This is a genomic window from Stenotrophomonas sp. 71799_Sma (assembly GCF_056482505.1).
Genome location: NZ_CM151202.1, coordinates 114,558 through 227,508, shown reverse-complemented (window position 1 = coordinate 227,508; position 112,951 = coordinate 114,558). Strand labels below are relative to the sequence as shown.

101 protein-coding genes, 2 pseudogenes and 1 riboswitch (2 of these 104 only partly in view) are annotated in these 112,951 nt (G+C 65.2%); of the genes and pseudogenes, 47 read left to right on the top strand and 56 right to left on the bottom strand.

All coding sequences use genetic code 11. The annotated features are described in order from the left end of the window. The 4 genes from ACZK4Z_RS00985 to ACZK4Z_RS00970 all read right to left on the bottom strand — a co-directional run. Window positions 1-467 carry the 5' portion of an alpha/beta fold hydrolase gene (locus ACZK4Z_RS00985; RefSeq protein WP_012509723.1) on the bottom strand. 424 nt of this gene lie to the left of the window's left edge, so only the first 467 of its 891 coding nucleotides appear in the window; the start codon lies at window positions 465-467; the stop codon falls past the left edge of the window. Window positions 468-583: 116 nt separating this feature from the next. Continuing rightward, complete coding sequence (locus tag ACZK4Z_RS00980) at window positions 584-1,600, bottom strand: 3-oxoacyl-ACP synthase III (protein ID WP_004135358.1); 1,017 nt, start codon at window positions 1,598-1,600, stop codon at window positions 584-586. Between the two features lie 103 nt (window positions 1,601-1,703). Then, window positions 1,704-2,021: a DUF4156 domain-containing protein gene (locus tag ACZK4Z_RS00975; protein WP_478451128.1), complete on the bottom strand. Its 318-nt coding sequence runs from the start codon at window positions 2,019-2,021 to the stop codon at window positions 1,704-1,706. A 215-nt stretch (window positions 2,022-2,236) separates the two neighbouring features. Continuing rightward, window positions 2,237-5,086 carry a M16 family metallopeptidase gene (locus ACZK4Z_RS00970; RefSeq protein WP_032130144.1) on the bottom strand — a complete coding sequence of 950 codons (2,850 nt, stop codon included), beginning with the start codon at window positions 5,084-5,086 and terminating at the stop codon, window positions 2,237-2,239. A 415-nt stretch (window positions 5,087-5,501) separates the two neighbouring features. Between ACZK4Z_RS00970 and ACZK4Z_RS00965 the strand changes: the two genes are divergently transcribed. Next, window positions 5,502-5,978 carry an XAC0231 family protein gene (locus ACZK4Z_RS00965; protein ID WP_125893093.1) on the top strand — a complete coding sequence of 159 codons (477 nt, stop codon included), beginning with the start codon at window positions 5,502-5,504 and terminating at the stop codon, window positions 5,976-5,978. Window positions 5,979-6,047: 69 nt separating this feature from the next. Continuing rightward, a complete protein-coding gene (locus ACZK4Z_RS00960; protein ID WP_005407625.1) occupies window positions 6,048-6,527 on the top strand; it encodes a tRNA (cytidine(34)-2'-O)-methyltransferase in 480 nt (159 codons plus the stop codon). Window positions 6,528-6,973: 446 nt separating this feature from the next. Here ACZK4Z_RS00960 and ACZK4Z_RS00955 read toward each other — a convergent pair whose 3' ends face one another. Next, window positions 6,974-8,137: an acyl-CoA dehydrogenase family protein gene (locus tag ACZK4Z_RS00955; protein WP_024956299.1), complete on the bottom strand. Its 1,164-nt coding sequence runs from the start codon at window positions 8,135-8,137 to the stop codon at window positions 6,974-6,976. Window positions 8,138-8,452: 315 nt separating this feature from the next. On the opposite strand from ACZK4Z_RS00955, the gene ACZK4Z_RS00950 reads away from it, so the two are divergent. Beyond that, window positions 8,453-10,129: an electron transfer flavoprotein-ubiquinone oxidoreductase gene (locus ACZK4Z_RS00950; protein WP_049461849.1), complete on the top strand. Its 1,677-nt coding sequence runs from the start codon at window positions 8,453-8,455 to the stop codon at window positions 10,127-10,129. Window positions 10,130-10,194: 65 nt separating this feature from the next. Next, window positions 10,195-10,596 carry a c-type cytochrome gene (locus tag ACZK4Z_RS00945; RefSeq protein ID WP_125893090.1) on the top strand — a complete coding sequence of 134 codons (402 nt, stop codon included), beginning with the start codon at window positions 10,195-10,197 and terminating at the stop codon, window positions 10,594-10,596. Here ACZK4Z_RS00945 and ACZK4Z_RS00940 read toward each other — a convergent pair. Beyond that, window positions 10,590-14,190 (bottom strand): annotated as a pseudogene (locus ACZK4Z_RS00940) (ATP-binding protein). The gene ACZK4Z_RS00945 and the pseudogene ACZK4Z_RS00940 sit on opposite strands and share 7 nt — an antisense overlap. 74 nt (window positions 14,191-14,264) lie before the next feature. Between ACZK4Z_RS00940 and ACZK4Z_RS00935 the strand changes: the two are divergent. The 7 genes from ACZK4Z_RS00935 to pnuC all read left to right on the top strand — a co-directional run bounded on the left by ACZK4Z_RS00935 (window position 14,265) and on the right by pnuC (window position 23,036). After that, window positions 14,265-14,903, top strand: coding sequence for a response regulator (locus ACZK4Z_RS00935; RefSeq protein WP_032130138.1), 639 nt, complete (start codon window positions 14,265-14,267; stop codon window positions 14,901-14,903). Between the two features lie 378 nt (window positions 14,904-15,281). Continuing rightward, window positions 15,282-16,052, top strand: a complete 771-nt coding sequence (locus ACZK4Z_RS00930; protein ID WP_125893084.1) for a hypothetical protein — start codon at window positions 15,282-15,284, stop codon at window positions 16,050-16,052. Between the two features lie 111 nt (window positions 16,053-16,163). After that, window positions 16,164-18,155, top strand: coding sequence for a peptidoglycan-binding domain-containing protein (locus ACZK4Z_RS00925; protein WP_125893082.1), 1,992 nt, complete (start codon window positions 16,164-16,166; stop codon window positions 18,153-18,155). A gap of 246 nt (window positions 18,156-18,401) precedes the next feature. Continuing rightward, window positions 18,402-18,809, top strand: a complete 408-nt coding sequence (locus ACZK4Z_RS00920; RefSeq protein WP_125893081.1) for a glycine zipper 2TM domain-containing protein — start codon at window positions 18,402-18,404, stop codon at window positions 18,807-18,809. A 125-nt stretch (window positions 18,810-18,934) separates the two neighbouring features. Next, window positions 18,935-20,059 carry a phosphotransferase enzyme family protein gene (locus tag ACZK4Z_RS00915; RefSeq protein ID WP_125893079.1) on the top strand — a complete coding sequence of 375 codons (1,125 nt, stop codon included), beginning with the start codon at window positions 18,935-18,937 and terminating at the stop codon, window positions 20,057-20,059. Between the two features lie 43 nt (window positions 20,060-20,102). Further along, a riboswitch (TPP riboswitch) is annotated at window positions 20,103-20,198 on the top strand. A gap of 70 nt (window positions 20,199-20,268) precedes the next feature. Beyond that, window positions 20,269-22,458 carry a TonB-dependent receptor gene (locus ACZK4Z_RS00910; RefSeq protein WP_125893078.1) on the top strand — a complete coding sequence of 730 codons (2,190 nt, stop codon included), beginning with the start codon at window positions 20,269-20,271 and terminating at the stop codon, window positions 22,456-22,458. An 8-nt stretch (window positions 22,459-22,466) separates the two neighbouring features. Further along, entirely contained in the window at window positions 22,467-23,036 is a 570-nt protein-coding gene (gene pnuC, locus ACZK4Z_RS00905) for a nicotinamide riboside transporter PnuC (protein ID WP_125893076.1), read from the top strand. A gap of 636 nt (window positions 23,037-23,672) precedes the next feature. Here pnuC and ACZK4Z_RS00900 read toward each other — a convergent pair. The 5 genes from ACZK4Z_RS00900 to ACZK4Z_RS00880 form a co-directional block, all read right to left on the bottom strand. Next, window positions 23,673-24,089, bottom strand: coding sequence for a hypothetical protein (locus ACZK4Z_RS00900; RefSeq protein WP_125893075.1), 417 nt, complete (start codon window positions 24,087-24,089; stop codon window positions 23,673-23,675). 84 nt (window positions 24,090-24,173) lie between these two features. Continuing rightward, on the bottom strand, window positions 24,174-25,148 hold the full coding sequence (locus ACZK4Z_RS00895; RefSeq protein ID WP_049423112.1) for a Dyp-type peroxidase: 975 nt from the start codon (window positions 25,146-25,148) through the stop codon (window positions 24,174-24,176). Between the two features lie 123 nt (window positions 25,149-25,271). Then, a complete protein-coding gene (locus ACZK4Z_RS00890) occupies window positions 25,272-25,640 on the bottom strand; it encodes a VOC family protein (RefSeq protein WP_049423115.1) in 369 nt (122 codons plus the stop codon). A 68-nt stretch (window positions 25,641-25,708) separates the two neighbouring features. Further along, window positions 25,709-26,476 (bottom strand): helix-turn-helix transcriptional regulator, encoded by a 768-nt coding sequence (locus ACZK4Z_RS00885; RefSeq protein ID WP_125893073.1) that lies wholly within the window; start codon window positions 26,474-26,476, stop codon window positions 25,709-25,711. Window positions 26,477-26,599: 123 nt separating this feature from the next. Continuing rightward, window positions 26,600-27,175: an OmpO family porin gene (locus tag ACZK4Z_RS00880; RefSeq protein ID WP_004134798.1), complete on the bottom strand. Its 576-nt coding sequence runs from the start codon at window positions 27,173-27,175 to the stop codon at window positions 26,600-26,602. 206 nt (window positions 27,176-27,381) lie between these two features. On the opposite strand from ACZK4Z_RS00880, the gene ACZK4Z_RS00875 reads away from it, so the two are divergent. The 5 genes from ACZK4Z_RS00875 to ACZK4Z_RS00855 all read left to right on the top strand — a co-directional run bounded on the left by ACZK4Z_RS00875 (window position 27,382) and on the right by ACZK4Z_RS00855 (window position 31,731). Beyond that, the gene (locus ACZK4Z_RS00875) at window positions 27,382-28,332 is read left to right on the top strand and encodes a DUF2268 domain-containing putative Zn-dependent protease (protein WP_185749945.1); all 951 of its coding nucleotides are present in this window, start codon (window positions 27,382-27,384) and stop codon (window positions 28,330-28,332) included. 212 nt (window positions 28,333-28,544) lie between these two features. Further along, window positions 28,545-28,817, top strand: a complete 273-nt coding sequence (locus ACZK4Z_RS00870) for a hypothetical protein (RefSeq protein ID WP_012509703.1) — start codon at window positions 28,545-28,547, stop codon at window positions 28,815-28,817. Window positions 28,818-28,972: 155 nt separating this feature from the next. Next, entirely contained in the window at window positions 28,973-29,659 is a 687-nt protein-coding gene (locus ACZK4Z_RS00865; protein ID WP_125893069.1) for a hypothetical protein, read from the top strand. A 471-nt stretch (window positions 29,660-30,130) separates the two neighbouring features. After that, window positions 30,131-30,352, top strand: coding sequence for a helix-turn-helix domain-containing protein (locus ACZK4Z_RS00860; RefSeq protein ID WP_200881082.1), 222 nt, complete (start codon window positions 30,131-30,133; stop codon window positions 30,350-30,352). Beyond that, window positions 30,349-31,731: a HipA domain-containing protein gene (locus ACZK4Z_RS00855; protein WP_100435579.1), complete on the top strand. Its 1,383-nt coding sequence runs from the start codon at window positions 30,349-30,351 to the stop codon at window positions 31,729-31,731. Before ACZK4Z_RS00860 ends, ACZK4Z_RS00855 begins: the two co-directional genes overlap by 4 nt. A 36-nt stretch (window positions 31,732-31,767) precedes the next feature. On the opposite strand, the gene ACZK4Z_RS00850 is transcribed toward ACZK4Z_RS00855, so the two are convergent. Next, the gene (locus ACZK4Z_RS00850; RefSeq protein ID WP_253145862.1) at window positions 31,768-32,433 is read right to left on the bottom strand and encodes an Ivy family c-type lysozyme inhibitor; all 666 of its coding nucleotides are present in this window, start codon (window positions 32,431-32,433) and stop codon (window positions 31,768-31,770) included. 115 nt (window positions 32,434-32,548) lie between these two features. Between ACZK4Z_RS00850 and ACZK4Z_RS00845 the strand changes: the two genes are divergently transcribed. Next, window positions 32,549-33,025 carry a YybH family protein gene (locus ACZK4Z_RS00845; protein ID WP_125893065.1) on the top strand — a complete coding sequence of 159 codons (477 nt, stop codon included), beginning with the start codon at window positions 32,549-32,551 and terminating at the stop codon, window positions 33,023-33,025. 144 nt (window positions 33,026-33,169) lie between these two features. On the opposite strand, the gene ACZK4Z_RS00840 is transcribed toward ACZK4Z_RS00845, so the two are convergent. The 5 genes from ACZK4Z_RS00840 to ACZK4Z_RS00820 form a co-directional block, all read right to left on the bottom strand. After that, entirely contained in the window at window positions 33,170-34,195 is a 1,026-nt protein-coding gene (locus tag ACZK4Z_RS00840) for an NAD(P)H-dependent glycerol-3-phosphate dehydrogenase (protein WP_004153554.1), read from the bottom strand. Between the two features lie 20 nt (window positions 34,196-34,215). Next, window positions 34,216-34,734: a protein-export chaperone SecB gene (gene secB, locus ACZK4Z_RS00835; RefSeq protein WP_005407596.1), complete on the bottom strand. Its 519-nt coding sequence runs from the start codon at window positions 34,732-34,734 to the stop codon at window positions 34,216-34,218. A gap of 100 nt (window positions 34,735-34,834) precedes the next feature. Continuing rightward, complete coding sequence (locus ACZK4Z_RS00830) at window positions 34,835-35,272, bottom strand: rhodanese-like domain-containing protein (RefSeq protein WP_004134671.1); 438 nt, start codon at window positions 35,270-35,272, stop codon at window positions 34,835-34,837. A gap of 57 nt (window positions 35,273-35,329) precedes the next feature. Continuing rightward, window positions 35,330-35,755, bottom strand: coding sequence for a hypothetical protein (locus ACZK4Z_RS00825; RefSeq protein WP_100470146.1), 426 nt, complete (start codon window positions 35,753-35,755; stop codon window positions 35,330-35,332). 32 nt (window positions 35,756-35,787) lie between these two features. Then, window positions 35,788-36,255, bottom strand: coding sequence for a YiiD C-terminal domain-containing protein (locus tag ACZK4Z_RS00820; RefSeq protein ID WP_005407593.1), 468 nt, complete (start codon window positions 36,253-36,255; stop codon window positions 35,788-35,790). 35 nt (window positions 36,256-36,290) lie between these two features. Here ACZK4Z_RS00820 and ACZK4Z_RS00815 point away from each other — a divergent pair, with 35 nt between their 5' ends. From ACZK4Z_RS00815 to ACZK4Z_RS00805, 3 genes are all read left to right on the top strand, one after another. Further along, window positions 36,291-37,100: a uroporphyrinogen-III synthase gene (locus ACZK4Z_RS00815; protein WP_125893063.1), complete on the top strand. Its 810-nt coding sequence runs from the start codon at window positions 36,291-36,293 to the stop codon at window positions 37,098-37,100. Window positions 37,101-37,204: 104 nt separating this feature from the next. Beyond that, on the top strand, window positions 37,205-38,182 hold the full coding sequence (locus tag ACZK4Z_RS00810; RefSeq protein WP_125893061.1) for a uroporphyrinogen-III C-methyltransferase: 978 nt from the start codon (window positions 37,205-37,207) through the stop codon (window positions 38,180-38,182). 6 nt (window positions 38,183-38,188) lie between these two features. Further along, on the top strand, window positions 38,189-39,484 hold the full coding sequence (locus ACZK4Z_RS00805; RefSeq protein WP_032130162.1) for a heme biosynthesis HemY N-terminal domain-containing protein: 1,296 nt from the start codon (window positions 38,189-38,191) through the stop codon (window positions 39,482-39,484). Window positions 39,485-39,600: 116 nt separating this feature from the next. Here the strand turns inward: ACZK4Z_RS00805 and ACZK4Z_RS00800 are convergent, their stop codons facing one another. Beyond that, window positions 39,601-40,896, bottom strand: a complete 1,296-nt coding sequence (locus ACZK4Z_RS00800; RefSeq protein ID WP_099551602.1) for an acetyl-CoA C-acetyltransferase — start codon at window positions 40,894-40,896, stop codon at window positions 39,601-39,603. A gap of 93 nt (window positions 40,897-40,989) precedes the next feature. On the opposite strand from ACZK4Z_RS00800, the gene ACZK4Z_RS00795 reads away from it, so the two are divergent. Further along, complete coding sequence (locus ACZK4Z_RS00795; protein ID WP_125893059.1) at window positions 40,990-41,877, top strand: hypothetical protein; 888 nt, start codon at window positions 40,990-40,992, stop codon at window positions 41,875-41,877. A gap of 122 nt (window positions 41,878-41,999) precedes the next feature. Here the strand turns inward: ACZK4Z_RS00795 and ACZK4Z_RS00790 are convergent, their stop codons facing one another. From ACZK4Z_RS00790 to ACZK4Z_RS00775, 4 genes are all read right to left on the bottom strand, one after another. Continuing rightward, window positions 42,000-42,614, bottom strand: a complete 615-nt coding sequence (locus tag ACZK4Z_RS00790; RefSeq protein ID WP_049462224.1) for a superoxide dismutase family protein — start codon at window positions 42,612-42,614, stop codon at window positions 42,000-42,002. Between the two features lie 31 nt (window positions 42,615-42,645). Next, a complete protein-coding gene (locus tag ACZK4Z_RS00785) occupies window positions 42,646-43,215 on the bottom strand; it encodes a superoxide dismutase family protein (RefSeq protein WP_014035519.1) in 570 nt (189 codons plus the stop codon). A gap of 93 nt (window positions 43,216-43,308) precedes the next feature. Further along, a complete protein-coding gene (gene ntrC, locus ACZK4Z_RS00780) occupies window positions 43,309-44,757 on the bottom strand; it encodes a nitrogen regulation protein NR(I) (RefSeq protein WP_125893057.1) in 1,449 nt (482 codons plus the stop codon). Next, window positions 44,750-45,811, bottom strand: coding sequence for a two-component system sensor histidine kinase NtrB (locus ACZK4Z_RS00775; protein WP_125893056.1), 1,062 nt, complete (start codon window positions 45,809-45,811; stop codon window positions 44,750-44,752). Before ACZK4Z_RS00775 ends, ntrC begins: the two co-directional genes overlap by 8 nt. 385 nt (window positions 45,812-46,196) lie before the next feature. Between ACZK4Z_RS00775 and ACZK4Z_RS00770 the strand changes: the two genes are divergently transcribed. Continuing rightward, on the top strand, window positions 46,197-48,023 hold the full coding sequence (locus ACZK4Z_RS00770; RefSeq protein WP_478451124.1) for an ATP-binding protein: 1,827 nt from the start codon (window positions 46,197-46,199) through the stop codon (window positions 48,021-48,023). 168 nt (window positions 48,024-48,191) lie between these two features. Here ACZK4Z_RS00770 and chrA read toward each other — a convergent pair whose 3' ends face one another. From chrA to arsH, 3 genes are read right to left on the bottom strand one after another with little or no spacing between them, the layout of a single operon-like run. Further along, window positions 48,192-49,391: a chromate efflux transporter gene (gene chrA, locus ACZK4Z_RS00765; RefSeq protein WP_478451123.1), complete on the bottom strand. Its 1,200-nt coding sequence runs from the start codon at window positions 49,389-49,391 to the stop codon at window positions 48,192-48,194. 54 nt (window positions 49,392-49,445) lie between these two features. Beyond that, entirely contained in the window at window positions 49,446-49,865 is a 420-nt protein-coding gene (gene arsC, locus ACZK4Z_RS00760) for an arsenate reductase (glutaredoxin) (protein WP_099472786.1), read from the bottom strand. Continuing rightward, a complete protein-coding gene (arsH, locus tag ACZK4Z_RS00755; RefSeq protein ID WP_478451122.1) occupies window positions 49,862-50,602 on the bottom strand; it encodes an arsenical resistance protein ArsH in 741 nt (246 codons plus the stop codon). Before arsH ends, arsC begins: the two co-directional genes overlap by 4 nt. 40 nt (window positions 50,603-50,642) lie before the next feature. On the opposite strand from arsH, the gene ACZK4Z_RS00750 reads away from it, so the two are divergent. From ACZK4Z_RS00750 to ACZK4Z_RS00730, 5 genes are read left to right on the top strand one after another with little or no spacing between them, the layout of a single operon-like run. Next, window positions 50,643-50,957: an ArsR/SmtB family transcription factor gene (locus ACZK4Z_RS00750; RefSeq protein ID WP_478451120.1), complete on the top strand. Its 315-nt coding sequence runs from the start codon at window positions 50,643-50,645 to the stop codon at window positions 50,955-50,957. A gap of 24 nt (window positions 50,958-50,981) precedes the next feature. After that, a complete protein-coding gene (locus tag ACZK4Z_RS00745; RefSeq protein ID WP_478451118.1) occupies window positions 50,982-51,473 on the top strand; it encodes an arsenate reductase ArsC in 492 nt (163 codons plus the stop codon). 20 nt (window positions 51,474-51,493) lie between these two features. Next, the gene (gene arsB, locus ACZK4Z_RS00740) at window positions 51,494-52,552 is read left to right on the top strand and encodes an ACR3 family arsenite efflux transporter (RefSeq protein ID WP_478451116.1); all 1,059 of its coding nucleotides are present in this window, start codon (window positions 51,494-51,496) and stop codon (window positions 52,550-52,552) included. A 3-nt stretch (window positions 52,553-52,555) separates the two neighbouring features. Beyond that, a complete protein-coding gene (gene trxB, locus ACZK4Z_RS00735; RefSeq protein WP_478451114.1) occupies window positions 52,556-53,542 on the top strand; it encodes a thioredoxin-disulfide reductase in 987 nt (328 codons plus the stop codon). A gap of 24 nt (window positions 53,543-53,566) precedes the next feature. Further along, on the top strand, window positions 53,567-54,652 hold the full coding sequence (locus tag ACZK4Z_RS00730) for an ArsO family NAD(P)H-dependent flavin-containing monooxygenase (protein ID WP_478451113.1): 1,086 nt from the start codon (window positions 53,567-53,569) through the stop codon (window positions 54,650-54,652). On the opposite strand, the gene ACZK4Z_RS00725 is transcribed toward ACZK4Z_RS00730, so the two are convergent. From ACZK4Z_RS00725 to ACZK4Z_RS00715, 3 genes are all read right to left on the bottom strand, one after another. Next, a complete protein-coding gene (locus tag ACZK4Z_RS00725) occupies window positions 54,631-55,146 on the bottom strand; it encodes an arsenate reductase ArsC (RefSeq protein ID WP_478451111.1) in 516 nt (171 codons plus the stop codon). The two genes, ACZK4Z_RS00730 and ACZK4Z_RS00725, sit on opposite strands and share 22 nt — an antisense overlap. 106 nt (window positions 55,147-55,252) lie before the next feature. Then, entirely contained in the window at window positions 55,253-56,731 is a 1,479-nt protein-coding gene (locus ACZK4Z_RS00720) for a SulP family inorganic anion transporter (RefSeq protein ID WP_478451109.1), read from the bottom strand. 504 nt (window positions 56,732-57,235) lie between these two features. Continuing rightward, on the bottom strand, window positions 57,236-57,529 hold the full coding sequence (locus ACZK4Z_RS00715) for an ArsR/SmtB family transcription factor (RefSeq protein WP_049441866.1): 294 nt from the start codon (window positions 57,527-57,529) through the stop codon (window positions 57,236-57,238). Between the two features lie 171 nt (window positions 57,530-57,700). Between ACZK4Z_RS00715 and ACZK4Z_RS00710 the strand changes: the two genes are divergently transcribed. The 5 genes from ACZK4Z_RS00710 to ACZK4Z_RS00690 are packed head-to-tail and all read left to right on the top strand — an operon-like array spanning window position 57,701 to window position 60,721. Continuing rightward, complete coding sequence (locus tag ACZK4Z_RS00710; protein ID WP_478451107.1) at window positions 57,701-58,642, top strand: MBL fold metallo-hydrolase; 942 nt, start codon at window positions 57,701-57,703, stop codon at window positions 58,640-58,642. Beyond that, complete coding sequence (locus ACZK4Z_RS00705; protein ID WP_313207944.1) at window positions 58,639-59,079, top strand: YeeE/YedE family protein; 441 nt, start codon at window positions 58,639-58,641, stop codon at window positions 59,077-59,079. The genes ACZK4Z_RS00710 and ACZK4Z_RS00705 overlap by 4 nt, the downstream gene beginning before the upstream one ends. After that, window positions 59,076-59,507 carry a YeeE/YedE family protein gene (locus ACZK4Z_RS00700; protein ID WP_331600874.1) on the top strand — a complete coding sequence of 144 codons (432 nt, stop codon included), beginning with the start codon at window positions 59,076-59,078 and terminating at the stop codon, window positions 59,505-59,507. The genes ACZK4Z_RS00705 and ACZK4Z_RS00700 overlap by 4 nt, the downstream gene beginning before the upstream one ends. Further along, window positions 59,504-59,941 carry a protein tyrosine phosphatase family protein gene (locus ACZK4Z_RS00695; protein WP_201119154.1) on the top strand — a complete coding sequence of 146 codons (438 nt, stop codon included), beginning with the start codon at window positions 59,504-59,506 and terminating at the stop codon, window positions 59,939-59,941. The genes ACZK4Z_RS00700 and ACZK4Z_RS00695 overlap by 4 nt, the downstream gene beginning before the upstream one ends. Window positions 59,942-59,959: 18 nt before the next feature. Further along, a complete protein-coding gene (locus ACZK4Z_RS00690; protein ID WP_478451572.1) occupies window positions 59,960-60,721 on the top strand; it encodes a sulfite exporter TauE/SafE family protein in 762 nt (253 codons plus the stop codon). A gap of 72 nt (window positions 60,722-60,793) precedes the next feature. On the opposite strand, the gene ACZK4Z_RS00685 is transcribed toward ACZK4Z_RS00690, so the two are convergent. From ACZK4Z_RS00685 to ACZK4Z_RS00675, 3 genes are all read right to left on the bottom strand, one after another. Further along, window positions 60,794-62,065, bottom strand: a complete 1,272-nt coding sequence (locus ACZK4Z_RS00685; protein WP_478451105.1) for a DUF2254 domain-containing protein — start codon at window positions 62,063-62,065, stop codon at window positions 60,794-60,796. A 123-nt stretch (window positions 62,066-62,188) separates the two neighbouring features. Then, window positions 62,189-64,168, bottom strand: a complete 1,980-nt coding sequence (locus tag ACZK4Z_RS00680; RefSeq protein ID WP_478451104.1) for a BCCT family transporter — start codon at window positions 64,166-64,168, stop codon at window positions 62,189-62,191. Between the two features lie 51 nt (window positions 64,169-64,219). Continuing rightward, window positions 64,220-65,317 carry a hypothetical protein gene (locus ACZK4Z_RS00675; RefSeq protein ID WP_478451103.1) on the bottom strand — a complete coding sequence of 366 codons (1,098 nt, stop codon included), beginning with the start codon at window positions 65,315-65,317 and terminating at the stop codon, window positions 64,220-64,222. Window positions 65,318-65,615: 298 nt separating this feature from the next. Between ACZK4Z_RS00675 and ACZK4Z_RS00670 the strand changes: the two genes are divergently transcribed. After that, window positions 65,616-65,984 (top strand): H-NS histone family protein, encoded by a 369-nt coding sequence (locus ACZK4Z_RS00670; protein ID WP_075675701.1) that lies wholly within the window; start codon window positions 65,616-65,618, stop codon window positions 65,982-65,984. Between the two features lie 674 nt (window positions 65,985-66,658). On the opposite strand, the gene ACZK4Z_RS00665 is transcribed toward ACZK4Z_RS00670, so the two are convergent. From ACZK4Z_RS00665 to glnA, 14 genes and pseudogenes are all read right to left on the bottom strand, one after another. Continuing rightward, a complete protein-coding gene (locus ACZK4Z_RS00665) occupies window positions 66,659-67,888 on the bottom strand; it encodes a hypothetical protein (RefSeq protein ID WP_197652617.1) in 1,230 nt (409 codons plus the stop codon). Window positions 67,889-68,000: 112 nt separating this feature from the next. Next, window positions 68,001-68,882, bottom strand: coding sequence for an ATP-binding protein (locus tag ACZK4Z_RS00660; protein ID WP_231114001.1), 882 nt, complete (start codon window positions 68,880-68,882; stop codon window positions 68,001-68,003). 137 nt (window positions 68,883-69,019) lie between these two features. Further along, the gene (locus ACZK4Z_RS00655; protein ID WP_478451101.1) at window positions 69,020-69,247 is read right to left on the bottom strand and encodes a hypothetical protein; all 228 of its coding nucleotides are present in this window, start codon (window positions 69,245-69,247) and stop codon (window positions 69,020-69,022) included. A 12-nt stretch (window positions 69,248-69,259) separates the two neighbouring features. Next, window positions 69,260-69,514 (bottom strand): hypothetical protein, encoded by a 255-nt coding sequence (locus ACZK4Z_RS00650; RefSeq protein WP_478451573.1) that lies wholly within the window; start codon window positions 69,512-69,514, stop codon window positions 69,260-69,262. A gap of 216 nt (window positions 69,515-69,730) precedes the next feature. Continuing rightward, a pseudogene (locus ACZK4Z_RS00645) lies at window positions 69,731-70,123 on the bottom strand (ATP-binding protein); the annotation flags it as partial. 137 nt (window positions 70,124-70,260) lie between these two features. Continuing rightward, the gene (locus ACZK4Z_RS00640) at window positions 70,261-72,681 is read right to left on the bottom strand and encodes an integrase catalytic domain-containing protein (RefSeq protein WP_478451100.1); all 2,421 of its coding nucleotides are present in this window, start codon (window positions 72,679-72,681) and stop codon (window positions 70,261-70,263) included. A 1,606-nt stretch (window positions 72,682-74,287) separates the two neighbouring features. Then, window positions 74,288-74,866, bottom strand: coding sequence for a histidine phosphatase family protein (locus ACZK4Z_RS00635; protein ID WP_279702464.1), 579 nt, complete (start codon window positions 74,864-74,866; stop codon window positions 74,288-74,290). A 349-nt stretch (window positions 74,867-75,215) separates the two neighbouring features. After that, a complete protein-coding gene (locus ACZK4Z_RS00630; RefSeq protein ID WP_125893054.1) occupies window positions 75,216-77,261 on the bottom strand; it encodes a TonB-dependent receptor in 2,046 nt (681 codons plus the stop codon). A gap of 140 nt (window positions 77,262-77,401) precedes the next feature. Further along, window positions 77,402-77,716, bottom strand: coding sequence for a hypothetical protein (locus ACZK4Z_RS00625; protein ID WP_032130155.1), 315 nt, complete (start codon window positions 77,714-77,716; stop codon window positions 77,402-77,404). 84 nt (window positions 77,717-77,800) lie between these two features. Further along, complete coding sequence (gene mltA, locus ACZK4Z_RS00620; protein WP_125893052.1) at window positions 77,801-78,976, bottom strand: murein transglycosylase A; 1,176 nt, start codon at window positions 78,974-78,976, stop codon at window positions 77,801-77,803. Between the two features lie 67 nt (window positions 78,977-79,043). Further along, window positions 79,044-79,790, bottom strand: a complete 747-nt coding sequence (locus ACZK4Z_RS00615) for an N-acetylmuramoyl-L-alanine amidase (protein WP_125893050.1) — start codon at window positions 79,788-79,790, stop codon at window positions 79,044-79,046. Between the two features lie 177 nt (window positions 79,791-79,967). After that, window positions 79,968-81,398 carry an ammonium transporter gene (locus tag ACZK4Z_RS00610; RefSeq protein WP_071228817.1) on the bottom strand — a complete coding sequence of 477 codons (1,431 nt, stop codon included), beginning with the start codon at window positions 81,396-81,398 and terminating at the stop codon, window positions 79,968-79,970. Window positions 81,399-81,419: 21 nt separating this feature from the next. Next, complete coding sequence (locus ACZK4Z_RS00605) at window positions 81,420-81,758, bottom strand: P-II family nitrogen regulator (RefSeq protein WP_004134334.1); 339 nt, start codon at window positions 81,756-81,758, stop codon at window positions 81,420-81,422. A 367-nt stretch (window positions 81,759-82,125) separates the two neighbouring features. After that, window positions 82,126-83,535 carry a type I glutamate--ammonia ligase gene (gene glnA, locus ACZK4Z_RS00600; protein ID WP_004153533.1) on the bottom strand — a complete coding sequence of 470 codons (1,410 nt, stop codon included), beginning with the start codon at window positions 83,533-83,535 and terminating at the stop codon, window positions 82,126-82,128. A gap of 224 nt (window positions 83,536-83,759) precedes the next feature. On the opposite strand from glnA, the gene ACZK4Z_RS00595 reads away from it, so the two are divergent. Beyond that, window positions 83,760-84,554: an undecaprenyl-diphosphate phosphatase gene (locus tag ACZK4Z_RS00595; protein ID WP_012509682.1), complete on the top strand. Its 795-nt coding sequence runs from the start codon at window positions 83,760-83,762 to the stop codon at window positions 84,552-84,554. 73 nt (window positions 84,555-84,627) lie between these two features. After that, the gene (locus tag ACZK4Z_RS00590; RefSeq protein WP_012509681.1) at window positions 84,628-85,455 is read left to right on the top strand and encodes an META and DUF4377 domain-containing protein; all 828 of its coding nucleotides are present in this window, start codon (window positions 84,628-84,630) and stop codon (window positions 85,453-85,455) included. A 144-nt stretch (window positions 85,456-85,599) separates the two neighbouring features. Here ACZK4Z_RS00590 and ACZK4Z_RS00585 read toward each other — a convergent pair whose 3' ends face one another. The 9 genes from ACZK4Z_RS00585 to ACZK4Z_RS00545 all read right to left on the bottom strand — a co-directional run bounded on the left by ACZK4Z_RS00585 (window position 85,600) and on the right by ACZK4Z_RS00545 (window position 94,572). Further along, window positions 85,600-86,211: a YbhB/YbcL family Raf kinase inhibitor-like protein gene (locus tag ACZK4Z_RS00585; RefSeq protein ID WP_125893046.1), complete on the bottom strand. Its 612-nt coding sequence runs from the start codon at window positions 86,209-86,211 to the stop codon at window positions 85,600-85,602. Between the two features lie 10 nt (window positions 86,212-86,221). Next, the gene (locus tag ACZK4Z_RS00580) at window positions 86,222-88,291 is read right to left on the bottom strand and encodes a tetratricopeptide repeat protein (protein ID WP_049398186.1); all 2,070 of its coding nucleotides are present in this window, start codon (window positions 88,289-88,291) and stop codon (window positions 86,222-86,224) included. Window positions 88,292-88,347: 56 nt separating this feature from the next. Next, window positions 88,348-89,337 (bottom strand): YheT family hydrolase, encoded by a 990-nt coding sequence (locus ACZK4Z_RS00575; protein ID WP_050509830.1) that lies wholly within the window; start codon window positions 89,335-89,337, stop codon window positions 88,348-88,350. A gap of 52 nt (window positions 89,338-89,389) precedes the next feature. Further along, window positions 89,390-90,181 carry a lysophospholipid acyltransferase family protein gene (locus ACZK4Z_RS00570; RefSeq protein ID WP_049398187.1) on the bottom strand — a complete coding sequence of 264 codons (792 nt, stop codon included), beginning with the start codon at window positions 90,179-90,181 and terminating at the stop codon, window positions 89,390-89,392. Window positions 90,182-90,301: 120 nt separating this feature from the next. Then, on the bottom strand, window positions 90,302-90,736 hold the full coding sequence (locus ACZK4Z_RS00565) for a hotdog fold thioesterase (protein WP_032128719.1): 435 nt from the start codon (window positions 90,734-90,736) through the stop codon (window positions 90,302-90,304). A 10-nt stretch (window positions 90,737-90,746) separates the two neighbouring features. Then, window positions 90,747-92,798 carry a phospholipase D family protein gene (locus tag ACZK4Z_RS00560; protein ID WP_125893044.1) on the bottom strand — a complete coding sequence of 684 codons (2,052 nt, stop codon included), beginning with the start codon at window positions 92,796-92,798 and terminating at the stop codon, window positions 90,747-90,749. Next, the gene (locus ACZK4Z_RS00555; protein WP_032128717.1) at window positions 92,795-93,412 is read right to left on the bottom strand and encodes a YceI family protein; all 618 of its coding nucleotides are present in this window, start codon (window positions 93,410-93,412) and stop codon (window positions 92,795-92,797) included. Before ACZK4Z_RS00555 ends, ACZK4Z_RS00560 begins: the two co-directional genes overlap by 4 nt. 4 nt (window positions 93,413-93,416) lie before the next feature. Further along, complete coding sequence (locus tag ACZK4Z_RS00550) at window positions 93,417-93,893, bottom strand: SixA phosphatase family protein (RefSeq protein ID WP_005407539.1); 477 nt, start codon at window positions 93,891-93,893, stop codon at window positions 93,417-93,419. A 49-nt stretch (window positions 93,894-93,942) separates the two neighbouring features. After that, window positions 93,943-94,572: a ParA family protein gene (locus tag ACZK4Z_RS00545; protein ID WP_010487235.1), complete on the bottom strand. Its 630-nt coding sequence runs from the start codon at window positions 94,570-94,572 to the stop codon at window positions 93,943-93,945. Between the two features lie 123 nt (window positions 94,573-94,695). Between ACZK4Z_RS00545 and ACZK4Z_RS00540 the strand changes: the two genes are divergently transcribed. Next, a complete protein-coding gene (locus ACZK4Z_RS00540) occupies window positions 94,696-96,180 on the top strand; it encodes an AAA family ATPase (RefSeq protein WP_049398189.1) in 1,485 nt (494 codons plus the stop codon). A gap of 586 nt (window positions 96,181-96,766) precedes the next feature. Here the strand turns inward: ACZK4Z_RS00540 and ACZK4Z_RS00535 are convergent. Further along, entirely contained in the window at window positions 96,767-97,402 is a 636-nt protein-coding gene (locus ACZK4Z_RS00535; protein WP_032128715.1) for a tetratricopeptide repeat protein, read from the bottom strand. Between the two features lie 168 nt (window positions 97,403-97,570). Here ACZK4Z_RS00535 and ACZK4Z_RS00530 point away from each other — a divergent pair, with 168 nt between their 5' ends. From ACZK4Z_RS00530 to ACZK4Z_RS00520, 3 genes are all read left to right on the top strand, one after another. Continuing rightward, entirely contained in the window at window positions 97,571-101,257 is a 3,687-nt protein-coding gene (locus ACZK4Z_RS00530; protein ID WP_125893042.1) for an indolepyruvate ferredoxin oxidoreductase family protein, read from the top strand. Between the two features lie 157 nt (window positions 101,258-101,414). Further along, complete coding sequence (locus ACZK4Z_RS00525) at window positions 101,415-101,672, top strand: helix-turn-helix domain-containing protein (RefSeq protein WP_004134030.1); 258 nt, start codon at window positions 101,415-101,417, stop codon at window positions 101,670-101,672. A 3-nt stretch (window positions 101,673-101,675) separates the two neighbouring features. After that, on the top strand, window positions 101,676-102,998 hold the full coding sequence (locus ACZK4Z_RS00520; RefSeq protein ID WP_125893040.1) for a type II toxin-antitoxin system HipA family toxin: 1,323 nt from the start codon (window positions 101,676-101,678) through the stop codon (window positions 102,996-102,998). Here ACZK4Z_RS00520 and ACZK4Z_RS00515 read toward each other — a convergent pair whose 3' ends face one another. Continuing rightward, the gene (locus tag ACZK4Z_RS00515) at window positions 102,999-103,613 is read right to left on the bottom strand and encodes a DUF938 domain-containing protein (RefSeq protein WP_125893039.1); all 615 of its coding nucleotides are present in this window, start codon (window positions 103,611-103,613) and stop codon (window positions 102,999-103,001) included. Between the two features lie 732 nt (window positions 103,614-104,345). Here ACZK4Z_RS00515 and ACZK4Z_RS00510 point away from each other — a divergent pair. The 8 genes in view from ACZK4Z_RS00510 to ACZK4Z_RS00475 are tightly spaced (at most 30 nt apart) and all read left to right on the top strand, a layout consistent with a single transcriptional unit that may run on beyond the window. After that, window positions 104,346-105,977 carry a TldD/PmbA family protein gene (locus ACZK4Z_RS00510; protein WP_185749944.1) on the top strand — a complete coding sequence of 544 codons (1,632 nt, stop codon included), beginning with the start codon at window positions 104,346-104,348 and terminating at the stop codon, window positions 105,975-105,977. Between the two features lie 30 nt (window positions 105,978-106,007). Next, a complete protein-coding gene (locus tag ACZK4Z_RS00505) occupies window positions 106,008-107,642 on the top strand; it encodes a TldD/PmbA family protein (RefSeq protein ID WP_032128710.1) in 1,635 nt (544 codons plus the stop codon). A 21-nt stretch (window positions 107,643-107,663) separates the two neighbouring features. Beyond that, complete coding sequence (locus tag ACZK4Z_RS00500; RefSeq protein ID WP_053509475.1) at window positions 107,664-108,998, top strand: TldD/PmbA family protein; 1,335 nt, start codon at window positions 107,664-107,666, stop codon at window positions 108,996-108,998. Next, window positions 108,998-109,705, top strand: a complete 708-nt coding sequence (locus ACZK4Z_RS00495; RefSeq protein ID WP_125893037.1) for a DUF4159 domain-containing protein — start codon at window positions 108,998-109,000, stop codon at window positions 109,703-109,705. Before ACZK4Z_RS00500 ends, ACZK4Z_RS00495 begins: the two co-directional genes overlap by 1 nt. Window positions 109,706-109,721: 16 nt before the next feature. Continuing rightward, entirely contained in the window at window positions 109,722-110,705 is a 984-nt protein-coding gene (locus ACZK4Z_RS00490) for an AAA family ATPase (RefSeq protein WP_004134018.1), read from the top strand. A 7-nt stretch (window positions 110,706-110,712) separates the two neighbouring features. Further along, the gene (locus ACZK4Z_RS00485) at window positions 110,713-111,609 is read left to right on the top strand and encodes a DUF58 domain-containing protein (RefSeq protein ID WP_125893035.1); all 897 of its coding nucleotides are present in this window, start codon (window positions 110,713-110,715) and stop codon (window positions 111,607-111,609) included. Then, the gene (locus tag ACZK4Z_RS00480) at window positions 111,606-112,733 is read left to right on the top strand and encodes a BatA domain-containing protein (protein ID WP_253143518.1); all 1,128 of its coding nucleotides are present in this window, start codon (window positions 111,606-111,608) and stop codon (window positions 112,731-112,733) included. Before ACZK4Z_RS00485 ends, ACZK4Z_RS00480 begins: the two co-directional genes overlap by 4 nt. Further along, on the top strand, window positions 112,730-112,951 hold the 5' end (the start) of the coding sequence (locus tag ACZK4Z_RS00475) for a DUF4175 domain-containing protein (protein ID WP_253143517.1). 1,947 nt of this gene lie beyond the right edge of the window; the window shows 222 of its 2,169 coding nt (coding positions 1-222); its start codon is at window positions 112,730-112,732; the stop codon falls past the right edge of the window. Before ACZK4Z_RS00480 ends, ACZK4Z_RS00475 begins: the two co-directional genes overlap by 4 nt.

The following is a 112,951-nucleotide window of genomic DNA, read 5'->3' as shown; positions in this document are numbered from 1 at the left end:
CAGTGGCGGCCCAGCGCGATCTGCCACGGCATCTTCTTCGCCGCCGGCATCGGGAACGCAGCGGTGTTGAGCACCACCAGGCGCTTCACCTGGTCGTGGTGCGACAGCGCCCAGCCGAAACCGATCATGCCGCCCCAGTCATGCACGGCCAGGGTCACCGGACCGGTGATGCCCAGGTGCTTCAGCAGCGCGTCGAGATCGTCCACGCGCGACTGCAGCGTGTACTCGTAGCGGCTGTCATCGGGCTTGTCCGACAGGCCCATGCCGATGTGGTCCGGCACGATGCAGCGGTACGTGTCCGACAGGCCGGCCACCAGCGTGCGCCAGTAATAGCTCCACGACGGGTTGCCGTGCACCATCACCACCACCTCGCCGTCGCGCGGGCCTTCGTCGAGATAGTTCATCGACAGGCCGGGGCGGACCTCGAAGCGCTGCGGGTGGGCGGGGTAACCGGGAAGCTGGGACATCGGATCGCACCTGTAGAAAGGGCCGGTAGAACCGGCCCTTGGACACTTGGAAGATCATCGCTGTCCGTCGCGAGCGATTGGCGAGGCAATCGCGCAGCAGGTCAGCGGTGACTTTTTTACCAGACCACTTCAGCCATCGAGCAGTTCAGGCCCGAGCCGATGCCCAGAAGCGCGATGCGATCGCCCTTCTTCAGCTTGCCCAGCTGCTTGAGCTTGCTCAGCACGATCGGCACCGAGGCCGGGCCGATGTTGCCGTGCTCGCCGAAGATGGTCATGACCTTCTTCGGGTCGATGCCGAAGTTCTTGATGAACGCAGCGGTGTGCGGCTGGCTGACCTGGTGGATCACGAACTGGTCCAGCTCTTCCACGGCCCAGCCGAGTGCGATCTTGGCGGCAGTGAAGGTCTTCTGCGCCAGCTTGATGCCTTCGATCAGCAGCAGGCGGGTGTCGGTGACCATGCGGTCCAGGTTGCCCAGGCACAGCTGGTTCCACTCGGTGGCCGAGCGGGTCACGCCGCCCTTGTAGCGCGGGGCGTCCGGCACCAGCTCCGAGCGCGCCATGACCATGGCAGCGGCACCCGAACCGGTGGTCAGCGCCGCCAGTTCGTTGCGGAAGTCGTCGGCGGTGACGTCCGGCGCGGTCATCCGCTCCAGGGTCTTCTCGTACACCAGGTTGGCGGTCTCGCCGTCCACCACCAGCGCGTAGTCGATATCGCCGCGCTCGATCATGCGCGCCGCGATATCCATGCCGTTGATGAAGGCCAGGCAGGCATTGGCGACGTCGAAGGTCATGCACTCGTCGCTGACGCCGAGGTTGCCGGAGACGATCGACGCGGTGGACGGCTCCAGGTAGTCGCGGCTGACCGAGGTGTTGACCAGCAGGCCGACCTGCGTCGCATTGATGCCTGCGTCTTCCAGCGCCTTGCGGCCGGCCATGGTGGCGGCGTCGGAGGCCAGCACGCCGTTGTCCCACAGGCGGCGGGCATGGATGCCGGCGATATCGCCGAGCACGTCGGTGCGGATACCAAGGCGATCGAGCGTCGGCTGCAGCCGCTCGTTGATTTCCTTGGTCGTCAGCGTATGCGGCGCATCAACGTGTGCCAGGCCGGCGATCGAGACATTCTTGAAGAGCATCGAGGTTAGCGCCAAGGCTCAGGCAAAAGGGGGCGCTATTCTATAACTCCCGGGGCCTTCACCGCATCTTTACGAATTCAGGCTTGGCCGTATGGTGAAGCATTCAGCGCGGCGGGCACTGGAATGCGGCAAAGCGCTGGCTGCCATCGGCCGGAGCGGCGGCGGCCTGTACGGCGTTGGCGCCTGCGCTCGGGGCCTCGTTGCGGGCCAGGGTTTCCAGCTCTTCCTGCACACGCAGCGGGTTGCGGTTGTAGAAGCCGACCTTGCTCTTCACGGTCACCACCACCTCGCCCTTGGCGATGCAGCCAGCGGGAACCGGGCCTGCCGGCAGCACGCGGGTCGCCTTGCCGACCGGTTCGATCGGCACCCAGGTACAGGCGGTGACGGTGAGCAGCAGGGAGGAAAGCAGCAGAACGCGCATGGGCAGATCCTGGAAGGGTATGGGGGGATTCTGCCTGAACAGCCTGAATCGAGGGTAGCCGGTGGGTGGGGTCAGATCCCCCGCAGGGGGTCCTGACCCCGCCTTCGGGTCACGGAGTTGCCGGCCAGCGGCCGGCACTACCACGGCAAGGTTGCCGGCCAGCGGCCGGCACTACCGGAGGAGCCGGCCCGCCCCATGGCGGGCCGGGTATTGCCTTACTTCTTGACCGGGTTGCCTTCGGCATCGATCACCGTCACCTCGCCCAGGTTCAGCGCGCGCACGGCCGCTTCGGTCTGCTTGAGGTCACCCACCACCACCCAGGTCAGCGCCTGCGGCTTGATCTCGGCGGCGGCCTGCTGCACCTGTGCCGGGGTCATCGCCTCGATCTCGGCCTTGCGGCGCAGCACGTAGTCATCCGGGCGCTTGAACTGCACGATCGAACCGATGGTCGACGCCACCGCGCTGGCGGTCTCGTAGGCACCGGGCAGGCTCAGGGTCTGGATGTTGCGGATGCGGTTGACCTCGGCGGCGGTGGCCGGCTTGCTGCCGTCGGCGAACGCGGCGATTTCCTTGCGCATTTCCGCCATCGCCGGGCCGGTCTTGTCGATCTGCACCGGCGCGCTGGCCATCCACGGGCGCTGGCCCACCGAATTGATCGCGCTGCTGCGCGCACCGTACGACCAGTGCTTGTCCTCACGCAGGTTCATGTTCAGGCGCGAGGTGAAGTCGCCACCGATCACGCCGTTGGCGATATCGAAGCGGGTCGAGCTGGTGGCGCTGGACGGCGCGACCACCTGGCCGGCGAACAGGTTGGCCTGCACCGCGCCCGGCTGGTCGATCAGGAACACACGCGGGCCCTTCGGCAATGCGACGTCGGTCGCCGCCTTCACCTGCGGAGCATCGCCGGCAGCCTTCCAGTCGCCCAGCTGCTTGTCCAGCAGCGGCACGATTTCCGCCAGCGTGGTATCACCGACCACGATCAGGGTGCCGTTCTGCGGGCGCAGCCAGTCGTGGTGGAAATCAACCAGATCTTCGCGGGTCAGGCCGCTGATCGCCGCCTCATCGCCACTGCCGGTGAACGGAATGGCATACGGGTGGCCCTTGCCATACAGCAGTGGCGGCAGCACGCGCATCGCCACCGCACCCGGGTTGACCTTCTCCTGCTGGATGCCGGCGATCCAGGTCGCCTTGACCCGGTCGATCTCACCCTGCTCGAAGCGCGGCTCGCGCAGCAGGTCGCGGTACAGCGCCAGCGACGGTGCCAGGTTTTCCTTCAGTGCCGACAGGTCCACGCTCATCGAGTCCAGGCCGGCCGATGCATCCAGGCTGGCGCCCAGCGCATCGGCAGCATCGGCGAAGGCCAGCGAGCCGAGCTTGCCGGCGCCTTCGGTCATCAGGCTCATGGTGAAGTTGGCGGTGCCCGGCTTGCGGCCCTGGTCGGCGCTGAAGCCGCCCGGGAACTGGTAGCTGAACTGCACCACCGGAATCTCGTGGCGTTCGGCCAGGATCACCTGGGTGCCGTTCTTCAGCGTGGCGCGCTGCAGCGCCGGGAACTTCAGCTGCGGGAACTCGCGGGTCTGCGGCACGCCGGCCTTGCGGTCGACCTGCTCCGGCAAGGTGCTGTACTTGGGGTCCACCGCGGGAACGTTGAACGGCTTCGGTGCCTGGCTCGGGTCTTCCTTCAGCGCCACACGCTCACCCGGTGCGATCACCAGGGTGTGGCTGCCCTTGTCCAGCCACTGCGCGCCCAGCCGGCTCAGATCAGCGGCACTGGCCTTCTCGATGTTGGCCAGCGAGGTGCGGAAGCAGCCCGGGTCGCCGGTGAACACCGCGCACTCGGCCAGTGCGTCGGCCTTGCCGCCGAAGCCGCCGATGCGCTCGATGCCGCGGATGAAGCCGGCGCGGGCACCGGTCTTGGCGCGCTCCAGCTCGGCCGCGGTGGGACCCTGCTTGATCAGGCGGTCCAGTTCCTCGTCGATGATCTTCTCGACCTTGGCCGGGTCCTGGCCCTGCTTGACCGTCGCCATGATCACGAAGTTCGAACCCAGCTGCGAGGTCGAAAGGCCCGAGGCGATGCTGTCCACCAGCTTGTCCTGGTGCTGCAGGCGCTGGCTCAGGCGCGAGGACTTGGCACCGCCCAGGACCTGCGCGAACAGCTGCAGCTGATCGACATCGGTGGTGCCGACCTGCGGCACGTTCCAGGCGCGGTAGATGCGCGCCTGCGGCACCTTGTCGGTCATCGTCTCGCGCGTGTCGGCGTTGCGCTTGGCCACGTTCACTGCCGGCTGCGCCATGGTCGGGCCGGCCGGGATGCTGCCGAAGTACTTGCCGACCTTTTCCTTGGCAGTGGCCAGGTCGATGTCGCCGGCCAGCACCAGCACCGCGTTGTTCGGGCCGTACCAGGTGCGGAACCAGGTCTTCACGTCATCCAGCGACGCCGCGTTCAGATCGTTCATCGAACCGATCACGCCGTGGTGATACGGGTGGCCTACCGGGTACAGCGCCTTGTTGAGCTGGTCCCAGGCCTGACCGTAGGGCTGGTTCTCGCCCTGGCGCTTCTCGTTCTGCACCACGCCACGCTGTTCGTCCAGCGCCGCCTGGTCGATCGCACCGACCAGATGGCCCATGCGGTCCGACTCCATCCACAGCGCCATGTCCAGCGCGGTGGTGGGCACGTTCTCGAAGTAGTTGGTGCGGTCGGTATTGGTGGTGCCGTTCTGGTTGGTGGCACCGACCTGCTTGAACGGTTCGAAGAATTCGCCGTCGTGGTTTTCGCTGCCCTGGAACATCAGGTGTTCGAACAGGTGCGCGAAGCCGGTACGGCCGGCCGGTTCGTCCTTGCTGCCCACGTGGTACCAGACGTTGACGGCGACGATCGGCGCCTTGCGATCGGTATGCACGATCACGCGCAGGCCGTTGGGCAGGGTGAACTGCTCATACGGGATATCGACCTTGGCCGGTGCGGCCGGCTTGGCCGCCAGCGCATGGGAAGGCACAAGCGTGCCCAGGGCGGTGCTGAGGGCGACGGCCAGCAGTGCAGCGCGCGGGCGAAGGGCGAGAGACATATCCGGATCCTTGGTCACATAGGTGAACCCCGATCCTAGCCTGCGCACGCAGCGGCAGGAATCGGCCAGCAGTCACTGGGGGTGTTTGCCCCTGTGCCCCATCCGCAGCGCCGATCTGCGCTGCCTGACCGGTCACAAGCGCCCGCCAGGACCGTCCGGACAGTGTCCGCAGCACATCGAATGGACAGGTGTCCGCCTACCGGACACTTCTCGGCCAAACAAAAACTCTTGCAAATCAACAACTAAAAGTTGGCACGGGGATTGCTTGGTACTTCCTGCGCCAGGAAGGGCTTCAGATGAAAGCTGACTGAAGACTGAACAAATGCAGGAGACCGAAAATTTTCCTTGCAAGCCCAGAATCGGTGTACTACATTACTACCACACCACTGATCACCAACACTAAACAGGCCCCGTCATGAACGCCAAGACCATTGCCATCGCCATCGCCCTGATCGCCGGCACCGCGGTTGTTTCGTCGGTGCAGGCCTCCGAATCCATCCCGACCCTGGCCACCGTGCAGGTCCGCCCGGCCGCCGACCAGCTGGCCCAGCAGGCCTGGGAACAGGCCAGCGGCATCCCGACCCTGGCCACCGTGGAAGTGCGCCCGAGCGCCGACCAGCTGGCCGAGCGCAACGGCTACGTTGCCGCCCCGGTTGCTGCCGCGATGCCGATCACCACCCTGGCCTCGGTGGAAGTGCGCCCGAGCCTGGAACAGCGCGTCGCCCTGGCCGCCGAAATGGAAGCCCAGCGCTACGCCGCCACCCTGGCTGCCGCCGCCACCAACGTCGCCAACTCGGTCATCGTCAACCTGCCGGCCCTGCAGGTGCGCCCGAGCGCCGCCGACCTGCAGGCCCTGGCCACCGAAACCGCCCAGGTCCTGCTGCGCCCGTAAGCGGTGCCGCCCTGCCCAGCGCAGGGCGTGCGCCGTAAAGGCGGCGGTCGTCGCAGGTACACTGCGCCGATGAATGCCGCGCCCCAGTTCCATGTGATCCTGTTCCAACCGGAAATCCCGCCCAACACGGGCAATGTGATCCGGCTCTGCGCCAACACCGGCGCGCAGCTGCACCTGGTCGAGCCGCTCGGCTTCGCACTGGAAGACAAGCAGCTCAAGCGCGCCGGCCTGGACTACCACGAATACTCGCGCCTGCAGGTGCACCCCGACCTGGACACCGCGCTGGCGCGGATCGCACCGAAGCGCTTGTTTGCCCTGAGTACGCGTGCCAGCGTGCGCTACGACAGCGTGGCCTTTGAAGATGGTGATGCCTTCCTGTTCGGCCCGGAAAGCCGCGGCCTGCCGCAGGACGTGCTCGATGCCTTGCCCGATGGCCGCCGCCTGCGCCTGCCGATGCGGCCGGACAACCGCAGCCTCAATCTTTCCAACACCGTTGCGGTGGTGATGTACGAAGCGTGGCGGCAGCACGGGTTTGCTGGCGGCGCGTAAACCGCCTCAGGTGGGTGTGGACCTGCTACTGGTGGGTGCGGACCCTGGTCCGCACTGATGCCCGGTCGCGCGCTGAAGGAATGTGCCAACCAAGGTTGGCACCTACCAAAGGCAGGTCCAGGCAGGCGCCGAGAACCTCTGATGGCTGTGGATCGCTTCTGGTGGGTGCGGGCCTTGGTCCGCACCGATGCCTGGTCGCGCGCTGAAGGAATGTGCCAACCAAGGTTGGCACCTACCAAAGGCAGGTCCAGGCAGGCGCCAAGAACCTCTGATGGCTGTGGATCGCTTCTGGTGGGTGCGGACCTTGGTCCGCACCGATGCCCGGTCGCGCGCTGAAGGAATGTGCCAACCAAGGTTGGCACCTACCAAAGCACATCCCAGGTGGCCGTGGCAGGTGCCATGTGCAGCAGATCCACGCCATGCGTGGATGGTGTTCCCCGCACCGCCTAGAACGCGTTGATGCCGGTCAGTTCGCGGCCGATCACCAGCTGGTGCACGGTCTCGGTGCCTTCATAGGTGATCACCGATTCCAGGTTCAGCGCATGCCGGATCGCTACATGCTCGGTGGTGATGCCGGCGCCGCCCAGCAGATCGCGACACTCACGGGCGATGTCGATGGCCATGCGGCAGTTGTTCCACTTGGCCAGGCTGACCTGCTGCGGCTGCAGCTGGCCAGCTTCCTTCAGGCGGCCCAGCTGCAGCGCCAGCAGCTGCGCGGTGGTGATGCGGCGGGCCATTTCGGCCAGCTTGATCTGCGCGCTCTGCGTGGCCGCCAGCGGGCGACCGAACAATACGCGCTCCTTGGCATAACCCAGTGCTTCATCCAGGCAGGCAATCGCCGCACCGATCGGCCCCCAGCTGATGCCATAGCGGGCCTGGGTCAGGCAGCCCAGCGGCCCCTTCAGGCCCTTCACGTTCGGCAGCCGGTGGCTGTCGGGCACGCGCACGTCATCGAAGAACAGCGCCCCGGTCAGCGATGCGCGCAGGCTCATCTTGTGCTTGATCTCCTGCGTGGTGAAGCCGGCCATGCCCTTTTCCAGCACGAAACCCTGGATGCCGTCCTCGGTCTGCGCCCAGACGATGGCCAGGTCGGCCACCGGGCCGCTGGTGATCCACATCTTGCTGCCGCTGATGCGCCAGTCGCTGCCGTCGCGCACCGCGCGGGTCTTCATGCTGGCCGGATCGGAACCCCCATGCGCCTCGGTCAGGCCGAAGCAACCGATCAGTTCGCCGCGCGCCATCGCCGGCAGCCACTGCTGGCGCTGTTCCTCGCTGCCATAGGCGTAGATCGGGTACATGCACAGCGAGCTCTGCACCGAGACGAAGCTGCGCAGGCCCGAATCGCCGCGCTCCAGCTCCTGGCAGATCAGGCCATAGCTGACCGCGCCGAGGCCACCACCGCCGTACTCGGTCGGCAGGGTCGCACCGAGCAGGCCCAGTGACGCGATCTCCGGCACCAGTTCATCGGGGAAGCGGGCCTGGTCGAAGGCATCGCCGATGATCGGCAGCACGCGCTCGTTGGTGAAACGGGCGACGCTCTCCTGCACCGCGCGCTCTTCCTCGTTGAGCAGGGAACGGACATCGAACAGATCGTACGGATGCAAAGCCATGGCACTCACGCGCAGTCAGGACCCGGCCATTGTCGGTCATCCGCAAGCATCGCGTCTGGTAGGTGTGGACCTTGGTCCACACGGAAGCGGGTCCGGGCGGTGAAACAATGTGCCAACCAAGGTTGGCACCTACCCGGCCACGTGCATTACGCTGCACCGCAGCAATCATGACGTGAACATCGTCGATCTAGCTCGATCACGCGCGGCCCGGTACCCTGACACATTCAAACAACCGTTTCGCTCGTGGCTGCACGCGCGATTCCCAGGCACCGCCGGTGGCCCCGATGCCGGCCCTACCCACGAGTCATGCAATCGATGAGCGCTGAAGCCAACGCCCTGCCCCCGCGTGAAGTAATGGAGTTCGACGTGGTGATCGTCGGCGCCGGCCCCGCCGGCCTGGCCACCGCGATCCGCCTGCGCCAGCGCGCGATCGAAGCCGGCCGCGACCTGTCGGTGTGCGTGCTGGAGAAGGGCTCCGAACCGGGCGCGCACGTCCTTTCCGGCGCCGTGATGGATCCGCGCGCACTGACCGAACTGTTCCCGGACTGGGCCGAGCGCGGCGCACCGCTGAAGCAGAAGGTCACCCGCGACGAATTCCTGTTCCTCAGCGAAACCGGCGCACGCAGCACGCCCAATGCGCTGCTGCCGGAGTGCTTCCACAACGAAGGCAACTACATCATCAGCCTGGGTGAAGTGACCCGCTGGCTGGCGCAGCAGGCCGAAGCGCTGGAAGTGGCGATCTTCCCCGGCTTCGCCGCAGCCGAGGTGCTGTACGGCGACAACGGTGAAGTGATCGGCGTGGCCACCGGCGACATGGGCATCGAGAAGGACGGCAGCATCGGCCCGGCCTTCGAACGGGGCATGGCGCTGCAGGCCAAGTACACGATCTTCGCCGAAGGCGCACGCGGCCACCTCGGCCGCCAGCTGATCGCGCGCTACAAGCTGGACGAAGGCAAGGACCCGCAGGCCTACGGCATCGGCATCAAGGAACTGTGGCAGATCGACCCGGCCAAGCATGAGCCGGGCCTGGTGGTGCACGCCGCCGGCTGGCCGCTGGACAGCGACACCTACGGCGGTGCGTTCCTGTACCACGCCGACGGCGGCAAGGTCGCCATCGGTTATGTGGTTGGCCTGGACTACAGGAACCCGTGGCTGAGCCCGTTCGAAGAGTTCCAGCGCTTCAAGACCCATCCGTCCATCCGCAAGCACCTGGAGGGTGGCACCCGCATCGGTTACGGCGCGCGTGCGATCACCGCCGGTGGCCTGCTGTCGCTGCCCAAGACCGTGTTCCCCGGTGGCGCGCTGGTCGGCTGCGAGGCCGGCTACCTCAACGCCAGCCGCATCAAGGGCAGCCATGCCGCGATCAAGACCGGCATGCTGTGCGCCGATGCCGCGTTCGACGCGCTGGCCGCCGACCGCCAGCACGATGAACTGAGCGCCTACCCGAAGGCGTTCGAAGCCAGCTGGCTGTTCACCGAACTGCAGCAGGCCAAGAACTTCAAGCAGTGGTTCAAGAAGGGCCAGACCGTGGCCACGCTGATGACCGGCGTGGAGCAGTGGCTGCTGCCGAAGCTGGGCGTGCGCAATCCGCCGTGGACCCTGCACCGCACGCAGCCGGATCACGTCTGCCTGGAGCCGGCGGCCAAGCACACCCGCATCGCCTACCCGAAGCCGGATGGCGTGCTGACCTTCGACCGTCTCAGCTCGGTGTTCCTCAGCAGCACCAACCACGACGAGAACCAGCCCAGCCACCTGACGCTGAAGGACCCCAGCATTCCGGTGAAGGTGAACCTGGCCGAGTACGCCGGCCCGGAAGCCCGCTACTGCCCGGCGGGTGTGTACGAGTTCGTCGGTGAAGCCGACAACGCGCGCCTGCAGATCAACGCGCAGAACTGCGTGCACTGCAAGACCTGCGACATCAAGGACCCGACCCAGAACATCGTCTGGGTGACCCCGCAGGGCGGTGGCGGCCCGAACTATTCGGGCATGTGATTGCTCCGGGCTGCGACCGCGTGTCGCAGCCCACCTGCCCCGCTGCGTCGCTATCCTGCCCGCCCATGCGTGCCTTCCGCCTGCTCATCACCATTGCTTTGGCCCTGGCGGCCACGGCCTGCCAGCGCCCGCCTGCGGCACCGGCCACGCCGGAACAGGCGCAGCAGCAGGCCATGCAGCGCGCGTTCGAGCTGTGCGCCGGCTGCCACACCGTGCAACCTGGTGGCATCCATCGCTTCGGACCCAATCTGCACGGCGTGATCGGACGCCGCGCCGGCAGCCTGCCCGACTATGGCTACTCCGACGGCATGCGCCGCGCCAACATCACCTGGACCGCGCAGACCCTGGATACCTTCCTGCAGTCACCCACCCACGTGGTGCCCGGTACGCGCATGTACAACGCCTTCCCCAGCGCCGAACGCCGCGCACTGGTGATCGCCTACCTGCAGCAGCAGTCGGCTCAGTGAGCCAGGCGCTGCAGCTGTCGCTGCAGCCGTGCCACAAATTCCGCCACCGCCGCGAACAACGGCGCCACATCGGTTTCCGCCGCATCCTGCAGACGCTCCACCAACGCATTGGCCTGCCCGGCCAGCACTGTCGCTCCCACCGCGCCCAACCCACCGGCCTGACGATGCAGGTGCAGTGCGGCCGCCTCGCGATCTCCAGCCTGCAGCGCGCGCTGCACGGCGGCAAGATCACCCTCGCTGGCCTGCAACAGGCTGTCGCGCAGCTGCTCGGCCACCGCACGTGAGCCGAAGCGCCGCTGCAGGCTGTCCAGATCGGGCAGCGTCCCAGCATCGTCGACGGCGGACTCGGCCTGCGGCTCCTCAAACGACTGTCCCTGCGCCTGCGGCAACCAGCGCAGCAGTGCGGTGCGCAGCGTGGCCAGTGACAGCGGCTTGGCCAGCACTTCGTCCATGCCGGCCTCGCGGCAGCGCCGTGCATCGTCATCCAGCACGCTGGCGGTCAGCGCCAGCACGGTCAGCCGCGGCTGGCCGTTGCGGCCCTCGCGTTCGCGCAGCAGGCGGGTGAAACCGAAGCCATCGAGCACCGGCATCCGGCAGTCGGTGATCACCAGATCGAAACTCTCCGACGACAGCCGATCCAAGCCCTGCTGGCCGTCACCGACCATCACATGCGGCACCCCCAGCTGCTGCAGTCGCCAGGCCATCATCGCCTGGTTGGTCGGGTGGTCTTCGATCACCAGCACCCGCGCCTGGCGCAGCGCCGGCGGCAGCAGTGAGGCCTGTTCCTGCTCGGCGACCAGCGCTTCCACATCACCGCTGCCGGCTTCCACCAGCGACAGCCGCACCTCGGCGCGGGTCCCTTCGCCCAGCGTGCTGTGCAGCTCCAGCTCGCCGTCCATCATCTGCACCAGGCGCTGGCAGATGCTCAGGCCCAGGCCGGTACCCCCATGGTCGCGCTGGATGTAGGCACCGGCCTGGGTGAACGGCGCAAACAGGTGCTGCAGCTGTTCCGGCGCGATGCCGATGCCGGTGTCGGTGACGCTCAGGCACAGCGGCTGGCTGCCGTCTTCGGCGGTCGGCCCCAGCACGTCCAGCTGCAGCCGCACTTCGCCGCGCACGGGTGAACTTGATGGCGTTGCTGAGCAGGTTGAACACGATCTGGCGCAGGCGCACGCCATCCACTTCGTGCGCGGCCGCCAGCTGCGGGTCGATCTGCACGTGCAGGTCCAGCCCACGTGCACTGGCCTGCGCCGACAACAACCGGCACACGCTTTCCAGCAATGGCCGCAGCGGCTGCGGCACCGGTTCCAGGCGCAGCGCGCCGGCCTCCAGCCGCGAGTAGTCAAGAATATCGTCGAGGATCTGCCGCAGCATCTGCGCCGAATCCTCGATCACCCCGAGGATGCGCTGCTGCTCGGCATCCAGCGGCGAATGCGCCAGCACTTCCAGCATGCCCAGCACGCCACTCATCGGCGTTCGGATTTCATGGCTCATGGTCGCCAGGAAACGCGACTTCGCCTCCGCCGCCTGTTCGGCGTCGGCCTTGGCCGCAGTCAGGGCCTCGGCCTGTGCACGCGCCTCGCTGACATCCACCCAGTATCCACTCCAGGTGACCACGCCCGCTTCCGCCGCATAGGGATGGGCCTGGCTGCGCACCCAGCGCGCGCCGGTGCCTTCAGGTCGCAGCCGGAATTCGAGAACAAGCGGTGCGAACTGGCGCGCCGCCTGCTCGACCGCATGCAGGATGTGCTCGCGGTCGTCTTCCTCGATGCGCTCCAGCAGGCACATTGCATCCTGTTCGGCCTGCTGCCGGCTGATCCCGAACAACGCCTGCAGGTCACCGGCAATGAACGGGAAGCTGAGAGTTCCGTCTGCCGCGCGGCGAGCCTGATAGACCACGGCGGGCAGGTTGTCGGTGACTTCGGCCAGGCGCTGTTCCAGGTGACGCCGTCCGGCCACCTCGCGGCGCAGCCGCCAATGCCCGATGGCGTGCACCAGCAGCGCGGTGAGCAGCACCAGCAGCAGCGGCACGCCCCAGCGCATCGCGCTGTTCCAGTCTAGGCCGTTGCGGTACTCGACGGCCAGCCAGTCCCCGCGCAGGGCCTCGCGCTTGCGCGGCGTCATCTGCAGCAGCAGGCGGTCGAAGGTGGTGGCCAGGGCGGCATGGCGGCGCTCAACCGCCAGCACCAGCTGATCGTTGAAACCTGCCGGTGCCGCCACCTGCAGGCGCCCCGGGAAGCGGTTGCGCAGCAGATGGTCAACCAGTGCCAGATTGCCTACGTAGGCATCGGCGTCGCCATTGATCAGGCGCTGCAGGGCCTGTTCCGCGCTGCGTGCCGCGATGATCCGCGCCTGCGGCGCCTGCTGCAGCACATAGCCACGCACACGTTCCGGATCGGACAGCAGCACCCGCTTGCCCTGCAGGTCGGACAGGCCCAGCAACGCCGGGCTGTCACGCCGGCTGACGATCACGTTCGGCACGCTGATGAAGGGCTGGCTGAACACCCAGTCCGGGCCCAGGTAGCGAGAATCGGCAGGAATGCCCATCACCGCCTGCAGCTCGCCGCGGCGTGCCTTCTCGCGCACCTCGTACCAGTCATGGCTGTTTTCCACCTGCAGGTTGGCGCCAGCCTGCAGCAGGCGCCGCAGGTATTCGCTGGCCAGGCCACTGGGTTTGCCATCCTGGTCCGCGAACGACAGCGGCGCCGCGTTCGGCGCGAAGCCGATCTTCAACGGCTGCTCCAATACCCGTTTCTCGGCCTGGCTCAACGCCAGCTGTGCCGATGCCGACCACTGCGGAGGTGGCAGCCAGCGCTGCACCAGCGCATCGCGCTGGGCCTGGCTGGTCGCAGCCAGTGCCAGGTCCAATGCTTCGGCCAACGGCTGCTTGCTGTTGGGAACACCGAAGTGCAGCCGTTCGGGCGGCAGATCGCTGGGACGCAGCAGCACGACCCCCTGCAGGTCCTCGCGTGCGATCAGTTCGGTGGCCACGTAGGCATTGCCGATGTAAACATCTGCCTTGTCGTCTCTGACCATCTCCAGCGCCGCCAACGAGCTGTTTGCGACAAGCTGTCGTGCCCGGGGAAAGCGCGCCCGCACCTGCGGGCCGGTCAGGAAGTCCTGCTCGATCACCACCCGCAGTCCATCCAGGTCGGGGATGTCGGAGGCACGCAGGTCATCCGGGCGTCCCACCAGGGCCAGCGGTGCCTCGCCATAGGCGGCGGTATAGACCATGCAGCGGGTGCGGTCGGCACTGAGACCGACATTCATCACTACATCGATCTCGCCACGACATGCCGCATCCAGCACGGATGTCCAGTCGGGATAGCGCCGTGCCTCCACCTTCACGCCCAGCTGACGGGCGAGAAGCGACAGATAATCCGGGCCCAGGCCGACCTGCTGGCCATCACGGAGGGACTCGAACGGCGGCCAGCCACTGTCATACTGGCCCACGACGATGCTCGGATGCGCGGCAAGGTACTCGCGCTGCAGCGGGCTGAGCGGCAACAGCCCAGGCACTGCCTGTGCCAGCGCCGCAGGCAGCACCAGCACGGCCAGCAGCAGGACCAGCCCGCGAACAGCCCAGCTACGCATCGGCGTTGATCTCCTAGAATCTGCCAGGAACCGCGATGGTCGCGGTCCGGCGTGCCCGGTGGCCATACTAGAGCATGAGCTTGCGCATCATCATCGCAGACGACCACCCGGTGGTCCGTATCGGTACCCGTGCCGTCATCGAATCGAGCGGGGTTGGCCGCGTGGTCGGCGAAGCCGACAGCGCGCAGGCGCTGATGGCCCTGCTCGGCAGCCAACCCTGTGACCTGCTGGTAACCGACTACTCCATGCCGGGCAGTCCCCAGGCCGACGGCTTCGCCATGATCGGCATGATCCGCCGCCGTCATCCCGACCTGCCGGTGCTGATGCTCAGTGTCTCCAACAACCTGGCGATCCTGCGCATGGTGCTCGACAGCGGCGTGCTCGGCCTGGTCGACAAGAGTTCGTCGATGGACGAACTGCCACAGGCCATCCAGGCGGTCTACCGGGGCCAGCCCTACATCAGCCGCAGCCTGCGCGAGCGGGTCGAGGCCGCTGGCAGCTGGCGCATGCGCGAGGGCGACGGCAAGCCACTGTCGCCACGCGAGGTGGAGGTGCTGCGGCTGCTGGGCACCGGCATGACCGTGAAGGAAATCTCGCTGCAGCTGCACAAGAGCGTCAGTACCATCAGCCGGCAGAAGGGTGACGCCATGCTCAAACTGGGCCTCAAGGGCGACGCCGAGCTGTTCGATTACCTGCGCGACGGCAAGATCTGAGAGCCAGATCACACAAGAAGGGCAGCTGCCACCGCCCTCTTTGACCGGCCGCCGATCTGTGCCAAGATGGTCCGGCATGAGTTCTCAATGCGAGGTCGAAGGAATCGACCGGCTCATGTCCTCGCTCCCGTCCCTGGTGGACGTGGCGCGGTTTCCTGCCGGCCGTCTGGCCCGGCAACGCTGACCATGGAGAGGCGCATGCATCATCCCCCCAAGCTACGTTGGACCCTGCCGTTGCGGCCTCTGCGCGCATTCGCGGCGTGCCTGCTCGTCTCTCTTTCCGCTGCCGCCTGCAGCGCCGCCGATCCGGCCCCCTCGTCCTCCCAGCCCGGCGCCCCTGCGCAGGCTGCCAATGCGCCCCGACAGGATGTTGCCCCGATGCAGACCCCCACCCCCGATGCCGCCGCCACCCCGCCCGACGCGCCGACCGTGATGTATTTCACCTACCAGGTGGACGGCGATGGCGCGACCTCCTATGAGGTCCAGAACGGCAGCGTGGCGACCTTCTGGTTCGGCCACACCTTCACTCTCGATGGCACCACGTACTACACGGGTTTCTCCTGGGATACCCGCGAGCACTACGGCAAGCCGGGCGAGCAGACGCCGGCCGGTCCGGATGACCGCGCCAACCTTGCCGAGGCCACCTTCGTGCTGGCCGGCACCGACGCCAGGAAGCCATGGAAGTTCCGTGGCCAGGAATGGACCATCGGCGCACTGGGCGCGTACGACAAGGCCGACGATGTCGATACCCGGCGCAAGCCGCTTGAACATCGCACCGCCGATGGCCGCCTGCTGCTGGCGGTGCCGACCAGCAGCTTCGACCGCGGCATCAGCGGCAGCGGCTATGCCCTGCTGCTGTTCAACCCGAAGCGCAGCGAAGACGACGTGGACAGCAAGGTCTGGCGCTATGTCGGTTCGGTGCGCACCGGCGAAGACAACAGCGCCGCCTGCGACGACGGCAACGTGATGCCGTGCACCGACAGCGATGGCGACCTGGCCTTCATTGCCGACGGCAACGGCCTGCCGCAGCTGACCGTGACCTTCAAGGGCACCACCATCGAAAGCCCGGGCAAGACCCGCGCACTGGGTGCCGGCGACGCCGTGCACTACCGCTTCGACAGCGCGACCCAGCAGTACCTGGCGCGCTGATTCCCACCCGCACACGCGGGTTACCTGTTGACCGACATGTTCTTGACTCACGGATGAGTCCGGTTGGCGATTCGCGGCATCCGCCGCTCCATCAACCCCGAGGAAAACGTCATGGCACAGCATGACTACAGCAGAAAGGAAGTCCTGGACATCGTCGAGCAGGTCGCCAGGCAGAAGGGCATCCCCGTGGATGACTTCATGCGCTTCGCGCACATCGAGACCGGTGGCACCTTCAACGAGCGCGCCCATAACACCTCATCCGGCGCCAAGGGCCTGTTCCAGTTCGTGCCCGGCTCCGCGCGCCAGTACCACCTGACCGGCCACGAGTTCGACCCCACCCGCAACACCGAAGCGGCCGCGCAGATGTACCAGGACAACCTGGACTCGATGGCGCGCCGCAACGAGCGCACCGGCAACCCGTACCTGTCCGGGGGCAACACGCCCACCGGGCTGGACCTGTACCTGGCCCACCAGCAGGGCAGCGCCGGCTACGGCTCGGTGCAGACTGCCATTGCCACCGGCACCTTCGGTGTGGTCCGCAACAGCCACGGCGACGAGATCAACATGCGCCGCAACGTGCTGAACCAGATCGGCTCCGACGCGAAGGCGCTGACCGGCCACACCCTGGCCGAGATGCGCGGGATGAACGACGGCGACCTGGCGCGGACGTTCTCCAGCTATTACATCCACAAGTACGCAGCGATCAGCATTCCGGAAAAGAACATCGAACCGCAGGCGGTAGTGCAGGGCCAGGGCCAGACCCCGGCAGCACCTGCGCAGGCCAGCGCAGCCGTGGCGGCGGGTGCAGCCACGCTGGCGGCAACCGCAACGGCAGCTGCCACACCGAAGCCAGGCATTGAACTGCAGGCCGCCTACGAGGCCGGCGTGAAGTACGACGACGTCAAGTACGCCATCAACATTCCGGGCCACGCACTGTACGTACCGGGCAAGACCGGCAAGAACGTGGAGCAGGGTTACATCGACTGTTCCGGCTGGGTCGGCACGCTGCAGAACCGGACCATGGACGAGATCAACCAGAAGGCCGGGCACGCGGTGTTCAGCAAGGCTGATCGCATCGACCTGGGCAACCTCGGTTCCGGTGGCATCGTGCGCAAGGCGTTCGACCAGTCCGGCGTGCTGCTGGACCGCGACGCGATCCTGAAGCCCGATGCGCTGAAGGAAGGCATGATCATCGGCCTGGATACGGCCAGGACCCGCCATGAGCACTGGAACGGCATCGACCACATCGTGATGGTGGTGCGCGACCCCAACACCGACAAGCTGCTGATCAGCCAGTCCACCGGCAGCAAGGGCGTGCACACCATGCCGGTCGAGGACTACCTCAAGCAGGTGAAGGACCACCCGAACTGGAAGCTGTACGCCTCCGATCCGCTGTCCAAGGCGCGCGACCTGCTGGAAAACCGCACCCAGTCGCACGAGCAGAGCCAGGGCAAGCCTGCGCCCGAGCACAAGGCCGCTGCCACGCCGCACGCCGAACTGTACAAGCAGGGCGCGCACAGCGAGGGCGTGCGCAAGGTGCAGGAGCAGCTGGGCCACCTGGGCTACGTCGGCGCCGACGGCAAGCCGCTGGTCGAAGATGGCCGCTTCGGCCGCAACACCGACACGGCAGTGCGCCAGCTGCAGAAGGACAACGGCCTGGTGGTCGACGGCATTGTCGGGGCGAAGACCCTGGAGGCAATCAAGGACGCACGCGAACGGCCGTTGCTGAACGACGAGCGGCACCCGCGCAATCCGTTGTTCATCCAGGCCAGCAAGGGTCTGGAACTGCTGCCGGCCGGGACCTTCAAGGACCGCCACACGCTGGAAAGCGCTGCTGCGGCTTTGACCAAGGAGGCGCATGCCGCCGGCCTGCAGCGCATCGACTCGGTGGTGCCCAGCCCGAACGGTGAGCGCCTGTTCGCCGTGCAGGGCACCATCGGCGACCCGGCCGCCAGCCGCGTGGCGGTGGAGACCCGTGCCGCCAGCGAGCAGAGCCTGGCGCTCAGCAGCGGTGCGGTGCAGGGCGCGCCGAACGTGCTGCATCAGCAGCAGGACGCCCAGCAGGAGCAGGCCCGGCAGGCCCAGAAGGCGATGGGCGTCTAAGCCCGCGGCGCCTTGGGAGAGAAGGGAGGGCCACGTCCGCGTGGCCTTTTCCCTTTCTGCCAGCTGAGCGGCCGAGGCCGCTTTCAGCCTTGCTTCATGCCGCCTGCCGCTAGATGAATGCGCAAGCCGCACGGTGGACCAGGCAATGTTCCGGCAATGTTGGAACGCCAGCGTGGACATCACGGCAGCCGGGGCGCCCCGCGCCCTCCCTGCCCAGCGTGGCATGCACCTCACAGGAGAACGAACATGCTCAGTACTTCCGCACTCAGCTTCCGTGGTCTGGCGATGGCCCTGGCACTGCTGGCCGGTGTCGCCGTGGTCAGCGATGCCAGCGCGATGTCGAGGAAGGACAAGCGCACCCTGGTCGGCGCCGTGGTCGGTGGCGTGGCCGGCAACCTGCTCTCCAACGGTGATCCCGCTGCCACTGTCGGCGGTGCCGTGGCCGGCGGCGCGATCGGCAACCTGACCACCTCCGACCGCCGCGACCGTCGTTACTACGACAATCGCCGTTACGACAACCGCTACGATCGCCGATACGACCGTGGCTACTACCGCAGCGGCTACTACGACCGCGGTGACGACCGTCGCTGGCAGCGCGAGCGCTACTACGACAACCGCTACTACCACGACCGCGGCCGCCATCGCGGCTGGTAAGCAGCGCGGCATCCCCCGTGCCGATGCACGGACGGGCGGGTCGATGACCCGCCCGTTTGCGTTGGCCGCGTGCATGGCGTTGAATGCGCAGCCTTGGATGTGACTTTCCCCACTGGGGCTGCGGCATGACTTCTTCCTCCCACCGCGTGCAGGGCCTCAACAACGACGAGGTTGCTGCCGACTGGCCACCGATCAGCGCGGCGGACATTGCGTGGCTGCGCCGGCGCTACCCTCAGCTGGATGCAGACAGCCACCCGCACTGGCACAGCCCGCGGCCACTCTCGGCCGCTGCCATCGTCAAAGGCAGGGACGGCGCGGTGTTCATCAAGCGCCACCACCACAGTGTGCGCAGTGCGGCCTGCCTGGAAGAAGAACACCACTTCATCGCCCATCTCGCTGCCGCCGGCGTACCGGTGGTGCAGGTGCTGGCGGCAGCCGATGGCCACACCGCAGTCGAGCACGGCGAATGGACCTTCGAGCTGCATGCCGTGGGCGTGGGCGAGGACCTGTACCGCGATGCCGTGTCGTGGTCGTTGCTGACCGATGTCGCGCAGGCCCGCGAAGCCGGCCGCATGCTGGCCCGGCTGCACCGTGCCGCCGCCAGCTATCACGCGCCACAGCGCAGTACCCATCTGCTGGTGGCGCGCGACGATCTGATCCGCGCCGACGATCCCATCGCCGCGATCAAAGCCGAACTGCCCACACGACCGGGGCTGGCCCGCTACCTCGCGCGCATTCCATGGGAAACCCAGCTTCGCCGCGACGTGCTGCCGTGGCATGCCGGCCTGGCCGAACGCCTGCGCGACGAGCCACGGCTGTGGGCGCACAACGACTGGCATGTCTCCAACCTGCTGTGGCGCGACGGGCAGGTCAGCACCGTGCTGGATTTCGGCCTGGCTTCGCCCACCAGCGCACTGTTCGACCTCGCCACCGCGATCGAGCGCAACGCAGTGGCGTGGCTGGAACTGGAGCGCGGCATGGAGGCGGTGCGCATCGACATCGCACTGGCGTTGCTCGACGGCTACCGCGAGGTGCTGCCGCTGTCGGCGGCACGCGTGCACCTGCTGGCCGACCTGCTGCCGATGGTCCATTTCGACTTCGCACTGTCCGAAGTGGAGTACTTCGAAGGCGTCACCGGCTCGACCGCGAACGCGGATGTGGCCTGGCAGCCCTTCATGCTGGGGCACCCGGTGTGGTTCCACAGCGCGCCGGGGCAGGCACTGCTGCAGGCGCTGCACGCGGCAGCCTGAAGGGCACCGGCTCGCAAATCCGTACCATTTGTAGTGAAATGGTCACCTGAAGCGGGGGTGCCTGGATCTGCCAGGCTGAGAGAGTCCCTTGGAACCTGATCCGGTTTGCACCGGCGTAGGGAGCTTTGAGCCGCAGCCACACCCCCGTCATGGGCCGGTGCACCTGCGCGCCGTCGCTTCGTCTCCCTTGTTGTCCGAAGACGAACCGAATGAACCGCTGCCTGCGCCCCACCCTGCTCTCCCTCGCCCTCTGCGCCGCCTTGCCGCTGCATGCCAGCGAGGCCGACGCTGCCACCGATGCGGCTGCCACCGGCGCCGAGCGCTCGCCCACCGAACTGGCGGCAGTGCGCGTGCAGGCCGGCAAACCCAAGGCCGATACCTCACGCGTGAACGCCTTCGGTGGTGGGTCCTGGAAGGACACCCCGGCCTCGGTGAACGTGCTCGAGCGCGACTACCTCGACCGCCGCCAGGTGCGTTCGCTGTCCGAGCTGGCCAGCAACGATGCCTCGCTGGGTGATGCGTATGCGCCGGTGGGCTACTACCAGAACGTCGCCATCCGCGGCTTTGCGCTGGATGCCGCCACCGGCTACCGCTTCAACGGCCTGTCCATCGCCGGCGAACAGCGCCTGGCGCTGGAGAACGTGCAGTCGGTTGAGATCCTCAAGGGTGAAGCCGGACTGGCCGCGGGTGTGATGGCGCCCGGCGGGATCATCAACTACATCGGCAAGCGCCCGGCCGAAGTGCGCACCGCCACGCTCGGTACCGACTCGGAAGGCTCGCGCTACGTCGCCGTCGATGTCGGCCACTGGATCACCCCGCGTTTCGGCCTGCGCCTGAATGCCGCATGGGATTCCAGCAATTCCTACGTCGAGCACGCCGATGGCCGTCGCAACTTCTACTCGCTGGCCGCCGACTGGCTGATTGGCGAACGCGGCAAGCTGGAAGTGGATGCCAACTACCAGACCAGCTCGCAGCGTTCGGTGTCCGGCTACCAGCTGCTGGGCGCGCGTGAGCTGCCGCACGGCGTGGATCGCGAATTCCTGCTCGGCTACCAGCCCTGGCAGCGCCCGGTGGATATCGCCAGCACCAACATCACCGCGTTGCACACCTACGACTTCAACGATGCCTGGCAGTCGCGCGTCTCGGTCGGCCACAGCCGCTCGGTGATCGATGACAACGTCGCCTTCGCCTATGGCTGCTACTACGCCACGCAGTGCGCCGATGGCAGCGTGCCGGGCAACTACTTCGCGCCCAATGGCGACTACGACGTCTACGACTACCGCAGCCCGGACGACACCCGCCGCAACCAGCAGGCCCGTGCCGAGCTGCGTGGCCGCTTCGAGACCGGCAGCGTCGGCCACCAGCTGACCCTCGGTGCCGATTACTTCCGCCGCACCGTGGACAAGCGCCCGAGCGTCAACGAGTACGTCGGCACCAGCAACATCCACGATGCGCAGGTGCCGGTGTTCGAACCGTCGCCGAAGATGCCCGGCCCCTCCGCACGACGCCTGGACAGCCGCCAGACCGCGTTCTTCGCGCTGGACCGGATGAGCTTCGGTGATGACTGGCAGTGGCTGGCCGGCGGCCGCTTCGTGCGCCTGGACGAGCGTGCCTACGACAAGCGTGGTACCCCGCAGCGGCACAGCCGCCTGTCGCGTTTCCTGCCGCAGACCGCCGTGGTGTGGAAGGCCACCGATCAGCTCAATGCCTATGCCAGCTATGTGCGCGGCATCTCGCTGGGCCAGGAAGCGCCATTCTGGACCAGCAATGCCGACACCTTCCTGCCATCGGTGCAGTCGCGCCAGCTGGAAGTGGGCGTGAAGTACGTGCCGGTCGAGGCGCTGACGCTGGGCGCAGCCGTGTTCCGCATCTCGCAGCCGTACCAGTACGCCAAGCCGGACAGCAGCGACGTCGGCTACACCTTCGTCGAGGAAGGCACGCAGACCCACACCGGCCTGGAGCTGACTGCCAACGGGCAGCTGACAGACGCGCTGCAGATCGTGGCCAGCGCCAGCGTGCTGCAGGCGCGCGCGCGCGACACCGGCACCCCGGCCTATGAAGGCCATCAGTTGGTGAATGTGCCAAAGGTGCGCGCCAGCGTGCACGTGGCCTATGCGCTCCCGTTCGTGCAGGGCCTGGATGTGACCGGCGGCTGGCGCTATGCCGGTGCCAACGTGGCACGCGCCGACGGTGGTGTACGCGCACCGGACTACTCGGTGTTCGATGCCGGTCTGCGCTTCCAGCATCGCCTGCACGAGCGTGCGGTGACCTGGAACCTGTCGGTGGACAACGTGTTCAACCGCTTCTACTGGCGCGATACCGGCAGCAGTGGCGGTGACTACTACCTGTTCCCCGGCGCACCGCGACAGGCCCGCCTGTCGGTGACGTTCGCACTGTGAGCGGCGTCATGCTCGAGTGGACCGCCGCGCTGTGCAGCATCCTTGGCGTATGGCTGATGGCCAAGCGCCGGCTGGTGGCGTGGCCGGTCGGCCTGCTGTCGGTGACGCTGTACGGGCTGGTCTTCGCCGAGGCCAAGCTGTATTCGGACACGCTGCTACAGGTCGCCTTCGGTGGTTTCCTGATCTATGGCTGGCTCAACTGGCGGCAGCACGCCTCCGACGAGGGCAGCGTCCGCATCGTGCCACTGGCACGCGGCAAGCTGCTGCGCGACCTGGCCATCGGCCTGTGTGGTGGCGTGGCGCTGGGTGCGGCCATGCACACCTTCACCGATGCCGCGCTGCCGTGGCTGGACGCGATGCTGACCGCGCTGAGCCTGGTGGGCCAGTGGTGGCAGGCGCGCCGCCACGTGGCCTGCTGGTGGGTGTGGATCGCGGTGGACGTGGTGTACGTGGGCGCGTACCTGTTCAAGTCGCTGCACGTGACCGCCGCGCTGTACGTGTTCTTCCTCGGCCTGGCCGTGTTCGGCCTGCGCGCATGGAGCGCAGCCGCGCGTGAACCGCAGGTGGCAACGCAGTAGCGCCACGCCATGCGTGGCCGGGGCTTACCGGTAGTCACCAACCTTGGTTGGCGCGCGTGCCGACCAAGGTCGGCATCTACCCAACACATCCACGCAGGGCCTGAATCTACTGCACCCGCAAGATCAGTAGAGCCACGCCATGCGTGGCTTGGGGCTACCGGTAGTCGCCAACCTTGGTTGGCGCACGCCTGCCGACCAAGGTCGGCATCTACCCAACACATCCACGCAGGGCCTGAATCTACTGCACCCGCAAGATCAGTAGAGCCACGCCATGCGTGGCTGGGAGCCTACCGGTAGTCGCCAACCTTGGTTGGCGCACGCCTGCCGACCAAGGTCGGCATCTACCCAACACATCCACGCAGGGCCTGAATCTACTGCACCCGCAAGATCAGTAGAGCCACGCCATGCGTGGCTTGGGGCTACCGGTAGTCGCCAACCTTGGTTGGCGCACGCCTGCCGACCAAGGTCGGCATCTACCCAACACATCCACGCAGGGCGTGGATCTACTGCACCCGCAAGATCAGTAGAGCCACGCCATGCGTGGCTAGGGGCCTACCGGTAGTCGCCAACCTTGGTTGGCGTGCGCGTGCCGACCAAGGTCGGCATCTACCAGGCGCATCCACGCATGGCGTGAATCTACTGGGTAAGCAGCAGGCCCAGCCGCAGCGGCTGACGCATGTCGGCCGGTGGCGCGGCCTGCAACGGCGCGGCCTGCAGGGTCGCGCGCAGGTCGGCGTCGACCTGGGCGTCGCCCAGGCTGTCGAATTCGAGTTTCGAAATGCGGCCATCCGCCGCGATCCACACGCTCACCGACAACGGCGTCGGCGTATCCGGGTGTGCCTGCATCCATTCCAGCACGCGCTGCGCCTGCGGGTCCTGCTCCTGCTGCAGGCGCTGCTGCAGCTGGCCACCCACGGCGGCGGCATAGGCCATCCAGTGTGCGGGAGCCTCCTGCGCGGAAACGCTGGCACTACCAAGTGCGAGCGCACCGAACAACGCGGCCAGCGGCCGCCACCAGCGGCGTGCGCCGGTTGTGTTCCTTGCCATCGCCATCGCCCGCCCCTGCGCTCTCATCCAACGTCTGATGGTCGGCGCGGTAGATGACAGGCAGATGGCGGGCGGCGCTGGCCGGCGCGATCAATCGCCCAGGTCGGCCAGCACCTTGCGCGAGGGCGCGAAGAAGGTCACGCCGGTGGTGGCGGTGGAGAAGTCGAGGATGCGGTCATGCAGCGGCGCAGGATTGCCGATGAACATGCGCTCGAGCATCTTCTCGATCACCCACAGGCGGCGGGTATAGCCGATGAAGTAGGTGCCGTATTCGCCACGGCCCGGGTTGGCGAACGGCATGTTGTCACGCAGGATCTCGTGCTCGCCGTCGGCGTCCTCGATGGTGCACAGGGTCTTGTGCGATTTCTGTGCATCGGCCGGTGCATCGTCCAGCTCGATGTTGTCGTGCTTGGTGCGGCCGATGATCGCTTCCTGCGCCTCGGTCTTCTGCGCGCGCCAGGCATCAAGATTGTGCAGGTACTTCTGCACCACGACGTAGCTGCCACCGGCATGCTCCGGATCTTCATCGCCCACGATGGTGGCTTCCGGCAACGACAGCCCTTCCGGATTGGCGGTGCCGTCGACGAAGTCGAGCAGGTCACGGCCATCGAAATAACGGAAGCCGGCCACATCATCGACCGTTTCCACCGCATCGCCGAACGCCATCAGCAGGTTGCGCTCGAATGCCACGATCAGGTCCATGGTGCGCGCACGGATGTGGTACAGCAGGTCACCCGGCGTGGACACCGCGGTGTGAGTCGCGCCCTTGATCTCGCGGAACGGCTTCAGTTCACGCGGCGGCGTGGTGCCCACCAACGGCTGCCACACGCGGTGACCAATGGCCACATTGCAGGTGAAGGTGCGCTCGATTTCACGGATGGCAGTGTTCTTGATCAGGTCATCGGTGCTGGCCAGCACCTCGCGTGCCTTGGCGATCGACGCCTCGTCATCCTTCACTTTCAGCACCAGGAACGCCGCCGAATGGGTGAGCGGCGCGGTGATCTGCTGCGGCTCGTTGTCGAGCGTGTGGTTGAGGGCGGTGATCGGTGCGGGCTGGGAGTTCACGGCGGTTCCTGCTGGCTTGAGGCGGGCGCATCGCGTGTGGCGATGTGCGGGCGATCATAGCGGAACCGCCTGACCGGGGACGGAGCGGTTCTCGTTCCGTCCACCGGCGAAGGTACGAAGACCTCAATCCATATCACTCCAGACCGCCAGCTCGTAGCCATCCAGATCGCGGAAGTGGAAGCGGCGGCCACCGGGGAAGGCGAATACCGCCTGCACCACCTCGCCACCGGCGGCAATCACGCGCTGCTGGGCGTCGGCAAGGTCCGCGCAGTAGAGAATCACCAGTGGGCCGCCCTGCGCACGTACCGGTGTGTCGGACACGAAGCCGCCTTTCAGGCGGCCGTCGTCGAACTCGGTGTAGGCCGGGCCGTAGTCCGTGAATTTCCAGCCGAATACCTCGCCGTAGAAGCGCTTGCTGCGGGCGATGTCGGCGACGTTGAATTCGATGTTGTCGATGCGGCGCTCGGCATCGCGGGGTGCGGCGTGGCTCATGGCGTGACTCCTGGGTGGGAGCCCCAGCTTCGGTCAGCGCGGCACGGCGGTCTTGAACAAAACGGCCATCATCGGCCCCATTCCAGGCGCAGCTGCCGTGCGGTCATGCTGGCAAGCTCGCGCGCCTCACGGCTGAGGTGGGCCTGGTCGGCATAGCCGGCATCAGCGGCCAGCATCGCCAACGAGTGCTGCGGCAGCGCGCGGCTATGGCGAAGAAAGCGCTGCAGGCGCAGGATGCGCTCCAGCGTCTTGGCGCCGTAGCCGAACTGCGACTGGCTGAAACGGCGCAGGCTGCGCGGGCTCAGGTTCAAGCCTGCCGCCAGCTCGTCCAGCGTAGCTTGGCCACGGCCAAGCGCGTGGAACAACACATGAGCCCGTTGCGCCTGCACGTCGAGGGCCGCCGCGCCCATGTGCTGTTGCAGGCACTGCGCCATCCGCTGCAATCGTTGAGCCGGCGCGGTATCGCCAATGGAAGCAGCGGCTGCTGTGGCCCATCCGCCCTTCAGATCGGCCAACGGCACCGCCTGTCCAATGATGCCGGCCAGTGGCAGTCCCAGCGCGGCCAATGCCTGGCCAGGTCGGAAGCGTGCCCCCAGTACCTGTGCACCGGGTGCCAGTGCCGGATGTGCAGCCACCCGATCCGGGCCGACCACGAACAGCGCGCCGTCGCGCCAGAGGATATCCACGCAGCCATCGGGCAATACGGTGATGTGCCCATCGGCATCGGCAGGGAGCTGGCTCTGCCACAGCTGGCCGAAGTGGCCACGCAGCGGCGCAGGCACCAGATGCTCCTGGTAGGCCATGCCAGTACCTGCGAGGGAGGAAGGGTCGCCCATGCCGCATTGTGGCGCCACAGGGCCCATAAAAGTGAAGCCCGGCGCGAGGCCGGGCTTCGGTTGGCGTGTGGGAGAGAGAGAGAGTCACACGCCAGCACAACACGCACTAACGACAGGCGTTTGTTACCAGGTGAAGCGCGGGCCCACGAACCACTCGCGGTCGCCGGCCTTGGCCAGCTTCACTTCGCCACTCAGGCCCCAGTTCTGGTTGAACTTGGCGGTGGCGCCGACGCGGCCGTAGAACTCGCCGTCCGGGTTGTAGCCGTGCTTCTTGCTGAAATCTTCGTAGCCGGCCATCACGTAGCCTTCCACGTACGGGTTGAACGCGGTGCGCACGCCCACTTCGGTGGAGTAGCCGTTGAAGTCCAGGCCGCGCTTCTCGTCGTACTTCTGGTACGCAACACGGGCCACCAGGTCGGTGTTCGGTGCGATGCCGTAGTTGTAGCCGACACCCAGGCGCCACTGGTCGACGTCATTCTTGAACTTGTCGGTTTCCTGGGCGCTGTAGTCGCCAAAGACGTGGAAGTTCGGGTGCACCGCAACGGAACCCTTCACCTTCCAGCCATCGGCGTCGCCGCCCTTGGCATCGGTGTTCACGTAGCCGCCTTCAACGTAGTTGTACGACAGGCCATCGGTTGCCGATGCAGCGAACGGCAGAGCAGCCAGAAGACCCAGGGCAAGCAGCGAATTCTTGTTCATCGGGACACACCTTTAATTATTTTGGTTTCGTCGACCGCCTCCCGGGAGGGGGAGAGAGAGGAGGCGGTCGACAGGTGTGAATTATCCGTTAGGGGGTCTAATCAACCCTGAATATTGAACTGACTGGTGTATAAATAAGGCTGGCGTTCAGGGAACTCCGCATGGCATTGCTGTCGGCTTCTTACGCGCATCACGCTCGATGCTTGATGCGGGCACTGATCCTGATCGCCTCGCCGATCGCGCTGCTGCAGGCACAGGCGGCTGAGCGTGTCGGTCCTGCCGGGCACATCGTCGTACAGACAGACGATGTCACGCGCTTCTTCAAGGTGCTGGACGCCAACCATGGGCGCCCAAGCGCCGATGATCTGCAGCACGGCTATCTGGATGCGGGTACGGATGCCCTGCGCAGCTTCACCGACAGCCGTATCGGCTCGATGGAGCGGCTGGCCAGGGCCATCCAGGACAAGCCGGCATTGTTTGCGAAAGCGAGAACCTGCGCGACCGCATTGCCATCGATCCGCACGCGCGTCGCCGCTGCCGTCGATCAGCTCGGCGCCTTGTTGCCGTCTGCGCGCTTTCCTCCGGTCACCGTACTGGTGGGCCGCGGCAACAGTGGTGGCGTTACCACCGAAGCAGGTGTGGTCATTGGACTGGAAGCGCTGTGCAATGCGGACTGGATGCAGGCCGATGCAAGCGACCGCTTCGTGCACCTGATCGCCCATGAGTACGTGCACGTGCAACAGCCCGGCGCGCGCGTTGATGTCGAGCAGCCCACCCTGCTCTATCAGACGCTGCTGGAAGGCGGCGCCGAATACGTGGCCGAACGGATCTCCGGGCAACCGGCCAACGCGCATCTGCAGCGTTGGGCGCAGGGTCGCGAGTGTGCGCTGGAGCGCGCGTTCCTGCAGGACAGCATGGGTACCGATCTTTCGAGGTGGCTGTACAACGGCCCCGGCGACGATACGCGCCGCGGAGATCTCGGCTACTGGATCGGCTACCGCATTGCCCACGCCTATGTTGCGCGCGGGCCCGACACGCCCAACGCCATCGCCGAACTGCTGGATGTCCAGCCTGGAAACGCTGCAGCGCTGCTGGAAGCAAGTGGATGGCAGCCTGCGTGCGGAGCAGGCGAAAGCACACAGACGCACATGCCGTGATGCCGGCTTCATGCAGGTGAATGGGTGATATTGAACAGGCACAAGGCGATACGCCGGTGCAGATCAGCTCGCTTGATCCCGCTTGTTAAGGTTCGTTGATTTACAGGCCTTCACAGCCCATCCACGTACTCAAATTCCAGCTGAAAGCGCTTGGTAGCGCCGGGAACAAACGCCGCTATATTCCAGCTTCCCCAGACGAAGGAGGGAGTGGAATGAAACTGACCTCGCAACACATGAAGATGGCCCGTGCACTCAGCGTGGCGCTCATCGCCACCGTGAGCCTTGGCGCTTGCGCCTCTTACAAGAACGAGTTTGCAACGATCAACTCGCGTCTCGACCAGCTCGATGTAAAGGTGCAGGGCGCCGCCCAGAGTGCCGAGTCCGCCAACCAGTCGGCGCAGCAGGCCAACCAGCGTCTGGACCAGATCGAAGGTCGCGTGCAGCAGCTTGAAAGGGCACCTGCCGGCCGCAAGCCGCGCGGCTGATCCTCCCTCACCGTTTGAACTGATCCATCTCTGTATCGGGAACCAGTGGCCTTCACCGGCCACTGGCATCCTTCCACCAAGATTGCACTGCAAGGAGCCGTCCCATTCGTACCTCCTCCTCCCCTGCGCGCCGCGCCCTCCATGCCGCACTGGCCATGGCACTGGCCGTTGCGTGCAGCGGCGTAGCCAACGCCAGGGACAAGGACGTACCTGCACCCCCGGTCGCCGCAGTCGATGAACTGCCCGCTGACCAGAGCGTGTCCGAGACGGTGATCGAACTGGCCGGCTGGGTAGTCGCCAGCAAGGACAACCAGGGTTATCCGTTCGCGATCATGGACAAGGCGGCTGCGCAGGTACTGGTCTTCGGTGGAGACGGCAAGCTGCGCGGTGCCGCACCGGCGCTGTTCGGTTCGGCCATCGGCGATCACTCCGCACCCGGCGTTGCCAAGCTCGCGCTGAGTGCGATTCCAGGCCATGACCGCACTACCCCGGCGGGCCGTTTCATTGGTGGCTATGGCCCCTCCGACGATGCCGGTCGCGTGCTGTGGGTGGACTACGATTCCGCCGTTTCGATGCACCCGCTGCCGCCAGGCACTCCGAAAGAGAAGCGCGCCGAACGGCTGGCATCACCTTCGCCGGACGACAACCGCGTTACGCACGGCTGCATCAACGTCACGCCTGCGTTCTACGAGCAGATCGTGCAATCCACGTTCGAGAAGGGCGGCGTGTTCTACATCCTTCCGGACAAGGATTCGATCGCGAAGACGTTCCCGGAGTTCGCGCAGAGCCGGGGCGATGCAAAGGACGAAGGCGAGAAGGGCGCGCGGCGCGCGGGCAAGTAACAGACGCTTTGCCTGCGGCCATGGCTGGTTGTGGCCGGGGTGCGGCCAGGCCTGTTGACGATGCGAGCCTGCGCTGCAGGCAGAGGTTCCCGGGCACGCTCCTGGCAGGCCCCACCTGGACCCCACTCATCGCGGAGGTCCCACCCTCGTGGCGCTGCCCATATGGACCGGATGAGGCATCGCGCTCCCACGACGTCAAAGAATCCTTGAGTTCATGAGGATTTTTTGGAGGCTGGACGCCTTTGCAGATAAATCCTTATTTCAATGAGGATTTTCTTGCATCCAGCTCTTTTGCCAAGAAATCCTCAAGATCGAAAGGATTCTAAGGAATCCTGGGCTTTGCGCGAAGAATCCTCACCGCAGTGAGGATTATATGGTATAGACGATGGGTCGAATCCAGAGCGTCAGGCTCTGCTGGGGGAGTTCCCATTGAAGATCAGGCTTGAGAAGGCTGAGGCCTTGGGACCACTGGTGAGAGCCGCCCGCAAGCATCAGGGACTGCGCCAGGATGCAACCGCCGAAGGCATCGGGGTCAGCGAAAATTTCCTGGCAAAGGTCGAACGCGGCGGTACCACGGTGCAATGGGGCAAGTTGTTCACCGTGCTTGACGAGCTGGGGCTGCATGTCGAAATCGACGTGCCGGACGAAGCGATGGCCCTGCTGGCCAAACGTGCCAACGGGAAGGTGCCATGAGCGCCCCCCGTATTGATCTCAAGGACGTCATTACAACGACCGTCCTGTCTGGACTGCACTATCCGCTTCCACCACGCGAACTGCAGGTCAGCATCGACGAAGCGCCGGTGGGCCGCCTGACCGAAGCAGCAAACCTGTGGCGCTTCACCTATGCGCCGGAGTGGCTCGGCAGCGCACATCGGTTTCCACTGGCGCCTGCGTTGCCACTGCAAGACACCGCCATCCTCGATGGCTCCAGCCAACGCCCCGTGCAGTGGTACTTCGACAATCTGCTGCCGGAAGAGCAGCAACGCACGCTGATGGCAACCGATGCCAGGGTGGATGGCGCGGACGCGTTCGCATTGCTGGCCGCCTATGGCGCGGAATCGGCAGGCTCGTTGACGCTGCTGCCTCCAGGCCAGCGCCTGCCACCCGGCGGCAGAAAACCACTGCCCGATGCGGAACTCTCCACGCGTATCCAAGGCCTGCCACGCACGTCGCTTGCGGCGGGTGCCGCCAAGCGCATGTCACTGGCAGGTGCCCAGCACAAGCTGGCAATCATCGAGACAGGGGGAGAACTCTACCAACCTCTGGGCGCCGAGCCCTCGACCCACATCCTCAAGCCTGACAGCACCAGCAGCAGTTATCCCCACAGCGTGGCCAACGAGTGGTTCGTGATGCGCCTTGCACAGCGCATGGGGCTGCAGGTGCCGAAGATCGAGCGCCGCTACGTACCGGAGCCGGTCTTCATCATCGAGCGCTTTGATCGCGAAATCACCGCCGATGCCATCCATCGCCGTCATGCCATCGACGCCTGCCAGCTGCTCAACCTCGACCGGCAGTTCAAGTACACGCTCGGCAGCATCGACACCCTGAAGGTCATCGTCGAGCAATGCAGAAGCAAGCTCAAGACGCGCGTCCGCCTGTTCGACTGGTTGATCTTCAATGTACTCACCGGCAACAACGATGCGCACCTGAAGAACCTGAGCTTCCTGGTCGACAGCAGGGGCATCGAACTGGCCCCCCACTACGACCTGCTGTCCACCGCATGTTACGAGACCCGCGCGTATGCCGACGAGGGCGCACGTTGGCCAGAACGCTCGGAACTGTCGTGGCCCATTCTCGGTGTCGCGCGCTTCCACGACCTTCGTTTCGAGCATCTGGTTTCTGCCGGTGAAGCGCTGGGCCTGGGAAGGCCGGCTGCCACCCGGCAGCTGCGCCATCAGATCGACCGCATCACGAGCGAAGCCCAGGCGCTTTACGCGCTGGTGCTGCAGGAAAACCAGCAATGGTCGACCCGTTTCGACATCGGCCCAACCTTGGAAGGCGAAGTGCATTTCCTGAGAACACTGGTCCACGTGATCATCGCCGACATGGTGAGGCAGCTTTCACCCGCATGATGCGGCCGCCGGAACATCATCCGGCGTCACCACCGATTACTCGCAGGACTCGCCTTCTTCCTTCAGCATCGCTTTGTCCACCGGCTGCTCGCGCTCGATCAGCGCGCGCTGCTCGTCGCTGGGTTCACCCAGCCACCAGATTCTGCAGCGCGCGGTAAGGCGGCCGACCATCTTCGACTGATCGGGCGAGTACAGCATCGCCAATGCGGTGCCGGGGCAGTCGTGGGCCTGGCAGGCGGTGTAGAACCACCATGGCTCGCCCTGCAGCACCACCAGCTCGCCGGGCCCGCTGGGCCCGCTCAACAGGCGTTCGCGCAGCGACGGAATCTCCTTGTCAGCAGATTCGGCCGCGGCTGTGTTCTTCATCAGGGCGTTGAACGCGGCCAGCACCTTCGGATCCTTGCGGCCACAGTCGTCCACGGTGTTGCCGCCCACCAGGGTGAAGAAATGCGTCGCCAGCGGGTTGTCCGCACAGGTGAGTTCTCCGCCGGCGCTCGGGTCTTCCGGTTCGCCTTCGTTGTCCCACACCGAGGGGTCTACGCCGTCTTCGATGGACGGCGCCTGCTCGACCACCGTTGCCGTGGCCGCAGGTGCTTCGGTGGTTGGTGCCGGTGCGGTCGGTGCTGCATCCGGCGCTGGTGCCTGTCCGCAGGCGGCCAGCAGTGCGACCGTCAGTGCCATCCCTGTGATTCGAATCTTCATTCCTTGTCCTTGTCTGATCTGCGGTGCATGCCGCCGCGCGGGCGCCTGCGTGATTCTAACCAGCAGTGCGCTAGGATGCGTTCGCACGTTCCCGTCATCGCCTGGAGCCGGACGCATGCACCGCACACGACTCGCCGTGATTTTCTGCAGTGCCCTGCTGCTGGCATCGCCGGCCATCGCCCACGATGCTGAAGGTGCGAAGCCCGCACAGCCTCTTCCTGATGCGGCCCTGCCCGCGACGCTGGACCGCGTACTGCGCGACTACGAGCAGGCCTGGCGCACGGGCGATGCCAGGGCACTGGCTGCGCTGTTCGCCGAGGATGGTTTTGTGCTGCAGAGCAACCAGCTACCGGTGCGTGGGCGCAGCGCGATCGAAGCCGCGTATGCCGGCCAGGGCGGCAGCCCGTTGCGGCTGCGCGCGCTGGCGTACTCGGTGGAGGGCAGCACGGGCTACATCATCGGTGCCTACACCTACGGCAACAACGTGGGGGACACCGGCAAGTTCACGCTGACGCTGAAGCGCGTGGGCGACGGGCCGTGGTTGATCTTCTCGGACATGGACAACACCAGCGCGCCGCCACGGGCGCGGTGATGGATTCCGCCGGGCATGGCCCGGCGCTACCGGGCGCCAATCAAGGTTGGCTGCTACCAGAAGCGGATTCCGGAGTAGATCCACGCCATGCGTGGATGGGCCACACACATAAAAAACCCCGGCACGTAGCCGGGGTTTTTCGATTCACTTGAACAGCGTGTCCGGATACTCCGGTTTCTGTTCCCGTGCCAGCAGCGCGCGCAGGCCTTCCTCAGGCGTCTGCTCGCCGTGCAGCACGGCACGCACGCGGTCCGAGATCGGCAGGTCGATGCCATGACGGCGTGCCTGTCGCATCACCTCGTCGGCGGTCTGCACCGACTCGACCACCTGGCCGATTTCGCGCACGGCATCCTGCAGCGTCTGGCCGCGGCCCAGGGCCAGGCCCAGGCGGCGGTTGCGCGACAGGTCGCCGGTGCAGGTCAGCACCAGATCGCCCAGGCCCGCCAGGCCCATCAGCGTTTCCGGCTTGGCGCCGATCGCCGCGGCCAGGCGCAGCATCTCGTTGAGGCCACGGGTGATCAGGCCGGCACGGGCGTTGAGGCCCAGCTGCATGCCGTCGGCCACACCGGTAGCCACGGCCAGCACGTTCTTCATCGCGCCGCCCAGCTCGGCACCGACCATGTCGTCGCCGGTGTAGGCGCGGAACGCCGGGCCATGCATCGCCTCGGCCACCGCCTGCGCGAACTCGGGCACGTCGCCGTGCACGGTGATCGCGGTCGGCAGGCCCTGGGTCACTTCCTTGGCGAACGACGGCCCGGTGACGACGGCCAGCGGCACGTCCTCACCCAGCACTTCGCGCGCCACTTCATGCAGGAAGCGGCCCGAACCAGGTTCGAAGCCCTTGGTGGCCCAGGCCACGCCGGCACCGGCCGGACGCAGCGGCGCCAGCGCACGCACGGTTTCACCGAAGGCATGCGACGGGGTGACCACCAGGATCCAGGCGGCGCCCTCCACTGCCGACGCCAGGTCGGTGGTGGCACGCAGGCTGTCCGGCAGCGGGATGCCCGGCAGGTAGCGCGGGTTCTCGTGGCGCTGGTCGATGGCCTCGACCACGGCAGCGTCGCGCCCCCACAGCACGGTCGGGTGACCGTGCCGTGCGAGCAGGCTGGCCAGCGCGGTTCCCCAGGAACCGGCGCCAAGCACGGCGATCTTGTCAGCGGTAGTGCTCATCCGTGACGTCGCGGCAGGAATCAGGCGTTGCCAGCCGGCTCGGAGTCAGCCAGCGACGGTGCGTCGCCCTGCTCCTGGCGCTGGCGCAGGGTTTCTGCGTACAGGCCTTCGAAGTTGATCGGCTGCAGGAAGAACGGCGGGAAGCCGCCGGCCTGGATCAGGTCGCTGATCAGCTGACGCACGTACGGGAACAGGATGTTCGGGCACTGGGTGCCGAGCAGCACGTCGATCGACTGCGGGTCCAGGCCGACCAGGCCGAACACGCCGGCCTGCTTCACTTCGGCCACGTAGGCGGTGCGCTCACCGGCCTGGCAGGTCAGGGTCACGGCCAGCACGACTTCGAAGGCGTTCTCGCCCAAGCGCTGCACCTGCTGGTTCAGGTTGAGCTGCAGTTCCGGCTGCACCTGGTCATTGAAGATGGTCGGAGCGTTCGGCGACTCGAAGGAGACGTCCTTGACGTAGATCTTCTCGACGGTGAAAGCAGGGCCGGTAGCGGCATCGACCGGCGCAGCGGCGCCGTTGGTGATCTCTTCGGACATTTCCAGTAACTCCAGGTGAATGCAATGAAAACGATGGTCGAACTACTGCGATGGGGGCGGGATCAGGCCCATACAAGGCCGGATCCGCCACCTGCGGCAATCAGTTGCGGCCCTTGACCAGCGGCAGCTCGGCCTGCTGCCAGGCGGGAATGCCGCCGTCGAGCACGTAGACCTTTTCGAAGCCGGCCTTCTTCAGCGCCTTGGCGGCGGTTTCCGAGGCGTTGCCGCTGCGGCACACCAGCACCACCGGCGACTGCTTGGCGTTGGCCACCAGCTTGTTGTCCGGGCCGAAGGCACTGGCCTGGGCATTGCGGCTGCCGGCAATGTGGCCCTTCTCGAAGTCACCGCTGGCCGACAGGTCGACCACCACCGTGCCACCCGCGTTGATCAGCTGGGTCAGTTCGGCGGGCTTGATGCCCTTGAAGCCCCGGAACAAGCGGCGGATCTCGGTGACGATGATGGCCACGGTCAGGCCGACCAGGGCCGCGGACAGCATCGGGTTTCGGCCTGCAAAGGCCAGCAACTCTTCGTAATTCACTCAGGTCACGGGTCGATTAAGCGGGCGCCGATTGTCGCACAAGCCGGACGCGGCCCGTCACTGCCCCTTCCACAGGTCCGGCAGGCCGGCGGTCTGCCACCAGCGCTTGGCCTCGGCATCCCAGCGCCAGCGCTCAACCACCACCACGGTGCGTTCGGCCTGGGTGTTCTGGTTGATCACCCCGATTTCGACCCGGCGCTCGACCAGGCCGCCTTCCAGCGCCGCGCTGCTGCGCTCGCGGTAGGACGACACGCGCAGCTGCGCGTAGCGGTTGAGCTCGAACTCGGTGGGCGGCTTTTCCTTGCGCAGCTTGGGGTCCAGATAGCCGATGGCATCGTCCATGCTGCCCCAGCGGATGGTGGCGCCGTAGGCGATCTGGGTCTCTTCCAGCAGCTTGCGCTGCTTGCGGCTCAGGTCGTCGGCCGAAGCCACGGCGCTGGCCAGCAGCAGGGAACACATCAGGAACTGGATGAGGCGGCGCATCGGTGGTTTCCCCAGAACGTCAGCCTGCCATCCTACCCTTTGGCGAAGGCAACGAAGCGACCGCTGAACTCGGCGGCGGGCTTGCCATCGGCACCGGGCTGGGTGGCGATGATGCTGATGCGGGCCTTGCGGCGCTGGCGGAAGGTGTTCAGGAAGGCATCCCAGCCAGTGGCCTCGGCCGCTTCGGCATGGGCGTGCAGGTCTTCGTAGACCGGTGCCAGGTAGCGCAGGTTGCTGTCGGCCACGTAGACCTCGGCATCGTGGCCGGCCAGGCGCAGGCGCAGGCTGACCAGTGCCCAGCCGGACAGGGTCAGCACCGAGGCCAGGCTGCCACCGAAGGCGTTGCCCTTGTCGTTGACGTTGGCGGCCAGCGGCGCGGTGATGCGCAGCACGCCATCGGCATAGCCGTCGAGCTGGATCTGCATGGCGCGGACCGCCGGCATGCAGTCAAGCACGTCCTGCAGGGCGGCCAGCGAGGAAGTCAGAGCATCAACGGACATCGGAGCAGGGACCACGACAACGAAGGGCCCGCATAATGCAGGCAATGGCCGACCATACGATACCCACTGGCGCTGCCGGTTCCGAGCCGGGCTGGACCTTCATTTCGCTGCGACCGCAGGGCCAGAATTCCGCGCTGCGCCGCGCCGTTGCTGGGCTGGGCGGGCATGTGCTGGCCCTGCCACCCTGGCGCCTGCAGCGCCTGAACGGCACGCCAGTGGTGCACCAGCTGCAACGCGCGCTGAACTGCGATCGGGTGGTGTTCACCAGCCCGGCCGCTGTGGCAGCGGCCGCGTCCCTGCTGCCGCTGGCCGACGCGCAGCGCAGTCCGTGGCTGACCGTGGGCGACGGCACCGCGCGCGCGCTGCGGGCGCAGGGCGTCGCCGAGGTGCATGCGCCGCAGCGGATGGACAGCGAGGGCCTGCTGGCGCTGCCGGTACTGGCGGACGTACGCGGCCTGCGCATCGGGCTGGTGACCGCCCCCGGCGGACGCGGCCTGATTGCCGCGCAACTGCAGGCGGCCGGCGCCAGCATCGAACGCGCCGATGTCTATCAGCGTCGCCTGCTGCGCCTGTCGCCACGCACGCTGGCTCGATTGGCGCATTCAGCGTATCCGTGGGTGCTGGCGGTCAGCAGTGGTGAGGCGTTGCTGCATTTCTGGCAGCAGCTTCCGCCGGCATTGCAGCAACGCTGTCAGGCACATGCCAACGCCGTCGTGGCCAGCGAACGGCTGGGCGAACAGGCGCACGCATTGAGGCTGCAGCGCGTGGTGCGCGCGGCCGGGCCCACCACCGCGCAGCTGGTGGCGGCTGCACACGCCACGCTCACCGTCCCGGCAGCGAACTGAACAGGGACGTGGGTCACGCTTGCCGCTGTGGTCGGCAACAGTGATGCTGTGCACAACGCGGCCTGCCGGAACCTGACCGGCGACGGTGCCGACAAGGAAGCCCCATGAACGAGACTCCGCCCGTTTCCCCGCCCCGTCGACCCGTGCGCTGGCTGCTGCCGCTGGCCGGGGTGGTCGTGCTTGGCGTGGGCGGCTATGCCGGCTGGTACGTCTGGCAGCAGCAACAGCACCAACAGGAAGCGCAGGCGCAGACCACGGCCGTACAGCTGCAGGGCCTGCAGGCGACGCTGGATGCATTGCGCCGCGACCAGCGCGCAACCAGCCAGCGCCTGCAGGATGCGGCGACCACCAACCGCGTGCTGCGCGACGAGATGCTGGGCCTTTCCCAGCGCAGTGCGCTGCTGGAAGAGAACCTGGCCAAGCTGGCCGACAGCGCCAACCAGGGCCGTCAGGCGGTACAGCGCGATGAGGCCGAACTGCTGCTGACCCAGGCGGCGCAGCGCCTGAACTACGCCGACGACGTGGAAGGCGCACGCCGCCTGTATGCACAGGCCGCCACAGCGCTGGCCGATCTGCCCGACAGCGACGGCCTGAACCTGCGCCAGGCCCTGGTACAGGAACGCGATGCACTGGATGCGCTGGGCACCGGCCCGCGCGTGCAATCGCTGCAGCGGTTGGATGCCCTGGCCAAGGCCCTGCAGGGCCTGCCCTCGCAGGTGACGGGTAGCACCGCGCCCGGCGCCGGCAAGCCCTGGTGGCAGGCCACGCTGGCACCGTTCGTGGACATCACCCCGAGCCGCCAGAATGGCCCGCTGACCGCCGCCGAACGCCGCAATGCCGACGATGCGCTGCAGCTGGAACTGACCCTGGCGCGTGCCGCAATCGAACGTGGCGACCGCACCGGTCGCGATACCGCGTTGGCGCGCGTGGAACACTGGGCACAGCGGCGTTGGCCGGATTCACCGGCCCTGCGCGCGCAACGTGCTGAACTGAAGGCCTTGCGCGAGCTTCCGCTGCAGGCCAGCAACAGCGTTCTTGGCAGCACCCTGCAGCAACTGCGCACCCAGACCGACCGGAGGTAATCCCCCATGAAACCCCTGCAATCCCTGGTCGTGCTGTTGCTGGCCGTGGCCATCGGCGTGGTGGCCGCGCAATGGCTCGGCGCCGATGACCTCAACCGCTTCGGCGAAGTGACCCTGCGCTACGGCGGCTACGACTACCACAGCAACCTGCCCAAGGTGGCACTGCTGTCGGTGATCGCGGTGCTGGTGCTGTGGCTGCTGTGGAGCCTGATCGCTGCACCGTTCCGCGCCTGGGGCCGCTACCGCCGCAAGCAGGGCCGGGTGCGCCTGATCGACGGCCTGCAGGCCTATGAGCACGGCCAGTGGCAACGCGCGGAAAAGCTGCTGGATGGTGCCGCCAAGGATCCGGAAGTGAGCGCGGTGGCGCTGGCCAATGCCGTGCGCAGTGCGCAGGCACGTGCCGACGGCCCCGCCGGTGAAGCCCTGCTGCAGCGCCTGGGCGAGAGCGATGCCACCCTGCAGGCGCTTCTACGCGCCGAACAGCTGCTGGCGCGCGATCTGCCGGTGGATGCGATCAACGCGTTGGATGTGGCGACGATCCAGCCGCTGCCGCCGCGCGGCCTGTGGCTGCGTACCGAAGCGCTGGCACAGGCCGGCCGCGCCCACGAGGCGTATGGCCAGCTGGGTGCACTGCGCCAGAGCAAGGTGCTGCCGGCCGACGCAAACAGCGAACTGGAAGCACGCCTGGCCGCACAGGCACTACTGGAAGCGGCCGACGTCAATGCGCTGGCCGCGCAATGGGAAGCCACGCCGAAGGCGCTGCGGCCAACCCCGGACGTGGTGGGTGCGTATGCCAGTCGTGCGGTTGCATTGAACTGGGACGAACCGGCGCTGCTGGCGTTGGAACAGGCACTGGACCAGCGTTGGGATGACGAACTGGTGGCGCTGTATGGCCGCCTGCCGGCCGAGCGCCTGGCCACGCGTCAGGCCAACCTCGCGCGCTGGCGCAACGTGCACGACAGCTCGGCTGCGCTGCGCCTGGCACAGGGCCGCGTGGCCCTGGCCCAGCAGCAGTGGGATGCCGCCGATGCGTTCCTGCACGAGGCCATCGCCGCGGGCGCCGGTGCCCCGGCGTGGGAGGCACTGGGTGAGCTGTTCGCACAGCGTGGCGAGCACGCGCTGGCCGCGCAGTGCCTGGCCAATGCGCTGCGACTGCAGCGTGGCGAGGACAGCGTGGAACTGGTGCGCGGCACCGAAGCGCCGCTGCGTGCCACGGTGGAGGAGCAGCCGGTTACGGTGCAGCCGCCGGTGTATGACGCCAACGAAGAGCGCGACGAATTCGGCAATCCACGGTTGCCGTGAAGCGTGCCGACCAACGGTCGGCACCCACCGGAGCAGAAAAACGCCGCCCATTGGGCGGCGTTTTCATCTGTGGAACCCGGTAGTCGCCAACCTTGGTTGGCGCGCGGTCGCAGCGATCAGCGCTCGACGATCGCCACTACGCCCATGCCGCCGGCGGTGCAGATCGACACCAGCGCGCGGCCACCGCCGCGTTCGGCCAGCTGCTTGGCTGCGGTGGCGATGACGCGTGCGCCAGTCGCCGCGAACGGGTGGCCGGTGGCCAGCGACGAGCCCAGCAAGTTGATCTTGTCCGGGTCGATGCGACCCAGCGGTGCATCCAGGCCCAGGCGATTGCGGCAGTAATCCTCGCTCTCCCACGCACGCAGGGTGCACAGCACCTGCGCGGCAAAAGCTTCGTGGATCTCGTAGATGTCGAAGTCCTGCAGGGTCAGGCCGTTGCGCTTGAGCATCTCCGGCACGGCCACGGTCGGCGCCATCAGCAGGCCTTCGCCATGCACGAAGTCCACCGCCGAGACGTGCGCGTCACGCAGATAGGCCTGCGGCTCATGGCCGTGGGCACGCGCCCACTCTTCGCTGGCCAGCAGCACCGCGGCGGCGCCATCAGTCAGCGGCGTGGAGTTGGCGGCGGTGAGCGTGCCGCGGCCGGAAACCTTGTCGAACGCCGGCTTCAGCGTGGCCAGCTTCTCCAGCGAAGTATCCGGGCGCAGGATGTTGTCACGCTCGACACCACGGAACGGTGCGATCAGGTCGTTGAAGAAACCGCGCTCATAGGCAGCAGCCAGCTTCTTGTGCGACGACACCGCCCACTCGTCCTGCGAGTCACGCGAGATGTTCCATTCCTTGGCCATGTCCTCGCAGTGGTCGCCCATGCTCTTGCCGGTGCGCGGCTCGGCCACGCCCGGGAATTCGGGCTTGAGCTCGGAGAACTTGAAGCCAGCGGTGAGCGCGCGGATCTTGTCGCCGGTGCTCTTGGCACGGTTGGCCGCCAGCAGGCGTGCACGCAGCTTCTTGCCGTAGACGATCGGCACGTCGGAGGTTGTGTCTGAACCGCCACCGATACCGGATTCGATCTGGCCCAGCGCGATCTTGTTGGCAACCGTGATGATGCTGTCCAGCGAAGTGCCGCAGGCGCGCTGCAAAGTGATGCCCGGGGTCAACGGCGACAGGCCGGAGGACAGCGTGGCTTCGCGGCCCAGGTTCCAGTCGCTGGAGTGCTTGATCACCGCACCCATCGCCACTTCACCCAGCTGCTGGCCGTGCAGGCCGAAACGTTCAACCAGCGCGCCCAGCGTACGGACCGACATGCCGAGGTTGCCGACATCCGAATACGCGGTGTTCTGGCGGCAGAACGGAATGCGGACGCCACCGAGGATGGCGACGGGACGAGCGTTGGGCATGGAGATACCTGGCATGGATGAGGGTGTCTGCAACATGGCCTGCACGACGGAGCAGGCATAATGGAGCCAAGTGTAGCTGCCGCCCTGTGATGGGCCAACCGTGGAACCATGAGCAAACCCGACCCCGCGATGAATGCCCTTGGCGTGCTGGCCCTGGAACTGGCCGGCGGCGAAATCCCCCGCCAGGCGGTGCTCAGCGCCGAACAGGCCGGTGAACTGGCCGATCGCGTCGGCCGCGACCTGTCCAAGCTGGTGCCGCAGGTGGCCGAGCTGGACCTGGTGTTCGCCGCCGCCCATTTCGATCCGGCCGAAGTACTGCGTCCGGGCTGGCCGATCCACCGCCGTCTGGAAGAACTGCAGATGCGTGCGCCGGGCCGTAACCAGGGCCCGCGCCTGCTGGCCTTCGGTACCGATGCCAACGGTGACGTGCCGCTGCCGTTCCAGGCCGATGCCAGCCTGGTGGGCGGTGGCCTGCGCGTGGTGCCGTTCCTGCTGACCGGCAGCGACGTGGCGACGACCAATGCGGTGGCCGAGGCGCTGGAAGACACGCTGCTGGCCAACGGCATGGCCCATGCCGATACCGCGTTGATGGCGCAGAACAGCTTCGGTGCCCGCATCGAGCATGCGCGCTATTTCACCGTGAATGATCTGGCCGCGATGATGTCGATGCAGTACGACAATCAGGGCCTGGCCGCGCTGTGGCCGCTGATCGAGACCGCGATCATGGCCCCGGGCGAGGACGAATGGCTCAACGCCGCGCCCGAGCCGCTGCTGCGCTACACGCACGGCGAGGCACGCATGGCGCTGTTCGATCCGGCCGGCTGGTGCGCGCACTACAACCACGGCAAGAACGACTGCGACCGCCTGAAGGGCATCTACGAGCAGTTCCTGATGCGCCAGCGGCAGATGGCCGCGGTGCTGGAAGCGCACGGCGTGCCGGTGCTGTTCGTGCACTGCGAGGCCGGTCAGGACGCGCGCGAACTGCTGGCGCGCTGACCCGGGTGGCCTGTTGGTAGTGCCGGCCGCTGGCCGGCAACCTCCGGATCTGCGATTGCCGGCCAGCGGCCGGCACTACCGATAAAGAAAAACGCCGGCTTGCGCCGGCGTTTTCTGATGGCTTACTGCGCCTTCTGGATCACTGCGCAGGCCAGGCGCGCACCGGCGTTGCCGGTCGGCTGGGTCTTGTAGTCATCCGCATCGGCATGGACGATCAGGCCGCGGCCGATGATGTCGAAGTCATCGCCCTTGCCGATGTTGACGTTGCTCGACACCGGGCCGTCGATGGTGGCCACGCCCTTGTCGTCGGCCTTGATGTTGGGCATGTCGCCACCGTGGTGCGGATCGGCGGACACGCTGCCGTGATCCTGCTTGCCCGGGTTGAAGTGGCCGCCGGCGCTCATGCCGTCCGGCGCGCTGCAGTCGCCCTTCTCGTGGATGTGGAAGCCGTGCTCGCTGCCCGGCTTCAGGCCGCTGATCTGGCCGGTCACGTGGACCTTGCCGTCAACCACCTTGAAGGTGACGCTGCCCTTGGTCTCGTTGCCCTGGGTCGGCGCCAGCTCGGCCGTGGCCGAGGCATCGGCAGCCGGTGCAGGTGCTGCGGCCGGTTCGGCGGTGGCGCCGTCGGCCGGAGCGGCCGGCGCGGTTTCAGCCTGCGGCGCGGCCGGCTGCTGGTTGCAGGCCGCCAGGCCCAGTGCAGCAATGGCTGCGAACAGCGAAGTGTGGATCAGACGCATGGAATTTCTCCCTGGATGATGCCTGCAGTGATCAGCGGACAACCCGGATCACGCCACAGGCGATGCGGACGCCGGCATTGCCGGCGGGCTGGCTGCGATAGTCGTCGGCGTTGGCATGCACGACCAGTGCACGTCCGGCGATATCGGTGGCGGCGCCTCCGCCAAGGGTAACGCCCTTGAGGTGGATATCGACGTTGGCGCGGCCCTGGGCGTCGGCACGCAGATTGTCCATGTCGCCCAGGTGGTGCTTGCCGGTGCCGGCGCGGCCATGCGCAGCGCCACCGGGATTGAAGTGATTGCCGGCACTGCTGGCATCCACCGCGCTGCAGTCGCCGCGCTCGTGGATGTGGAAGCCAGCCTGCTGCATCGGCTGCAGGCCACCGATCAGCCCGGTGATGTGGATGCCACCGGGCTCCACCATCAGCGCGATGCGGCCACTGACGATACTGGCCGAGGCCGGCGAGAGATTAGCCTCGGCCTGCTTGGCGGCGCTGACCACGGTCGGCGGTGGCGGGGTGGGTTCGGCCTTCTTCGGTGCACTGCCACAGGCAGACAGCAGCACGGCGGCGGACAACGGCAGGATGGCAAAGGACAGACGCATCGAAGACTCCTTGCAGGTGACACTACGGACGGCATCGTCCATGAACGATCAACGGTTCGGCAAGCGGGCGCGAGGATCGCGTGCAGGGACCGTTCAATGGCCCCCGCGACGGCGGCCAGCGCCCAGCTTGCGGGTAAGGGTATTGCGGCCAAGGCCCAGGCGGGCCGCGGCTTCAGCACGGCGGCCATGGGTGATCTGCAGCGCGGCCTCCAGCAGGGCATGGTCGACCCGCTCACGCACCTGCGCGTGCAGGCCTTCGGTGCCTTCGGCCAGCTGCCGGCGTGCCCATTCGGCCAGCAGCGCCTCCCACTGCCCCGGATCGGCGCTGGTGGTGCTGCTGCGACGACCGCGCGTACGGTTGAGCGCGGTATCGACGTCGGCCACGCCAATGGTGTCAGCGGCGGCCAACGCCGCCATCCGCCAGCACACGTTTTCCAGCTCGCGCACGTTGCCCGGCCAATCGTGTTCGCGCAGCGCCTGCAGTGCGGCAGCGGTCAGGCGCTTCGGCGGCGTATCCAGCTTGCGTGCGGCGGCGCCCAGGAACGTACTTGCCAGTTGTGCGATGTCCTCGCGACGCTCGCGCAGCGGTGGCAGCTGCAGGCGCACCACGTCCAGGCGATGCAGCAGATCGGCACGGAACTTCCCCTGCGCGACCAGGCCTTCCAGATCCTGGTGGGTGGCGGCAATCACCCGCACGTCGACGCGGATCAACTCGCGACCACCGACGCGGAAGAACTCGCCCTGTGCCAGCACGCGCAGCAGGCGGGTCTGCAGCGGCAACGGCATATCGCCTATTTCATCGAGGAACAGCGTGCCGCCGTTGGCCTGCTCGAAACGGCCGATATGGCGGCGCTGGGCACCGGTGAAGGCGCCGGCTTCGTGGCCGAACAACTCGCTTTCCAGCAGCTCGGACGGGATTGCAGCAGTATTGAGCGCGACGAACGGCCCCTGCGCGCGCGGCGATTCGCGATGCAGCGCATTGGCCACCAGCTCCTTGCCGGTGCCGGTTTCGCCGGTGATCAGCACCGCCAGCGGCGCCTGCGCCAGGCGGCCGATGGCACGGAACAGCGCGCGCATCGGCGGGGTATCGCCCACCAGTTGCGGTGGCTGGTCGCTGGGAGTTTCAGCTGTGGGGCTGGGGGCAGCCAATGCCGGCGCCACCGCCGGCAGCACACGCTGCGCCAGCGCCACCGCGTCGTCCAGGTCGAACGGTTTGGACAGGAATTCATGCGCGCCACCGCGGAACGCACCGGCCGTGCTGGCCACATCGGTGTAGGCCGACATCACCACCACCGGCAGCTGCGGCAGCGCGGCCTTGAGCTTGTCCAACAGCACCAGGCCATCGTCACCCGGCATGCGCACATCGGTGAACAGCAGCGCCGGTGGCGGGCCTTCGCTCAGGGCCTGCAGGGCGGGAGCGGCACTGTCGAAATCGACGACCTGGTAGCCCGCTTCGCGCAGCGCAGTACACAGCACGAAGCGCACGGCACGATCGTCATCGACCACCCAGATGCGCTGTGCGGCGGTGGAAGGTTCAGACATCGCGCGGGGCCTCCTCGGCCGGGACGGCGCCGCTGATGATCGGCAGCAGCAGGGTGAACACGGTATGGCCCGGGCGCGAACGGTAGGTCAGCGTACCGCGATGCTCGCGCGCGACCTGCTGGGCCAGCGCCAGGCCCAGGCCAGTGCCTTCGGCGCGGCCACTGACCAAGGGCAGGAACAGATGCTCGGCCAGCTCCTCGGGCACGCCACGGCCGTCGTCGGCGATTTCCAGGCGCAGCGCCAGCGTGTGCAGCTGCTCGGCGATGCGTACGCCATGCTCCACGCGGGTGCGCAGGGTGATGCTGCCGGCGCCGGCCTGGATCGCATTGCGCACCAGGTTCCACACCGCCTGGGTGAGGCGGTCGGCGTCGCCGTGGAATTCGGGAATGCTGGGGTCGTAGTCGCGCTGCAGGCGTACCGCCCAGCCGGCCTCGTTCTCGGCCAGGCGCAGCACGCGTTCCAGCGCGGCGTGGATGTTCAGCTCGGCATGCGGTGCAGCCGGGGCCGGCGACAGCAGCTGGTCGAGCAGGCCGTTGAGGCGCTCGATCTCGGACCCGATTAGTTCGATCAGCTCACGTTCGCTGGCATCGCGTTGGGCCGCGCGGCGGGCCAGCAGCTGGGCCGCGCCCTTCAACCCGGCCAGCGGATTACGAAGCTCGTGGGCCAGTCCCTTCAGCGCCGCGCTGAGCGCGCTGGGCAGGGCCTGGGTCGGGTCGAGCCCGGGGAATTCATCGACCGGATGCGCCTCCAGCAGCCAGCCGCCATCATCGCGGCGGCTCATCCAGCCCTCGGCGAAGCGCGGGGCCTCGCCGGGCACCGCCAGCGCCAACCGGTTCAGGCGCAGGCTGTCGCGCTCATCGCGGGCCAGGAAATGAGCCAGGGCTTCGCCCTGCACTTCCAGTGCAGCCAGCGGCCGCCCCAGCAGGCGCCGGACGCTGACGCCCAGCCAGCGGGCGAAGGCCGGATTGCAGCCGGCAATGCAGCCATCGGCCCCGGCCCAGGCCAACGGCGTGCCCAGGGCATCGAGGGACGGTGGGGGTGCGGGGTCGGACATTGCACCAATGTAGTGCAAAACGCGGGTCCGGGGTCGGATCCCTTTCCGTCAGGAAAGTGGACGCTTTGGCAAAGTCAGTACTGTAGGCACCAACTATGGCGAATCGCATGAGTACGAACTATGCCGAACTGTAGTTTCAGGGTGGGTTCCCAGATTCGACAGTTCAGGGAACTGCGGAACCAGATGAGAGCGTACGCCTGTTTGGCCAGCCAAGAACGCATTCATGAGAATGAAGCGTTAAGAGTAGCGGGCCATCTTAGGTGCCGAAGGCTAGCGCCCTTGCTCAGGCCCTCAGATTGCCTCGGTTGCCGCTTCCGCAGCCTCGAGGCACTATCTAGTGGCGGCTGGCTTGGCTGCATGGAAGGCGCTCAGGGGGAGCGAAGATATGCGCTTGGAAGCAATCAGCATTACCAACTTTCGTTGCTATGGGGATGAGATCCGGGTCGAACTGGACGACTTGACTACTTTTGTCGGCCGGAATGACATCGGCAAGTCAGCGATTCTGGAAGCGCTGGAAATATTCTTCAACGCAGACGTGGTGGCCATGGAGCAGGGAGATGCTCATGTTCACAGCGTAGACAAGACCGTTTCGATCACGTGTGAGTTCTCGGAGCTTCCGCCAACACTGACGTTAGACGCGGGAGCAGATACCACGTTGGCCGATGAGTATCTTTTGACCGTGGACGGCCGGCTGAAAATTCGTAAAACCTACGACTGCACCAGCAAGAAGCCATCCGCAGAAGTGCTGGTGCTTGCGTTTCACCCCACTGCGGCCAATTACGACAACCTGCTGGAATTGAAGGAGAAGGAGCTCCAAAAGAGGGTGAAAGATCTTGGCTTGGCGGTTGCATTGAAGGGCAACCCTGGCATGCGCCGCGCACTTTGGGCGGCCGCTGGCGACCTCAAGCTTCAAGAGGTCGCAATCGCGGTCGGCAAGTCCAAGGAGGACGTCAAACGTATCTGGGACCAGATTGAGCCTCACTTGCCGATGTTCGCTCTCTTCCAAAGTGATCGGAGCAGTCGGGACTCGGACAGCGAGGTCCAAAGCCCGATGAAGGCAGCCGTCGCTGCTGCCATTGCAGAGGTCCAAGATGACATTGCTCGAATCCAAACAAAGGTTCGCGAGAAGGCCGAAGAGATTGCGAAGAACACGCACAGAGCTTTGACCACGATCGATCCCAACCTTGCCAGCGAACTTACACCAGAGTTCAGCCCTCCCACCGCCGCCAAGTGGCAGGGACTGTTTTCGCTCGGCTTGAGCACCGACGATGGCATACCGTTGAACAAGCGAGGCAGCGGCGTCAGGCGGCTTGTGCTGGTGAGCTTCTTCAAAGCCGAAGCGGAGCGACGGCTCAAAACCAGCACCAAGCGCAGCATCATCTACGCGATCGAGGAGCCAGAGACGGCTCAGCACCCCAGCAACCAACGGATTCTCATCGACTCCTTCACGGTGTTGTCAGAAGACCCCGGCTGTCAGGTCATATTGACCACTCACAGTCCCGGATTTGCCTCGGCGCTACCCCAGCAGAGCATTCGTTACATCTCTCGCCACTCCGACACGAAAAAGCCGCAGGTTGAGTCGGGGGTCGACGTGTTCGGTAAGGTGGCTGAAGCATTGGGCGTAACGCCTGACAGCCGGGTCCAGGTACTAGTGTGCGTCGAAGGTCCAACCGATGTACTAGCCTTGAAAGCCCTTTCCAAAGCGCTCCACGAGGTCGACTCCAACCTGCCAAATCTTTCATCCGATGAGCGACTTGCATTTGTTGTCCTAGGCGGTGGAACGCTGGAGCACTGGGTCAATCACCACTACCTGCGGGGCCTAGGCAAGCAGGAGGTGCACATCTACGACGGCGATGTCCCGGCATATGCCCTAAGCGCGCAGCAGGTCAATGACCGTGGGGACGGGTCATGGGCTGTCGTCACAACCAAGCATGAGATTGAGAGCTACTTGCACAAGGACGCAATTGCGCTCGCGTTCGGATTTGAGATTGAAGTCACTGATCACCCCATGGCGGGCAAAGCTGTTCCAAAGGTCTTCGGGGAGGCTTTTGTCGCCCACGCTGGCGTAGGCAGTCCGCTTAAAGACTCCAACGCCAAGAGAAAGTTGGCTCAGCATGCGTTCCCTTGCATGACAGCAGCCATGTTGGAAGAGCGTGATCCCGATGGCGAAGTTCGTGGTTGGATGCGTCGGCTAGGCGAGATGTTGGCTTAAATGCCCCTTTGGGTCGGAAACTGGCCTTCGTTACCCCCGATAAGAGTCCGTAGATCCAGAATTGGATATCTGCTCCCCAAGCCTAAGCTTTGGCAAATGCCCCCTTCCGGCCAGAAGCGGACATCAGGTTCCGCTGCCGAACCGCTCCTGACCGGCCTGGCGGCGTCATCACGCCATCGTCCAACCCGCCACGGCAGCCAGCAACACGACCAGTGCAGTCGGAGCACGCACAACGACAAGTAGCCCAAACGCAACCAACGCCATCGCGACATCCCATCGGTCATGGATCGCGCTCGTCCACACCGGGTCATACAACGCCGCCAACAGGATGCCGACCACCCCGGCATTGACGCCTGCAATCGAAGCTTGGAGATCCTTGCGGGGGCGCAGAGACTCCCAGAACGGCAGCACCCCCACGAGCACAAGAAGGGCTGGCAGGAAAATGACCACCAACAGCGCAAGGCCGCCTGCCCAGCCACCCAGCGGCCCCTCGGCCATAGCCCCCAGGTACGCTGCAAAGGAGAAGAGAGGGCCCGGCACCGCCTGCGCCGCACCGTACCCGGCGAGGAGATCCGCCGTGCTCACGGTGCCGCTCTGGACGACCGCGGTCTGCAGCAGCGGCAGCACGACATGCCCGCCGCCGAAGACCAAGGCGCCAGCGCGGTACACACCCTCCAACAGCGCGGCCAAGGGGGAGCCGCTAGCCACCGCCCACAAGGGCAGCAGAACAAGCGGCAGGACCAGTAGCACTAGTGTCACCGCGCCGGTTCTTCGCGAGACGGAATAGCCGCGGTCTGATTGGCCGGACGCCGGTTCGATATTCAGTATCCAGCGACCGAGCAGTCCGCTGGCGATGATCACCACGATCTGGCCGGCGATCGAGGGCATGGACAAGGTCAACACAGCCGCAAAGACCGCCATCGCTGCCCGTAAACGATCCGGGCACAGGGATCGGGCCATTCCCCATACTGCTTGGGCCACCACAGCAACTGCCACGATCTTCAGGCCATGCAGCCAGCCGGATTCAATGATGGCCTGGTATTTGGCAACGCCCGAAGCGAAGAGGATCATCAGCACGGCCGACGGCAGCCTAAAGCCGGCCCAAGCGGCCAACAGGCCAGGCCAGCCGGCGCGACGCAAGCCCAGCGCCATGCCTACCTGGCTGCTGGCCGGGCCTGGCAGTAACTGACACAGGGCCACCAGATCGGAGTAGCTACAGTCCGTCAGCCAACGGCGGCGTTCGACGAACTCGAGACGGAAGTAGCTCAGGTGGGCGATTGGACCGCCAAACGACGTGAGCCCCAGTCGCAGGAACACCAGGAAGACGCGCCATGCGCTGTCGCTTGTCGTAGGATTCAGCGCCGACATGGGGCATGACCTCCTGTGGTTCTCAGCGGTGGCGAGCCAAGCCTGGCATTGGGATCACGGCGTCGAGCTTCCCGGGTGCCCGGTCACCAACTCTCCATCTTCCTTTCGGAAAGGCCCGGGCAGCGGCGGCAGGATCTCCAGTACCACTTCCGAAGGCCGACACAGACGAGTACCCCTATCGGTCTGTACGAAAGGACGATTGATGAGTATCGGGTGCGCCAGCATCGCATCAAGCAGCGCTTCCTCGCTCAGTGCTGCGTCGCCTAGCCCGAGTTCGTCATACGGCGTTCCCTTCTGCCGGATGGCATCGCGCACGCTCAATCCCGCCGCCGCAATGAGATCGACCAGGCGCGCACGGCTGGGTGGGTTGGCCAGGTAGTCGATCACTTCCGGCTCGATCCCGGCAAAGCGGATCAGCGCTAGGGCATTGCGCGAGGTGCCGCACTTTGGGTTGTGATAGATGACAGCGTTCACGCACTTTCCTTCTGGTTCAAAACGGTCTCCACCACGCCTGCGGCAGCGGCCAGCGCTGCTGCCTCGACGGCCCCCTTGCGCTCGCTGTAGCGGTCCACCAGGTAGTCACTACGCCCGCGCACCAGCAGGGTGAACTTGACCAGTTCCTCCATCACGTCCACCACGCGATCGTAGTACGCCGAAGGCTTCATTCGACCGTCGTCATCGAACTCCTGCCAGGCTTTGGCCACCGAGGACTGGTTGGGAATTGTCACCATCCGCATCCACCGGCCGAGCACGCGCAGCGCGTTGACCACGTTGAACGACTGGGAACCGCCGCAGACCTGCATCACGGCCAACGTACGGCCCTGGGTGGGGCGAACGCTGCCCTCTTCGAGCGGCAGCCAGTCGATCTGGTTCTTGAATACCGCCGTAAGGGTGCCGTGGCGTTCCGGGCTGACCCACACATGTCCTTCCGACCACAGCGAGGCCTGGCGCAGCTCCTGCACCTTGGGGTGGCTGGCTGGCACCGAGTCAAGCATCGGCAGATCATGTGGATCGAACAAGCGGGTTTCCGCCCCAAACTGCTCCAGCAGCCGCTGCGCCTCCAGCGCCAGCTTGCGACTGAACGACTGCGGCCGCAGCGACCCGTACAGGATAAGGATGCGTGGCCGGTGTGGCTGCGCGGCCGGATCGTTGAGCTTGGCGGCCGTGGGAATGTCCATGGCACCCGGTACCACGTTGGGGATCTGCTGCACAGGGGTTGTCCTGTCAATTTACTTCCATTATTCTAGAATCATGGAACATAAGAGCGCAACCCACGCCTTGGCAGCCCTGGGTCATGCCACCCGCCTGTCGATCTTCCGTCTTCTGGTCCAGGCGGGCGGCGCCGGCAAGCTGGCCGGCGACATTGCCCAAGCCCTCTCTTTGCCTGGCGCCACGCTCTCCTTCCACCTGAAGGAACTGCTGGCCGCGGGACTGATCAGCGCCGAGCAACGTGGCCGGACCATCTGCTACCGGGCCGAGTTCGTGGCGATGAACGCGCTGGTGGCCTACCTCACCGAAAACTGCTGTGCCGACGAACAGGCCTGTGAACGCCCCGAAGGCTGCTGACCCCTTACCCCAGAGATCGCCAAAATGACCCGTCGTGTTCTGTTCCTTTGTACCGGCAATTCCGCGCGCAGCGTGTTGGCCGAATCGACCCTGAAAAAGTGGGGCGAAGGCCGCTATCAGTCCTTCAGTGCAGGCAGCCAGCCGGCCGGTCGGGTCAATCCGTTCGCCATTGCCCAATTGCAGCGCGAGGGCTTCCCGGTGGAGGGCCTGCGCAGCAAGTCCTGGGACGAATTTGCCGAAGCGGATGCTGCTGCCATGGATCTGATTGTCACCGTGTGCGACAGCGCGGCCGCCGAGGCGTGCCCGGTCGTGTTTGGCGATTTCGTGCGCGTGCACTGGGGCCTGTTCGACCCGGCCGGTGTGGAAGGCTCGGATGCACAGAAGGCTGAAGCGTTCGACCGGGCGCATCAGATCATCAAGGCCCGGCTAAAGGCCTTCCTGGAGGTTCCTGACGGGGCATGGGATGACCGTCCGTCTCTCAAGGCCCAGCTTGATCCGATTGCGCAGATCCACTGACCGACTTCCCGGAAAACCCCATGACCACTGACACCTCCCGCCTGTCGTTTCTGGACCGGTACCTGACGCTGTGGATCTTCGCCGCCATGGCGCTCGGCGTCGGCCTGGGCGCGGTGTTCGAAGGCGTGCCCAGCGCGTTGAACAGCCTTTCCGTAGGGTCGACCAACATCCCGATCGCCATTGGCCTGATCCTGATGATGTACCCGCCGCTGGCCAAGGTGAAGTACGAGGAACTGCCCACCGTTTTTGCCGACAAGCGCGTGCTGATGCTCTCGCTGCTGCAGAACTGGATCGTGGGCCCGTTCCTGATGTTCGGCCTGGCGGTGCTGTTCCTGCGCGACTACCCCGAGTATATGACCGGCCTGATCCTGATCGGCCTGGCGCGCTGCATCGCCATGGTGCTGGTGTGGAACCAGCTCGCCCGCGGCGACGGCCAGTACGTGGCCGGCCTGGTGGCATTCAACTCGATCTTCCAGATCGCGCTGTTCAGCGTCTACGCGTGGTTCTTCCTTTCCTGGTTGCCGCCGTTGTTCGGACTGCAGGGCAGCGTCATCGATGTCAGCGTCTGGACCATCGCCGAGGCGGTTCTGATCTACCTGGGCATCCCGTTCCTGGCCGGCTTCCTCACCAGTCGATGGCTGAAGGCGCGCAAGGGCGTGCAGTGGTATGAAGAGAAGTTCCTGCCTGCCATCAGCCCGATAACGCTCGCCGCACTACTGTTCACCATCGTGGCGATGTTTAGCCTGAAAGGCGGTGACGTGCTGCGGATTCCCATGGACGCGGTGCGCATCGCGATCCCGCTGACGTTGTACTTCATCATCCAGTTCGTCATCAGCTTCTTCATGGGCAAGCTGATCGCCAAGGACTATCCACGCACCACTGCGATCGCGTTCACCGCGGCAGGCAACAACTTCGAACTGGCCATCGCGGTAGCCATCGCGGCCTTCGGCCTGGCCTCGCCGGTCGCCTTCGCCGCCGTCATCGGCCCGCTGGTGGAAGTGCCGGTACTGATCCTGCTGGTCCATGTCGCCCTGCGGCTGGGCAAGCGCTACTTTCCTGCCGATGCACGGAGCCGCTGAGCCATGAGCACCACCCGACACATTCCATTGCTGATCCTTGGTTCCGGCCCGGCCGGCTGGACCGCCGCTGTCTATGCAGCCCGCGCCAACCTGAAGCCGGTCGTCATCACCGGCCTGCAGCAGGGTGGCCAGCTGATGACCACCACCGAGGTGGACAACTGGCCGGGCGACGCCCATGGACTGATGGGCCCGGACCTGATGGCGCGCATGCAGGCGCACGCCGAGCGCTTCGAGACCGAGGTCATCTTCGACCACATCCATACCGCGGACCTGTCGCAGCGCCCGTTCAAGCTGATCGGCGACAGTCACGAATACACCTGCGACGCCCTGATCATCTCTACCGGCGCGACCGCCAAGTACCTGGGCATCCCAACCGAAGACGAGTTCAAGGGCCGCGGCGTCTCCGCCTGCGCCACCTGCGACGGCTTCTTCTACCGTGACCAGGACGTGGTCGTGGTCGGCGGCGGCAACACCGCCGTGGAAGAAGCGCTGTACCTGTCCAACATCGCCCGCAAGGTCTACCTGGTCCACCGCCGCGACACCCTGAAGGCGGAAAAGATCATGCAGGACAAGCTGTTCGCCAAGGTGGAAGCCGGTAAGATCGAAACCGTCTGGCACCACCAGGTGGAGGAAGTGCTGGGCAACGAGGCCGGCGTGACCGGCGTGCGCGTGAAGTCGACCCTGGACGGCAGCACCCGCGACATCGATGCCCACGGCTTCTTCGTGGCCATCGGCCACCACCCGAACACCCAGCTGTTCGACGGCCAGCTGGCGATGAACAACGGTTACCTGGAAATCCGCTCGGGCCTGGGCGGCAACGCCACCCAGACCTCGGTGGAAGGCGTGTTCGCCGCCGGCGACGTGGCCGACCAGCACTACCGCCAGGCGATCACCTCGGCCGGCTTCGGCTGCATGGCCGCACTGGACGCAGAGCGCTATCTGGATGCACTCAAGATCTCCGATCAACAGCAGCACAAGAACGCCGCCTGAGTGCATCGGTGTGAGGAAGTCCAGATGGACAACGTCGATGTGGTGGTGATCGGAGGTGGCCAGGCGGGCCTTTCGGCAGGTTACTTCCTGCGTCGCAGCGGGTTGTCCCATGTGATTCTTGATGCCGAGACGTCTCCTGGCGGGGCCTGGCAGCATGCTTGGAAATCTCTGCATCTGTTCTCGCCGGCAAGCTGGAGCTCGATTCCTGGTTGGCCGATGCCCGCCACCCGGGAACCGTACCCTTCGCAGGCGGAAGTGCTCGATTACCTCACGTGCTACGAGCACAAATATGCACTGCCCGTCATCCGTCCCGTGCAGGTGGAACGCGTCAGTCGTTCGGGAACCCGGCTGCTGGTGGAAGCAGATGACGGCCGACAGTGGCATACGCGTGCAGTGATAAGCGCCACAGGTACCTGGCGGCATCCCTACAAGCCCGACTATGAAGGCATGGACGCATTCGGCGGCGTGCAGCTGCACTCGGCCCACTACAGCCATCCTGGATCCTTTGCCGGAATGCGCGTGGCGATCATCGGCAGCGGCAATTCAGGGGCACAGATTCTGGCCGAGGTATCAAAGGTGGCCGACACCACCTGGATCACCCAGGGCAAGCCAGCCTTCCTGGCCGACGATGTAGACGGGCGCGTTCTGTTCGCACGCGCAACCGAGAAGTGGAGGGCTCAGCAGGAAGGACGCGAGCCGGATCTTCCGCAGGGTGGTTTAGGCGACATCGTCATGGTGCCGCCGGTGGTGGACGCACGGCGCCGCGGTGTACTGGTCTCCATGACGCCACCTGTCCGTTTCATCACCACCGGCATGCAGTGGGCAGATGGCAGCGAACGCAACTTCGACGCGGTGATCTGGTGCACCGGCTTCCGGCCGGCCTTGTCCCACCTGGAAGGACTGGGCTTGGTCAACGCCCAGGGTCGTATCGACGTGGATGACACCCAGGTCCGTTCGGTCGCAGCGCCATCGGTCTGGTTGCTTGGGTATGGTGACTGGAATGGGGCGGCGTCGGCCACGCTGATCGGAGTGACCCGATACGCGCGCGAGGCAGTAAGGCAGATCAGCGACTGCGTCGGGGCTGATTCTCAGCCGCCGTCTGGCCCCTGAGCCTCGGCGCCATTGCCCAGCGCCCGCACCTGCGTTTCCAGGGTCATGCGGTCCAGCGCTTCAGGCCTGAGTGCCAACAGCAGTCCGAGACGGTGCTGGAGCTGGTGAAGCGTGCTCAGGAAAGCCTTGTAGACCTGCTCCACACTGCCTTGCACTGCGGCGGGGTCGGGAATACCCCAGTGGGCCGTATTCGGGTGACCTGGCCACACTGGACATGCTTCGCCCGCAGCGCGATCGCACACGGTCACGATGAGATCCATCTGCGGTGCTCCTGGATCCGCGAATGCCTCCCACGGCTTGCTCGACAGCCCGGCAGTGTCGAAGCCAATCTCCGAGAGCACCTGCAGTACTACTGGATGAACTACGCCCTTGGGATGACTGCCGGCACTATAAGCGCGGATACGTTCGCGCCCTAAATGGTTGGCTAGTGCCTCGGCAAGAATGCTGCGCGCCGAGTTGCCTGTGCAGAGGAACAGAACATTCAGGGTAGGCACATATCGCAACCATTTATCTAGAATAATCGAAGCATTACCTTCCCATATGTCAGTTCGATGACTGCCGGAAAGGACGCGGGCACCTTTCGGTGCCCGCTTCGCTCATTCAATGACCCGACGACAGCGCGGCGCCTGGCGTACGGTGCTTTCCCAGGCGATCAACCAAGGTCTCACTTGCATCGTTGAGACCGAACACTTCAACGGTCGCGCCGTGCTCGCGCAGCTTCATCACTACCCTGTCGAGCGCATCAACGGCGGTCAGGTCCCAGAAGTGGGCGTCCTTCAGATCGATTTTGACGTTCTTGGGGAGATCCAGATAGTTGAAGCTGCTCACGAACTGTCCGGCAGACGCAAAGAACACCTGCCCCCTCACAACGTAGACGCGCGAGTCGATGTCGACCTGGGTGTCGTCGATGCTCAGCATCTTTCCGACCTTGCGGGTGAAGAACACGGCCGACAGGACCACGCCTGTCAACACGCCCTTGGCAAGGTCGTGGGTAGCCACGGTCACGATGACCGTCCCAACCATCACAATTGAAGAGCTCTTGGGATGAACGGCCAGCTCGCGCAGAGAGCGCCAGCTGAAGGTTCCGATGCTGACCATGATCATCACCGCGACCAGTGCGGCCATTGGAATCTGACTCACCAGGTTTGCCCCATAAACAACGAGGAGGAGCAGAACCACGCCGGCCACCAGGCAGGAGAGACGGCCTCGGCCACCGGAAGTGATGTTGATCACCGACTGGCCGATCATTGCACAGCCTGCCATGCCCCCAAAGAAGCCCGTTACGGTGTTAGCCAAGCCTTGGCCCGCACATTCGCGATTCTTCTGGCTCGGGGTATCGGTCATGTCTTCGACGATCTGCGCGGTCATCAGCGATTCCAACAAGCCAACGACCGCCAAAGTCGCCGAAACCGGCAGCAGGATCTGGAGTGTTTCCCAGGTGAATGGCACGTCCGGAATCAGGAACGACGGCAGGCTGTCAGGCAGCGCCCCCATGTCGCCTACGGTGCGTACCTGGAAGCCGAAATACATGGAAGCGGCCGTAAGAACCACGATCGCCACCAATGCCGAAGGAACGGCTTTGGTCAGCAGCGGCAGCAGGTAGATGATTGCCAGACCCACAGCACAGATCGCATACACCATCCACGGCATGCCGATGAGCTCGGGAAGCTGCGCCATGAAAATGAGAATCGCCAGTGCATTCACAAATCCGGTCACCACCGAGCGCGACACAAAGCGCATCAGCGAGCCCAACCGCAGGGCGCCGGCCAGCATCTGCAGCACGCCGGCCAGGATGGTGGCGGCAAACAGATACTGGATGCCGTGCTCGCGCACCAGCGTAACCATCACCAACGCCATGGCGCCGGTCGCAGCCGAGATCATGCCAGGGCGGCCACCGGCGATGGCGGTGATGACGGCGATGCAGAACGAGGCATACAAACCTACCTTTGGGTCGACGCCGGCGATGATGGAAAACGCGATTGCCTCAGGAATCAGGGCTAGCGCAACGACGATGCCCGACAGCAGGTCACCACGGATGTTACCGAGCCATTGCTGGCGCAGGGGATAAATTGCAGACATAGGAAATGATCTCCGCGCACAGCCGTGCGCGCCAAACTAAAGAAACAGGCACCCTTCCAGACCTAAGTGTCTGGATCGCTTCTTCAATCAAGCGTCAGGGTGGAGTCATCGCTAGCCGATCCGTTAGGTATTTGACGGTCTATTGTAGGCCGGCATAGCGCCTGAGGGGAAATCCGGCATTGCGGTCGCCTCGGTGCATTCTCAAGGGTAGCCCCAGATCCCAAGATCATTTCGCAGGCGAGGTCGACAAGCTGGTAGGCAGTTGATCAGACTGAATTGAGCTCTGACCGAATCGCCAAAGAACAGGTGGACATTCGCCACGGGTCCTATGTCCCGCTATCGGCCATAAGCAGACATCCACCCCATCCCTGATAAACATCCCTAGGCCGCAGCAGACCTCGAGCCTGCTGCGGTCAATTGGTTTTGGGGCAGACTACGCCAATGGCCTAAATTCCCCTAGGTCAGTGAGTCTAGCTCGTCCCTTCTAGGATGCCTTAGGCCACTTCAAGTTGATGCATCGTCCGCACAGAAAATCCCATGCATCGCGCCCAGCAGTGCTGCAACGCGCGGGTCTGCCATGCGGTAGATGATCGACCGCGATTCCCGCCGGGTCGCTACAAGCTTTCGTTGGCGGAGTTCGGCCAGTTGCTGGGAGAGCGCCGGCTGTCGAATGCCAGTTGCGTCCTCAAGTCCGCCCACCGTCATTTCACCTTGCGCGAGCTGGCATAGCAGCAACAGGCGCGAGGGGGTGGCCATGAAGCGCAGCAACTCGGCCACTTCGGGCACGCGCTCCTTCATCCTGGCTAGGTCAGACGGGCTGAATGGGGGGCTGGTCACAGGCAATGGCAACTTGGGCGGCTGAGGTGATGCGAACACCATGGGTAACCCGTTCAATCTAGCATGTTTCAATAGTTGCACATATTACGTAACTATGTAATTCTCAGGCTACGAAGCCTCCTGGAGCCAGTCATGATCCCATCCGTAGAGACAGACGCCCCCCTGGAGCAGGCTGTGCGCCTAGTCAGCGATGCGCGTGCCGGCCTGCTTCCCTCGCCTTCCGTGAAGACGTTCTTTGATCCTGCTACGTTCACTGCCAGCCACGTCGTACGCGATCCAACTTCTTCAGCGTGCGCCGTCATCGACAGCGTCCTGGACTTCGACATGGCCGCAGGCCGCACGTCCACTTCCTCCGCATCGGCGTTGGTGGACTACGTGCGTGCCGAGCGCCTGCAGGTGCAATGGTTGCTGGAAACCCACGCGCATGCCGACCACCTGTCCGCGGCTCCATGGCTGCAGGAGCAGGTGGGAGGCGCGCTGGCTATTGGCGAACACATCACCGCAGTCCAAGAAACCTTCGGCAAGGTCTTCAATGCCGGTACTGCATTCAAGCGGGATGGCAGCCAGTTCGATCGCCTGTTCGCCGACGGTGCCTTCTTCCGAATCGGTAATCTGCAGGCTATGTCGCTGCACGTGCCAGGCCACACTCCCGCTTGTCTGGCGTACGTGATCGGCGACGCCGTGTTTCCTGGAGATACGCTGTTCATGCCGGACTACGGCACCGCCCGATGCGACTTTCCAGGTGGTTCGGCTCGCCAATTGTATCGCTCGATCCAGCGCCTGCTGTCCCTACCCGACGCCACCCGCGTATTCCTGTGCCATGACTACAAAGCCACCGGCCGGGACCATTTCGCATGGGAAACAACCATCGGTGCCGAAAGGACAACAAACATGCATGTGCACGAGGGCGTGAGCGAAGCCATGTTTGTGGAACTGCGGGAGGCTCGTGATGCCACGCTTCCGATGCCACGGCTGATCCTGCCGTCAGTGCAGGTCAACATGTGCGCCGGCCATCTGCCCGAACCCGAGGACAACGGCGTGCGCTACCTCAAGCTGCCGGTGGACCTGCTATGACGCTCTCTCATTTGGCCTGGTATTGGCCGCTCGCTGGCGGTGCCATGATCGGTACAGCGGCCGGTGCCTATCTAGTCCTTCTCGGCCGCGTTGCCGGCATCTCGGGTCTGCTTGCCAAGACACTGGGCATGCCGGGTGACGGCGGACGCGGGAGTGCAGCCCTGTTCATGGCAGGACTTGCCCTGGCGTCAGGCTTGGCATTGGCGGCCAGGCCCATACTATTGCCGGCGCTCTCCGCAAACGGAGCAGTGGTATTGGTGATTGCCGGACTGCTGGTGGGTTACGGAACTCGCCTTGGCGCTGGCTGTACCAGTGGGCACGGTGTCTGCGGCCTGGGCCGGGCATCGCCTCGGTCGGCGATGGCTACCTGCGTGTTCATGCTCATGGGCATGGCCACGGCGACCCTGGTACGGATTGTGGCGGGAGGCACGGCATGACCCGTCTCGCCGCGTTCCTGTGCGGCGCACTCTTCGGACTGGGACTGGTCGTATCCGATATGGCCAACCCAGCCCGCGTGCTTGCTTTCCTTGATGTGAGCGACGCCTGGGACCCTTCTCTGGCGCTGGTCATGCTGGGCGCACTGATCCCATCCAGCGCAGCCTACTTGTGGATACGCGCCCGCAGAACGCCGCTGCTTGCCGCATCGCTGCACATTCCCACCCATCGCATCATCGATCGGCGCCTTGTGATCGGTGCGGCGATATTCGGCCTGGGTTGGGGACTGGCCGGAGTGTGTCCCGGCCCTGCCATCGCGTTGCTGGGAACCGGCCAGCCCTTCGCGATCATCTTCACCACGGCAATGATCGCAGGCGTGATCCTGCATGGCCTCATTCATCGCCCCACTGCAACTACGGGACAACCATGAACCTCAAGCCACTCTCTGCCTACCTCAAGGTATCCGGTCAGCTCCTGCCAGAGGATATTGAAGCTCTGAAGGAGCAGGGCTTTGGGAGCGTGATCTGCAATCGGCCCGACGACGAACAGCCGGAGCAGCCCAGTCACCATGCGCTGCAGGCTGCCTGCCAACAGGCGGGCATGCAATTTGCCTATCTTCCGGTAGTGCCTGGTGTCATTACCGATGATCAGGTGCATACCTTTGCCAAGTTGATCGACGCGCTGCCACGCCCTGTTGCCGCGTATTGCAGAACCGGCACCCGCGCTGCGATGCTTTGGGCGCTGTCGGAAGTCGTTCACAACGGAGCGGCGTTTGCCCACGTCCTGTCTGTTGCCTCGGACGCAGGCTATGACCTTTCCTCCATCGCAACACGGCTGCAGCAAGTTCCGGCGTCCGGCGACTGACATATGGAAACGCTCTCTCTGCTGCAGTGGGTGCTGGGCGGCCTGTCTGGCGTTCTGGTCGGCTTCGTCCTCGGCGTGGTTGGCGGGGGCGGATCCATCCTGGCGGTACCACTGATGCTCTACGTGGTCGGAGTGGAAGATCCGCATGTGGCTATCGGTACCAGCGCCCTGGCAGTGGCGGTCAACGCGGTGTCGAATCTGGTGATACATGCCCGTAGAGGGAATGTTCGTTGGCCCTGTGCCTCGGTCTTCGCCCTGGCGGGGATCGCGGGCGCCTACCTGGGTTCCAGCTTGGGCAAGGCGTTCGACGGCAACAGGCTGTTGGCGCTGTTTGCTGTGGTCATGGTCATTGTCGGCATCGCCATGCTTCGCAGGCGCAACACGCTTGGCTTCGCGGACGCTCGGCTCGGCAGACGCAATGCACCCGCACTGATTGGGCTGGGCGCCACTGCCGGTGGGCTTTCTGGCTTCTTTGGCATTGGCGGAGGTTTCCTCATCGTGCCCGCACTTGTGGCCGCGACGGGAATGCCGATCATTGCCGCAGTCGGAAGCTCGCTCCTCGCCGTCGCCGCATTCGGCATGACCACCGCACTGAACTACGCGCATGCAGGCCTGATCAACTGGAAGCTCGCGGCAGTGTTCGTCGTTGCCGGGATGGCTGGCGGTACTGCAGGAGCAGCAATTTCGACGAAGCTTGCCAGCTATCGTGGAGCTCTGAACACGGTATTTTCAGTACTGATCTTCATTACTGCCGCATACATGCTGTGGAAGGTGAGCTGACCGTATGTGTTCCAGACCACAGCCGAGCACTGATAGCCAGCGCAGCGCTTCAAAGGCATTGATAGGAAGATACTACGAACGTTGGTCCACATCTTCCAGAGTCAAATAAGATACGACGGCTCGAAGCGCCTTGCGATCAGCTTCGAAATCCATGGCCAATAGGCCGCGCTCCAACGCAATGCGGGCATGCGCCTGTGATGCGACTCTTGTCGCTTCATTCGAGGACCCTGCCAACGCTACGAAGGCCTTCTGCAGCCGGATGTTGACCTCCAGCGAGCCGGCGGCATCCCTGGAGATTGGTGTGAATGCATCCTCGAACATGTCGTGGACATCGAGGCACTGCACGTGCACACGCGGATAGAGCACTTCACACGTCGCAGCGTCCCCGGTGTGGCTGGCCCATGCACAGAGCAGCCTGACACAGGTCCCGATGACGTCGATGCAGGTGCCAGGGTCGTTCACCGCAGGTGACATGGCTCGCTGGGCAATTTCCGCAAGCACGACCAGCCCGAACCGTGGGTCATTCTCGATGGAGCGCGCGTCACTGAAGGAGATGGCTGAGATCACTTCACTCTGCACGTCCGGAAGTGGATTTCCCTCGATGGCTATCAAGGGACGGGCCGGAGTTGCGAACGTACCCGGCTGGCAGAGCAGATGAACTCGCAGATCATGTTCTTGTGCAATGCCGTCAATCCGGGCGACGTCCACATGTTCAACGTAGGCAACCTGATCGCCAACCAGCAGTACCGCCCCCTCCCCTACCGGGACCGCACTGGCTCCGCCGAGCCGAGGCTGCTCGGCGCGGCGCTTCATTGCTGCTTTGGTCGCCCGCTCCACCAGATCGATGGTTTCGCCAACGCGGCCAAAGCGTGAGAACTGCTCGATAGCCCGGAGCAACGTCACTGTGATGACGATGATGACCGCGATGGTTGCCCCGAAGAGGACAAGCCGGCCGCTGTCTCCGTAGATGCCGGTGCTGAGCGCGATGAGGCCGACGATCGAGAACAGGAAGGCACCAATGAAGGTGGCCAGCGCACCTTGGGCCCGGGCGTCTTCGATCAGCAGGCGGGCCGCGCGCGGGGTGGCGCTGCTGGATGCGGAGCCGTATGCCGAGACCATGGTGGACAGCGAGAAGGTGGTGACCGTCAGCATTGACGCGGCAAGTATGCCAAGGATGTTGCCGACGGAATCTGCGCCGATCCGTGCGGCAAGGCCAACGGGAATGAGGAACTTCAGGAACGCGCCGGCCAACGCCGTGATGATGCCCAGGGCGCCATACAGGGTCGAACGGAACCACATCCGCTTGGTAACTTTGCTGGCTGCGAGCCTCAGTCGGGTGAGCATGGGCTACTTCCTGGGCAGTTAGACCATCAATAGCACGGTCGGGTGCCGAGGCCACGTCAAAGGCAGGGTCATGCCCGGCCCAAGGCAGATGCCGCCCCTCCGGGCGGCATCTGTGTACGGATTCTACGAGCGCACCTTGTCCAGGAACTGTCGGTGGCGTTCGTATTGATCGAGCACATCGTGGATGAGCTGAACCTTGGTCCACCCCATGACGTCGTAGTCCTGCCCGCCCTCCCGCAGATAGACCTCCGCACGGTAATGACGGGTGCCCTCGCTGACCGGCCGACGGGGATCCTGCAGGGCGAACGTCGGCGGCTCATAGGGCTGGGGCCGTACGGAGTAGAAGAAGTCCATCTCCTCGCCATGGCCAACCTGTAGCCACGCACGACCATCCTCTCCCTTGGAGACCTGGACCGGCAGATCCTGCTTGCGAAGCTCAGCGGCAACCTCTTCCAATGCAGGAATGACGCGCTGCTCGATGAAGCCGGTCACCTCGATCTTCAACGGGTTGTGCGCCAGCAGGCGCAGGCGCGCCCGCCAATCCTCGCTGGTACCCGGTAGGATACGTGCCTCGCGCAGGATCGAGCGCTTGGTGGCATCCAGATGCATGGCCTTCAGCAGTCCCCAGCACATCAGGATCATGACGATCGTAAATGGCAACGCGCTGGCAATGGTGGCAGCCTGCAACGATTCCAGCCCGCCAGCCACCAGCAATGCAATCGCCAGGCCGCCGACCAGCAGCGCCCAGAAGATCCGCTGCCAGACCGGCGATTCCTGCTCACCCTTCGAGGTGAGCATGTCGATTACCAGGGCACCGGAGTCCGCTGAGGTTACGAAGAACAGCGCAACCAGGATGACCGCCAGCGAAGAGGTCAGCATGGTCAGCGGCAGGTGCTCCAGGAACTCGAAGAGCGCCATCGAGCTGTCGGTTGAGACCGCCTGCACCAACTGCTGTATGCCCTCCGCCCGCACCATGTGCAACGCGGTGTTGCCGTAGATGGTCATCCACAGGAATGTGAAGCCAAGCGGTACGAGCAGCACCCCCACCACGAACTCACGGACGGTGCGTCCACGTGAGATGCGCGCGATGAACATGCCAACGAAGGGCGACCACGCAATCCACCAGCCCCAGTAGAACAGCGTCCAGCCACCCAGCCAACCAGTGGGTTCGTAGGCATAAAGGTTGAAGGTCATCGAGAACAGCTGGGAAACGTACATGCCGGTGTTCTGCACCAGCGCCTGCATCAGGTGAACGGTGGGTCCACAGACCAGCACGAAGGCCAGCAGCGCCGCCGCCAGGATCATGTTGAGCTCGGACAACCTGCGTACGCCGCTGTCCAGGCCAGCCACGACCGATCCGGTGGCCACCAGTGTGATGACGGTGATCAAGCCAACCTGGGCGAGCATACTGACCTCCAGGCCGAACAGGTAGTTCAGGCCGGCGTTGATCTGCATGACGCCCAGCCCCAGCGAGGTGGCGAGGCCGAAGATGGTACCCAGCGCGGCAAACGTGTCTACGGCATGTCCCAACGGGCCGTGGATACGGTCGCCGATGAGCGGATACAGCGCGGAGCGGACACGCAGCGGGAGATTGTGTCGGTACGCAAAGTACGCCAGCGACAGCGCCACCACAGCGTAGATCGCCCATGCGTGGATGCCCCAGTGGAAGAAGGTGATGCGCATCGCCTGGCGGGCAGCGGCGGCCGACTCGGGCGAACCAACCGGCGGCGTGGCGTAGTGCATGATGGGCTCGGCAACGCCGAAGAACATCAGACCGATGCCCATGCCGGCAGCGAACAACATGGCGAACCAGGAGCCGTAGCTGTAGTCCGGCGTACTGTGGTCAGGGCCGAGCTTGATGCGGCCGTAACTGCTGATGGCGACGCCGACAACGAAGACCAGGAAGCCGGCTACTGCAAGGATGGTGAACCAACCTGCATCATTGGCAGCCCATGACTTGGCCGCGGTGAACCACCGCGTGGCCATTTCGGGCGCGAAGGCGGCAAGCGCGAGCAGCGCGATGACGATGGCTGCCGTGGGAATGAACACCTGCGGAAGGATCCGCTGGCGAACGGGGGGATGTTGCGGAGCCGTGCTCTGCATGGATACCTCCGTGTTATTGGGTGGAAGAACCTGCGGCTTGCGCGAGGCCGATCAGAAGTAGAAGCCGATATTGAGGTTCAGCCGCGAATGCCAGCTGGAAGGGCCTCCTTCGTCGATGCCGATACCATCACCACCAGCAAACCACATGTTGCGGCCAGCGATCCAGTCGACATAGGTGAGCATGATGCCTTTCTGCAGGCTGCAACCGGTCACGTTCTGCCACGAATCACGAAGGCCCGCGCGGTGCCCGACCGGGCGGGTCATGCTGAGGTTGTTATAGCAGGTGATGTCATCCAGCCAGCCCTTCTGGCCGAACGAATAGGCGATGTTGGCGCTTGGCACATCCGCCTGCGCTGCAACCTGGAAGGGGGATTGGAACGCCGACATTGCGATGCGATCTCTGGGCACGTCATACCGGTACCGCGCCCACTGCAGCTGCGCGGTCCAACCATCGCGCTGCCACTGTGCATGGAGGGCAGCGCCCTGATGACCGTAGTGACGCCGTGTCTGAGTGTTCTGCACCTTGCCAGCAAACGCTGATGCGCCCAGCAACAGTTCGCCGCCGCCCCAGTCGCGCGCGCTCTCCACGCGTGCATGCAGTCGTTGCCGCTCGCGATACGGCAACGCCTCGGTCTGCGCGACATCAAAGGAGTAGCGATCGTAGCGAGCCCCGGACCCGTATTCGTCTCCGGAGAACCAGCCAAGATGCCAGGTTGTGCTGCCGCTGCGGTGAATCACTACAAGGCCCGGATCGTAATCATCCTCGACGCCCAGGTAGTAGCCGGAGCCGAACCAGAAACTCTGCGAAACGGTAGGGAGCAGCCCGAACGGGACTTGCTGGATACCTGCCTTCAGCTGGGTAACATCGGAGAACTGCCAGCCCGCGTACGCGTGATGCACGGCGTCGAAACCATCGTACCAGCGGTACTGGGCAGAGAAGGAAAACGGTCCGGATCCAGCGTCAAGGTCTGCGCGCAGCAGTTCAAGCTGCAGGCGGCTGGTCGGCCCGTAGTCGAGCCAGCCATAGTTGAACCTGACGGCGCCTCCTGGATCAAAGTAAGGATCTCTATGGAGGTTATCCTCAGAAGCATCTGCAGCCAGCGAAGTTCCCGCCAACGCGGCAGCGACAATGAAGGGAATTGATCTCACGGTTATGCGCCTTGCCTCCCTGATCTGCTACGGAAAGCACTTGAGTCTAACGTCGATTCATCCAATGCCTCAAACTGGCGATCTCAAAGAACTCTTGGCGACGCCACAGCAATCACTCACGGCGCGTCTTTAGTCCTCAGGCCCATATGCCACGTGAAAATCATGTGCAGTGAGAGAGTAGCTAACACGATCCACTTTTTAATAGTCGATCCTGTGATTGAGCGACTCATAGTGGATGTGGAGTGACACGCAATGTCATTTGAGAATAGGCTAGGGCCTCGACACCGGGGAAGAATTCATGACTATTGATATCAGCGGCCTTTCTGCCAAGGAACTTCGCTCACTGATTGCTCAGGCGGAGAAGCAGCAGTCCAAAGTGCTGTCACGCCCTAAGGCCACAGCGATGCGCGCCAAGATCAACAAGTACGTCAAGGATCATGGATACACGATAGAGGAACTCTACGGCGCTTCAGTGATCGTGCCCTCCGAAACCGCCAAGAAGCGAGGTGATCGGAGGTCTGCCAAATCGACAGTGCCCAACACCGCCCCCAAGTACCGCAATCCTGCAGTGCGCGGCCAGACGTGGTCCGGTCGAGGGCGGCAACCGCGATGGATAGCCGAGCTGGTAGCAAGCGGAAAATCACTGAATGACTTCCTGATCAAGTAGTGATAGCGGGGCAGCCGTACACCGGTACCGCAGCAAGTCCTGAGAATCATTAGTCATCAGATCGAACAGGATGCTGGTGCGCGGAATGCCCTGCCAGGTAGGCGATCAAAGATTTCAGCTAGTCGCAGTTGATGTGACAGCGGGCGAACAGCAGGCGCTCCCCTTGCCTTTGGAGAGTGCGCTCAGGCAGCAATGATTGCAGTATCCGCTTCTGGCCAGAAGCGGACCTGGATCAGGGCCAATGCGGCCGGGATAGCTTCGGGCCGCTGCGATCCTAGGCAACTCGGTCACTTCACCAGGTTCCAAGAGACGCCGGTGTCGAGCGGTACAGCCTACTAGCGTCACCGAAAGCAAAGGCGTTAGGTCAAAGTTGCGTCGGATCCGAAGGATTAGAGCCCTCATGGCAAACCCTCGCCATGTGAACTCTCGCTAGAATCAGCTAAACCTCCGGGGCGGCAATGGCCAGTAGAAGTCAGCTTCGCCAAGCAATCATTGAAGCTCAGGCTTCGCTACGCTTGGAGGGCCTGCCCATCGGAGATCGAGATGATGACATCTATGCCGCAGCCATTGATGGTTCGCTCCGTAGACCGTTGCGCGATCTGGTCTTGAAGCGTATTCGCGCCGAATTGGGACTGGCTCACGAGACGAATGAAAATTGACAGAGGCCGCGAGGGCTAGGCGACGCTATGTGGTCGCCGGCCACCAGACGGCTGTTTTCGTAAGCGGTTTTCACTTAGCGCCTTCAGCACGTTTCGTGCTCCGAGCATCACCGAGAATCCCACATCCAGCGACACATTGCATCGCTGGCCGATTTGCTTGGCTGCCTGCTGAAGTTTGCGGTGGGATCCCGCTTGGTCTGCATCTCCTTCAACCATCTGTAGCGCAAGATCCATTGCCCTGTTCAAGTGAACTCTTTGACTGTACGGACCTTGCTCTTCGTATCTCAATTTGTACTCCTCGTAGACGTCAAGGTGCATCTCTCTTAGCAACTGCCTATTGAGCCTGAAGCGTCTAAGTACAACTTTCATCTGCGGCACATAGTGGTCTTTCTCGGATGCTTTCAGAACATCTGAAAAGCATTTGGCACATCGCTCGAGCCGCTCCGCATGCCTCCCAACAGGTAGCTTTAACGTTGCATAGCTAAACCAAAGATCCAACAGCGGCTCGGAAGCCGCCGCATCTGGGCTTAGCAAGATGTCGCGTGCTGAGATGGACTGGAGAGCGCAGAGATTGACAATGGCACGAATGGTCGTCCGACCCCTGGTCAAGTTCTTGGTAGCGCGGTAGAATTCCGCCTTGAGAGCGTTAGGATATGCCCGCCTCATCGGATGGCCGTCAACGAGCAGTTTCACGAATCGAACATAGTTTTCGAAGGGAATCTGGGGTTGTGAGGGCGTCGCGCAAAGTTCGATTATGGATGCAAGCTGCTGCTGACCCCATGCCTCGTCGCCAGTAATCGCTGCGGCGGCGCCATCACCGGAAAGCGATTGCTTGCATTTGTGGCATCTTCTGCGCCGCTGGTAGTCTGTTGAGCTCGGCTGGTCCGCGCCACACCTTGAACAGGTGGTTTCGAGCTTGCATTTATGCAGGTCACACTCAGCTTGAATGTCGACGATCCACGATAGCGGCTCATATGAGAGATCATCGTCCCAATCGCGGTAGCACACTGGGCACCAACGGCGGCGCGTTGTGTCTCGGCCTCCTCCGTAGGTTGCCAGTACGTCCTCCAAAACCCAGAATGTGCCGCACTGCAGGTCGTCCTGGGCGGTCAGCATCTTGAGCGTGCTGATACGGTGACTGAAGTCACGGCTGGGACCGCAATACTTGCCCGAGCCCATGACTTGTCCTCTACGCCCACCAGCAATAGCTGGACCGACTATCGACATCATATTGGCCATGGTCACGCCGACTGTCCACGCTTGCCGTAGAACGTAGTGCTCCAAGGATTCAACTCGCGACGTTCCCACACCCTTCAATTGAAGTGGAGGCAAGGACGACCAGGTAAATCGGTGAATGCTAGACTTCACGGCACACCTCCCCATAAGAGGAGGCCCAACTAGACTTGAGCTGTTTCGCTCTGGCTGTGACGCTTCCAGCCTCCATTGCATCCTCGAATTCCTCGATATCTCGCCAAAGGTTGGCAAGATCGTTGTCTGAATAGTAGGAGGCCTCTATGTGACGTTTAAGGATCCGCTCGCTTCCTTCCTGCTTGGCCGCATCCGCAGCTCGCGACAGAAGTTGAGCCACCTCTCCATAGACACCTCCCGTCGCGACCAGTAGATCCGCCGCCATTCGAATCAATAGGTCCTGTTTAGAGAAATTGTGCCTTTCGCTTAGCGACATAAGGAGGCGCAAGAATGGAGCCCGGTCCTCCTTTCTTCTAACGCTATATGGCGGAACCCATATAGACGTCACACTTCGGCGAAGCTCGGATCCGATCGACCAGAGTTGAACTGCCCTGTGGATTCCGCTCATTATCAGCATCGACCCAGCGGACTCTGCTAACGTCATCAAGTGCAATGCATGGTCTGCAGGTGACTTGTCTTTGTGATTCACCAGAAGCGCTGATATTTGATCGATAGCGACATACTTGCAGTCACGCGCAATCATGGACCGCCTTACAGACGACCAACACTCCGCTTCGGTGAGCCTGAGTTGATACCGTCCAAGCTGAAGGTCTCTGTCGCGCACTTCGGCTTGAATGTCCGAAGGGGGAATTGACCGAGGTGATCTGCCCTCCAGCGCCCAAGTCAGAGTCGGCGCGTTAAGCTCTTGCAACAACTCGCGGGCGAGATATCGCGAACTGAAGTATGCTCCGACTGGCAAGCACGCAAACGTCTCGATGGCAGGAACTTTTCCCTTTTCCCACAGGTTTGGATTCCCAAACATCTCACGCATAACGCTCCGACGCATCGTGGTCTTCCCTACACCGGACGGACCGATGACGTAGACCATATGCCCCGGTCTGTGATTGTCTAGGGCTGCCCTCAGTCGATCTCGCGGCCCTCTGTATGCTGAGTGCTGGAGAAGTTCCATCAGAAATCCTCCGCTTTGTCGAGCGCTTCTACACCTTCCTGCCAAGGGCCTATATCTTGGCCCTCGTGACTGGTGGATTCCGCCAGCTCTGCCAGGTGGGAGAGGAGTGCAATCGCAATGATTAATGCAGCCGCGAACCGCCTCCTGGCGTGCAGTTTTCGCGCGAGATCGTCGCGCCGCCGCCTTGCATCGGCGCCCCACCGGAACTGATTTGAGTCGGTAGTCACCATTTCCTTCCCTCAGGTTGGAGATCCCCAGCGCGCCTTCACATGTTCTGATCGCTCAGTGACACTGCCGGCAACCATGCTCATCTCAAAGGCGTCGATGTCCCGCCATAGATTCCTAAGATCCTCACTTCCGTAGTAGGAGATCTCAATGTGTCGCTTGAGAATTCTGTTGCATCCCTCCTGCTTCGCAGCAATATCTGCCCGCCCCAGTAGTTCGACCACCTCAGCGAATACGCCGCCGGTAGCGGCAAGGATCTCGTTGGCCATCCGGATTAGCAGATCATCCTGTGATAGCCCGTAGCGAGTGGCCAATGACTTGAGCAAACGAAGGAACGGCAGTTTGTCATCCCGACGCCTATCACTATATGGAGGCACCCAAACGGTTGTGACTCGGCGTCGCAACTCGGAGTTGACCGACCACAACTGCGTGGCTTTGTGCACCCCAGTCATAACGAACATCACGCCTGTGGCTTCAGCTATCGCCATTAGATGGAGGGTGTGGTCAGCGGGTGACTTGTCCCTGTGGTTGACTAGTAGCGCTGTAACCTGATCGATTGACACATACTTGCAGCTACGCGCTCTCAGGCTTCGCTGCACCATCCCCCAGTACTCGCCTTCTGTCTGCCTTGTTCGCGCTAAGGACGCCCACTCCGATGTTGCTGCGGCGAGCTCGCGTCGTATTCGCAGTTTTGCATCCTCCCCGAGATAGCTTCCGTCCAGTAGCCACGCCAACGTGGGCGCGTGCAACTCTTGGAGAATAGAGACAGCGAGCTGACGCGAACTAAAGTACGCGCCGTGAGGAAGTGTGGCGAATGTCTCGACCAGGGGTATCTGCCCACAATCCCAGCATGCTGGATTGCCAAACATCTCCTGCATTACCGAGCGCCTCATCGTGGTCTTGCCCACGCCCGATGGCCCAATAATGAACACCATATGTCCTGGCCTATGACGGTCGAGCGCCGTTCGCAATTGCTTGCGTGGGCCCTCGTAGGCTGGGTGCTGAACCATCTTCATCAGTAGTCCTCCCGTTCATCGAACGGAACGATGTCCTGTGCGATCGCAGGTGGCACTGGTTCGATATCTAACCTCTCATCGCTGCCGGTCATTGGCACCGGGGCAAGGTGCTCTGTTGCGGGCATTGCCGCTTGGGCCTGCGCTCGGCGCGAATGACGAGCACGGGCAACTTCCTCTTTTCTTTTTGCCGATTGTGAGCGCAACGAGGGTGCCCAGAGCAGATGAAACAGTCGCTCCTGATCCGACAAAAGCGCATCGCTTTGTACTTTGTTGTGGAAGGCCTTGAACCAGCTCCCGCGAACCTTCACGTAGATCACATTTGGGTCACAGCAGTCGCTACGAATCTCACTGGCATCCTCAGTTCGCAGCGCTTGTAAAAGCCCGTCACTGGTGAACCAACCGTCGGCAGTGCGTACGCCACGCTGGCGGTCGATTCGCTTCTTGGTCTCCACCTTGATCGCGGTTCTGATTAGGAACCCATCGTTCCATTCGCACGGTGTTCCGACAGCGCCGTAGGCCGCGAGCGCCTCAACCCTCTTCTCAGCTGGCGTTGTATCATCTGGCCCCGGTGTCATAGGAAGGTCGTGATAGACGAACTTCAGGAACTCCTCGTGCACACGGACAAAGTCCGTCCTCGCATTGTTTCGGCTCTTGAATCTGCCGTCGACCTTACGTCCCATCTGATCGGGCCGCGTGCTTCCCGGGAATCGCTGTGCTACTTGTTCGTTGACCTGCTTGATGGCGTTCTCAGCAATGCCGTTCCAGGCGCTGCCTGCAGTTGGGGAGAACCTTAGACTGATCTCGCCATGGCAGAAATCTTGTAGCCAGCGGGAAGTGTTCTCCGGCCCTCGATCCAGATGGATCAACTTGGGCAGGAAGCCCTGCCTTTTGACGTACTCACGCATAAGCAATGCCAAGGCGTCGGTTCTTGCTGAGCCAAATACCAATGCATGAGCCATCGGATAGCCCGTCGCTCCGTCTATGCCGATATAGAACTTTGCTTTGCTTGCTGGGAAGCAGTGAATCAGGTTCGGAGCGCAGCGAACATCCAGATCCGACGAATCTACGTGCAGTGTGTGGCCATATCCGATCGGAGGTAGCGAGCGATGGCGAGGATCGGTGCGTGTACGCGTCGCGTGGTAGGCGCGAAAGCCGCCCGTGGATAGCGCATGGCGTGTTGGGCTCTCGCTTCTTCGTCTGGCATCCAGTCGGCCCCTACCGCAAGGCTCAACTCCTAACCGAAGGCACTCCTCTTCGAACACATAGAGCAAGTCCTTCGGTCTATGTACCCTTCCGGTGTTCCAGTGCAGCGCGATGACGGTCTCTATGGCTTGCTCGTGTTCCGGAAGCAGGCGCGATGCTCGGTTTCCGCTAAAGGCATATTTGGTAAGACAAGCCGAAAGCGCGGATCTTCCTTCTGCAACAGCCTTTCGAACCTGTCGCTGCAGAGCGCCCATCCGTCGTGTTGCGGGCAGACTTCCGGCCTCAATCAGCGCAAGCCTACTGAGTCGCTGGTGTGCCCGCTGGAGGTCTGTAGCGGTTGCCACCAGTAATGGATCGTCCACAGCTGGTTGCGACTGAGCTTTGACAATGGCTCCAAGCAGTAGCTCGTCCGCCTCCTTGGCCTGCTCCTTCGTGCCATACAGATGGAAGCGGTCAGTCCTGGCCGCGGGAGTGCTCTGCCATGGACCGAAGGCCGCCGATCTTCCCAGCATCCAAAGCGCTAGGCGCGGTGTGAAGCCGGGCACCTCGGCGAGGAGACTGTCCAGCAGAAGGGGGCGCTTGGCGATTAGCCTAACTGCCTTGGCTACTGCGGTAGTTTCATGTTGCTGAAGGGCATCACCGGCTACCGCGTAGCAGGCTTCAAGGTTCTGGAGGTACACACCGGTTGGAGTGGGCGGCACCCAGACTCTGAACGCCAGGCCATGCTGCTGCGCCCATTGGGCGTAGGGGGAATAGGTCCATACCGCGTCCTGCTTGACCCAAAGGGAGTCCGGAAGCGCCAGTTGGCCCTCCAGCCACGATAGCGGCTTGCACTCCACTAGTTCTACGTGGTCCCTGCGAAATACAAGAAAATCTACATGTGCAGTGCTGATGTGATTGCGCCCGGACGCCGTGGTTCGCTGCACGCGGCGGCATGGTACTTGTACGTAGTAGCCCAGCACCTCGGGGTCAAGCTCAAGCTCATAGGCAAAGACCAACTCGCACGTGTGGCTTTCAACTGTTCGCGCACTACCGTTCTTGATTGAGTTGTGTCTAACACAAACGTTTCTCAGCGCCGCCTTGCCTACGGTCTTGGTTCCGCTGCCGGCAATCATGTTCTCGAGCTGCCGAATACTGAGCTCACTTGCTTTTATGCGGGTGTAAAGCTGGTGACGGCCTTCAAACGATAAGCCACCAAATTGTGGGTCTGTGGACATGCCGATTCCTCATGCGCACCCCACGGGAGCACCGTCCAAGAGGCCTGGGCGAGCCCACCAGCCGAGTCGGACATAGGTGCCCGTGACAGGCCTGCGCAGGCTTGACAGGGGAGTCAGGGAAGGGGAAAGTATCGGCAAGACCTGCAAAGTCGCCGACCCAAAAACCCGTGAGTCCTACCTCACGGGTTTTTTCTTTCCAACTTCCGGCAAGGGAAGTTCAGATTGGGGCTAGGTCATGGGCTGCCTGCCTCCCTCGGAGATTGAGGTGCCTGAGATCGAAGGTATGCGCTGACATCGGCGGCGTGAGCGAACCAGCCGCGACGACCTTGTGGACGAAACAGCGTCACGGGCAAACGACCTGTGGCGCTTGCCCGCCTAAGTGCTGCCGGGCTATTGAACCCGAGCAGTCGCGACAGGTCTTTGGCCGGCACTAGCCCGCCATAGGTTTGCGCCACCCAAGCCACAGACAATGCATCCGGCTCTTTACTTGGTAGGCTCACGTACGCTCCAGTGATGCTAGGTTCCAGGTAACCCTAGCGCTCTACCGGAGCCTTTTCATCCAGCAAAACTACCCTTCCAACGTCTACTTTTTTTGGAGGTTTCCGATGGGGGAGTTGCACGAAGCTTGCCAAGCACTCCAAGCGATGCAGTGCTCAGGTTTAGGTCGTCCTGCCTGTGATGCATCGGACAGGCTGCACTCCAGGATTCTCTGGAATACATGGTCTATGGTGGAAGGCGGTGAGGAAGAGCTGAGGGCGCGCTATGTTCTCCGGCGCCACAGCCTAGATGGTCCGTTAATGATGCGCAGCGATGAGTTCAGTGCATATCGGCAAGGATTGCGGTCACTATCACCTAGGCGGCGCAAGCACCTTGCCCTGCAGCATCCCCAGCTTGAGGAGGTGGTTAAGTGGCCCTTTGTAGCCCTCAGCCATCGAGAGTGGGATATGAAGACACTTGTTGGATGGCATCGCCTATTTACGTCCAGCGCCGGACTACTCGGAAACCGCTATTCATTTCCGGGCGATAGGACCAGTGCTGATGAGAACCGCATGCCTGTGATGGCATATGACTTGGATGGCCTTTACCAACGAGGTGACATCTATGGCTTTCTCATGCTGGTGTGCACGTATCGGCTGTTCCACTTGCAGCGGTTGGCTGATCGCCAGTGGTATGCGGCAACCCACATGATTCGAGCACTGTCTGGAGCATGCAGAGATCCCAGAGTGCGTCCATACGCCCATGAGTTGATCGCACAGACGAAGCAACTCCTTCGCCTGCTGCCGGACACGAGCTTTCCAATTCACGTTAATGACGACGTGATATGGGATCAGATCCGGAGCGACGTCCACGAGCCCTCCTACTTGATGAGGCGTGCTGCTGAAAGGCGTGGCGTTCACATCCCAGAGCCTGTGAGCCCAATCATCTCCTACCGATACCAAAAGTGCGCCGCTCATCAACAGCCTTTGCTGTTCGCGCGTAACGGGTAGTCTTCTGATCCGACCAGGCCAAAGATCTGCGGCCGGGGCCGGGGCCGGGGCCGGGGCCGGGAGGTTGGGAGGTTGGGAGGTTGGGAGGTTGGGAGGTTGGGAGTATCCGCGATCGCCTTCTATCCGAAAAATACCCTCTGGCAATGGGCTATAGGCTGATCCAAATCCAGCTTTCGAAACGCATCCATCGCTGCGGCATTCACCACCGAGGGAGCCTTGTTCTCGTAAATCCAGCACATTGCCTGCATCAATTGGCCGTGGCTAAACACGACCACCTGCTCATGCTCGGAATAGGATTCAAGAATGCGTAGCGCTCGCTCAGCGCGGGCAATGAGCTGGGCAAATGACTCGGCACCAGGTCCATCCACATAGTTGGGATCGCAACGGGACCAGTAGCCCTCTACCCACTGCTTGCGGTCTGCCGCCGAGGTGCCCACGCACCGCTCGGGCGACAGATAAGTGAACTCATGGACGTCCAGGGGCTCAGCGACCATCTTGAAGCGCTCGGCGAGTGGCTGTGACGTCTGCCTAGTCCGGAGGAATGGTGAGGTAAAGATGCGGTCAGGCGCAGCCGACCAGGTCATAGCCAATGCGCGAGCCTGCTCCTCCCCTGCGGCAGTAAGGGCAATGGATTCGGGATCGGCGGTTACAAACCCCGCATTAGCCATGCTTTGCGCATGCCTAACTACCACTAGCATTTTCCCTCTCCCCCTGTTCTGTTTGTCTTCTGGGCAGGTGCCTGCTGCCCGTCTCGGATGCACCCTGACTCCGACGCATAGGCCCTCTTAAGCCAGTACGTAGTGCTGTTAGGCCGCCTCCCATTGTCGCAGTGGTTCTGGACCATTGTCTGCTGCGGCGGGCTACGCTCGTTTGCCTCGCACCACACAAACTTTGCCACTCAAGGGGGGACGAAGCACGGTCCAAACCCCAACAGGCTGCACAGACTTTGGGGTTCCGGTTGGCACCTACTTTGGTGATGGGATCAAAAGGGCCCTGACCACTGCCGCAGGGCGAGCAAGCTCGCCCACTTCCGGATACGTGAGCGGGTCACAGTTTCATATTGAGGCCGACGAACACGCTACGGCCAGGGGCCGGCGAAAACATCGGGCGAGCGCTGTCCCAGAAGAAGCTGTCGTACCAGGCGTAGGCGTACTGGCGTCCGGTAACGTTCTTCAGCTGCAGGTCCACGCTCCAGCGTGGGTTGATCTGGTAGGCCGCGCTGAGGTCGAGCACGGCAAAGCCACCGAACTTTCCGGCCACATTGCGCTCCTCAAGGTAGTAGTCGCCCTGCGCGCGTGCCTGCAGGCCGAGGCGAAGCGCGTCGCTGGCGCGGTAATCCGCCCCCAGGTTGCTGATGTATCGCGGGGTGGCGGCCACTTCGCGGCCCTGCAGGGAAATGCTGGCGTCGCGGTCGTCGCGGGTGATCTTCGCTTCCTGGTAGGCGTGCGACGCCCATACCGTCCAGTCGTCGCCCAGCTGCAGGCTCAACTGCGCATCCACGCCGCGTCGGCGGGTCTTGCCCAAGGTGACCGTGGTACCGGTGGCCGGCATGTTGGACACCTCGTTTTCCGCATCCTGCTGCCATACCGCCAGACGTGCCTGGCTGCCCGCGAACGGCTGGAACTTCAGGCCCAGCTCCATGCCGGTGTTGGTGGACGGATGCATCGGCGCCTGGCCCGGGGCGAGGTAAGCCGGCGCGGTGGATCCAGTGAGCACCTGGAAGGTGCGGCCCCAGTTTGCGTAGACGTGGGTGTTCTCGCCCAGGCTGTGGATGACGCTCAGTTTGGGCTGGCCGATGCTGCCGTAATCCTGCAGCCGAGCGCTGAGGCCGTTCATCAGGTGGGTACGGCCACTGAAGCGGTCCACACGGTAGGCCGGCACGATCTTCCACGCCTCGACGGGCTGGTAGATGGCCTGCACGTAGGCGCCCCAATTGTCGAAGCTGTGGCGGTCGTTGTTCTGCACCCGTGCCGGGGCACGGCTGAAGTCGGTGGGTTCGGCGTAGGCGTAGCGATCGCGGAGGTAGCTGTTGTCCTGCTGCTCGTAGTTCAAGCCGCCCTCGACGGTAAGCGCGGGGCTGGCCTGCCAGGTGAGCGTGCTGAGCAGGCCGGTCTGCCGCTCATCCCACACGCGGCGCTGGCGCGGCAGGTTGCCGGTGGGCAGGTCGCTGAAGGTCACGCGGCGGTCGTCTTCGTAGCGGTTGTAATAGAGCCGCGTGCCGAAGGTGAGCCTCTCGGACAGTTTCATATCCAGGTGCGCGGCAATCTGGCGCATGTCGCGGTCATCGCCATCGTTGCCGTTGCGCAGGTCGCTGCCGCGGCGATGCGTGCGCAGTTCGTCGGCGGTCATGAAGCCGGGTTCTTCGGCTTCGTGGTGGTACGCACGCGCGGTCAGGCCCACGCGCAGGCCCTCGTCCAGCGAGCCGTAGAACCACTTGCCGCCCAGCGAGTACTTCTTCGAGGTGTCGTGGTCGCGGTAGCCATCGCTGGCCTGGGTGCCGACGAAATAGTTCTGTGCGACGCCATTGGCTTCACGGCCTACCGCCAGCTGCGCATCACGGGTGTTGTAGCTGCCGTAGGCCAGCCGCGCATCGGTATAGCTGCCGCCCTGGCGCGTGCCGAAGTTCACGGTGCCGCCGATGTTGTGCAAGCCATAGCGCGGATCGTTGGTACCGCGCACTACTTCGATGTAGCTGATTTCCAGCGGGAACAGCATGTCGATGAAGCGCTGGTTGCCGCTGTTGACGTTGCTGGGGATGCCATCGATCAGCGTCTTGATGGCATTGAGGTAGCCCTCACCGTTGAAGGCGCGGAAGCTGACCTTGCCCGATTCGGCACCCTGCCGGGTTTCGGTGAGCTGGATGCCGGGCATCTGCCCGAGCAGTTCCCAGCTGTGCGAGACGTTTCGGTCTTCGATCTGGTCCGCGCCCAGCACGTCCACCGAGGTCAGCACCTGGTGCGCGCTCAGCTGGCCCTCCCCGTGCTGGTGTACCTGCACCCTGCCGAGGGTGAGTGCGGCGTCGGCCGATTGTGCGAGTGCTTCAGGGGCGAACGGAGCCGCCGCGAGGGTGGCCACCAGCGTGGAGGTTTTCATGGGGGTGGACGGGCGCAGATGAAATGTAATTATATAACATTACATGCGTCTGCCATGTGGAGTCGAGCCATGCTCGACTGCTCCTGGCAAACAGCAGTCGAGCATGGCTCGACTCTACAAAAACGGGGTGGAGCGGTGGCTTACACCGGGTAGCCGGTGGCTTCCCGGGCCTTCTTCCAGGCGCTTTCGAATTCGCGCGCGCTGATCTCGTCGTCTTCGTCGAAATCCAGGAACGACACCGGCTGGTCGGCCAGCAGGAAGCGGTCATCGCTGTGGGCATGCTCGTCGGCCCAGACCATCTTGGTGCCGTAGATCTCCACCTGGCGCACGATCTTCTCGCCACGGGCTTCCATCAGCACGTTGCCCTTGCCCAGGCCCGATTCGGCCCAGTGCTTGTAGTACTTCTTCGCGGCGGATTTCGCGCCGGGTTTTGCGTTGTGCTTTGCGTAGGTCATTGCAGAGGTCCTGGCCGCAGGCGCGGTCGGAAAGTTCGGAATGGCGCCATTATCGCCCGACCTCGCAGCGCGCAGGTGAGTGCTTCACCGGGCCGACGCAGGCAGCGCCACGCCCTTCGGCCACAGCATCCAGATGTTGCCCTTCTGCTTCATGTCGCCGGCCAGCTTGCCTGCGGCATCGCCACTGCCCCAGTACAGGTCGGCGCGCACTTCACCGGCAATGGCGCCGCCGGTGTCCTGCGCGGCCACCGGGCGCACCACCGGGGTGCCGTCCGGGCGCGTGGTGGACAGCCACAGCAGGCTGCCCAGCGGCACCACGGTGCGATCCACTGCGACGCTGTAGCCGGCGGTGAGCGGCACGTTCAGTGAACCACGTGGGCCTTCCGGGCTGTCCGGGTTGCGCACGAAGAACACGTAGCTGGGGTTGCTGCGCAGCAGTTCCGGCACGCGCGCGGGATTGGCCCGGGCCCAGGCGCGGATCGCGTCCATGGTGACGTCTTCTTTCTTCAGCTGGCCCTGGTCGACCAGCCAGCGACCGATCGCGCGGTAGGGGTGGCCGTTCTGTTCCGCATAGGCCAGCCGCACCTGCGTGCCATCGGGCAGGCGCACCCGGCCCGACCCCTGGATCTGCAGCAGCTGCAGGTCCATCGGGTCGGTCAGCCAGGCCAGTACCGGCGCCTTGGCGCCCTTGGCCGCGATGGTGCCGGCGTCGTCATAGGGCTTGAGCACCTTGCCCTCGACGCGCCCGCGCAGGCGCTTGCCCTTCAATTCCGGGTAGACGCTGTCCAGCTGCACCACGATCAGATCATTCGGCGTGCCGTAAACCGGTACGGTGGCAGCAGCCGTGCGGGTGAGGCTGCCGGGGTAGATCGGCTCGTAGTAGCCGGTAATCAGCCCGTGGGCCTGGTGGCCGCCGGCACGCAATGCATAGACATCCAAATCGCGCTGCAGGAACTGGCGGATCGCCGCCGGGTCCTTGTCCGAAACCGTCGCGGCGGTGGCGCAGGGTTTGGCCCAGACCGCATCGTTCTTCAGGCGGGTGCAGCTGCTGCGCCAGGCGACGAAACCGGCCTGCAGGTCGCTGTCGGAGACCGGTGGCAGTGCACTCCATGCGGCCTTGGCATAGGTGGCAGCGGGCGGCGTGACCGGCGTCGGCACTTCGGTTCCGGTGCGGGGAGCGGTGGTGGAGCAGCCGGCGAGCACAGCCGCTGCCAGCAGGATGCAGTGCTTGCGCTTGAAGAAGATGGCGGAATCGATCATGCCGCCATGGTGGAGTGCCGGCCGCTGGGCGGCAACCCAGCGCTGGGCCAAGCGTTCATGCGCCGGCTCACGGCGTCTGCAGCAGCAGGGAATGCAGAATGCGGGCGTCTTCAGCATCCAGTGTCTTCGGCAGGTCGTCGCGGCCACGGAAACGGCGGTGGAAGGCTGCGACGGTGGCGTCCCGGTTGTCGAGCGGATAGCCGAAGCGGGCCAGCGCACTCCACGCGTCAAAGCCTTCCGGTGCCGCACCGTCGGCCGCGCGCGGCCAGACGCCGAAACCGGCCTCGGCCAGCTGCTGCCACGGGAAGAACCGGCTCGGATCCTGCTTGCGCGTCGGCGCCAGGTCAGCATGGCCAATCACCTGCCGCGGCGGAATGTTCAGGCGGGCGGTGAGATCGCGCAGCAGCACGATCAGCGATTCGATCTGCGCCGCACTGAACGGGCTGCGGCCGTCGTTGTCGAGCTCGATGCCGATCGATGCCGAGTTGAGGTCGGTGATGGTGCCCCAACGCCCGGCGCCGGCGTGCCAGGCGCGGCGCTCATCGGCAACCAGCTGATAGCGATGGCCATCGGCACCGATCAGGTAGTGCGCGCTGACCGGTCCACCGCTGTTGGCCGTGCGCAACGTACGCAGGCTCTGCTGCACTGACTTCTGCTCGGTGTGATGGATGACGATGATGACGGGCGTGCGCGCGTTCTGGTTCGGCGACGGCACCCAGGTGGCGAGCGGGTTGCGGGTTTCCTGCGGCGCGGAGGCACAGGCGGCCAGCAGCAGGCAGGCCGAGAGCATCAGGGCGGTGCGGATCGGGTGCATGGCCCGATTGTGCGCGATCAGGCGCGATGATGCATGCTGCCGTGCCGACCAAGTGGTCGGCACCCACCAGAGCAGACCCAGACCCAGTGCCAAGCAAGCTTGGCACCTACCAGACCAGTAGAAGTGCCGACCAACGGTCGGCACCCACAACATCAATGCAGCAGCTCGGCCGCTATTTCAGGCCTCGTACGCGGACTCGCCGTGCGAGGTCACATCCAGGCCGGTGCGCTCTGCTTCCTCGGTCACGCGCAGGCCGACCACGCTGCGCACCACCAGCAGGATCAGCGTGGTCACTACCGCCGACCAGACCACGGTCAGGCCGACGCTGACCACCTGCACCCAGACCTGATGGGCGATATCCAGATCGGCCTTGGTGCCGCCCAGCGACTGCGCACTGAACACACCGGTGAGAATCGCACCGACGATGCCGCCGACACCATGCACACCGAACACGTCGGCGGTGTCGTCCACCTTCAGCAGGCGCTTCAAACCGGTCACACCCCACACGCAGACCACGCCGGCGACGAAGCCGATGATGATCGCGCCGAGCGGGCCGACAGTGCCGCAGGCCGGGGTGATGCCGACCAGGCCGGCCACTGCGCCCGAGGCCGCGCCCAGTGCCGACGGCTTGCCCTTGCTGATCGCTTCCACCAGCGTCCAACCGAGTACGGCAGCGGCCGTGGCCAGCACGGTATTGAGGAAGGCCAGCGAGGCGACGGTATCGGCGGCAGCGGCGGAACCCGCGTTGAAGCCGAACCAGCCGACCCACAGCAGCATCGCGCCGATATAGGTAAACGGCACGTTGTGCGGCTTCAGCGCGGTCTGGCCATAGCCCAGGCGCTTGCCGACGAACCACGCGGCGACCAGACCGGCCACACCGGCGTTGATGTGGACCACGGTGCCACCGGCGAAATCGATCGCGCCCATCTCACCCAGGTAGCCGCCACCCCAGACGATGTGCGCCATCGGGATGTAGCTGAGGGTGAACCACAGCGCCGAGAACAGCAGCACCGCACGGAACTTGATGCGCTCGGCGAACGCGCCGACGATCAGCGCGGTGGTGATGCCAGCAAACGTCGACTGGAAGGCGACGAACAGGTAATCCGGCAGGCCCTTGATCGGGGTGTTGCCGACCGACTCCGGAGTGAAGCCCTTGAGGAAGGCGAATTCGGTGAACGAGCCGAAGAACGGGTTGCCGGCGCTGAACACCGCGCTGTAGCCATAGGCCACCCACAGCAGCAGCACCAGCGAGAACACCACCAGGATCTGGCTGAGCACCGACAGCACGTTCTTCGAACGCACCAGGCCGCCATAGAACAACGCCAGGCCCGGCACCACCATCAGCAACACCAGCAGGGTGGACGTCAGCATCCAGGCCACGTCGCCATGGTCGTAGGTCGCGGCGGCTTCAGCCGCGGCCGGTGCGGCGGCCGCAGCGACCGGATCCTGCAGCGGTTCGACCGCCACGCTTTCGCTCGGCAGCGGCGAGATCTGGGCCTGAGCGTGGGCACTGCCCGGCCACGCACCGGCGGCCAGCGCGCTGAGCAGCATCAACAGGCACACGAAGTGGAACCGGGCTTGCCACCCGGTGAGAAGGCGCATCTTCATGGGGGAGTCTCCGGAAAGGGGTTACAGCGCGTCGGCACCGATTTCGCCGGTGCGGATGCGGATGACCTGTTCGACGGCGGTGACGAAGATCTTGCCGTCACCGATCTTGCCGGTGCCTGCCGACGACTGGATCGCTTCGATCACCGCGTCGGCACGCTCATCGGTGACCACGGTTTCGATCTTGATCTTGGGCAGGAAGTCGACGACGTACTCGGCGCCGCGATACAGCTCGGTGTGGCCCTTCTGGCGGCCGAAGCCTTTCACTTCGGTCACGGTGATGCCCGACACGCCTGCGTCGGAGAGGGCCTCGCGGACCTCGTCGAGCTTGAACGGCCGGATGATGGCGGAGATCAGTTTCATGCGCATGTCCCGAGGGTGGATGGGGCCAGCGCGCCAGCGCGCGTTGGCATCAGGCAACCAGCGGCCATCAGGATGATGGCCGTGGCTGTTGCACCGGACACGTACAGGGCCGGGACGGCCGTGCCTCTCTCCTTGCACGACCGACGCGGGAGGGAGGGCGGCCCTGGTCGCGTATCCGGTCTCTCTTGCCCCTGTTTCAGCGGACCAACAGTCCGCTCTACTGCAGCGGGCCAGCGGCCCGCTCTACCACGGCGGGTCGGGGTCCGCTCTACCACGGCGGACCGGGGCCCGCCCTGCGGCTCCCCAGCCGCGAAGACGGAAGCGATGGCGGCGGGTGGGAGGGGAAGCCCACCGCCATCGCCACCGGTCAGCTGGCGTAGTACAGCTGGTATTCCAGCGGGTGGGTGGCCGCGCGGAACTTGGTCACTTCCTGCATCTTCAGCGCGATGTAGCCGTCGATGAAGTCATCGCTCATCACGCCGCCGGCCTTCAGGAACTCGCGGTCCTTGTCCAGCGCTTCCAGCGCCTGGTCCAGCGAGGAGCAGACCTGCGGGATCAGCTTCTCTTCTTCCGGCGGCAGGTCGTACAGGTCCTTGTCGCTCGGTGCGCCCGGGTCGATCTGGTTCTTGATGCCGTCCAGGCCGGCCATCATCAGCGCGGTGAAGGTGAGGTAGCCGGACTGGATCGGATCCGGGAAGCGCATTTCGATGCGGCGTGCCTTCGGGTTGGACACCCACGGAATGCGGCACGAAGCCGAACGGTTGCGGGCCGAGTAGGCCAGCATCACCGGTGCTTCGTAGCCCGGCACCAGGCGCTTGTAGCTGTTGGTGCCCGAGTTGGCGAAGGCGTTGATGGCCTTGGCGTGCTTGAAGATGCCGCCGATGTACCACAGCGCCAGCTGGCTCAGGCCGCCGTAGCCGTCACCGGAGAACAGGTTGGTGCCGCCCTTGGACAGCGACTGGTGCACGTGCATGCCGCTGCCGTTGTCGCCGACGATCGGCTTGGGCATGAAGGTGACGGTCTTGCCGTTGCGGTGCGCGACGTTCTTGATCACGTACTTCATGCGCAGCAGTTCGTCGGCCTTCTGCACCAGGGTGCTGAACTTGGTGCCGATCTCGCACTGGCCGGCGGTGGCCACTTCGTGGTGCTGCACTTCCACTTCGATGCCGACCTGTTCCAGGGTCTTGCACATCTCGGCGCGCAGGTCGTGCAGGGTGTCGGTCGGCGGCACCGGGAAGTAACCGCCCTTCACGCCCGGACGGTAGCCGCTGTTGGCGCCGTCGTACTTGGCGCCGCTGTTCCATGCCGCTTCTTCCGAGTCGACCTGGAAGAAGGTGTGGCCCATTTCATTGGCGAAGCGGACCGAATCGAAGATGAAGAATTCCGGCTCCGGGCCGAAGAACGCGGTTTCGGCGATGCCGGAGGACTTCAGGTAGGCCTCGGCGCGCTTGGCGATGCCGCGCGGGCAACGGCCATACGGCTGCATGGTGGCCGGGTCGAGGATGTCGCAGCTGATCACGATGGTCGGATCGGCGTAGAACGGGTCGACGTAGGCGCTGGCGGTATCCGGCAGCAGCACCATGTCCGATTCGGCGATGCCCTTCCAGCCGGCGATCGAGCTGCCATCGAACATCTTGCCTTCTTCGAACAGCGACGGCTCGACGATGCTGACCGGGAAGGTCACGTGCTGCTCGACACCACGCATGTCGACAAAGCGCAGGTCGACGAACTCGATCTGGTTGTCCTTGATCAGCTTCTCAACGTTTTCCACGGACATCGGTACGACCTCGGATGGGGATGAATGCCTGCTGAGGTACAGCAACGACCGTGCCAACTTTTCGTAGGCTGCAAGTCATTGATTTCAATAAGGCCGCCCCGCAGCGGTGCAGAACCGTGCGCACCAAATGGGTGCAGCCGACAGCGGACGCACCCGTTTGGTGCGGCAGTGATCGTCTATCCTCTCGACCTTCTTCCTTCCTGCCGCGCGTGCCCGCACCGTCCATGTCCGACCTGCTCTCCGCCCTGTTGCTGGGCATCCTCGAAGGCTTGACCGAGTTCCTGCCGATCTCCAGCACCGGCCACCTGCTCATCGCCCAGCACTGGCTGGGTGCCCGTTCGGACTTCTTCAACATCGTCATCCAGGCCGGCGCGATCGTGGCGGTGGTACTGGTGTTCCGCCAGCGCCTGCTGCAGCTGGCCACCGGCTTCGGGCAGCGCGAGAACCGCGAGTACGTATTCAAGCTGGGCGCGGCCTTCCTGGTCACCGCCGTGGTCGGCCTGGTGGTGCGCAAAGCCGGCTGGTCGCTGCCCGAGACGGTCAGCCCGGTGGCCTGGGCACTGATCATCGGTGGCATCTGGATGCTGCTGGTGGAGGCCTACACCGCGCGCCTGCCCGACCGCGACCAGGTGACCTGGACCGTGGCGATCGGCGTCGGCCTGGCACAGGTGGTGGCCGGCGTGTTCCCCGGCACCTCGCGTTCGGCCTCGGCGATCTTCCTGGCCATGCTGCTGGGCCTGAGCCGCCGCGCGGCCGCCGCCGAGTTCGTGTTCCTGGTCGGCATTCCCACCATGTTCGCCGCCAGCGCCTACACCTTCCTGGAAATGGCCAAGGCCGGACAGCTGGGCAGCGAGAACTGGACCGAGGTGGGCGTGGCCTTCCTTGCCGCGGCCGTCACCGGCTTCGTCGTAGTGAAGTGGCTGATGGGCTACATCAAATCGCACAAATTCACCGCGTTCGCGCTTTACCGCATCGCGCTGGGCGCCGCGCTGCTGCTGTGGTTGCCGTCCGGCAGCTGAACAGCGCCGGGGCACGGTAACCCCGTTGCCGGCCCCACCCCGTTTCCCCCACGGTTCCCCAAGGAGAATCACCATGAACCGCAAGCTCACCCTGCTCCTCCCGCTGGCCCTGCTGGCCGCCTGCAGCCAGACCCCGGCCCCGGCCGGCACCGGCGGCGACGACGTGGCCCCGGCCGCGGCCAAGGCAGCAGACCAGCAGACGCTGGCGCACCTGGACGCGCAGCGCCTGCAGAGCCAGCACTGGCTGCTGCAGCAGGCCACCGCCGCCGACGGCAAGCGCATCGACGCGCTGTTCGCCCGCGAAGACAAGCCGGTCACCCTGGACTTCGCTGATGGCCGCCTGTCGGTCAGCAACGCCTGCAACCACATGGGTGGCGGCTACACCCTGGCCGACGGCAAGCTGACGGTCAGTGCGATGGCCTCGACCATGATGGCCTGCACCGACAAGGCGCTGATGGCGCTGGACGAGGCCGTGTCGAGCCGCCTGCAGGGCGAGCTGAAGGCCGAGCAGGATGCCGATGGCAAGCTGACCCTGACCAACGCGAAGGGCGACGTGCTGGTGTTCAACCCGGAACCGACCGCTGAAACCCGCTACGGCGGCGCCGGCGAGACCGTATTCCTGGAAGTGGCCGCCAAGACCGAGAAGTGCTCGCACCCGCTGATCCCGGACTACCAGTGCCTGCAGGTGCGTGAAGTGAAGTTCGACGACAAGGGCCTGAAGCAGGGTGAGCCGGGCAAGTTCGAGAACTTCTACGGCAACATCGAGGGTTACACCCACGAGGACGGCGTGCGCAACGTGGTGCGCGTGAAGCGCTACGAAGTGAAGAACCCGCCGGCCGATGCGCCGTCGCAGGCGTACGTGCTGGACATGGTGGTCGAGTCGGCCATCGAGAAGAAATAAAACGATGGAAGGGCGGCCGAAAGGCCGCCCTTCTTCGTTCTGTAGAGTCGAGCCATGCTCGACTACTTTCACGGTGAGTCGAGCATGGCTCGACCCTACAGAAAGCAAAGCCGAGCGTGGGCTCGGCTCTACAGACAGCGAGCCTCAGCCCAGCGCCGGGTTCAACGTGTAGGTGCCATGCAGTGCGGCTTCGGCCAGCACGTGGCCGTGCATGGCGCGATATGCGTCGGCGGCGGTGAAGCGCGCCGGAAGCTCCAGCGAGGCCACATCCAGCGCGAACACGCGGAAGAAATAGCGGTGCATGCGCTCGTCGTTGAACGGCGGATAGGGGCCGTCATAGCCCAGGTAATCGCCGGCCATGTCCGGGTTGCCCGCAAACCAGCCGGTGAAGTCGTTCAGGCCCTGGCGGCTGCCCGCCGGGCCAGCCGGTGCGGTCTTGCCCTTCACCACGAAGCCATCGCTGCAGCTGCCGGCGGCGATCTCCTGCACCGAGGCCGGAATATCGGCCATCACCCAGTGCACGAAGTCGCAGCGCGGCTGGTCGCGCGGCACGGTCATGTCGCTGCGGCCGACCGTTTCCGCAACGGTCGGCACATCCGGGTCCACGCACACCAGCAGGAACGAACGCGTGCCTTCCGGTGCGCCGTTCCAGGCCAGGTGCGGATTGCGGTCCGGCGCGAAGCCGGTGGCATCGCCGGCGGCGAACGCGCGGTCGATCGGCGCGCCGTTGGTCAGGCTGTGGCTGCTCAGTTGCATCGGCTTCTCCTTACTCTTCCGGGTAACCCAGGCGCACCGCAATCGGGGTGAGCTTGGCAAAGGCGGCGCTCATCACGTCGCGGTAGTTGCGCCAGTGGCCCGGCGGGAAGCGCGGTGCGCCCAGCTGTGCGGCCGGCGGCATCTGCCGCTCGAACAGGCGTCCCAGCAGCTCGGCCATCGCGTGCGGATCATTGCCGATCTGGTCGATGCGCAGCAGCACGTGCGGATACAGTTCTTCCTCATGCAGGGTGGCAACCTGCGCCAGCCCGCGCGCCAGCCATTCGCTGGCTTCAGCCAGCGAGGTCATCGCCAGCGGAGCGGCAGCGCCGTAGGCCACCCAGTCCAGCAGCATGTCGCGCGGGTCACGCAGCACGAGCACCAGTCGTCCCTGCGGCAGCTGCGGGCGCAGCGCCCACAGCAGGGCGTTGTCCCACCACAGCAGCCAGTCGATGACGGCATCGCCCTGCAGGCCACGCGCCGGCAGCTGCTCGCGCCAGCGCTGCACCAGCCGCTCCGGGGTCAGCACGCCGGAGGCGAGGTCCTGCAGCGTGTGGTAGTTCTGGAATGCATCATCCGGCGGATTGCTGGTGTAGCGGTCGCTGCGCAGCACCGGGCTGGCGGCCGCCAGGCCGGTCGCAACCCGCTCCACACCCGAACCCGGCGCACCCCACAGGAAGATCGGCGCGGAGCTGGCATCACTGTCGATCTCGCCCTTCTCCGGCCAGCTCGGCGGCGCCTTGGCCTGCGGTGGAAGCGGCAGGCGCTGCGGTGCCTGGTCGGCCTGCAGCGCCATCCACGTCTGCAGCGCCTGTTCCGGCTGGCCAGCGCGGTCCTGGATTTCACCCAGCCAGGTACGCAGGTCGGCGCGATGGCCGTCCGGCGCCCTGTCGATCAGCGCCTGCACGCGCGCGATCGCGGCAACCGGATCACGCTGCAGCAGGCCTTCGACCAGGCGTGTTTCGCCACTGACGCGGCCCGGTTCGAGGCTGACGATACGTTCGGCGATGGCTTCGGCCTGTTCGTGTTCGCCCACCATGTCATGCAGGCGCAGGCGTGCTTCCAGTGCCGGCAGATGACCCGGCATCGCGTCCATCCAGCGCTCCACGGTCGCCGCGGCGGTCGGGCTGCCGACTTCTTCCACGGCCAGGCGTGCCAGCCACAGGTCGTGCAGCTGCGGATGCTGTTCCAGGGCCGCGTCCAGGCGCGCGCGCGCCTCGTCTTCGCGGCCCAGGCGCTGCCAGGACATCAGCAGCAGCTGCAGCACCTGGCGGTCGTCGGGGATCGATTCCAGCAACGGCAGCAGATGGTCCAGCGCCTGCAGCGGCTGGCCGCCGCGCAGCGACAGTTCACCGGCCAGGCGACGCATCGACGGCGTATCCATGCCTTCCTGCTGAAGCGCGATCTGCATCGCTTCGGCAGCCGCCTCCAGGTTGCCCTGGCGCAGCGCCAACTGCACTACCAGGCCATGCAGCGAGCTGATGGCCGGGTTCAGCTCCAGCACGCGGCGGAACGCCTGCTCGGCGAAGGCCAGCATGTCCTTGCCCAGGTAGGCGAAGCCCAGTGCGTACAGCACGCGGGTGTCGTTGGGCTGCGCCTGGTTGGCCGCCGACAGCAGCGTCAGCGCACGATCCGGGTCGTCGCGGCGCAGCGCGATCATGCCGTCGATGGTCAGCAGTTCCGGGTGGTCCGGCTCAACGCGCGAGGCCAGCGTGGACAGGCGCTGGGCTTCATCGAAGTCGTTGCGGCCGATCGCCAGGTGCGCCTGCATCAGATAGGCGGCGAATGAGTTCGGGTCAAGCCCGGTGGTACGTGCCAGCGCTTCGTCAGCGCCCTGGTACTGGCGCAGGGCGAGCAGCAGGCCAGCGTGCTGCAGGTGCAGCTGGGCATCATCGGGGGCCAGCTGCAACGCCTGCTGCAGCGCCTCCATCGCATCCTCGGCCTTGCCCTGCTGCTGCAGCGCAAGCGCCAGCCAGCGGTGGGCTTCGGCCTGGCCGGGTTCATCACGGGTCCACGCCTGGGCCAGCTGCACGGCCTGGTCGGCCTGGTTCTGGCGCAACGCTTGGATGATCTGGTCTTGCATGGCGGTCCGGTTCAAGTGCAAACCCGCATTGTAGCGGTCCACGCACCGGTGCCGGTTCAGCCCGCCAGCACCCGCTGCAGGCGCTGTGCCACCCAGCGCTCGGAGAAGCCGTCACCCCGCCAGTTTTCCAGGAAGCCGCAGTGGCCTCCCCAGCAGGCGGTTTCCAGGTGCGCCTGGCGCGGCAGCTGCCAATCGCTGAAGGTCGCGTACGGGATCACCGGGTCGTCCTGCGCCATCAGGATGTCGGCCGGCACCTGCAGGGTGGACAGGCGGTCACCGGCAATCGAATAGCCATCGAAATAGGCCTGCAGCGAGCCGAAGGTGGTGTGCCGTTCGACCAGCCAGGCAGTCAGTGCACGGATGTCCAGCTTCAGCACGCGATCGTCGCAGTCGCTCAGCTCGGGAAACAGATCGCGCTTGCGGCGCAGCGAGCCGGCCCATTTGCGGCGGAAGTACCAGTCGTACATCGCCGGGCCGTTTTCGATGCTCTCCATCGTCAGCCCCGGGTCCAGCACCGGGCACACCGAGGCCACCCGCAGCAGCGGCACGCCGGCAGCCGGCGCGCGCAGGGCCAGGCGCAGCACGAAGTTGCCACCCAGCGAATAGCCGGCGGCCACCAGCGGCAGCTGCGGCCAGCGCTGGGCGATGTCACCCGCGGCATGCACCACTTCATCGATCAGGTTGGAGTGGAAGATGCCGGGGTTCAGATGGTGGGTGTTGCCATGGTCGCGGAAGTTCAGCCGCACAACATCGAAACCCTGTTCGATCATGCGCGCGGCAGCCATGCGCATGTAACTGGATTCGGCACTGCCCTCCCAGCCATGCAGCAGCAGGGCCATGCCCTTCGGTTCGCGGCCTTCGACATGGCTGTGCCAGCCCTGCAGGCGCACGCCATCACCGCCGTCGAGGATCAGCTCTTCGCTGACCGCACCGGTGGCGGCCAGCAGCAGCAGGCCGCGCTGCAGGCGCATGCGGCTGGAGCTGAGCATCGACTGCAGGTGCGGATTGCGCAGCCAGCGCGGCGGCTGGTAGTCAGTCGCATGCAACGTCGGTGTACCGGCGTCCAGGACGGGTGGCGGGACCAGGGCCACCGTGCCCTCAGCCGGTGCTCATGGCCGCCACGATGCGCGCGCGCGAGGTTTCCGCGATGCGTCGACGGCCTTCCAGGTCCTGGGTACCGATCGGCTCCAGGAAATGCACTTCGGTATGCCGCGCCGGCTCACCCAGCAGGCGCAGGAAATTGGCGGCGAAACTCTCGCCCGGGCCGAATGCCACGATGGTCTGTGCGTCACCCTTGAACCCATAGACCAGCGCCACAGGCTGCACCGGAACACCGGTTTCGACCGCGGCCTGGAAGATGCGGGCATGGAACGGCCCCACTTCATGGCCACCGCGGGTGCGCCCTTCCGGGAACACGCCTACTGCCTTGCCGGCACGCAGGCGATCGGCCATCACCTGCATCACGCCACCGAGCGATTCGGTATTGCCGCGCTGGTGGAAGATGGTCTGCCCGCGCGCGGCGAGCCAACCGACCAGCGGCCAGCTGGCGATTTCGCGCTTGGCGACGAAGCCCATCATGCGCTGGCTGTGCAGGATGCTGATGTCCACCCAGCTGACGTGGTTGGCGACGAACAGCACGGCACCGGGCAAGGGCTGGCCCACCCGTGACAGGCGGAAGCCGAAGATCCACATCAGGCCCCCCTGCCACCAGTTCACCACCTTCGCCCCGAAGGTATCCTCGCCCACGCGCAGCTCGCCCCACGGCGGAAGCATGCCGATCAGGATCAGCGGCAGGAACACGATGATGTGGACCAACAGCAGCGGTACGCGGTACAGGTAACGGCACACACGCGCCACGCCGCCACGGGGGGCCGGAGTGGGGGAAGTCATCCGCGCACGATACCGGAGCGCCGCAGCAGCTGCCAGCCGATTTAGGCCATAACCGCCATTGACCGGGGCAATCGGCGGGGAACGCTGGGTTCTGCCGCCGTCAACACGCCCGCCGGGGGCTCAACCGTGGCCGGCGGCCACCACCGCCAGGGTCAGCCGAGAGATGCACACCAGCCGGCCCTGCTCGTCTTCGATGCGGATCTCCCACAGCTGGGTGCTGCGGCCGACGTGCAGCGCGCGGGCGGTGCCGGTGACCGTGCCCGAGCGCACGGCGCGCACGTGGTTGGCGTTGATTTCCAGGCCCACGCAGATCTGCTTGCCGGTATCCACGCACAGGTTGCCGGCGCTGCTGCCCAAGGTCTCGGCCAGCACCACCGAGGCACCGCCGTGCAGGATGCCGTACGGCTGCCGGGTGCGCTCGTCCACCGGCATGGTGGCCTGCAGCCAGTCTTCGCCCGCAGCGCTGAAGACGATGCCGAGGGATTCGATCGCCGTGTTGCGGCTGAGCGCGTTGAGCTGCTCGATGGAAACGGCTTCGCGGAATACCTGGGTCATGCGGGCACCTTCAGAGGATGGGAACGAGGCCGGCGCCGAATGCAGTCAGCATGCGCACCAGCAGCCACTTCGGGCCGACGTTGACTTCGGGGAAGTCGCCGACGGCGACGTAGCAGTTGTGGAACGCCGGGTCCTGCCGTGGCAGCGGCTGTGGGCAGTCCGGACCGGGCTTGAACTCGTAGTCGGTGGCGTAGCGCCACGGCCAGAAGTCGAGGATCGGCAGCGCTTCGGAGGCTTTGCCGACGCTGTAGTTCAGGCCCGACAGCACTGGCGGCTTGGCCCGCGGCGCCACTGTCCACGAGTTCTGCGGATGGGTATCGCGCAGGATGCTCTCGGCCAGCTGCTCGGCAAACACCGGATCGTCGATGATCACCGCGCCTTCGGTGTTGTAGTTCTCGCTGCGCGGATCGAAGTTGTGGGTGCCGACCACGCCGATGCGGCGATCGACCACCAGCGACTTGGCGTGCAGGCCCATGCGGGCGCCCTTGCGGGTGACCGGCAACGGCTTGTTGACCGCCTTGCTGCCCAGGAACGACGGACGCGTCTCGGTGCGCAGCAGGCGCGTTTCCACCTCGCTGCCGGCGGCGCGGCGACGTTCGCGCGCGTTCTGGTAGGCACTGCCGGTACGCGGATGATGCACCGCCACCTGCTTGCGGGGCGCGGCCAGATCCCCTTCGCTGCCACCACCGGCATTGCTGCCAGCGGCGCTGCCGCCGATCAGCGGATTGCGCCCGCCGTCGTCGTCGCCTCCGGGCGCGGCGATCGGGTCGGGCAGCAGATTGCGGTAGTCGACCGGTGCATCCAGCGGGAACGGCTTGTACTCGAAGATGTTGAAGCCCAGTTCGCGCATGTTGCGTCGCTTGTACTTGTACGACAGCGCATACACGATCGGGTTGTCGGTGGCCGCCAGGCTGTTGCTGGACACCACCACGCGCGGCGGCTGCGGGCGCTTGCGCAGCTCGCGGAACAGCTTCTGCGCCGGCTTGGACAGCACCAGGTACGGCGTCTGCAGGATCACTTCCTTCTGCGCACCGGCAATGAGTGCGTCCAGCTGCGGCTCGGTCACATGCTGGCCGGCCAGCGGGGCATCGGCCTTCTCGCGGCGGTGCTTGCGCGGCAGGTCGGCGACGTAGCGCACCGAGGCCACCGGCAGCGCGGTATCCACGAAGGAACGGGTGACGAACTCCATGTCATTGGCTTCAGCGCTGACCCGCTGCACCCGCTCCGGGCGGCGGAACGTGGCGGGCGGCAGCACCGGCACGCCTTCGCGCAGCAGGGTGCGGCCCACGTCATTCAGGCGCTCGGCCGGCACGCTGCGCTTGGCGCGCCAGAACGCATCGAAGTTGGCCGCCATCGCCCGCGCTTCCGGGCCGGCGATCATGACGTCGCGATCGCGGAAGTTGTACTCGCGATCCCAGTCGTAATAGTCGTCCTGGTAGTTGCGGCCGCCGACCACGCCGATCGCATCGTCGATCACCAGCAGCTTGTTGTGCATGCGCTGGTTGAAGCGACGGAAGCAGCACAGCACGCTGCCGGCGTAATCGAAGTAGTTCAGCCGGGCCTTGCCGAAGGTCGGGTTGTAGACCCGCAGCTGGAAGTTCTGGTGGGCGCCGGACAATGCGCCAAGGATCTGCAGGTCGGAGATCGCCGAGAGCTGGTCGATCAGCACGCGCACCTTCACCCCGCGCCGCGACGCGGCCAGCAGTTCGTCGATAACCAGCCGCGCGCTGTCGTCCTTGTCGAAGATGTAGGTCTGCAGGTCGATGCTGCGGGTGGCACTGCGCAGCAGGTTCAGGCGCGCCACCAGGGCGCCCTCGCCCTCGTCCAGCAGGGTGGCGTAGTGGCGCGGCTGCTCCGGGGTGGATTCGGTGAACGCCCGGCCGGCCAGCGCCCGCAGCGGCGAATCCTGTGCGCAGCGGTCGGCGCGCTGACAGTCGACCTGGATCGAGCGCGCCTGCACGGCGATCGCTTCGGCGCGGTCGCGCTCGGCATTGGACAGCGATGCACAACCGCTGCCCAGCAACACGGTTGCCAGCGCCAGTACACGCAGCAGGAGGTTCACGGTTTCGGCGCCTCGCTCAGGCGCGCTCGCAATACGAAGGTCACTCGGTCACTCAAGGCAAGCTGCCAGCTGTCCATTCCATACCGGCCTCGCTGCACGGTACCGCGGCTGACGACGTCGCAATCATAGCCGGGTCGGGCGCAATCCGCCTTCTCGACCTTCAGTGTCTCGGGGTGGCTGATCCCGCGCAGGGTCAGCCGCCCGTTGATGTCGCCCCCGTCTTCCACGGTCTCCGGCCAGTACGGCAGCGAGTCGAACTCGACCACCGGGTGGCGGCCTGCGTCGAAGAACTCCTCGCCGCGCATCCAGCCGGTGTAGCGCGCCTTGCCGGGGATCTCGACCGAGCGCGTGAACATCTTCAGGTGCACCTGGTGGCGGCCGTCGGAGAGGATCTCGATGCGACCCTCGAAGTGCGGGAACAGGCCTTCGATGCGTTGCCCGAAGCGGGTCCGCACCTCGAAACCGATCTGCGAGCGCTGGGTATCCAGGTGCAGGACCCGGTGCGCTTCAGCGACCACCGGCGGCAAGGGCGTTGGCGGTGGCGCGGCAGCCCAGGCCGCGCCGGAAGCCAGCAGCACGGGCAGCAGAAAGCGGCTGCGCCGCGCCAGGCTCATTGGATCACGGCCACCAGAACGCGTTCAGGCTGGCCACGCCCGGCTCGATCGAGGCCTCGCGCGGGAAGCCGAGCACGGCAATGCCGGCCGGCGGCATGCCGCGATAGTCGCTGCTGGTGCCTTCCGTCATCAACGCCACCAGGCGCTCCAGGCCGGGGTTGTGGCCGACGATCAGCACCCGGTCGAGGTCACGGCGGTCGTCCACCAGCGCCGCCAGGGTGCCGGGGGTAGCCTCGTAGATGCGGTCTTCCAGGCGCTTCTCGACATAGCCGATGGTGCCGAGCACGGCTTCCAGGGTCTCCCGGGTGCGCCGCGCCGGTGAGCACAGCACACAGTCCGGCAGCAGGTTGTTCTCCTTCAGCCACTTGCCGGCGGCTTCGGCTTCGGCGAGCCCCACCGGCGACAACGGCCGGTCGAGGTCGGCCTGGCCGGGGGTAGCCGGTTCGGCATGGGCATGGCGCAGCAGGATCAGTTCACGCATCGCGGGTTTCCATGAAGAAGAGGATGCAGCAGAAAGAGTGACGCAGGCATCAAAGCTTCAGCCAGGACAGCAGCGGCTCCCAGTCGGCCTGGTGCTCGCGCACCTGGGCCGAGCGGTAGTCGAACAGGCTGCGGCCCAGGCCGGTCATGACCACATAGCTCTGGCTGTCGCGCAGCTGCGCGACCACCGGGTACGGCCATTCACCCAGCATCTGCAGCGCCTGCTGCGAGGTCTGGGTCCATGGTTTGGTACGGTTGAGCACCAGCCCCACCGGCAGCTTGCGGCTGTGCACGCGCGGGTTCTGGGCCAGGCTGTTGAGGAAGCCGACGATCGCTTCGATGTCCAGCGCCGAGGGCAGCACCGGTACCACCACCGCGTCGGCTGCGTCGAGGAAATGGGGAATATCGTCAGCCAGGGCACCGGCCGGCGCATCGATGATGACGGTGTCGGTGCCGTCGGGCAGCTTCTGCGCCCACTGCTTCTTCCGATACACGTCGATGGGGAGCACCGCGCTTTCCAGCCCGGCACGGCGTTGTGCCCAGCGGGTGCTGGAACCCTGCGGGTCGGCATCGGCAATCACCGTGGCCTTGCCCTGCAATGCCGCGTACGCGGCCAGGTGGGTGGCGACGGTGGTCTTGCCCACCCCGCCCTTGGAACCGGCCACCAGGATCGTCTTCATGCCAGCCTCGCTTCCGGGTACGTGCCCCGAGCGTACACCGGTGATGGTGACGGGAGGTAGCGTCGTGCTGAACCAGCGGCCATCGCCTTTGCTATCGTGGCGCCCCCGAAGGATCGAACCGGCATGAGCGAACTGCAGGATCTGAGCGCGTTGATCCGCGCCAATACCCCACTGATCGTCATCGAGACCCAGGACGAGGGTCGCATCGTCGAGCTGTTCCGGCAGACGCTGATGCACGTATGGCGGGCGCTGCACCGCTGGTCGATCACCGAGGGCCTGCGCCGGATCGACCTGGACAGCGAGGACCCGCCGGTCGGGCCACCCGATGCCAGCGCGGCCCTGCAGATGATCCGCCAGGCCGACCAGCGCGGCGTCTACCTGCTGCTCGATTTCCACCCCTACCTGGGCTATGCCAGCCACCAGCGCGCCCTGCGCGACCTGATCCAGCGCCGCCACAGCGAGCCGCATGTGCTGGTGCTGATCGGTGCCAAGGTGGAACTGCCGGCCGAGCTGGAAGCACTGGCGGTGCGCTTCAACCCGCGCCTGCCCGATGCCAATGCCCTGCTGAAGATGCTGCGCGAGGAGGCCGACGCCTATGCGCGCGAGCATGGCGGCCGCCGGGTTGAAGTCGACAGCGAGGCGGTGAAGAAAATCCTGAAGAACCTGCAGGGCCTGAGCCTGGTCGATGCCCGGCGCATCGCGCGCCAGCTGATCTACGCCGATGGCGCACTGCGCGACGACGACCTGCCACAGCTGGCGCGGCTGAAGTTCGAGCTGCTCAACCGCAGCGGCCACCTGTTCTTCGAACATGACAGCGCGCGCTTCGGCGATGTGGCCGGTGCCAACCGGCTCAAGCGCTGGATCAACCAACGCCGGGTGGCGTTCATTGCCGGCTCCGCCCCGGCCGGGCTGGACCCGCCGCGCGGCATGCTGCTGCTGGGCGTACAGGGCTGTGGCAAGTCGATGCTGGCCAAGGCCACCGCCGCCGGCTTCGGCGTGCCCCTGCTGCGCCTGGACGTGGGCGCGCTGTACAACAAGTACCACGGCGAGACCGAAGCCAACCTGCGCCAGGCGCTGGCCTCGGCCGAACAACTCGCGCCCTGCGTGCTGTGGATGGACGAGATCGAGAAGGGCCTGGCCAGCGGAGGCGAGGACGGCGGCGTGTCACGCCGCGTGCTCGGTTACCTGCTGACCTGGATGGCCGAACGCAAGGCACCGGTGTTCATCGTCGCCACCGCCAACCAGGTGCACGAGCTGCCCGCCGAGCTGCTGCGCAAGGGCCGCTTCGACGAGATCTTCTTCGTCGATCTGCCCTCGCCCGACGTGCGCGTGGAACTGCTGCGGCTGCACTTGGGCCGGCGCCAGCTCAACGCCGACGACTTCGCGCTGCCCGCGCTGGCGGCGGCCGCCAATGGTTTTTCCGGCGCCGAGATCGAGCAGGCGATCGTGGCCGGCCTGTATGCGGCGCATGCCGAGGGCCGGCCGCTGGACACCGAGCTGCTGATGACCGAGATCCGCGCCACCCGACCGCTGTCGGTGCTGATGGCAGAGCAGGTAGAAGCACTGCGTGCGTGGGCGTCGGGGCGGACGGTTTCCGCGGACGACTGAGGGGTTTCCACCGAACGGCGCAGCCCCTCGTGGCGGCGAGTTGGCCGTGAACATCAAAAGCCGCGCTTGGTCGGGCGGGATGGATTCGCGGGGGACGCCGTCAACCCGTCCATGGGGGCTTGGCCGCGGCATCCATGCCGCGGACACCCCCGCGAACCCACCCCGCCCGTCCTCTGGCAATTTCCGGGGGCGTCCGCCACGGAAAAGAAAAAAGAAGATCAAAAGCAAAAGCCGGTTGGCTGGCCGCTTCCTGTAGAGCCGAGCCCACACTCGGCTGCTCTTCGATCAGATATCGAATAGTCGATTCCGTTACAGATTCATCCACGCATGGCGTGGACCTACCGTGTCGACCAAGGTCGACACCTACCAACAGCTGCCGGAATCTGTCGAAGGCGGGGCACTGTGGGTTTGCGGGGTGTGAGCCGCATGGATGCGGCGACCAAGCCCCCAGGACGGGTTTACGGCGGCCCCGCAAACCCACAGTGCCCCGCCATCCCGCAGGAAGCCCGCTGTTGCTTCGGCTGTTGCTGTTGCTTCAGCTGTTGCCTCTGCGGGTGCCGGGTGCAACCCGGCCGAACCCCTTCCCTCAGGGCCAGGCAGGTGGTGCGGCCGCCCAGGCCTGCTGCACCTCGGCCAGCGACGCGCGCTCATCCTCACGCCACTGCGGCAGCAGCTGCCCATAGTTGGCCGTGGTACTCCACTGCGTCGGCTCGGTGCGTACCGCAGCCGCATACCACTGCACCGCCTCCTGCTTCTGCCCCATCCGCCACAATGCCAACGCATAGGTCGGTGGCACCCAGGTGGGCTTCGTACGGGCGTTGCTGGCCGATACCAGCCACTGTTCCAGCGCCGCCTCCGGCTTGCCCTGGCGCAGCAGGTCCCAACCGTAGTTCCAGCGCACGCTGCGGCCGCTGCTGCTCTGTGCCGGCGCCTCTTTCATCGCCTCGCCATACAGCTGCTCGGCCAGCTCGCCCCGGCCCTGCGCACCGGCCACCGATGCCAGCTGCACCGTCGCCTCCACCGCGCGGCGGCCGCGCTCACGCAGCTTGACCAGCTGGGCCACCAGCTCATCGCCCTCGCCCTGCACCGCCACCATCGGCGTTGCCGCCAGGTCGTTGTCGAAGTAGAACTCCTGTGGTGCCGGCACGGCCGGCGCGGCCCACGCCGTGGCCACTCCCGAGGCCAGCAGCACGCTGGCCAGGATCTTTCCTGGAACTGACATCCCTTCTCCCCAGGCCGCAACTGCAGCCTCCCTCTCTCTCCCCGATCCTAACCCCAGCACCGCCGCGGGCGCGAGTGCCGGGGCCTCGCGGCCCCGCTGCTACAATTCGCGCCTTTCCCGCCGCGTGCCTGCACGCGGCCGGTGCCAGCCGATCCTACCGGGCCAGCCATGACCAGTACCGCGCAACTCACTTCGCCCTCGTCCGCCGACCTGCTCGACCGTGATTACACGCTCGACCACAAGTACACCCGCAGCGAGGGGCGGATCTATCTGAGTGGCGTGCAGGCGCTGGTGCGGCTGCCGCTGATGCAGCGGCTGCGCGACGCCGCCGAAGGCATCGACAGCGCCGGCTTTGTCAGCGGCTACCGTGGCAGCCCGCTGGGTGGCTTCGACCTGGAGCTGTGGCGCGCGCGCAAGCACCTTGAAGCAGCCAAGGTGAAGTTCACCCCGGGCCTGAACGAGGACCTGGGCGCCACCATGGTGTGGGGCACGCAGCAGACCAACCTGTTCCCCGGCGCCAACGTGCAGGGCGTGTTCGGCATGTGGTACGGCAAGGGCCCGGGCGTGGACCGCTGCGGCGACGTGTTCAAGCACGCCAATGCCGCCGGCACCTCGCGCTACGGCGGCGTGCTGGCGCTGGCTGCCGACGACCATGCCTGCCGCAGCTCGACGCTGCCGCACGGCAGCGAGGACGAATTCGTCAGCGCGATGATGCCGGTGCTGAACCCGGCCGGCGTGCAGGACATCCTCGACATGGGCCTGCTGGGCTGGGCGATGAGCCGCTATACCGGCCGCTGGGTCGGCTTCAAGACGATCGCCGAGACGGTGGAATCGTCGGCCTCGGTCGAGGTCGACCCGATGGCGCGCCGCATCGTGCTGCCGGAAGACTTCGAGATGCCGTCGGGTGGTCTCAACATCCGCTGGCCGGACCCGCCGCTGGACCAGGAAATGCGCCTGCACCGCTATGCGGTGAAGGCGGCGCAGGCGTTTGCCCGCGCCAACGGCATCGACAAGGTGGTGATGGATGCGCCGCGCGCGCGGCTGGGCATCGTCACCACCGGCAAGAGCTATCTGGACGTGCTGCAGGCGCTGGAATACCTGGGCCTGGATGAAGTCGCGTGCGCCGACATCGGCATCCGCGTGTACAAGGTCGGCATGACCTGGCCGCTGGAACCGCAGGGCATCGCGCGCTTCGCGCAGGGCCTGGAAGACATCATCGTGGTGGAGGAGAAGCGTGCCTTCATCGAGCGCCAGATGAAGGAACAGTTCTTCAACTGGCCGGCCAGCTGGGGCCAGCGCCCGTCCATCGTCGGCAAGTACGACGAGAGCGGCGAATGGATCCTGCCGTCCACCGGTGAGCTGACGCCGGCCACCATCGCCGGCGTGATCGGCCGCCGCATCCAGAAGTTCTTCAACAACGAATCGATCGAGCAGCGCCTGCAGTGGATGCAGGAGAAGGAAGCCGAGCTTGCGTTGCCGCGCGCCAGCTTCCCGCGCGTACCGCACTACTGCTCGGGCTGCCCACACAACACCTCCACACAGGTGCCGGAAGGCTCGCGGGCGCTGGCCGGCATCGGTTGCCACTACATGGTGACCTGGATGGACCGCAGCACCGACACCTTCACTCACATGGGCGGCGAAGGCGTGACCTGGGCCGGGCAGGCGCCGTTCACCGACACCCCGCACGTATTCCAGAATCTGGGCGACGGCACCTATTTCCACAGTGGCTCGCTGGCGATCCGCCAGGCGGTCGCCGCCGGCGTCAACATCACCTACAAGATCCTCTACAACGACGCGGTGGCGATGACCGGCGGCCAGCCGGTGGACGGCCCGCTGAGCGTGCCCGACATCGCAAAGCAGATGCGCGCCGAAGGCATCCACACCATCGTGGTGCTGTCGGACAACATCGGCAAGTGGACCGGCCAGCGCGAGCACTTCCCCAGCGACGTCGAGTTCCACGACCGCAGCGAGCTGGATGAGGTGCAGAAGCGCCTGCGCGAGGTGAAGGGTGTTTCGATCCTGATCTACGAACAGACCTGCGCCACCGAGAAGCGCCGCCGCCGCAAGCGCGGCAAGCTGGAAGATCCGCAGAAGCGCGTGCTGATCAATTCGCTGGTCTGCGAAGGCTGTGGCGACTGCGGCAAGAAGAGCTTCTGCGTGTCGGTGCTGCCGAAGGAAACCGAGTTCGGGCGCAAGCGCGAGATCGATCAGTCCAACTGCAACAAGGACTATTCCTGCGTGAACGGTTTCTGCCCGAGCTTCGTCACCGTGCACGGTGGCCAGCCGCGCAAGGGCAGCAAGCGCGATGCTTCCACCCTGCTGGACAACCTGCCGGCACCGGCCATCCGCGGCACCCTCGAACAGCCCTGGAACATCCTGATCACCGGCGTCGGCGGTACCGGCGTGGTGACCATCGGCGCGCTGCTGGGCATGGCCGGCCACCTGGAAGGCAAGGGTGCGACCGTGCTCGACCAGACCGGCCTGGCACAGAAGGGCGGCGCGGTGACCACGCACATCCGCATCGCCCGTCGTCCCGAAGACATCCACGCCGTGCGCATCGCCGCCGGTGAGGCTGACCTGGTGGTGGGCTGCGACATGGTGGTGGTCAACGACTACTGGGCCCTGTCGAAGGTGCGTGCCGGCCGTTCGCAGGTGGTGCTGAACACCTACGAAGCGATGCCCGGTACCTTCACCACCCGCCCGGACATGCAGTTCCCCGCCGCCGACATCGTGGCCGGTGTGCGCGTGGCGCTGGGCGGCCAGGAGCCGTTGCTGCTGGATGCCACCCAGCTGGCCACCGCGCTGCTGGGCGATGCGATCGCCGCCAACCTGTTCATTCTCGGCTATGCGTGGCAGCAGGGCCTGGTGCCGCTGTCGTTCGATTCACTGATGCGCGCCATCGAGCTCAACGGCGCCGCCGTGGCGATGAACCAGCAGGCCTTCGCCTGGGGCCGCCTGGCCGTGGTCGACCCGCAGGCCGTGCAGCAGGCCGCCGGCCTGGTGCGCAACCGCCACACCGATACCGAATCCACTCCGGGCCCGCTGCACCCGCTGCCGCCGGGCGAGTGGGAGGGCAACGAATGGGGTGCCACCGCCGCACCGCGCAACACCGGCGACGAACGCGAACTGCGTGGCCTGCCCTCGCACGGTGGCGATGTTGCGTTCCTGCCGCTGGACGACGCCCGCCTGTCGCGCTCGCTGGATGAAATGATCGAGCGCCGCGCCGCGTTCCTGGTCGAGTACCAGGACGCTGCCTACGCCAACCGCTACCGCAGCCTGGTCGAGCGCGTGCGCGCCGCCGAAGCCGACCGCATCGGCGGTTCCACCGCGCTGACCGAGACCGTAGCCCGTTACCTGTTCAAGCTGATGGCCTACAAGGACGAGTACGAAGTGGCCCGCCTGTATACCAGTGGCGACTTCCAGCGCCGCCTGCAGCAGCAGTTCGAGGGCGATTACCAGCTGCGCTTCCACCTGGCACCGCCGCTGTTCGCCAAGAAGGACGAGCAGGGCCGGTTGCTGAAGAAGGAATACGGCCCGTGGATGTTCAAGGCCTTCGGCCTGCTGGCCAAGCTGAAGTTCCTGCGTGGTGGCCGCTTCGACGTGTTCGGACGCACCGAGGAACGCCGCATGGAGCGCAAGCTGATCGGCGATTACGAGGCCACCGTGCAGCTGCTGCTGGACGGCCTGGATGACGACCGTCTGGCGCTGGCGGTGGAGATCGCCAGCGTGCCCGAGCACATCCGCGGCTTCGGCCACGTCAAGGAAGCGCATTTCGAGCAGGCCAAGGCGCGCGAAGCCGCCCTGCTGGCGCAGTGGCGGAACCCAAAGGCGCTGCACATCGTGCAGGTGGCTTGAGCACCGCTGGCGGCGCGAAAGCAACCTATTGATTGCATATTGAGATAGCAATCGATAGGTTGCCTCCAGCGAAGGAAAGAGATAGGTTGCTTGTCGTAATGCAACCTATCCTTTGCGTACACGTTCGCGTACGGTCACTTTCTAGGGGACTGCCGATATGGACAGGCCGCTGCACACGGTGAGGACACCTCAACAACTGGCACCGCTGATGCGTGCGTTCAGGCGCCAGGCGGGCCTGAGCCAGGCGCAGTTGGCGGCACAGCTCGGCATAAGCCGCCAGGCAGTAGGCGCATTGGAGCGCGACCCGGCATCGGCAAGCTTCGAACGGCTGATGCGGGTCTGGGCAGTGCTGGGTCTGGAAGTCAGATTGCAGCAGCGAAGCCCCCCGGAGACAACGTCAACGTTGGAGTGGTGAGCCATGGGTACGCTGCGGGTCTGGATGAATGGTGTCGAGGTCGCGCTCTGGGATGATGTCCGGAGCGGCTCTTCCCGGCTTTCGTACGTCGACTCGTGGATCAGCTCCGCCCAGTCCCGGCCGTTGTCACTCTCACTGCCCCTGCTCCCGGAGGGTGAGAGCCATCGGGGCAATGTCGTCAACAACTACTTCGACAACCTTCTTCCCGACAACGCCGTCATCCGCAACCGGATCCGCGACAGGTTCTCCACGCGCAGCAGCGACACATTCGATCTTCTCGAAGCCATTGGCCGGGATTGCGTCGGCGCAGTGCAACTGCTGCCGCTTTCGCATACACCGGGGGACATCCAGCAGATTACGTGCGAAGCGTTGGACGAATCAGGCGTCGCTGCGATCCTGCGTCAGGTGACGGCAGGGAATCTACCTGGCGCACCCACCAGTGATGATGCGTTCCGCATATCCATCGCCGGTGCGCAGGAGAAGACGGGACTTCTGCTGCATGCTGGCCAGTGGTGCATTCCCACCGGCAGTACCCCATCCACCCATATCTTCAAGCTGCCGCTTGGCATTGTGGGCAACATGCGGGCGGACATGCACCAATCCGTCGAGAACGAATGGCTGTGCATGCAACTGCTTTCCGCCTTTGGAATCCCCGTTGCGAATACGCAGATGGGACGCTTCAAGGACGAACGCGCGCTTATTGTGGAGCGATTCGACCGCCGCCTTTCTGCGGATCGCCGGTGGTGGCTGCGGCTGCCGCAGGAAGACATGTGCCAGGTCTTCGGTCTGCCCGCTGCCAGGAAGTATGAATCCGGTGGCGGCCCAGGCATCGTGACCATCATGGATCTGCTTCGACAATCCGAGCATTTCGAGGATCGGGCGACCTTCTTCAAGACGCAGATTCTTTTCTGGATGTTGGCTGCAACCGATGGACATGCCAAGAACTTCAGTGTTTACCTCGAAGCCGGTGGACGCTTCCGCCTGACACCCGTCTACGACGTATTGTCGGTGCATCCCATCCTGGGTAGGGGGCCAAACCAGCTCGACCCGCGGAATGCACAGCTCGCCATGTCCGTCCAGGGCAAGAATCGCCACCGGAAGCTGCACCTTGTGCGACGACGCCATTGGAACGAAACCGCACGCGCCTGTGGTATCGCTGATGGTGCGGAGCCGTGGATCGAAGCGCTGATCGCAGCCGTCGAACCCGCCATCGAGCAGGTCACGCGTCAGCTCCCAAGTGATTTCCCCGTAAACGTGTCCGAACCCATTTTCAACGGGCTGCGCGCTGCGGCGGCACGCCTTTCCAGCATGTCGCCGGACGCCTGATCACCCCAGCCGCCACAGCAGCAACCGGTTGTTGGCCGGCATCGCCACATCACCCAGGCGGGTGAAGCCGTTGTCCGCCGCCAGCGCCTGCACCGCTTCCACATCGCGGATGCCGCTGCGTGGATCACGCGCCTTAAGCCAGGCATCGAACTGCGCGTTGCTGTCGCTGGTGTAGCGGCCGCCGTAGTTGAACGGGCCGTATACCGCCAGCAGCGCACCATGCCGCAGCACCGATGGCAGCGCGGCGAACAGCGCCTGCACATGCTCCCAGCTCATGATGTGCAACGTGTTGGCGCTGAATGCGGCATCGAACGTGCTGCCCTCGGGCAACGACAGGCCCGACGCCGGAGGTAGTTCCACCTGCAGTGCCACCGGCGGCAGCAGATTGAGCAGCGCGGCCTCCGCACGCCAGGCCTCGATGCCCGGCAGATGGTCCGGATGATCGCTAGGCTGCCAGCGCAGCCAGGGCCAGCGCTCGGCGAAGAACGCCGCGTGCTGGCCGGTGCCACTGCCGATCTCCAGCACCCGATGACGGTCGCCCATCCACGGGTCGAGTGCGGTGGCGATGGGTTCGCGGTTGCGCTCGCAGGCTTCTGAATACGGCTTGCTCGACATCAGGGACGGTGTCCAGGCGGGGTCGGCCCCATTGTGCACGAGGGGGTGTCTGCAGGGCTTGCAGCCCTGCACCCGCAGGAGCCGGAGCAACAGCAACAGCCAAAGCAACTGCAACAGCGCGGGCTTCCTGGGGGATGGCGGGGTGGGTCCGGTTGCGGGGGACGCCGTGAATCCCCCTCCGGGGTCCGGCCCAGCCGCTGGCGGCTGTGCGTTCGGGCGCTTGCGAAGCGGTGCTTCGCAAGCAAAGCGCCCTCACCCATGGAGGCTCGGTCGCGCCATCCATGGCGCTCACGCCCCCGCAACCGGACCCACCCCGCCTTCGACAGTTTTCTGCGGTCTGTCGGAACGGCTCTGACCCCGGATACATTTCGATATCTGACAGACGTGTCGACCAAGGTCGACACCTACCAACAGCCGAGTGAACCTGTCGAAGGTGGGGCGGTGTCGGATTGCGGGGTGTCAGCCGCATGGATGCGGCTGCCAAGCCTACAGGGACGTACTTGCGGCGTCCCCGCAGTCCGACACCGCCCCACCAACCCACGGAATGCCGCTCTGGCTTTTGCTTTGGCTCCGGCCGTTGCATTGAGAAGGTGCAGGGCGCAGCCCTGCCGAAACCCACCCAACCATGACTGCAGTCACTTGCCCGGACGCGCCGCGCTGGCGAAAGTCGAGGAGTTGACGTGATCGGTCCGGCCCGTTGCCAACCGCACGCAAGCGAGAGAGAGAAACGCTGTGCAACGACGTGAGTTCCTGGCTTTTTCCGGTCTGGGCCTGGCGGGCCTGCTGCTGCCGCATTCCCGTGCCATCGCCGCCGAGCAGCTGCTCGCCCCGGTCGATACCGCCCAGCGCAGACGCCTGGCGGACGTTGCGCTCGCCGCCGCACGCACCGCCAAGGCCAGCTACTGCGACGTGCGCATCGGCCGCTATCTCAACCAGTCGGTCATCACCCGCGAGCACCAGGTCGGCAATGTGACCAACCGCGAATCGTCCGGTGTCGGCGTGCGGGTGATCGTCAACGGCGCCTGGGGCTTTGCCGCTACCCACCAGCAGACCGAGGCTGCCGTGCGCGCGGCGGTCGAGCAGGCCGCAGCGATCGCCCGCGCCAACGCCGGCATCCAGACCCGGCCGGTGCAGCTGGCACCGACGCCGTCGGTGGGCGAGGTGCGCTGGCAGACCCCAGTGCGCAGGAACGCGATGACGGTGCCGATCCAGGACAAGGTCGAGCTGTTGCTGGCACTCAACGCCGCCGCGCTGAATGCGGGCGCCGACTACATCAATTCCACCCTGTTCCTGGTCAATGAACAGAAGTACTTCGCCTCCAGCGACGGCTCGTTCATCGACCAGGACATCCATCGCATCTGGCTGCCGTTCACTGCCACCGCCATCGACAAGGCCAGCGGCAGGTTCCGCACTCGTGCCGGCCTGTCCTCGCCGATGGGCATGGGCTACGAGTTCCTTGATGGCGATGCGCGCGGCAAGGTGCAGCTGCCCGGTGGCATCACCGCCTACCGCGATTCCTACGACCCGGTCGAGGACGCCATCGCCGCCGCCCGCCACGCGCGCGAGAAGCTGAAGGCGCCGTCGGTGAAGCCGGGCAAGTACGACCTGGTGCTGGACCCGTCCAACCTGTTCCTGACCATCCACGAGAACGTTGGCCACCCGCTGGAGCTGGACCGCGTGCTCGGCTACGAAGCCAACTACGCCGGCACCAGCTTCGCCACGCTGGACAAGCGCGATGCCGGTTTCCGCTGGGGCAGCGACATCGTCACCTTCTTCGCCGACAAGACCCAACCGGGCAGCCTCGGTGCGGTCGGCTACGACGACGAAGGCGTGAAGACCCAGCGCTGGGATCTGGTGCGCGACGGCATCCTGGTCGATTACCAGGCCACCCGCGATGAGGCCCACATCCTCGGCCGCGATGCCTCGCATGGCTGCAGTTACGCCGATTCCTGGTCCAGCGTGCAGTTCCAGCGCATGGCCAACGTTTCACTGGCACCTGGCAAAAAGCCACTCAGCGTCGAGGACATGATCAAGGACGTGGAGAACGGCATCTACATCCACGGCCGCGGGTCGTACTCGATCGACCAGCAGCGCTACAACGCGCAGTTCGGCGGCCAACTGTACTACCAGATCAAGGACGGAAAGATCGCCGGCATGGTCGAGGATGCGGCCTACCAGATCCGCACGCCGGAGTTCTGGAACGCGTGCACTGCCATCTGCGACGAGCGTGACTTCCGCCTGGGTGGTTCGTTCTTCGACGGCAAGGGCCAGCCCGGCCAGGTCTCGGCGGTCTCGCACGGTTCGTCCACCACCCGCTTCAACGGCATCAACATCATCAACACCGCGCGCAGTCTCGGCGCTTGAGCCACCCATCCTTCGACATGGAGAGCAGCCTTGCAAAGACGTGACTTCCTGGCCCTGACCGGGCTTACCGCGGGCGGGCTGATCGTGCCCTCCTTCTTCGGCAAGGCGATTGCCGCCGAGCAACTGCAGAGCACGCTGGACCTGGGGCTGAAGAAGCGCCTGGCCGATGCAGCACTGGCCGCTGCCCGCCAGGCCGGTGCCACCTACTGCGACGTGCGCATCGGCCGCTACCTGCGGCAGTTCGTGATCACCCGCGAGGACAAGGTGCAGAACGTGGTGAACACCGAGTCCACCGGTGTTGGCATCCGCGTGATCGTCAACGGTGCGTGGGGCTTCGCCGCCACCAATGCGCTGGGTACGGCCGATGTAGCCAAGGCCGCGCAGCAGGCCGCAGCAATCGCCAAGGCCAATGCCGGCGTGCAGACCGCACCGGTACAGCTGGCCAAGGCGCCGGGCGTGGGTGAGGTGAGCTGGCGCACGCCTATCCGCAAGAATGCGATGGAAGTGCCGATCAAGGACAAGGTCGGCCTGCTGCTGGACGTCAACGCTGCGGCGATGGGCGCCGGTGCCAGCTTCGTCAACTCGATGCTGTTCCTGGTCAACGAGCAGAAGTACTTCGCCTCCACCGATGGTTCCTATATCGACCAGGACGTGCACCGCATCTGGGCACCGATGACGATCACCGCCATCGACAAGTCCAGCGGCAAGTTCCGTACCCGCGAAGGCCTGTCCTCGCCGATGGGCCTGGGCTACGAGTATCTGGACGGCGCGGCTGCCGGCAAGGTGGTCAGCCCGAATGGCGTGGTCAACTACAGCTCTTCCTACAACATGAAGGAAGATGCCATCGCCGCCGCCAAGCAGGCGCAGGAGAAGCTGAAGGCCCCGTCCGTTAAGCCGGGCAAGTACGATCTGGTGCTCGACCCGTCGCACACCTGGCTGACCATCCATGAGTCGATCGGCCACCCGCTGGAGCTGGACCGCGTGCTCGGCTACGAAGCCAACTACGCCGGCACCAGCTTCGCCACCCTGGACAAGCGCGAACAGCATTTCCAGTACGGCAGCGAACTGGTCAACATCTTCGCCGACAAGACCCAGCCGGGCAGCCTCGGTGCGGTGGCGTACGACGATGAAGGCGTGAAGTGCAAGCGCTGGGACCTGATCAGCAACGGCAAACTGGTGGATTACCAGACCATCCGCGACCAGGCCCACATCCTCGGCAAGACCGAGTCCGACGGCTGCTGCTACGCCGACTCGTGGTCCAGCGTGCAGTTCCAGCGCATGGCCAACGTGTCGATGGCACCGGGCAAGAAGCCGCTGAGCGTGCCGGACCTGATCAAGGACGTGGAGAACGGCATCTACATCATCGGTGATGGTTCGTTCTCGATCGACCAGCAGCGCTACAACGCGCAGTTCGGCGGCCAGCTGTTCTACGAGATCAAGAACGGCCAGATCACCCGCATGCTGGAAGACGTGGCCTACCAGATCCGCACACCGGAGTTCTGGAACGCCTGCACCGCCGTGGCCGACGAGCGCGACTACCGCCTGGGCGGTTCGTTCTTCGACGGCAAGGGCCAGCCGGGCCAGGTTTCGGCGGTCTCGCACGGTTCGTCGACTGCGCGCTTCAACGGCATCAACGTCATCAACACCGCACGCAGCCTCGGCTGATCGGTCAGGAGCCCTTACACCATGAGTATCTTCACCGAAGCCCAGGCCAAGGCCATCCTCGACAAGGTCATCGCCCTGTCCAAGGCCGACGAATGCACCGCCGTGCTGGCCGGCGCGATCAGCGGCAACATCCGTTTCGCGCTGAACAACGTCTCCACCAGTGGCATCGTCGACAACACCGAGCTGGCGGTCACCGTCGCCTTCGGCAAGCGCGTCGGCACGGCCTCGATCAACGAGTTCGACGACGCCGCGCTGGAACGCGTGGTGCGCCGTGCCGAAGACCTGGCGCGCCTGGCGCCGGAGAACCCGGAGTTCATGCCGGCCATCGGCAAGCAGAGCTATCGCGCCAGCCCGACCTTCAGCGAATCCACTGCAGCGATCGATCCGGCGTTCCGCGCCAAGGTCGCCGCCGATTCGATCGCCCCGTGCCGTGGCCACGGCCTGATCGCCGCCGGCTTCCTCGAAGACGGCCAGGGCTTCCAGGCCACCGCCAACAGCAACGGCAACTTCGCCTACCAGCGCACCACCAACTTCGATTACACCTGCACCGTGCGTACCGAAGATGGCCGCGGTTCGGGCTGGGTCGGCCGCAACCTGAAGGATGCGGCCGACTTCAAGGCCGACCAGGACATCCGCATCGCCATGCGCAAGGCCACCGAATCGGCCGAAGCCAAGGCGCTGGAGCCGGGCAAGTACACGGTCATCCTGGAGCCCGCCGCGGCCGCCGGCCTGATCAGCTTCATGATGAACTTCTTCAGCGCACGCTCGGCCGATGAAGGACGCAGCTTCCTGTCGAAGAAGGGCGGCGGCAACAAGCTGGGCGAGCAGGTCTACGACCCGCGCGTGACCATGATTGCCGACCCCTGGCATCCGGATGCACCGGTGCTGCCGTGGGACGGCGAAGGCATGCCGCGCGAACGCATGGCGATCATCGAGAACGGCAGGATCGCCAACCTCGACTACTCGCGCTTCTGGGCGCAGAAGCAGGGCAAGACCGCCAAGGCCACGCCGGGCAACCTGCTGATGAGCGGTGGCGACAAGAGCACCGCCGAGCTGGTGCGCGGTACCCAGAAGGGCATCCTGGTCACCCGTACCTGGTACATCCGCATGGTTGATCCGCAGACCGTGCTGCTGACCGGCCTGACCCGCGACGGCACCTTCTACATCGAGAACGGCCAGATCAAGCACCCGGTGAAGAACTTCCGCTTCAACGAATCGCCGGTGATCATGCTCAACAACATCGAAGAGCTGGGCAAGCCGGTGCGCGTGGCCGGTGATGAATCCAGCTACGTGATGATGATCCCGCCGATGAAGCTGCGCGATTTCACCTTCACCTCGCTGTCCGACGCGGTCTGATGGATCGCCGGGCCTGCCTGCGCTGGTTGGCCGCTGCCGCTTCGGCGGCGGTGCTGCCGGCCTTGGCGCAGTCAGGCCCGCGCAGTTCGCGCTACGACTTCTGGTTCACCCGCCTGCAGTACGACTCCGGCGATTGGGATGTGGACGCGCGCATGCCGTCCAACCTGATCACCTCGCTGATTGACTACACCTCGCTGCGCGTGGATCCGCAGGAACACGTGGTGGCGCTGGCCGACCCGCGCATGCTGGAAGCGCCGTTCTGCTACCTGGCCGGGCACACACTGGTGGAGTTCAACGCCGCCGAGCGGCAGAACTTCGTGCGCTACGTGCGCAATGGCGGCTTCGTCTTCGTCGACGACTGCAACCATGATATCGACGGCCTGTTCGCCACCTCGTTCGAGGCGCAGATGGGTCGCCTGTTTGGACCGAAGGCATTGCAGAAGCTGCCCAACAGCCACGCGCTGTACCGCAGCTTCTTCCGCTTCCCCGATGGGCCACCGGCCACCAGCTTCGAGCTCAACGGCTGGGGCGACGACCTGGTGCACGACTACCTGAAGGGCATCGAGGTCGACGGCCGCCTGGGCCTGCTCTACAGCAACAAGGACTACGGCTGCGAGTGGGACTACGACTGGCGCAACAAGCGTTTCCTGGCCGAAGACAACACCCGCTTCGGCGTCAACATCGTGATGTACGCGTTGAACAATTGATAGGACCTGCACGCCCATGACCACCGCTGACCTCGACTCCCTGCTGCCGCGCCTGCACGATCTGCGCGCTGCGCTCGCACGCGCGGTGGTTGGCCAGAACACCGTGGTCGAGCAGCTGCTGATCGGCCTGCTGGCCGGCGGCCACTGCCTGCTGGAAGGCGCCCCGGGACTGGGCAAGACCCTGCTGGTGCGCTCGCTCGGGCAGGCGCTGGAACTGCAGTTCCGGCGCGTGCAGTTCACCCCCGACCTGATGCCCAGCGACATCCTCGGTACGGAGTTGCTGGAGGAAGATCACGGCACCGGCCATCGCCATTTCCGCTTCCAGCAGGGCCCGATCTTCACCAACCTGCTGCTGGCCGACGAACTCAACCGTACCCCGCCCAAGACCCAGGCCGCGCTGCTGGAAGCGATGCAGGAGCGTACCGTCAGCTACGCAGGCACCACGTATGCACTGCCTGCACCGTTCTTCGTGCTGGCCACGCAGAACCCGATCGAGCAGGCCGGCACCTACCCGCTGCCGGAAGCACAGCTGGATCGTTTCCTGCTGCACGTGCTGGTGGATTACCCGAGCGAGGACGAAGAGCGGCAGATCCTGGAACAGACCACTGGCGGTGCCACCGACGCGGTGCCGAAGGTGATGGATGCCGAAGCGGTGATTGCCCTGCAGGCCGCGGTGCGCCAGGTGCATGTCAGCCCCGATGTGCTGGCCTGGATCACCCGCCTGGTGCGCGCCAGCCGTCCCGGCGAGGGCGCACCGGCAGCAATCAACCAATGGGTGAAATGGGGCGCTGGCCCACGCGCCGGGCAATCGCTGGTGCTGGCGGCGAAAGCACGCGCATTGCTGCAGGGCCGCTTCGCCGCCACCCGTGAGGATGTGCAGGCCTTGGCCGCGCCGGTGATGCGTCATCGCCTGCTGCTGTCGTTCGCCGCCGAGGCCGAGCAGAAGCGTGCCGACGACGTGGTCGCCGCCCTGCTGCAGGCCGTGCCGTTCCCGGGTTGAGCCACGCGTGAACGCAGGTGCCCCGCTGACGTTGCCACCGGAACTGCGTGCGCGCCTGCGCCTGCTGCGGTTGCGGCCGCGCCTGGCGAGCGGCGCAAGCGGCATCGGCCAGCACGCCAGCCGCAGCCGCGGTGCGGGCCTCGAATTCGCCCAGTACCGGGCCTACGAACCGGGAGACGAGCTGCGCCAGATCGACTGGAAGCTGTATGCACGCTCGGACCGCTTCTTCGTGCGCGAATCCGAACGCGAAAGCCCGATCACGGTCTGGCTGCTGCTCGATGCCACCGCCTCGGCCGGCCAGGCCGATCGCGCGGCACCGCAGCGCACGCGCCTGGACCACATGCGCGGCGTGGCCGCGTGCGTGGTGGAGCTGGCCCTGCAGCAGGGCGACCGTTTCGGCCTGCTGGCGATCAATGGCGATGGCCTGCAGCTGGTACCCGCAGCGAACGGCGCACGCCAGCGTGACCGCGTGCATCTGCAACTGCATGCCCTGCAGGCACGCGGCGGCTGGCCTGCGGCCGATCGCCTGCGCCCGCTGTGGGAGCGCGTGCGTCCGGGCGACCTGCTGCTGGCGATCGGTGATGGCTTCGACGAGGCCGGCATCGTGCTGCTGGAACAACTGGCCAGCGCGCGCCGCGAAGTGGCCCTGCTGCAGATCCTGACTGCCGACGAACGCGACTTCCCGTTCGACGCCGGCCATCGCTTCCGCGATCCGGAGACCGGCGAGGAACTGCTGGGCGATGGCGCGGCGATCCGCAGCGACTACCTGCAGCGCTTCGCTGGCGCACGCAACGCATTGCAGTCGCGCCTGCAGGCCAGTGGCATCGCCAGTGCCACCGGCTGGCTCGACCAGCCGCTGGATCAACCACTGCAGGCGCTGTTCGGGCGTGGGGGCGGTGCATGATCCTGCTGTTCCCGTTGGGCCTGGCCGCGCTCGCCGCAGGGCTGTTGCCGTTGTTGATCCACCTCGCCCGCCGCCATCCGTACACACCGCTGGATTTCGCCGCGCTGCGCTGGCTGCGCGCACAGATCCGGCCACGCCAGCGCATCCGCTTCGATGACTGGCCATTGCTGCTGGTGCGCCTGCTGTTGCTTGCCGCGCTGGCTTTGCTGCTGGCACGGCCTGCGTTGACCGGGCCCGTGCCGGCCTCCAGTGCATGGACGGTGGTGGCCCCGGGACTGGATGCCGCCGCACTGCGCGGTACCGCTGCGGATCGCAACTGGCACTGGCTGGCGCCCGGCTTCCCGGCCATTGATCAGGCGCCACCTGCAGCCAGTGCATCCCTGCCCAGCCTGCTGCGCGAACTGGACGCGCAGCTGCCCGTTGGCACCGCATTGACCGTGCACGTTCCCGATCCCCTGCCCGGCCTGGACGGCGCACGCCTGCAGCTGTCGCGCGAGGTGCAGTGGCGCCCGCAGCCGATGCCGGTCACTGCGCAACCGCGTGCCGCAACGTCGCCGCGCCTGCGCGTGCACAGCGATGCTTCGGCCGCTGCCCAGCACTGGTTGAATGCACTGCAGCGCGCGTGGGGCGTGCAGGCGCCGCTCGCTCCTCTGGTGGCGGATACCCTGCCCGAACGCGGCGAGATCGGCGTATGGAGCCGCAACGATGCACTGCCGGCGAACTGGCAGGCGTGGCTGCGCGACGGCGGTCGTGTCATGACTATGACTGCCGGCAAGCCTGCTGCCAGCGCCAGCATCCTGCTGCGCAACACCGAGGGCACCCCGCTGCTGTGGCAGCAACGCATCGGCCACGGTGTCCTGCTGTCTCTGCCCGGTGACTGGGACGCCTCAGGCAACGCTGCGCTGCGCGATCCGCAGTTGCCGCGTGCCCTGCTGCTGGCGCTGCAAGCGCCCCCTTCGCCGCGCCTCGGCGATGCAAGGGACCAGGCGCCCTATCGGTCTGCGTTGCCTGCGGCAACACCGCCGGTGCGGGAGCCAACCGCCTGGTTGCTGCTGACCATCGTGCTGCTGTTCGCGCTGGAGCGCTGGATGGCCAGCAGTCGCCGGCGCAGGGTGGCCACATGAACACTCTGCAGCACGCCTGGCAACGCGCACGCCGTCGCCGTGCACTCATTACCCTGCTGCTGGGCCTGCCGTGGGCGCTGGCCGCGACGACGCTGGCGCTGCGCCTGGCGGGCTTCGATATCGCCTGCGTGGTCGGCACGGTCAGCCTGCTCGCCTGCGCAGCGCTCGCCACGGCACGTTCCCGCCAGCTGGACCCGCAGTGGGTGCAGCGCCAGCTC

Bases quoted from the DNA above. Each gene is read 5' to 3' on its own strand.
- ACZK4Z_RS00980 (WP_004135358.1), bottom strand. From the start codon at position 1,600: ATGCTCTTCAAGAATGTCTCGATCGCCGGCCTGGCACACGTTGATGCG.
- ACZK4Z_RS00975 (WP_478451128.1), bottom strand. From the start codon at position 2,021: ATGCGCGTTCTGCTGCTTTCCTCCCTGCTGCTCACCGTCACCGCCTGT.
- ACZK4Z_RS00970 (WP_032130144.1), bottom strand. From the start codon at position 5,086: ATGTCTCTCGCCCTTCGCCCGCGCGCTGCACTGCTGGCCGTCGCCCTC.
- ACZK4Z_RS00965 (WP_125893093.1), top strand. From the start codon at position 5,502: ATGAACGCCAAGACCATTGCCATCGCCATCGCCCTGATCGCCGGCACC.
- ACZK4Z_RS00960 (WP_005407625.1), top strand. From the start codon at position 6,048: ATGAATGCCGCGCCCCAGTTCCATGTGATCCTGTTCCAACCGGAAATC.
- ACZK4Z_RS00955 (WP_024956299.1), bottom strand. From the start codon at position 8,137: ATGGCTTTGCATCCGTACGATCTGTTCGATGTCCGTTCCCTGCTCAAC.
- ACZK4Z_RS00950 (WP_049461849.1), top strand. From the start codon at position 8,453: ATGAGCGCTGAAGCCAACGCCCTGCCCCCGCGTGAAGTAATGGAGTTC.
- ACZK4Z_RS00945 (WP_125893090.1), top strand. From the start codon at position 10,195: ATGCGTGCCTTCCGCCTGCTCATCACCATTGCTTTGGCCCTGGCGGCC.
- ACZK4Z_RS00935 (WP_032130138.1), top strand. From the start codon at position 14,265: ATGAGCTTGCGCATCATCATCGCAGACGACCACCCGGTGGTCCGTATC.
- ACZK4Z_RS00930 (WP_125893084.1), top strand. From the start codon at position 15,282: ATGCAGACCCCCACCCCCGATGCCGCCGCCACCCCGCCCGACGCGCCG.
- ACZK4Z_RS00925 (WP_125893082.1), top strand. From the start codon at position 16,164: ATGGCACAGCATGACTACAGCAGAAAGGAAGTCCTGGACATCGTCGAG.
- ACZK4Z_RS00920 (WP_125893081.1), top strand. From the start codon at position 18,402: ATGCTCAGTACTTCCGCACTCAGCTTCCGTGGTCTGGCGATGGCCCTG.
- ACZK4Z_RS00915 (WP_125893079.1), top strand. From the start codon at position 18,935: ATGACTTCTTCCTCCCACCGCGTGCAGGGCCTCAACAACGACGAGGTT.
- ACZK4Z_RS00910 (WP_125893078.1), top strand. From the start codon at position 20,269: ATGAACCGCTGCCTGCGCCCCACCCTGCTCTCCCTCGCCCTCTGCGCC.
- pnuC (WP_125893076.1), top strand. From the start codon at position 22,467: ATGCTCGAGTGGACCGCCGCGCTGTGCAGCATCCTTGGCGTATGGCTG.
- ACZK4Z_RS00900 (WP_125893075.1), bottom strand. From the start codon at position 24,089: ATGGCGATGGCAAGGAACACAACCGGCGCACGCCGCTGGTGGCGGCCG.
- ACZK4Z_RS00890 (WP_049423115.1), bottom strand. From the start codon at position 25,640: ATGAGCCACGCCGCACCCCGCGATGCCGAGCGCCGCATCGACAACATC.
- ACZK4Z_RS00885 (WP_125893073.1), bottom strand. From the start codon at position 26,476: ATGGGCGACCCTTCCTCCCTCGCAGGTACTGGCATGGCCTACCAGGAG.
- ACZK4Z_RS00880 (WP_004134798.1), bottom strand. From the start codon at position 27,175: ATGAACAAGAATTCGCTGCTTGCCCTGGGTCTTCTGGCTGCTCTGCCG.
- ACZK4Z_RS00875 (WP_185749945.1), top strand. From the start codon at position 27,382: ATGCGGGCACTGATCCTGATCGCCTCGCCGATCGCGCTGCTGCAGGCA.
- ACZK4Z_RS00870 (WP_012509703.1), top strand. From the start codon at position 28,545: ATGAAACTGACCTCGCAACACATGAAGATGGCCCGTGCACTCAGCGTG.
- ACZK4Z_RS00865 (WP_125893069.1), top strand. From the start codon at position 28,973: ATGGCACTGGCCGTTGCGTGCAGCGGCGTAGCCAACGCCAGGGACAAG.
- ACZK4Z_RS00855 (WP_100435579.1), top strand. From the start codon at position 30,349: ATGAGCGCCCCCCGTATTGATCTCAAGGACGTCATTACAACGACCGTC.
- ACZK4Z_RS00850 (WP_253145862.1), bottom strand. From the start codon at position 32,433: ATGAAGATTCGAATCACAGGGATGGCACTGACGGTCGCACTGCTGGCC.
- ACZK4Z_RS00845 (WP_125893065.1), top strand. From the start codon at position 32,549: ATGCACCGCACACGACTCGCCGTGATTTTCTGCAGTGCCCTGCTGCTG.
- ACZK4Z_RS00840 (WP_004153554.1), bottom strand. From the start codon at position 34,195: ATGAGCACTACCGCTGACAAGATCGCCGTGCTTGGCGCCGGTTCCTGG.
- secB (WP_005407596.1), bottom strand. From the start codon at position 34,734: ATGTCCGAAGAGATCACCAACGGCGCCGCTGCGCCGGTCGATGCCGCT.
- ACZK4Z_RS00825 (WP_100470146.1), bottom strand. From the start codon at position 35,755: ATGCGCCGCCTCATCCAGTTCCTGATGTGTTCCCTGCTGCTGGCCAGC.
- ACZK4Z_RS00820 (WP_005407593.1), bottom strand. From the start codon at position 36,255: ATGTCCGTTGATGCTCTGACTTCCTCGCTGGCCGCCCTGCAGGACGTG.
- ACZK4Z_RS00815 (WP_125893063.1), top strand. From the start codon at position 36,291: ATGCAGGCAATGGCCGACCATACGATACCCACTGGCGCTGCCGGTTCC.
- ACZK4Z_RS00810 (WP_125893061.1), top strand. From the start codon at position 37,205: ATGAACGAGACTCCGCCCGTTTCCCCGCCCCGTCGACCCGTGCGCTGG.
- ACZK4Z_RS00805 (WP_032130162.1), top strand. From the start codon at position 38,189: ATGAAACCCCTGCAATCCCTGGTCGTGCTGTTGCTGGCCGTGGCCATC.
- ACZK4Z_RS00800 (WP_099551602.1), bottom strand. From the start codon at position 40,896: ATGCCAGGTATCTCCATGCCCAACGCTCGTCCCGTCGCCATCCTCGGT.
- ACZK4Z_RS00795 (WP_125893059.1), top strand. From the start codon at position 40,990: ATGAGCAAACCCGACCCCGCGATGAATGCCCTTGGCGTGCTGGCCCTG.
- ACZK4Z_RS00790 (WP_049462224.1), bottom strand. From the start codon at position 42,614: ATGCGTCTGATCCACACTTCGCTGTTCGCAGCCATTGCTGCACTGGGC.
- ACZK4Z_RS00785 (WP_014035519.1), bottom strand. From the start codon at position 43,215: ATGCGTCTGTCCTTTGCCATCCTGCCGTTGTCCGCCGCCGTGCTGCTG.
- ntrC (WP_125893057.1), bottom strand. From the start codon at position 44,757: ATGTCTGAACCTTCCACCGCCGCACAGCGCATCTGGGTGGTCGATGAC.
- ACZK4Z_RS00775 (WP_125893056.1), bottom strand. From the start codon at position 45,811: ATGTCCGACCCCGCACCCCCACCGTCCCTCGATGCCCTGGGCACGCCG.
- ACZK4Z_RS00770 (WP_478451124.1), top strand. From the start codon at position 46,197: ATGCGCTTGGAAGCAATCAGCATTACCAACTTTCGTTGCTATGGGGAT.
- chrA (WP_478451123.1), bottom strand. From the start codon at position 49,391: ATGTCGGCGCTGAATCCTACGACAAGCGACAGCGCATGGCGCGTCTTC.
- ACZK4Z_RS00750 (WP_478451120.1), top strand. From the start codon at position 50,643: ATGGAACATAAGAGCGCAACCCACGCCTTGGCAGCCCTGGGTCATGCC.
- ACZK4Z_RS00745 (WP_478451118.1), top strand. From the start codon at position 50,982: ATGACCCGTCGTGTTCTGTTCCTTTGTACCGGCAATTCCGCGCGCAGC.
- arsB (WP_478451116.1), top strand. From the start codon at position 51,494: ATGACCACTGACACCTCCCGCCTGTCGTTTCTGGACCGGTACCTGACG.
- trxB (WP_478451114.1), top strand. From the start codon at position 52,556: ATGAGCACCACCCGACACATTCCATTGCTGATCCTTGGTTCCGGCCCG.
- ACZK4Z_RS00730 (WP_478451113.1), top strand. From the start codon at position 53,567: ATGGACAACGTCGATGTGGTGGTGATCGGAGGTGGCCAGGCGGGCCTT.
- ACZK4Z_RS00720 (WP_478451109.1), bottom strand. From the start codon at position 56,731: ATGTCTGCAATTTATCCCCTGCGCCAGCAATGGCTCGGTAACATCCGT.
- ACZK4Z_RS00715 (WP_049441866.1), bottom strand. From the start codon at position 57,529: ATGAAGGAGCGCGTGCCCGAAGTGGCCGAGTTGCTGCGCTTCATGGCC.
- ACZK4Z_RS00710 (WP_478451107.1), top strand. From the start codon at position 57,701: ATGATCCCATCCGTAGAGACAGACGCCCCCCTGGAGCAGGCTGTGCGC.
- ACZK4Z_RS00705 (WP_313207944.1), top strand. From the start codon at position 58,639: ATGACGCTCTCTCATTTGGCCTGGTATTGGCCGCTCGCTGGCGGTGCC.
- ACZK4Z_RS00700 (WP_331600874.1), top strand. From the start codon at position 59,076: ATGACCCGTCTCGCCGCGTTCCTGTGCGGCGCACTCTTCGGACTGGGA.
- ACZK4Z_RS00695 (WP_201119154.1), top strand. From the start codon at position 59,504: ATGAACCTCAAGCCACTCTCTGCCTACCTCAAGGTATCCGGTCAGCTC.
- ACZK4Z_RS00685 (WP_478451105.1), bottom strand. From the start codon at position 62,065: ATGCTCACCCGACTGAGGCTCGCAGCCAGCAAAGTTACCAAGCGGATG.
- ACZK4Z_RS00680 (WP_478451104.1), bottom strand. From the start codon at position 64,168: ATGCAGAGCACGGCTCCGCAACATCCCCCCGTTCGCCAGCGGATCCTT.
- ACZK4Z_RS00670 (WP_075675701.1), top strand. From the start codon at position 65,616: ATGACTATTGATATCAGCGGCCTTTCTGCCAAGGAACTTCGCTCACTG.
- ACZK4Z_RS00660 (WP_231114001.1), bottom strand. From the start codon at position 68,882: ATGCGTGAGATGTTTGGGAATCCAAACCTGTGGGAAAAGGGAAAAGTT.
- ACZK4Z_RS00650 (WP_478451573.1), bottom strand. From the start codon at position 69,514: ATGGCCAACGAGATCCTTGCCGCTACCGGCGGCGTATTCGCTGAGGTG.
- ACZK4Z_RS00640 (WP_478451100.1), bottom strand. From the start codon at position 72,681: ATGTCCACAGACCCACAATTTGGTGGCTTATCGTTTGAAGGCCGTCAC.
- ACZK4Z_RS00635 (WP_279702464.1), bottom strand. From the start codon at position 74,866: ATGCTAGTGGTAGTTAGGCATGCGCAAAGCATGGCTAATGCGGGGTTT.
- ACZK4Z_RS00630 (WP_125893054.1), bottom strand. From the start codon at position 77,261: ATGAAAACCTCCACGCTGGTGGCCACCCTCGCGGCGGCTCCGTTCGCC.
- ACZK4Z_RS00625 (WP_032130155.1), bottom strand. From the start codon at position 77,716: ATGACCTACGCAAAGCACAACGCAAAACCCGGCGCGAAATCCGCCGCG.
- mltA (WP_125893052.1), bottom strand. From the start codon at position 78,976: ATGATCGATTCCGCCATCTTCTTCAAGCGCAAGCACTGCATCCTGCTG.
- ACZK4Z_RS00615 (WP_125893050.1), bottom strand. From the start codon at position 79,790: ATGCACCCGATCCGCACCGCCCTGATGCTCTCGGCCTGCCTGCTGCTG.
- ACZK4Z_RS00610 (WP_071228817.1), bottom strand. From the start codon at position 81,398: ATGAAGATGCGCCTTCTCACCGGGTGGCAAGCCCGGTTCCACTTCGTG.
- ACZK4Z_RS00605 (WP_004134334.1), bottom strand. From the start codon at position 81,758: ATGAAACTGATCTCCGCCATCATCCGGCCGTTCAAGCTCGACGAGGTC.
- glnA (WP_004153533.1), bottom strand. From the start codon at position 83,535: ATGTCCGTGGAAAACGTTGAGAAGCTGATCAAGGACAACCAGATCGAG.
- ACZK4Z_RS00595 (WP_012509682.1), top strand. From the start codon at position 83,760: ATGTCCGACCTGCTCTCCGCCCTGTTGCTGGGCATCCTCGAAGGCTTG.
- ACZK4Z_RS00590 (WP_012509681.1), top strand. From the start codon at position 84,628: ATGAACCGCAAGCTCACCCTGCTCCTCCCGCTGGCCCTGCTGGCCGCC.
- ACZK4Z_RS00585 (WP_125893046.1), bottom strand. From the start codon at position 86,211: ATGCAACTGAGCAGCCACAGCCTGACCAACGGCGCGCCGATCGACCGC.
- ACZK4Z_RS00580 (WP_049398186.1), bottom strand. From the start codon at position 88,291: ATGCAAGACCAGATCATCCAAGCGTTGCGCCAGAACCAGGCCGACCAG.
- ACZK4Z_RS00570 (WP_049398187.1), bottom strand. From the start codon at position 90,181: ATGACTTCCCCCACTCCGGCCCCCCGTGGCGGCGTGGCGCGTGTGTGC.
- ACZK4Z_RS00565 (WP_032128719.1), bottom strand. From the start codon at position 90,736: ATGACCCAGGTATTCCGCGAAGCCGTTTCCATCGAGCAGCTCAACGCG.
- ACZK4Z_RS00555 (WP_032128717.1), bottom strand. From the start codon at position 93,412: ATGAGCCTGGCGCGGCGCAGCCGCTTTCTGCTGCCCGTGCTGCTGGCT.
- ACZK4Z_RS00550 (WP_005407539.1), bottom strand. From the start codon at position 93,893: ATGCGTGAACTGATCCTGCTGCGCCATGCCCATGCCGAACCGGCTACC.
- ACZK4Z_RS00545 (WP_010487235.1), bottom strand. From the start codon at position 94,572: ATGAAGACGATCCTGGTGGCCGGTTCCAAGGGCGGGGTGGGCAAGACC.
- ACZK4Z_RS00540 (WP_049398189.1), top strand. From the start codon at position 94,696: ATGAGCGAACTGCAGGATCTGAGCGCGTTGATCCGCGCCAATACCCCA.
- ACZK4Z_RS00535 (WP_032128715.1), bottom strand. From the start codon at position 97,402: ATGTCAGTTCCAGGAAAGATCCTGGCCAGCGTGCTGCTGGCCTCGGGA.
- ACZK4Z_RS00530 (WP_125893042.1), top strand. From the start codon at position 97,571: ATGACCAGTACCGCGCAACTCACTTCGCCCTCGTCCGCCGACCTGCTC.
- ACZK4Z_RS00525 (WP_004134030.1), top strand. From the start codon at position 101,415: ATGGACAGGCCGCTGCACACGGTGAGGACACCTCAACAACTGGCACCG.
- ACZK4Z_RS00520 (WP_125893040.1), top strand. From the start codon at position 101,676: ATGGGTACGCTGCGGGTCTGGATGAATGGTGTCGAGGTCGCGCTCTGG.
- ACZK4Z_RS00515 (WP_125893039.1), bottom strand. From the start codon at position 103,613: ATGTCGAGCAAGCCGTATTCAGAAGCCTGCGAGCGCAACCGCGAACCC.
- ACZK4Z_RS00500 (WP_053509475.1), top strand. From the start codon at position 107,664: ATGAGTATCTTCACCGAAGCCCAGGCCAAGGCCATCCTCGACAAGGTC.
- ACZK4Z_RS00495 (WP_125893037.1), top strand. From the start codon at position 108,998: ATGGATCGCCGGGCCTGCCTGCGCTGGTTGGCCGCTGCCGCTTCGGCG.
- ACZK4Z_RS00490 (WP_004134018.1), top strand. From the start codon at position 109,722: ATGACCACCGCTGACCTCGACTCCCTGCTGCCGCGCCTGCACGATCTG.
- ACZK4Z_RS00480 (WP_253143518.1), top strand. From the start codon at position 111,606: ATGATCCTGCTGTTCCCGTTGGGCCTGGCCGCGCTCGCCGCAGGGCTG.